The 115,343-nt window shown below is 55.9% G+C and carries 104 protein-coding genes, 2 tRNA genes, 2 other RNA genes and 1 riboswitch (2 of these 109 only partly in view); of the genes, 68 read left to right on the top strand and 40 right to left on the bottom strand.

All coding sequences use genetic code 11. The features are described 5' to 3' along the window. The 4 genes in view from AC127K_RS13250 to AC127K_RS13265 are tightly spaced (at most 32 nt apart) and all read right to left on the bottom strand, a layout consistent with a single transcriptional unit that may run on beyond the window. Window positions 1-1,018 carry the 5' portion of a glycosyltransferase family 4 protein gene (locus AC127K_RS13250; protein ID WP_483720934.1) on the bottom strand. 209 nt of this gene lie to the left of the window's left edge, so the window shows 1,018 of its 1,227 coding nt (coding positions 1-1,018); the start codon lies at window positions 1,016-1,018; its stop codon lies beyond the left edge, outside the window. Between the two features lie 22 nt (window positions 1,019-1,040). Then, complete coding sequence (wecB, locus tag AC127K_RS13255) at window positions 1,041-2,180, bottom strand: non-hydrolyzing UDP-N-acetylglucosamine 2-epimerase (RefSeq protein WP_294542642.1); 1,140 nt, start codon at window positions 2,178-2,180, stop codon at window positions 1,041-1,043. A gap of 32 nt (window positions 2,181-2,212) precedes the next feature. After that, on the bottom strand, window positions 2,213-3,397 hold the full coding sequence (locus AC127K_RS13260) for a polysaccharide biosynthesis C-terminal domain-containing protein (RefSeq protein ID WP_483720935.1): 1,185 nt from the start codon (window positions 3,395-3,397) through the stop codon (window positions 2,213-2,215). Then, window positions 3,384-4,436 (bottom strand): polysaccharide biosynthesis protein, encoded by a 1,053-nt coding sequence (locus AC127K_RS13265; protein WP_294542640.1) that lies wholly within the window; start codon window positions 4,434-4,436, stop codon window positions 3,384-3,386. Before AC127K_RS13265 ends, AC127K_RS13260 begins: the two co-directional genes overlap by 14 nt. A 180-nt stretch (window positions 4,437-4,616) precedes the next feature. Between AC127K_RS13265 and pepT the strand changes: the two genes are divergently transcribed. The 3 genes from pepT to AC127K_RS13280 all read left to right on the top strand — a co-directional run bounded on the left by pepT (window position 4,617) and on the right by AC127K_RS13280 (window position 6,512). Continuing rightward, window positions 4,617-5,840 carry a peptidase T gene (pepT, locus tag AC127K_RS13270; protein WP_483720936.1) on the top strand — a complete coding sequence of 408 codons (1,224 nt, stop codon included), beginning with the start codon at window positions 4,617-4,619 and terminating at the stop codon, window positions 5,838-5,840. 59 nt (window positions 5,841-5,899) lie between these two features. Beyond that, window positions 5,900-5,975 (top strand) — tRNA-Gly (locus AC127K_RS13275). Between the two features lie 204 nt (window positions 5,976-6,179). Further along, a complete protein-coding gene (locus AC127K_RS13280) occupies window positions 6,180-6,512 on the top strand; it encodes a hypothetical protein (RefSeq protein WP_483720937.1) in 333 nt (110 codons plus the stop codon). 116 nt (window positions 6,513-6,628) lie between these two features. Here AC127K_RS13280 and AC127K_RS13285 read toward each other — a convergent pair whose 3' ends face one another. From AC127K_RS13285 to AC127K_RS13300, 4 genes are read right to left on the bottom strand one after another with little or no spacing between them, the layout of a single operon-like run. Beyond that, complete coding sequence (locus AC127K_RS13285) at window positions 6,629-7,597, bottom strand: pectinesterase family protein (protein ID WP_483720938.1); 969 nt, start codon at window positions 7,595-7,597, stop codon at window positions 6,629-6,631. Between the two features lie 5 nt (window positions 7,598-7,602). Continuing rightward, a complete protein-coding gene (locus AC127K_RS13290; RefSeq protein WP_483720939.1) occupies window positions 7,603-8,436 on the bottom strand; it encodes a sugar phosphate isomerase/epimerase family protein in 834 nt (277 codons plus the stop codon). Between the two features lie 17 nt (window positions 8,437-8,453). Continuing rightward, on the bottom strand, window positions 8,454-9,629 hold the full coding sequence (locus AC127K_RS13295; protein WP_483720940.1) for a glycoside hydrolase family 88/105 protein: 1,176 nt from the start codon (window positions 9,627-9,629) through the stop codon (window positions 8,454-8,456). Window positions 9,630-9,648: 19 nt separating this feature from the next. Next, window positions 9,649-11,205 carry a glycoside hydrolase family 28 protein gene (locus tag AC127K_RS13300; RefSeq protein WP_483720941.1) on the bottom strand — a complete coding sequence of 519 codons (1,557 nt, stop codon included), beginning with the start codon at window positions 11,203-11,205 and terminating at the stop codon, window positions 9,649-9,651. Window positions 11,206-11,321: 116 nt separating this feature from the next. Here AC127K_RS13300 and AC127K_RS13305 point away from each other — a divergent pair, with 116 nt between their 5' ends. After that, the gene (locus tag AC127K_RS13305) at window positions 11,322-12,185 is read left to right on the top strand and encodes an AraC family transcriptional regulator (protein WP_294540852.1); all 864 of its coding nucleotides are present in this window, start codon (window positions 11,322-11,324) and stop codon (window positions 12,183-12,185) included. Between the two features lie 170 nt (window positions 12,186-12,355). On the opposite strand, the gene AC127K_RS13310 is transcribed toward AC127K_RS13305, so the two are convergent. The 5 genes from AC127K_RS13310 to AC127K_RS13330 all read right to left on the bottom strand — a co-directional run bounded on the left by AC127K_RS13310 (window position 12,356) and on the right by AC127K_RS13330 (window position 17,523). Further along, on the bottom strand, window positions 12,356-13,225 hold the full coding sequence (locus AC127K_RS13310; protein ID WP_483720942.1) for a carbohydrate ABC transporter permease: 870 nt from the start codon (window positions 13,223-13,225) through the stop codon (window positions 12,356-12,358). Between the two features lie 20 nt (window positions 13,226-13,245). After that, entirely contained in the window at window positions 13,246-14,154 is a 909-nt protein-coding gene (locus AC127K_RS13315) for a carbohydrate ABC transporter permease (protein ID WP_294540839.1), read from the bottom strand. Between the two features lie 180 nt (window positions 14,155-14,334). Continuing rightward, the gene (locus tag AC127K_RS13320; protein ID WP_483720943.1) at window positions 14,335-15,696 is read right to left on the bottom strand and encodes an ABC transporter substrate-binding protein; all 1,362 of its coding nucleotides are present in this window, start codon (window positions 15,694-15,696) and stop codon (window positions 14,335-14,337) included. 477 nt (window positions 15,697-16,173) lie between these two features. After that, window positions 16,174-16,779 carry a thymidine kinase gene (locus tag AC127K_RS13325; RefSeq protein WP_294540835.1) on the bottom strand — a complete coding sequence of 202 codons (606 nt, stop codon included), beginning with the start codon at window positions 16,777-16,779 and terminating at the stop codon, window positions 16,174-16,176. A 93-nt stretch (window positions 16,780-16,872) separates the two neighbouring features. Beyond that, on the bottom strand, window positions 16,873-17,523 hold the full coding sequence (locus tag AC127K_RS13330; protein WP_483720944.1) for a redox-sensing transcriptional repressor Rex: 651 nt from the start codon (window positions 17,521-17,523) through the stop codon (window positions 16,873-16,875). 196 nt (window positions 17,524-17,719) lie between these two features. On the opposite strand from AC127K_RS13330, the gene AC127K_RS13335 reads away from it, so the two are divergent. The 12 genes from AC127K_RS13335 (at window position 17,720) to ssrA (ending at window position 30,851) form a co-directional block, all read left to right on the top strand. Beyond that, a complete protein-coding gene (locus AC127K_RS13335; protein WP_294540831.1) occupies window positions 17,720-18,448 on the top strand; it encodes a ClpP family protease in 729 nt (242 codons plus the stop codon). A 170-nt stretch (window positions 18,449-18,618) separates the two neighbouring features. After that, window positions 18,619-21,759: a DNA translocase FtsK gene (locus AC127K_RS13340; protein WP_483720945.1), complete on the top strand. Its 3,141-nt coding sequence runs from the start codon at window positions 18,619-18,621 to the stop codon at window positions 21,757-21,759. Beyond that, entirely contained in the window at window positions 21,752-22,774 is a 1,023-nt protein-coding gene (locus tag AC127K_RS13345; protein ID WP_483720946.1) for a ComEC/Rec2 family competence protein, read from the top strand. Before AC127K_RS13340 ends, AC127K_RS13345 begins: the two co-directional genes overlap by 8 nt. Window positions 22,775-22,859: 85 nt before the next feature. Beyond that, window positions 22,860-23,723, top strand: a complete 864-nt coding sequence (locus AC127K_RS13350) for a methylenetetrahydrofolate reductase (RefSeq protein ID WP_294540825.1) — start codon at window positions 22,860-22,862, stop codon at window positions 23,721-23,723. Between the two features lie 21 nt (window positions 23,724-23,744). Next, entirely contained in the window at window positions 23,745-24,401 is a 657-nt protein-coding gene (locus tag AC127K_RS13355) for a methionine synthase (RefSeq protein WP_483720947.1), read from the top strand. Next, a complete protein-coding gene (locus AC127K_RS13360) occupies window positions 24,391-26,808 on the top strand; it encodes a homocysteine S-methyltransferase family protein (protein WP_483720948.1) in 2,418 nt (805 codons plus the stop codon). The genes AC127K_RS13355 and AC127K_RS13360 overlap by 11 nt, the downstream gene beginning before the upstream one ends. Before the next feature lie 109 nt (window positions 26,809-26,917). Beyond that, window positions 26,918-27,016, top strand: an RNA gene (gene ffs / locus AC127K_RS13365) — signal recognition particle sRNA small type. Between the two features lie 121 nt (window positions 27,017-27,137). Further along, complete coding sequence (dnaX, locus tag AC127K_RS13370) at window positions 27,138-28,871, top strand: DNA polymerase III subunit gamma/tau (RefSeq protein WP_483720949.1); 1,734 nt, start codon at window positions 27,138-27,140, stop codon at window positions 28,869-28,871. 61 nt (window positions 28,872-28,932) lie between these two features. After that, complete coding sequence (locus AC127K_RS13375) at window positions 28,933-29,274, top strand: YbaB/EbfC family nucleoid-associated protein (RefSeq protein ID WP_483720950.1); 342 nt, start codon at window positions 28,933-28,935, stop codon at window positions 29,272-29,274. A 10-nt stretch (window positions 29,275-29,284) separates the two neighbouring features. Then, complete coding sequence (gene recR / locus AC127K_RS13380; RefSeq protein WP_483720951.1) at window positions 29,285-29,881, top strand: recombination mediator RecR; 597 nt, start codon at window positions 29,285-29,287, stop codon at window positions 29,879-29,881. 73 nt (window positions 29,882-29,954) lie between these two features. Next, on the top strand, window positions 29,955-30,419 hold the full coding sequence (gene smpB, locus AC127K_RS13385) for an SsrA-binding protein SmpB (protein ID WP_294542877.1): 465 nt from the start codon (window positions 29,955-29,957) through the stop codon (window positions 30,417-30,419). A gap of 79 nt (window positions 30,420-30,498) precedes the next feature. Further along, window positions 30,499-30,851, top strand: a transfer-messenger RNA (tmRNA) gene (ssrA, locus tag AC127K_RS13390). 96 nt (window positions 30,852-30,947) lie between these two features. Here the strand turns inward: ssrA and AC127K_RS13395 are convergent. From AC127K_RS13395 to larA, 5 genes are all read right to left on the bottom strand, one after another. Then, window positions 30,948-31,514: a hypothetical protein gene (locus tag AC127K_RS13395; RefSeq protein ID WP_483720952.1), complete on the bottom strand. Its 567-nt coding sequence runs from the start codon at window positions 31,512-31,514 to the stop codon at window positions 30,948-30,950. A 5-nt stretch (window positions 31,515-31,519) separates the two neighbouring features. Beyond that, the gene (locus tag AC127K_RS13400; RefSeq protein WP_483720953.1) at window positions 31,520-33,211 is read right to left on the bottom strand and encodes an Hsp70 family protein; all 1,692 of its coding nucleotides are present in this window, start codon (window positions 33,209-33,211) and stop codon (window positions 31,520-31,522) included. After that, window positions 33,208-36,321, bottom strand: coding sequence for a tetratricopeptide repeat protein (locus AC127K_RS13405; RefSeq protein WP_483720954.1), 3,114 nt, complete (start codon window positions 36,319-36,321; stop codon window positions 33,208-33,210). The genes AC127K_RS13400 and AC127K_RS13405 overlap by 4 nt, the downstream gene beginning before the upstream one ends. Window positions 36,322-36,546: 225 nt before the next feature. After that, window positions 36,547-37,257, bottom strand: a complete 711-nt coding sequence (larD, locus tag AC127K_RS13410; protein ID WP_294540233.1) for a D/L-lactic acid transporter LarD — start codon at window positions 37,255-37,257, stop codon at window positions 36,547-36,549. Between the two features lie 18 nt (window positions 37,258-37,275). Further along, complete coding sequence (gene larA, locus AC127K_RS13415) at window positions 37,276-38,550, bottom strand: nickel-dependent lactate racemase (protein ID WP_483720955.1); 1,275 nt, start codon at window positions 38,548-38,550, stop codon at window positions 37,276-37,278. Window positions 38,551-38,683: 133 nt separating this feature from the next. Here larA and AC127K_RS13420 point away from each other — a divergent pair, with 133 nt between their 5' ends. From AC127K_RS13420 to AC127K_RS13435, 4 genes are all read left to right on the top strand, one after another. Beyond that, window positions 38,684-39,343, top strand: a complete 660-nt coding sequence (locus AC127K_RS13420) for a Crp/Fnr family transcriptional regulator (RefSeq protein ID WP_294540229.1) — start codon at window positions 38,684-38,686, stop codon at window positions 39,341-39,343. A 275-nt stretch (window positions 39,344-39,618) separates the two neighbouring features. Beyond that, on the top strand, window positions 39,619-40,485 hold the full coding sequence (gene licT, locus AC127K_RS13425) for a BglG family transcription antiterminator LicT (RefSeq protein WP_294540227.1): 867 nt from the start codon (window positions 39,619-39,621) through the stop codon (window positions 40,483-40,485). Between the two features lie 179 nt (window positions 40,486-40,664). Then, window positions 40,665-42,794, top strand: coding sequence for a PTS sugar transporter subunit IIABC (locus AC127K_RS13430; protein WP_483720956.1), 2,130 nt, complete (start codon window positions 40,665-40,667; stop codon window positions 42,792-42,794). A 173-nt stretch (window positions 42,795-42,967) separates the two neighbouring features. Next, window positions 42,968-43,906 carry an alpha/beta fold hydrolase gene (locus tag AC127K_RS13435; protein ID WP_483720957.1) on the top strand — a complete coding sequence of 313 codons (939 nt, stop codon included), beginning with the start codon at window positions 42,968-42,970 and terminating at the stop codon, window positions 43,904-43,906. A 79-nt stretch (window positions 43,907-43,985) separates the two neighbouring features. Here AC127K_RS13435 and AC127K_RS13440 read toward each other — a convergent pair whose 3' ends face one another. After that, complete coding sequence (locus AC127K_RS13440) at window positions 43,986-44,555, bottom strand: rhomboid family intramembrane serine protease (RefSeq protein ID WP_294540221.1); 570 nt, start codon at window positions 44,553-44,555, stop codon at window positions 43,986-43,988. 203 nt (window positions 44,556-44,758) lie between these two features. Here AC127K_RS13440 and AC127K_RS13445 point away from each other — a divergent pair, with 203 nt between their 5' ends. The 28 genes from AC127K_RS13445 (at window position 44,759) to AC127K_RS13580 (ending at window position 73,675) form a co-directional block, all read left to right on the top strand. Continuing rightward, the gene (locus AC127K_RS13445; protein WP_483720958.1) at window positions 44,759-45,115 is read left to right on the top strand and encodes a ComEA family DNA-binding protein; all 357 of its coding nucleotides are present in this window, start codon (window positions 44,759-44,761) and stop codon (window positions 45,113-45,115) included. A gap of 16 nt (window positions 45,116-45,131) precedes the next feature. Beyond that, entirely contained in the window at window positions 45,132-47,333 is a 2,202-nt protein-coding gene (gene ppk1, locus AC127K_RS13450) for a polyphosphate kinase 1 (protein ID WP_294540217.1), read from the top strand. A gap of 48 nt (window positions 47,334-47,381) precedes the next feature. Then, on the top strand, window positions 47,382-47,762 hold the full coding sequence (locus AC127K_RS13455; protein ID WP_294540215.1) for an SRPBCC family protein: 381 nt from the start codon (window positions 47,382-47,384) through the stop codon (window positions 47,760-47,762). A 148-nt stretch (window positions 47,763-47,910) separates the two neighbouring features. Continuing rightward, the gene (locus AC127K_RS13460; protein WP_483720959.1) at window positions 47,911-48,726 is read left to right on the top strand and encodes a M23 family metallopeptidase; all 816 of its coding nucleotides are present in this window, start codon (window positions 47,911-47,913) and stop codon (window positions 48,724-48,726) included. Then, window positions 48,716-49,141 carry a site-2 protease family protein gene (locus AC127K_RS13465; RefSeq protein WP_483720960.1) on the top strand — a complete coding sequence of 142 codons (426 nt, stop codon included), beginning with the start codon at window positions 48,716-48,718 and terminating at the stop codon, window positions 49,139-49,141. The genes AC127K_RS13460 and AC127K_RS13465 overlap by 11 nt, the downstream gene beginning before the upstream one ends. 70 nt (window positions 49,142-49,211) lie before the next feature. Continuing rightward, window positions 49,212-51,077 (top strand): TIGR03960 family B12-binding radical SAM protein, encoded by a 1,866-nt coding sequence (locus AC127K_RS13470; protein WP_483720961.1) that lies wholly within the window; start codon window positions 49,212-49,214, stop codon window positions 51,075-51,077. Further along, the gene (locus tag AC127K_RS13475; RefSeq protein ID WP_483720962.1) at window positions 51,052-51,702 is read left to right on the top strand and encodes a TIGR03936 family radical SAM-associated protein; all 651 of its coding nucleotides are present in this window, start codon (window positions 51,052-51,054) and stop codon (window positions 51,700-51,702) included. The genes AC127K_RS13470 and AC127K_RS13475 overlap by 26 nt, the downstream gene beginning before the upstream one ends. Window positions 51,703-51,860: 158 nt before the next feature. Then, complete coding sequence (gene rplS / locus AC127K_RS13480) at window positions 51,861-52,202, top strand: 50S ribosomal protein L19 (RefSeq protein WP_294540205.1); 342 nt, start codon at window positions 51,861-51,863, stop codon at window positions 52,200-52,202. A gap of 116 nt (window positions 52,203-52,318) precedes the next feature. Then, window positions 52,319-52,861 carry a signal peptidase I gene (gene lepB, locus AC127K_RS13485; protein WP_483720963.1) on the top strand — a complete coding sequence of 181 codons (543 nt, stop codon included), beginning with the start codon at window positions 52,319-52,321 and terminating at the stop codon, window positions 52,859-52,861. Then, window positions 52,858-53,781, top strand: a complete 924-nt coding sequence (gene ylqF, locus AC127K_RS13490) for a ribosome biogenesis GTPase YlqF (RefSeq protein ID WP_294540201.1) — start codon at window positions 52,858-52,860, stop codon at window positions 53,779-53,781. Before lepB ends, ylqF begins: the two co-directional genes overlap by 4 nt. Continuing rightward, window positions 53,762-54,385 (top strand): ribonuclease HII, encoded by a 624-nt coding sequence (gene rnhB / locus AC127K_RS13495; RefSeq protein ID WP_483720964.1) that lies wholly within the window; start codon window positions 53,762-53,764, stop codon window positions 54,383-54,385. Before ylqF ends, rnhB begins: the two co-directional genes overlap by 20 nt. A 2-nt stretch (window positions 54,386-54,387) precedes the next feature. Next, the gene (locus AC127K_RS13500; RefSeq protein ID WP_294540197.1) at window positions 54,388-54,750 is read left to right on the top strand and encodes a YraN family protein; all 363 of its coding nucleotides are present in this window, start codon (window positions 54,388-54,390) and stop codon (window positions 54,748-54,750) included. 17 nt (window positions 54,751-54,767) lie between these two features. Continuing rightward, on the top strand, window positions 54,768-56,216 hold the full coding sequence (gene thrC / locus AC127K_RS13505) for a threonine synthase (protein WP_483720965.1): 1,449 nt from the start codon (window positions 54,768-54,770) through the stop codon (window positions 56,214-56,216). A 16-nt stretch (window positions 56,217-56,232) separates the two neighbouring features. Continuing rightward, window positions 56,233-56,919, top strand: coding sequence for a metallophosphoesterase (locus tag AC127K_RS13510; RefSeq protein WP_294540193.1), 687 nt, complete (start codon window positions 56,233-56,235; stop codon window positions 56,917-56,919). A 101-nt stretch (window positions 56,920-57,020) separates the two neighbouring features. After that, complete coding sequence (gene tig / locus AC127K_RS13515) at window positions 57,021-58,331, top strand: trigger factor (protein WP_294540191.1); 1,311 nt, start codon at window positions 57,021-57,023, stop codon at window positions 58,329-58,331. Window positions 58,332-58,448: 117 nt separating this feature from the next. Beyond that, the gene (locus AC127K_RS13520; protein ID WP_294540189.1) at window positions 58,449-59,039 is read left to right on the top strand and encodes an ATP-dependent Clp protease proteolytic subunit; all 591 of its coding nucleotides are present in this window, start codon (window positions 58,449-58,451) and stop codon (window positions 59,037-59,039) included. A 15-nt stretch (window positions 59,040-59,054) separates the two neighbouring features. Continuing rightward, on the top strand, window positions 59,055-60,398 hold the full coding sequence (gene clpX / locus AC127K_RS13525; RefSeq protein ID WP_483720966.1) for an ATP-dependent Clp protease ATP-binding subunit ClpX: 1,344 nt from the start codon (window positions 59,055-59,057) through the stop codon (window positions 60,396-60,398). Window positions 60,399-60,464: 66 nt separating this feature from the next. Beyond that, window positions 60,465-61,343, top strand: coding sequence for a carbon-nitrogen hydrolase family protein (locus AC127K_RS13530; protein WP_294542905.1), 879 nt, complete (start codon window positions 60,465-60,467; stop codon window positions 61,341-61,343). Window positions 61,344-61,612: 269 nt separating this feature from the next. Further along, window positions 61,613-61,897 (top strand): co-chaperone GroES, encoded by a 285-nt coding sequence (locus AC127K_RS13535; protein ID WP_204647381.1) that lies wholly within the window; start codon window positions 61,613-61,615, stop codon window positions 61,895-61,897. 31 nt (window positions 61,898-61,928) lie between these two features. Next, window positions 61,929-63,563 carry a chaperonin GroEL gene (gene groL / locus AC127K_RS13540; protein WP_294542904.1) on the top strand — a complete coding sequence of 545 codons (1,635 nt, stop codon included), beginning with the start codon at window positions 61,929-61,931 and terminating at the stop codon, window positions 63,561-63,563. 142 nt (window positions 63,564-63,705) lie between these two features. Then, a complete protein-coding gene (locus AC127K_RS13545; RefSeq protein WP_483720967.1) occupies window positions 63,706-64,182 on the top strand; it encodes a VanZ family protein in 477 nt (158 codons plus the stop codon). A 115-nt stretch (window positions 64,183-64,297) separates the two neighbouring features. Beyond that, on the top strand, window positions 64,298-65,947 hold the full coding sequence (locus AC127K_RS13550) for a peptidoglycan D,D-transpeptidase FtsI family protein (RefSeq protein WP_483720968.1): 1,650 nt from the start codon (window positions 64,298-64,300) through the stop codon (window positions 65,945-65,947). 333 nt (window positions 65,948-66,280) lie between these two features. Next, a complete protein-coding gene (gene alaS, locus AC127K_RS13555; RefSeq protein WP_483720969.1) occupies window positions 66,281-68,944 on the top strand; it encodes an alanine--tRNA ligase in 2,664 nt (887 codons plus the stop codon). A 52-nt stretch (window positions 68,945-68,996) separates the two neighbouring features. Further along, window positions 68,997-69,341, top strand: coding sequence for a histidine triad nucleotide-binding protein (locus tag AC127K_RS13560; RefSeq protein WP_294541179.1), 345 nt, complete (start codon window positions 68,997-68,999; stop codon window positions 69,339-69,341). A gap of 53 nt (window positions 69,342-69,394) precedes the next feature. Then, the gene (locus tag AC127K_RS13565; protein WP_294541177.1) at window positions 69,395-69,934 is read left to right on the top strand and encodes a phosphoribosyltransferase family protein; all 540 of its coding nucleotides are present in this window, start codon (window positions 69,395-69,397) and stop codon (window positions 69,932-69,934) included. 6 nt (window positions 69,935-69,940) lie between these two features. Beyond that, a complete protein-coding gene (locus tag AC127K_RS13570) occupies window positions 69,941-72,055 on the top strand; it encodes a ComEC/Rec2 family competence protein (protein WP_483720970.1) in 2,115 nt (704 codons plus the stop codon). Beyond that, window positions 72,042-73,079 carry a DNA polymerase III subunit delta gene (holA, locus tag AC127K_RS13575; RefSeq protein ID WP_483720971.1) on the top strand — a complete coding sequence of 346 codons (1,038 nt, stop codon included), beginning with the start codon at window positions 72,042-72,044 and terminating at the stop codon, window positions 73,077-73,079. The genes AC127K_RS13570 and holA overlap by 14 nt, the downstream gene beginning before the upstream one ends. Next, window positions 73,076-73,675 (top strand): ribonuclease M5, encoded by a 600-nt coding sequence (locus AC127K_RS13580; RefSeq protein WP_483720972.1) that lies wholly within the window; start codon window positions 73,076-73,078, stop codon window positions 73,673-73,675. Before holA ends, AC127K_RS13580 begins: the two co-directional genes overlap by 4 nt. Window positions 73,676-73,746: 71 nt before the next feature. Here the strand turns inward: AC127K_RS13580 and AC127K_RS13585 are convergent, their stop codons facing one another. Continuing rightward, window positions 73,747-75,660, bottom strand: a complete 1,914-nt coding sequence (locus AC127K_RS13585; protein WP_483720973.1) for an NAD(+) synthase — start codon at window positions 75,658-75,660, stop codon at window positions 73,747-73,749. Window positions 75,661-75,843: 183 nt separating this feature from the next. Here AC127K_RS13585 and AC127K_RS13590 point away from each other — a divergent pair, with 183 nt between their 5' ends. The 3 genes from AC127K_RS13590 (at window position 75,844) to AC127K_RS13600 (ending at window position 77,605) form a co-directional block, all read left to right on the top strand. After that, entirely contained in the window at window positions 75,844-76,047 is a 204-nt protein-coding gene (locus AC127K_RS13590) for a helix-turn-helix transcriptional regulator (RefSeq protein WP_294541168.1), read from the top strand. Beyond that, window positions 76,044-76,517, top strand: coding sequence for a DUF6773 family protein (locus tag AC127K_RS13595; protein ID WP_483720974.1), 474 nt, complete (start codon window positions 76,044-76,046; stop codon window positions 76,515-76,517). The genes AC127K_RS13590 and AC127K_RS13595 overlap by 4 nt, the downstream gene beginning before the upstream one ends. Window positions 76,518-76,582: 65 nt before the next feature. Then, on the top strand, window positions 76,583-77,605 hold the full coding sequence (locus AC127K_RS13600; RefSeq protein ID WP_483720975.1) for a lysostaphin resistance A-like protein: 1,023 nt from the start codon (window positions 76,583-76,585) through the stop codon (window positions 77,603-77,605). 75 nt (window positions 77,606-77,680) lie between these two features. On the opposite strand, the gene AC127K_RS13605 is transcribed toward AC127K_RS13600, so the two are convergent. The 5 genes from AC127K_RS13605 to asd form a co-directional block, all read right to left on the bottom strand. Then, window positions 77,681-78,136 carry an ACT domain-containing protein gene (locus tag AC127K_RS13605; protein ID WP_204647367.1) on the bottom strand — a complete coding sequence of 152 codons (456 nt, stop codon included), beginning with the start codon at window positions 78,134-78,136 and terminating at the stop codon, window positions 77,681-77,683. A 39-nt stretch (window positions 78,137-78,175) separates the two neighbouring features. Then, window positions 78,176-79,405 carry a CapA family protein gene (locus tag AC127K_RS13610; protein ID WP_483720976.1) on the bottom strand — a complete coding sequence of 410 codons (1,230 nt, stop codon included), beginning with the start codon at window positions 79,403-79,405 and terminating at the stop codon, window positions 78,176-78,178. Next, the gene (gene dapB, locus AC127K_RS13615) at window positions 79,396-80,169 is read right to left on the bottom strand and encodes a 4-hydroxy-tetrahydrodipicolinate reductase (RefSeq protein WP_294541159.1); all 774 of its coding nucleotides are present in this window, start codon (window positions 80,167-80,169) and stop codon (window positions 79,396-79,398) included. Before dapB ends, AC127K_RS13610 begins: the two co-directional genes overlap by 10 nt. A gap of 99 nt (window positions 80,170-80,268) precedes the next feature. Then, the gene (dapA, locus tag AC127K_RS13620; protein WP_483720977.1) at window positions 80,269-81,162 is read right to left on the bottom strand and encodes a 4-hydroxy-tetrahydrodipicolinate synthase; all 894 of its coding nucleotides are present in this window, start codon (window positions 81,160-81,162) and stop codon (window positions 80,269-80,271) included. 42 nt (window positions 81,163-81,204) lie between these two features. Beyond that, a complete protein-coding gene (gene asd, locus AC127K_RS13625; protein WP_294541155.1) occupies window positions 81,205-82,281 on the bottom strand; it encodes an aspartate-semialdehyde dehydrogenase in 1,077 nt (358 codons plus the stop codon). A 168-nt stretch (window positions 82,282-82,449) separates the two neighbouring features. Further along, a riboswitch (Lysine riboswitch) is annotated at window positions 82,450-82,623 on the bottom strand. 80 nt (window positions 82,624-82,703) lie between these two features. Here asd and queA point away from each other — a divergent pair. The 11 genes from queA to AC127K_RS13680 all read left to right on the top strand — a co-directional run bounded on the left by queA (window position 82,704) and on the right by AC127K_RS13680 (window position 91,284). Beyond that, window positions 82,704-83,732, top strand: coding sequence for a tRNA preQ1(34) S-adenosylmethionine ribosyltransferase-isomerase QueA (gene queA, locus AC127K_RS13630; protein ID WP_483720978.1), 1,029 nt, complete (start codon window positions 82,704-82,706; stop codon window positions 83,730-83,732). Window positions 83,733-83,896: 164 nt separating this feature from the next. Further along, window positions 83,897-84,379: a GNAT family N-acetyltransferase gene (locus AC127K_RS13635; protein WP_483720979.1), complete on the top strand. Its 483-nt coding sequence runs from the start codon at window positions 83,897-83,899 to the stop codon at window positions 84,377-84,379. A gap of 14 nt (window positions 84,380-84,393) precedes the next feature. Next, window positions 84,394-84,939: a phosphodiesterase gene (gene yfcE, locus AC127K_RS13640; RefSeq protein WP_483720980.1), complete on the top strand. Its 546-nt coding sequence runs from the start codon at window positions 84,394-84,396 to the stop codon at window positions 84,937-84,939. Between the two features lie 247 nt (window positions 84,940-85,186). Beyond that, the gene (locus AC127K_RS13645) at window positions 85,187-86,098 is read left to right on the top strand and encodes a transglutaminase-like domain-containing protein (protein ID WP_483720981.1); all 912 of its coding nucleotides are present in this window, start codon (window positions 85,187-85,189) and stop codon (window positions 86,096-86,098) included. A gap of 15 nt (window positions 86,099-86,113) precedes the next feature. After that, window positions 86,114-87,163 carry a type II secretion system F family protein gene (locus AC127K_RS13650; RefSeq protein ID WP_483720982.1) on the top strand — a complete coding sequence of 350 codons (1,050 nt, stop codon included), beginning with the start codon at window positions 86,114-86,116 and terminating at the stop codon, window positions 87,161-87,163. 10 nt (window positions 87,164-87,173) lie between these two features. Then, window positions 87,174-87,503: a hypothetical protein gene (locus AC127K_RS13655; RefSeq protein ID WP_483720983.1), complete on the top strand. Its 330-nt coding sequence runs from the start codon at window positions 87,174-87,176 to the stop codon at window positions 87,501-87,503. A 41-nt stretch (window positions 87,504-87,544) separates the two neighbouring features. After that, window positions 87,545-88,018, top strand: a complete 474-nt coding sequence (locus tag AC127K_RS13660) for a DUF4860 domain-containing protein (protein WP_483720984.1) — start codon at window positions 87,545-87,547, stop codon at window positions 88,016-88,018. Then, complete coding sequence (locus AC127K_RS13665; protein WP_483720985.1) at window positions 88,015-88,470, top strand: hypothetical protein; 456 nt, start codon at window positions 88,015-88,017, stop codon at window positions 88,468-88,470. Before AC127K_RS13660 ends, AC127K_RS13665 begins: the two co-directional genes overlap by 4 nt. Continuing rightward, entirely contained in the window at window positions 88,467-88,901 is a 435-nt protein-coding gene (locus AC127K_RS13670) for a hypothetical protein (RefSeq protein ID WP_483720986.1), read from the top strand. Before AC127K_RS13665 ends, AC127K_RS13670 begins: the two co-directional genes overlap by 4 nt. Window positions 88,902-88,914: 13 nt before the next feature. Beyond that, window positions 88,915-89,988: a type IV pilus twitching motility protein PilT gene (locus tag AC127K_RS13675; protein WP_294542313.1), complete on the top strand. Its 1,074-nt coding sequence runs from the start codon at window positions 88,915-88,917 to the stop codon at window positions 89,986-89,988. Window positions 89,989-90,009: 21 nt separating this feature from the next. Beyond that, window positions 90,010-91,284 carry a chloride channel protein gene (locus tag AC127K_RS13680; protein ID WP_483720987.1) on the top strand — a complete coding sequence of 425 codons (1,275 nt, stop codon included), beginning with the start codon at window positions 90,010-90,012 and terminating at the stop codon, window positions 91,282-91,284. Here the strand turns inward: AC127K_RS13680 and yunB are convergent. Continuing rightward, entirely contained in the window at window positions 91,278-91,877 is a 600-nt protein-coding gene (gene yunB, locus AC127K_RS13685) for a sporulation protein YunB (protein WP_483720988.1), read from the bottom strand. The genes AC127K_RS13680 and yunB overlap by 7 nt on opposite strands. A gap of 191 nt (window positions 91,878-92,068) precedes the next feature. Between yunB and AC127K_RS13690 the strand changes: the two genes are divergently transcribed. Then, window positions 92,069-92,144 (top strand) — tRNA-Ala (locus tag AC127K_RS13690). Window positions 92,145-92,285: 141 nt separating this feature from the next. Here AC127K_RS13690 and AC127K_RS13695 read toward each other — a convergent pair. Then, window positions 92,286-92,663 (bottom strand): type II toxin-antitoxin system death-on-curing family toxin, encoded by a 378-nt coding sequence (locus AC127K_RS13695; RefSeq protein ID WP_483720989.1) that lies wholly within the window; start codon window positions 92,661-92,663, stop codon window positions 92,286-92,288. Next, window positions 92,660-92,902, bottom strand: a complete 243-nt coding sequence (locus tag AC127K_RS13700) for a type II toxin-antitoxin system Phd/YefM family antitoxin (protein WP_294542309.1) — start codon at window positions 92,900-92,902, stop codon at window positions 92,660-92,662. Before AC127K_RS13700 ends, AC127K_RS13695 begins: the two co-directional genes overlap by 4 nt. 284 nt (window positions 92,903-93,186) lie before the next feature. On the opposite strand from AC127K_RS13700, the gene AC127K_RS13705 reads away from it, so the two are divergent. Continuing rightward, window positions 93,187-94,410 carry an IS110 family RNA-guided transposase gene (locus AC127K_RS13705; protein ID WP_087185407.1) on the top strand — a complete coding sequence of 408 codons (1,224 nt, stop codon included), beginning with the start codon at window positions 93,187-93,189 and terminating at the stop codon, window positions 94,408-94,410. Window positions 94,411-94,651: 241 nt separating this feature from the next. Here the strand turns inward: AC127K_RS13705 and AC127K_RS13710 are convergent, their stop codons facing one another. Next, a complete protein-coding gene (locus AC127K_RS13710; RefSeq protein WP_483720990.1) occupies window positions 94,652-95,272 on the bottom strand; it encodes a sugar O-acetyltransferase in 621 nt (206 codons plus the stop codon). A gap of 1,045 nt (window positions 95,273-96,317) precedes the next feature. Between AC127K_RS13710 and AC127K_RS13715 the strand changes: the two genes are divergently transcribed. The 3 genes from AC127K_RS13715 to AC127K_RS13725 are packed head-to-tail and all read left to right on the top strand — an operon-like array spanning window position 96,318 to window position 99,324. Further along, a complete protein-coding gene (locus AC127K_RS13715; protein ID WP_483720991.1) occupies window positions 96,318-97,211 on the top strand; it encodes a carbohydrate ABC transporter permease in 894 nt (297 codons plus the stop codon). Between the two features lie 8 nt (window positions 97,212-97,219). Beyond that, the gene (locus tag AC127K_RS13720) at window positions 97,220-98,062 is read left to right on the top strand and encodes a carbohydrate ABC transporter permease (RefSeq protein WP_483720992.1); all 843 of its coding nucleotides are present in this window, start codon (window positions 97,220-97,222) and stop codon (window positions 98,060-98,062) included. Further along, window positions 98,059-99,324, top strand: coding sequence for an efflux RND transporter periplasmic adaptor subunit (locus AC127K_RS13725; protein ID WP_483720993.1), 1,266 nt, complete (start codon window positions 98,059-98,061; stop codon window positions 99,322-99,324). The genes AC127K_RS13720 and AC127K_RS13725 overlap by 4 nt, the downstream gene beginning before the upstream one ends. A gap of 1,331 nt (window positions 99,325-100,655) precedes the next feature. Here the strand turns inward: AC127K_RS13725 and AC127K_RS13730 are convergent. The 11 genes from AC127K_RS13730 to AC127K_RS13780 all read right to left on the bottom strand — a co-directional run bounded on the left by AC127K_RS13730 (window position 100,656) and on the right by AC127K_RS13780 (window position 114,585). Continuing rightward, window positions 100,656-102,878, bottom strand: a complete 2,223-nt coding sequence (locus AC127K_RS13730; RefSeq protein ID WP_483720994.1) for a hypothetical protein — start codon at window positions 102,876-102,878, stop codon at window positions 100,656-100,658. 87 nt (window positions 102,879-102,965) lie between these two features. Continuing rightward, window positions 102,966-104,195, bottom strand: a complete 1,230-nt coding sequence (locus AC127K_RS13735) for a sensor histidine kinase (protein ID WP_483720995.1) — start codon at window positions 104,193-104,195, stop codon at window positions 102,966-102,968. Between the two features lie 23 nt (window positions 104,196-104,218). Then, window positions 104,219-104,887, bottom strand: coding sequence for a response regulator transcription factor (locus tag AC127K_RS13740; RefSeq protein WP_483720996.1), 669 nt, complete (start codon window positions 104,885-104,887; stop codon window positions 104,219-104,221). A gap of 180 nt (window positions 104,888-105,067) precedes the next feature. Further along, window positions 105,068-106,882 carry a hypothetical protein gene (locus AC127K_RS13745; RefSeq protein WP_483720997.1) on the bottom strand — a complete coding sequence of 605 codons (1,815 nt, stop codon included), beginning with the start codon at window positions 106,880-106,882 and terminating at the stop codon, window positions 105,068-105,070. An 85-nt stretch (window positions 106,883-106,967) separates the two neighbouring features. Next, window positions 106,968-110,045, bottom strand: coding sequence for a type I restriction endonuclease subunit R (locus AC127K_RS13750; protein ID WP_483720998.1), 3,078 nt, complete (start codon window positions 110,043-110,045; stop codon window positions 106,968-106,970). Window positions 110,046-110,113: 68 nt separating this feature from the next. Next, complete coding sequence (locus AC127K_RS13755) at window positions 110,114-110,797, bottom strand: hypothetical protein (RefSeq protein WP_483720999.1); 684 nt, start codon at window positions 110,795-110,797, stop codon at window positions 110,114-110,116. Next, window positions 110,784-111,380, bottom strand: coding sequence for a hypothetical protein (locus AC127K_RS13760; protein WP_483721000.1), 597 nt, complete (start codon window positions 111,378-111,380; stop codon window positions 110,784-110,786). Before AC127K_RS13760 ends, AC127K_RS13755 begins: the two co-directional genes overlap by 14 nt. 19 nt (window positions 111,381-111,399) lie before the next feature. Beyond that, window positions 111,400-111,567, bottom strand: coding sequence for a hypothetical protein (locus AC127K_RS13765; protein WP_483721001.1), 168 nt, complete (start codon window positions 111,565-111,567; stop codon window positions 111,400-111,402). Between the two features lie 39 nt (window positions 111,568-111,606). Then, entirely contained in the window at window positions 111,607-112,839 is a 1,233-nt protein-coding gene (locus AC127K_RS13770; protein WP_483721002.1) for a restriction endonuclease subunit S, read from the bottom strand. Then, window positions 112,829-114,331 (bottom strand): class I SAM-dependent DNA methyltransferase, encoded by a 1,503-nt coding sequence (locus AC127K_RS13775; protein WP_483721003.1) that lies wholly within the window; start codon window positions 114,329-114,331, stop codon window positions 112,829-112,831. Before AC127K_RS13775 ends, AC127K_RS13770 begins: the two co-directional genes overlap by 11 nt. A 41-nt stretch (window positions 114,332-114,372) precedes the next feature. Next, on the bottom strand, window positions 114,373-114,585 hold the full coding sequence (locus tag AC127K_RS13780) for a helix-turn-helix domain-containing protein (protein ID WP_483721004.1): 213 nt from the start codon (window positions 114,583-114,585) through the stop codon (window positions 114,373-114,375). Between the two features lie 286 nt (window positions 114,586-114,871). On the opposite strand from AC127K_RS13780, the gene AC127K_RS13785 reads away from it, so the two are divergent. Then, a protein-coding gene (locus tag AC127K_RS13785; RefSeq protein WP_087185407.1) for an IS110 family RNA-guided transposase crosses the window boundary here: on the top strand, window positions 114,872-115,343 show its 5' portion. It continues 752 nt past the right edge of the window; only the first 472 of its 1,224 coding nucleotides appear in the window; it begins with the start codon at window positions 114,872-114,874; the stop codon falls past the right edge of the window.

The following is a 115,343-nucleotide window of genomic DNA, read 5'->3' on the forward strand; positions in this document are numbered from 1 at the left end:
CGGCCCCGTCCATGCTGGCCAGCACCGGCTTGCCCGCGGCCATGTAACTGGCCACCTTGGCGGGTACGGTCAGACCCAGGTCGGGTGAGTCGGACAAAGAAACAATCAGACCATCCGCCAGTTCGGTAAAGCGGGGAATATCTGCTGCCGGCACGCTGCCATAAAATGTAACGTAGTCCTGGGCATCATGGTCATGCACAAAGCGTTCCAGGGCCGTCCGGCTCATGCCGTCGCCCACCAGCAGCAGATGCAGTTTGTCCGCACCGTTTTGGCGGGCAAGTCCCACGGCTTCAATCACCGTTTCCAGGCTCTGGGCTGGGGTAAAGGTGCCGGTGAATACCAGATTGAACTGTCCGTCGAATTGTTCATGCAGGTCCTCGTCGTACAGAGGGTGCGCATAAAAATCTTCGCAGTACTGAGGGATCACCGCGACTTGTTCGGGACTTTTGCCGGTACGCTGAATCAGCCGCTGCTGCAAAAGATCGCTCATGGCAATCAGCCGGTCACAGCGCTTGTACAGCCAGTCGCTGACGCCTTGGGCAATGCCACGCAGCAATTTGTTCCGGACCGGAAGAACACTGTACAGGTTCTCCGGCCAGATGTCCAGCACATAGTTGGTCAGCGGAATATGATGGCGTTTAGCATACCGGATGGCCGGCCAGCACATGAGCACCGGGCTGGTGTTGAAGCAGAACACCGCATCATACCCGCCGGGCAGCCGGTGCAGGTTGCCCGCTGCATACAGCGGCCAGCTCACATAATTGAGGAAGATGTTTACACTGGTGTTGCCCCGGCGGGGAATCTCTCTGGCCCGGAAGACCTGGGCGGTGCGAAAATATTCCTCAAAAGGACCGTTGGGACCATAGCCGTCGAACCATTCCCCCTTGGGGTAGTTGGGCAGGCCACACAGCACATCCACCTCCAGCCCGTCATCCAGAAATCCTTCCACAATATCATTGATGCGGAAATTCTCCGGCCAGAAGTGCTGGGTCACAACCAGAATTCGCTTTTTCGGCATCGGGGGTGCCCACGCCCTTTCCTTACTGTTTGCGCCACACCATCTTGTTCACAACGCCGGTGTAGCTCTGAATGATCTTGACGACCTTGTTGGAGACGTCCTCGGTGTAATAGGGAACAGGGATGCCATTATCGCCGTTGGCATTCATGGCCACGGCGGTGGCAACCGCCTGTTCCACGCCGCCTTCCCGGATACCGGCCAGCACAAAGCATCCCTTGTCCAGAGCTTCGGGACGCTCGGTGGAGGTGCGGATGCAGACGGCAGGGAAGGGGTGCCCCACGCTCAGGAAGAAGCTGGATTCCTCCGGCAGAGTGCCGGAATCGCTCACCACGCAAAAAGCATTCATCTGCAGATGGTTGTAGTCGTGGAAGCCCAGGGGTTCATGCAGTTTGACCCGGGGATCCAGAGAAAATCCCATAGCATCCAGACGCTTGCGGCTGCGGGGATGGCAGGAATACAGGATGGGCATATCGTAGGTTTCGGCCAGATGGTTAATGGAGGTGAACAGGTCGATGAAGTTCTGATCGGTGTCGATGTTTTCCTCCCGGTGGGCCGAAAGCAGGATGTAATGCTGGGGTTCCAGGCCCAGGCGCTCCAGCACATCGGAAGCTTCAATGCGTTCCAGGTTGGCGTGCAGCACTTCGGCCATGGGGCTGCCGGTGACGAAGGTCCGTTCCTTGGCGGTGCCCTCGGCGTTCAGATACCGGCGGGCATGCTCGGAATAGCACATGTTCACATCCGCAATGTGGTCCACAATGCGGCGGTTGGTCTCCTCGGGCAGGCACTCGTCAAAGCAGCGGTTGCCGGCTTCCATGTGGAAGATGGGGATATGCAGCCGCTTGGCGCCGATGGCGGACAGACAGCTGTTGGTGTCGCCCAGAATCAGCAGGGCGTCCGGCTTTTGCTCCACCATCAGGGCGTAGCTCTTGGCAATGATGTTGCCGATGGTCTCGCCCAGGTCCTTGCCCACGGCGTCCAGATAGAAATCCGGCGCCCGGAGGCCCAGGTCCTCAAAGAAGATCTGGTTCAGGGTGTAGTCGTAGTTCTGCCCCGTGTGCACCAGGATCTGGTCAAAGTATTTATCGCACTTCTTGATGACGGCACTCAGCCGGATGATCTCCGGGCGGGTGCCGATGATGGTCATCAGCTTCAGCTTGTTCATATAAAACATCCTTCTATCGTAAAGTAAGACGCTCACACCTGCATGGCAAAGGTATCCGGATGTGCCGGATCGAAGGCTTCATTGGCCCACATCACGGTGACCATCTCGCCTTCGCCCACATTTTCAATGTTGTGGGTATAACCGCAGGGAATGTCCACCACCTGCAGTTTTTCGCCGCTGACATGGTACTCGATGACCTCGTCGGAGAAAATCTGCCGGAACCGGATCACGCCTTCGCCCTTTACCACCAGAAACTTTTCATTCTTGGTGTGATGCCAGTGGTTGCCCTTGACGATGCCGGGTTTGGAGATGTTTACGCTGACCTGACCGCGCTCCGGCGTGCGCAGAAACTCGGTAAAGCTGCCGCGGTTGTCGCAGTGCATGTTCAGATCGTAGGCAAAGTCGTCGGCAGGCAGATAGGACAGGTAGGTGGAGTACAGCTTTTTGGTAAAGCTGTCTGCGGTCAGGTCGGGAACTTCCAGGGTAGGCAGACCATCGGTCCCCAGAGCCAGGGCAGCCTTGCCGCCCCGGGCCTTGGCAAACCCCTGGATGGTCTCGGCCAGCTGGCCCAGGGTGACGGTATGCACCGGATGAATCCGGCAGATGCCCGTTTCATCCCGGACCGCTTCGCCCTTTTCCATGGCGTCCAGAATGCAGGCCACCACATCGTCAATGTAGACCAGCGGCAGGGAATAGGCCGGGTCCCGCACCTGGATAGGCAGGCCGTGGGCCACATTGTGGCAGAAGGTTGCCACCACGCTGTTGTAGTTGGGGCGGCACCACTTGCCGAACACCCCTTCCATCCGGAAGACAAACACCGGCGCACTGGTGCGCTGACCATGAGCAAAGATGGCCTGTTCAGCCTGCAGCTTGCTCTTGCCGTAGTCGTTGTCCAGGGAGGCCTGGATGCTGGAAGTCACCAGCACCGGGGCACGGCTGCCGGCTTCTTCCAGCAAAGACAGCATGGTGTCGGTGAGGCCTGCGTTGCCGGAATAAAACTCGCTGGGATCCTTGGGACGGTTGATGCCGGCCAGGTGCACCACAAAGGCGGCCCGACGGCAATAATCTGCCAGTGTCTCGGGGGTGTCGTCCTTCTCGAACAGCATCAGGTCGGTGTAGCCACGGGTCTGCAGGGTGGCCACCAGGTTGCGGCCCACAAAGCCGCCGGACCCGGTGATCAGAATGGGGGACTGCTTGTCGAACTCAGCACTTGCCATCTTTGGCCAGCTCCTCTTTGATATAATCGGTGGTCTTGATCTTGGCGATGGTCTCTTCCACGTTCAGGCGACGGGTGTTGTGGCTGGTGTAATCCTCATCCGCCTGGGTGTGCACTTCGCCCTTGATGAAATACTTGTCGTAGTTCAGGTCACGGTTGTCGGCCGAAACACGGAAGTAGCCGCCCATATCCTCGCTGCGGGTACGTTCCTCCTTGGTCATCAGGGTCTCGTACAGCTTTTCGCCGTGGCGGGTGCCGATGATGCGGGTGCCGGTATCGCCGAACAGGGTCTGAACTGCCTTGGCCAGGTCGCCGATGGTGGAGGCGTCGGACTTCTGGATGAACAGATCGCCGGGGCGGGCGTGCTCAAAGGCAAACATGACCAGGTCCACCGCCTCGTCCAGATTCATCAGGAAACGGGTCATGTTGGGGTCGGTGATGGTGATGGGATTGCCGGAACGGATCTGTTCCACAAAGAGGGGAATGACCGAACCGCGGCTGGCCATGACGTTGCCGTACCGGGTGCAGCAGATGACCGGGCCGCCCCGCTGGGCGGATACCCGGGCATTGGCGGTGATGACGTGTTCCATCATAGCCTTGGAGATGCCCATGGCGTTGATGGGATATGCGGCCTTATCGGTGGACAGACAGACGACCCGCTCCACGTTGGACTCAATGGCGGCATGCAGCATATTGTCGGTGCCTTCGATGTTGGTGCGCACCGCTTCCATGGGGAAGAACTCGCAGGAAGGCACCTGCTTGAGGGCGGCGGCGTGGAAGATATAGTTGACACCCGGCATCACGTCCCGCAGGCTCTGGATGTTGCGCACATCGCCGATATAGAACTTGACCTTTTCATAATGTTCGGGATAATGGGCCTGCAGTTCATGGCGCATGTCATCCTGCTTCTTCTCGTCACGGGAGAAGATGCGGATCTCACCGATGTCGGTGGTCAGAAAATGCTTGAGGACGGTGTGTCCGAAGCTGCCCGTACCACCGGTGATCAACAGAGTCTTGCCCTTAAAAATCGTGTCTGCCATGATAGGCCTCCTGTAATATTGTTGGATTTATCATTGCCATACGGCATAAATCGCCTTTATAATCTTCATAATTCTAACATAAAAGTATCAGCTTGAAAAGGCCCCCGTCTTGGAAAATGATTCTTTTTGTGCTACAATGGCAGCGGCTTAGAAAGTACAAGAATAAAGGAGATATCGTTTATGCGTGCTTATGAACGCTTCCTGCGCTATGCGCAGGTGTATACCACCTCCGATCCGGACAGCACCAGCCATCCCACCACTGCCCGTCAGCTGGACCTGGCCAACATTCTGAAGCAGGAACTGCTGGACCTGGGTCTTGCCGATGCCCGTGTGGATGAACATGGCTATGTGTATGCCACGCTGCCCGCCACGGCCGGCTATGAACAGGCGCCCGGGCTGGGCTTCATCGCTCATATGGATACTGCCCCGGACGCTTCCGGTGAGAACGTCCACCCCCAGCTGCATGAAAACTACGATGGGGGAGATGTGGTTCTGCCCGCCACCGGAGCCGTGATGCAGGTCAGCGAGTTCCCCTTCCTGGCTTCCATGAAGGGCCAGACCCTCATTACGGCCGACGGCACCACTCTGCTGGGCGCCGACGACAAGGCAGGCGTTGCCGAGATCATGACCATGGTGGAACGCCTGCAGATCGAAAACCGTCCCCACGGTAAGATCTGCATTGCCTTCACCCCCGATGAGGAGGTGGGCCAGGGCGCCGACCTGTTCGACGTGCAGGGCTTCGGTGCCGCCTGGGCATATACCGTGGACGGTGACGACGTGGGCGAGATCAACTACGAAAACTTCAACGCCGCCGGTGCGGTGGTGACGGTGCACGGCTTCTCGGTTCACCCCGGCAGTGCCAAGAACACCATGCGCAACGCCCAGAACATTGCGATTGAGTATCACAGCGCCCTGCCGGCCTTCTCCCGCCCGGAACATACCGAAGGGTATGAAGGCTTCTTCCACCTGTGCAGCATGGTGGGCGATGTGACCGAAGCCAAGCTGGGGTACATCGTGCGTGACCATGACGCCGCCCGCTTTGAAGCCCGCAAGTCCCAGATGCAGCATATCGCCGACTGCCTGAATGAAAAGTACGGTGCCGGCACGGTGGAACTGGACCTGAAGGACAGCTACCGCAATATGGTGGAGCAGATCAAGCCCCACTTCCACCTGATCGAAAATGCCCGCAAGGCCATCCGTGCCGCCGGTCTGGAACCGGTGGAGGCCCCGGTGCGCGGCGGCACAGACGGTGCGACCCTGTCCTACAAGGGCCTGCCCTGTCCGAACCTGGGCACCGGCGGGTTCAACTTCCATGGCCCCTTCGAGTGCATCACGGTGGAAAAGATGGACCAGGCCACCGAAGTGCTGGTCAACCTGGCCGAACTGTACAAGGACCGCACCTGATTCCTGCTGGGCATAGCTTGACAAAACCGCATCGGTTTGCTATAATCAGATTTACCGATGCGGGATTAGCTCATCCGGTAGAGTGACTGCTTCCCAAGCAGTAGGTGGCGAGTTCGAGACTCGTATCCCGCTCCAAATAAAGCCCCGAACCAGACGATGCAACGTCGGGTTCAGGGCTTTTCCTTTAGTATGACCACCAAAAACGACATACTGGCAGGAGCGGCCGGAAGCAACAGAGTATGAAGACTCCTGCTGAATTTTGTCCAGAAACCCCATGACTGATTCCGACTCTGGGACACTTTTCTCAGATAACCCCTCCAACAGAAAGGAAGCCTTTTCATGTCCTTTGCTCTGCCGATTTATCACTGGTTCCATAATGGCAATCCCTATTCCGGTGCCGAAGGCGGCATGCGCTTTCTGGTTGTGCCGGGTAAAAAGCCGGATCCGGCCGATGAGAGCGGAAAAAAGAAGGTGGAATATCTGACCGCCACTGTCTGGCCCGGTCCCTGGAGCCTGGAGCATACAGCGGAAGAAAAGCAGTCTCAGGCGGAATTTGAAGGAAATCAGGAGGGGCTGGATGCGGCCGTTGCCTGGTTAAAGGAGCGCTATGCTGCAGAACCGGAGCGCTGGGCCAATATCCCTTCCATCCTGGACTGTGAGCCTGACCGGTAATGAAAAACCAAGACCTCTACCTTAATATAAATAGAACAGGCGGCAAGTAATCACGAAAGACCGGACCTCCGTGGAGGCCCGGTCTTTTTTACAGGACTTTTATAGAAGTGAGGCAATCAAAAGCCGAAGTCGCGCCGGAAATCCTGCAGCATTTGTTGCATGTGTGCGGTCTCTGCCCGATCATCTACAGAACCAAAGGCCCGACTGCCTGACGATGCACCCGGCCCGGAGGAGCCGCTTTCACCAAATTGCGCAGTGGTCTCATTGGCGGGGTCATTCCAGTTGTCCCATCCAGCGGGATTGATTTCACTGCTCAACTGACAATCCAGCCAGAAGACCCGGGCGTAAGCGCGCCAGGGCCGCCCCAGATATACACTGCCTTTCGGACAGGTACCCTGCACGGTGCAGCCGGCAAAAAGATAGCCAGGGCTGCCTTTCGGTGTGCTGGCGGCGGTGATGTAGCTGATACCGCTCTTGTGTTTCAGCGGCAAGATGCGGCAGCCATCAAAAACAGCATTGGCCCCGCCGAAAATGAAATCGATATTGCCGCTGATCTCGCAGTTCCGATAATACTGTTTGGTGTCCAGACGGGGCGCGTGCTCCCTTGGTCCCCGAAAACCATTTCTTTCCCGCTCGGTCAGCGGAAGGGGTGCGGTGAACAGGGTATCCTGGTTCCCGTGCAATGCCACGTCCACCATGCAGACCCTGGCGGCATCGGCGTACACGGCCAGCGCCTGTCCGGCATATGCTCCATCTCCGGCGGTGTTCTCCACCGTCAGGTGTTCCATGCGCGCGCTTTGGCCTCCCAAAAAGAGAGTCCAGCTGCGGAAGGTTCCGGTCTTGGCTTCTCCGGGCCAGGGATCCCGACCGCCCACGCCGGCGGTGATCACGGTTTTATCCGTGCCGGCGCCGGTGATGATGTAGTCCGCCAGTTCAAGGAAGGGACGTTCATGATAAACACCCGGCTCCAGCACGAATTGTACCGGAATCGCCGGATCCTGCGCTGCAGCCGCTGCGGAAAGGGTGGTGTAATCGCCGCTGCCATTCTGCGCAACCGTTACGATTTTTCTTGTGGTACGTTCCATTTTCTTTACCCTTCAAAATACTGCCGCATGAAGGCAATATCACTGGCAGCGCGTGCCGGTACAGCTTCCTCCCGCAGGACAGGCAGCGTCTGAGGCAGAGTACGCAGCATACGAAAGGCACTGGCAAAATCAATGACGGAATCTTCCAGACTGGCGGATTGATGGGCCCCATCCGGACCAAAAACCTCTCCCTTGAAATGAACGGCTGCGATGCGGTCTCCCAGAAGCGAACCGACCCGGTCCCACAGCTGCGCCTGATTCTGTACGGCATCGGCGGTCAGCAGATTGCCGGCGTCAAAGATGACTTTCAGGGCGGGACTGGCCATGGTGTCCAGGATCCGCCGGGTGGCTTCAGGGGTGTTCATGCTGTGATAGCTGACAGGCTCAATTGCCACATTTACGCCCAACCGTTCCGCCTCCGGCAGGATCATTTCCAGACTCTTGCACAACAGGTACTGTGCCCGTTCCCGGGTCGTGCCGGCTGGCTGCAAAGCCATGTTGGTGGTCTCGGTGCCGATACAGCCTGCGCCGAGCATCTTGCACACGGCCAGCTGGCTTTTGAAGTCGGCTGCGTTGCTCAGACGGCGTTCCTCATCATCGATGGCCAGCTCCACATAAGTACCAAGTACGGCCACCCACACATTGTGCCTGCGTCCGGCAGCCACCGTATCGGCCACCAGCTGCGGTGTAATATCATCATAACTTTTTACGTCGGGAATGCATTTCTTATAGGCCAGCTGTACGGCGGCAAAACCGTCGGCAGACACACGGCCGAACAGTTCGTCCGGCGTTCCCCGACCGTAGTCGTGCAGGCGCGCGCCCAGAATAAAATCTGCCATGAATCAGGACCTCCCTATTATGGCTCGGATACCATTTTACCGGCCTCTTTTTTTGCTGCCAGCACTTCAGTGTAAGCCAGCAGCAGGGGACCGACGCCCTTGGCGTCATTTTCCACCACGGGTTCGCTGAAATAGTATTCCAGGCTCCCGTCCCGATGGGAGGCCCCGCCCAGACCGGCTACCAGACAGATGCCGGAAAGCTGCAGTTTGCCGTCGGCGCTTACCCCCAGATATTTGTCGCAGGTGCCATAGAAGGCTTTCTCTCCGTAAGCGGCAAACCGTTTGGGCAGATATCCCAGCCGGACGCCCTTGAGCATGGCGTAGGCAAACAGAGCCGTACCGGAAGTCTCCAGATAGTTGCCCGGAATACCGGGCTTGTCAATGACCTGCCAGAACATTCCGGTATCCGGATCCTGAAAGCAGACCATGGCTTCGGCGGCGTCTTTCAGCATGGCCATGATGCTGCGATATTCATAGTACAGCTGCTCGTCCATCCGTTCCAGAACATCCACCATGGCGACCAGGAACCAGCCCATGGCCCGCAGCCAGAAGTTGGGGCTGCATCCGGTTTCCGGGTTGGCCCAGTACATTTGACGGCTCTCATCGTACCCATGATAGTACAGACCAGTTTCCGGGTCCCGCATGAGCTTTTTTACATTCATGAACTGGCGATAACTGTCCAGACAGCCTTTCATACCGTTGAACCGGGTTTCGTATTCCATGTAAAACGGCTGAGCCATGTACAGACCGTCCAGCCACACCTGCCAGGGATAGATCTTTTTATGCCAGAAATTTCCCTCCCTGGTGCGGGGGTGGGTCTCCAGCTGGCTGCGGATGGTTTCGATGGCGTCCCGGTACCGCTGCTTGCCGGTCAGATCATACAGGGTGAACAGATTCTTGCCCTGGTTGATGTTGTCCAGATTGTATTCGTCTACACGATACGTCTCGATCACGCCGCCGCTCTTGACAAAGTAATCCAGAAAATGCCGGGAAAAGGTCAGGAATTTCTCATCCCCGGTGGTTTTGTACAGACTCAGGCAGGCGGTGATCATGCATCCATCAATGTAATTCCATTTGTTGGGCTTGCCGCTGCGCACCATCTCAATGTTCCACAGGGGAGCGGCTGCGGTGCTGCCCTCAATCAGGTAGTCAACATATTTTCCAAGGGTGTCCAGGATTTCCGCATGGGTCATGGTTGCTTCCTCCTTGTGTTCAGTCTTCGGTGAATTCTCCTACGTGCAGGAATTGCAGACGCTCTCCCTCATAGCCGGAGATCTGCACGTTATGCAGATGTATATGCCGTACATTTTCTGCCCAGATAGCCAGCTTGCTGCAAGGTTCCGCGTTGCACATCATGGCTGCCTGACCGCGGCCTGCATTGGGAGCAAAGCGGATGCTCACGTTGCGCATCTCCACGCTCTCAATGGGCTGTTCGGGCAGACCGCTGAACCAGCAGCCGGCGTATTCCGCATCGGTGGCCACCACGTTTTCCAGCAGAAAATGGCCCAGGCGTGGTGTCATATCATCCACAGGCAGGGGGTCATGACTCTGCACATAGTCGGTCTTGCCGTCGGGATCGCAGAAGTAGAACATGTTGATGACAAAGGGGGTCAGCACACCGCGCATCTCGATGTTTTTGAATACCAGCCCGTCGATGACGGCATTCTTGCCCCGGCCCCGGCGGGTCTTGAGACGGAACCCGCGGTCGGTGCGGTTCATCAGGCATTGTACGACATGGACGTTGCGAACACCGCCGCTCATCTCACTGCCGATAACCAGTCCGCCATGTCCGCGATCCAGCAGACAGTTGCGGATGACGATATTCTCGCAGGGGATGCCCAGCCGCATGCCCATAAAGACCTTTCCGCTTTTCAGGGCGATGCAGTCGTCTCCGACATGCACATTGTTGCCGATGATGTTGACGTTTTTGCAGGCTTCCGGATCGATGCCGTCGGTGTTGGGGCTGTCCGCCCGATTCAGAATGTCGATGTCCAGAATATCCAGGTCCTGGGAATAGGTGGGGTGAATGGTCCAGGAATAGCTGTTGCGTACCTTTACGCCATGCAGGACCACATTCTTTGCGTGGCTGGTGAAGAACAGCCGCGGCCGCCAGGCTCCCCGGCGGACGCGGACGTTTTTGTACCAGTCTCCGGACTGGGCGTTGGCATCAATGGTCCCCTCGCCGGTGATGACCACATCCTCCGCATGGATCACATTGATGAGTCCTGCAAAGCAATCCAGGGGATTGCCCTCCCAGGTGCCGAGATAGCACTCGCTCACCTCGTCACAGCAGGGAAGGACCCCCGGAAGGATCGGGTATTGGCTCCGGTCGGTGCCGCCCAGCAGGGTGCAGCCCTTTTCCAGGTACAGCGTGATCTGGCTGCGCAGGAACAGGCTTTGGGTGCGATAGGTGCCGGCCGGCACATAGACGGTGCCCCCCGGAGGGCAGGTGGCAATGGCTGCCTGCAATTTGGCGGTGTCGTCGGTCACGCCGTCTCCGGCCAGACCGTAGCGGGAAGCATCCACAAAGAAACTCTCCGCCTGGGTCTGAAAGGAGAGTTCTCCCTGCCCCGTGCCGTCCTGCACACAAACAGTGTAGTCGTGCCCGGGCTCCAGCCCATACACGGAAAAAACATTCGTTTTGCATTCCTGCAGAACGGACGAACCGTTCAAAAGGACGGTAAACGGCGTGGGGGAGTAGTAGCAACTTTCGTTGCACAGTTCAAACACGGCGCTGCGTGTCATGGCGCGAAGAAGCTTGATTTGCATGGGGGACCTCCCGATTGAAAAATGATTTGCAAATTAGCAAAATTTGTGCTATGGTTTAGAAAACGACAAAAAAGAACCGCAGTTCGTCAGCGGGCACAAGGAGAGAAGTGATTTTGGTGCGTGAATATACCTATTCTCCCCATGTGGACTTTTTCATTGAGTATGTGGGGTATGAGACCAACTATGAAATGTCCACTTTCCACACCCATCACAAGTATGAGATTTACTATGAAGTAGAGGGCACCCGCCGCTATTTCATCGAAGATGCTGCTTACATTGTGAACGCCGGCAGTGTGATCATGATCGGCGAAAATCAGATCCACAAAACCGGGTCGGTGGGGGATGGCCCTTCCAGCCGCATCGTCTGCAACTTCAGTGCGGAGTATCTGCAGGAAGTGGTGGATGCCTTTCCGGAACTGGACTTTTTCACCTTTCTGGGGCAGGAGGAAAACCACCTGCTCAGCAATATTACGGTGAAGCAGCAGAACTATGTGTACTCGGTCCTGCAGCAGCTTATCGCCATTCAGGGGGAAGAGCCGGAAAGCCATGCCGCACGGAAAATGCTCCTGGCCACCTTACTCCTCCAACTGCAAAAAATGTGCGAAACACAGAAAGAGCTGGGCGGGGACAATGGTCGTGTGACCAACCGTATCGTGGACCAGATCCAGAGCTACATTGCCGAACATTACGCCGAAAAGCTGACCCTGACCGGCATCGCCAGCCAGTTCTATATCAGCCCGTATTATCTCAGCCGCTTGTTCAAGAAGACCATCAACCTGAGTCTCATCGAATACATCAACGGTGTTCGCATCAAGGCAGCCCAGAGTCTGATTGAAAAGACCAATGACAGCATTTCCACTGTGGCGGAAAAGGCCGGATTCATGACCAGTGCCCATTTCCGTCGGGTGTTCAAGGATGCCACCGGACTTTCGCCCCAGCAGTACCGCCAATATTTCAAGCGGGTGAACAAGGGCAACTGAAAGAAGATAAGAACCCACAAACCGCCGCGCCATACAGCGCGGCGCTTTTTTATTGTAAGAGCCAATAAGGCGCGTTGTTTTCAAAATCAACTGCCCCGTACCCCTTTGTTTCAAGCGGTACGGGGCAGCTTGCATCCTGATCGGATAACTACCGGGTTTTCAAAAAGTGTTTAACCCTTGACGCTGCCGGCCGCGATGCCGTCAATGAAGGCATCCTGTGCGCAGAAGAAGACGACCAGCTGCGGGATGATGGAAATGAGGGACAAAGCCAGGATCCGGTTCCAGTTGAAACCGGCGTCGCCGTCCATGGACAGCTTGACGAAGATGGACATGGGATACTTGGTGGGGGTGGTTACATAAAGCAGAGGACCCATAAAGTCGTTGCAGCTCCACATGAACTGGAACAGGCCGCAGGCCACCAGGGAGGGGGAGAGCATGGGGCAGATAATTTTGTACAGGATCTTCACGGGACCGCAGCCGTCAATGGAAGCGGCTTCGTCCAGATCGTGAGGAATGCTGCGCATGAACTGCACCAGCTGATACACGAAGTAGGTCTCGGTGGCAAACAGAGTGGGAACCCACAGGGGCAGATACAGCGGGCTGTTGATCCATCCGAAGGTGTTGTACATCAGGTACTGCGGCACGTTCAGGACGACCTGAGGCAGGAACAGGGTGGAGATCATGATGCTGAACAGGATGTCCCGGCCCTTGAATTTGAAGCGGCTGAAACCGTAAGCGGCGATGACCGAAGAGATCACCGTAAAGATGACCTTGGGAATCACATAGCTGTAGGTGTTCAGGAAAGCACGCCAGATGTTGATGTCGCCGCCGTAGTTCTGGGTCACGGCAGCCACATAACCGTCCAGGGTGGGATTGGTGGGGATAAAGCCGATGCCGGTAAAAATCTCCGCATTGCTCTTGAAGGTGGCGCCGATCATCCACAGCAGGGGATAGATCATCACAAAGCCGACCACGATCAGGACAAAATACTGGAAGAATCTGGCAATCTTATGCCGGGTTTCAAGTTTCATGGGTGTCATTTTCGATTCCTCCTTCGTCCTTAGTCAGCGTAGTAGACCCAGTGCTTCTGGCTGCTGAAGGCGATGACGGTCAGCACCATAACGATCACGAACATGACCCAGGCCAGAGCACAGGCCATGCCCATCTCGTTCTCCTTGAAGGCGTAGTTGTACACCAGCAGGGCGACAAGGGTCGTGGAATTGCGGGGACCGCCGCCGGTGATGATGTACGGGCCGTTGAACTCCTGGAACGCCTGGGCAATCTGAGTGACCAGGTTATAGAAGATAACGGGGGTGATCATGGGGACGGTGATGGAGAAGAACTGGCGGGTCTTGGAGGCACCGTCGATGGTGGCAGCCTCATACAAATCCACCGAGACGCCCTTCAAGGCAGCCAGGAACAGCACCATGGCGGAACCGAACTGCCACACACGCAGCAGGCAGATGATGAACAGCGCCCAGGTACGGTCAGCCAGCCAGTCGGGACCCTGAATTCCAAAGAAGCCCAGCATGGTGTTGATGACGCCGGTGTCACGGAACAGGGCACGCCACAGCACAGCAATGGCCACGGAACCGCCCAGAATGGACGGAATGTAGTACACGGTGCGGAACAGGTTCACGAACTTGATCTTGAAGTTCAGGATGTATGCGATGAACAGCGCGAAAACCAGCTTCAGCGGCACGGTGATGAACGCGTACTTGAAGGTAATCAGCAGAGCGGTGCGGGTCTCCTTCTCGGTGAAAATATCGATGTAGTTCATGATTCCGTATTCACGGATGCCCTTGAAGAAGTTCATGTCCGTGAAGCTGTAATACAGGGAGCTGGCGAACGGATAGAACTTAAAAATAAGGAAACCCAGAATCCAGGGAATCAGGAAGAACAAGCCGGTGTTTTGGTCACACCATTTTTTGAACGGCGAACGTCTGACGGGTGCAGATGCGGTGCTCATTCAAGTGCCTCCTTTGCGAAAGATGTTTGCGGGGCGGGGCCCGATGTCCTTGGCGGCATGTAGGCCGCCGTGTTCATGATTTGTTCAGAAGTGAATATCAGTAAGAGCGCCGGCCCCCGTTCGGTTGGTATCAAATCGTGGGGGCCGGCGCAGGCTGGCTTACAGATTCAGAAAGGAAGATCAGCCCTTGGCGGCATCTTCCAGAGCTTCGGTCACGCCGTCATACAGATCGGTAGCAGCTTCGGTGGAGTCGGTGTACTCGCCGTAGCTGTAACCGCCGAACACGTCGGTGTAAACACCGCCGGGGTTGGCCTTCAGATCGTTGCTCTCATAGGTGGGGGCGAGCTGGAAGTCGACGAACTGCATGACCTTGGTGTTGGCTTCCAGAACCAGTTCATCCACCGCACCAGCGGCTTCCGCAGCGGCCAGACCGGAAGCGGAGTTGGGAATGCCGCACTCGGAGCCCATGATGCCGGCGCCGTCGCCGTTCAGCAGGAAGTTGATCAGCTGCGCGGCAGCTTCCTTATCCTGGCAGGTCTCGGTGATGGCCAGACCCATGGAAACCTTGGAGAAACCGCCGTTGGCCTTGTCGCCAAACTTGATCTCGTTGCCGACGGTGAAGCCGGAAGGATCGGCCAGGGAGCCCTTGTACTTGGTGGCGGAAGAATCCCATTCAAAGATGCCGGCGTACATGCCGTTGATCCACTGCTCGCTCTTGTCGATGGAGTTGTTGCCGTCGATGCCGGCCGCGTTCATGGTCTGCAGGCTGGGAATGACGTGGTTGTCTTCCAGGCTCTGGATGAAATCAATGCCGGTGGCAATCTCTTCCACGGTGTACTGCAGGGTGTTGTCTTCCACCCAGGGCTTGCCATAGGTGCTTTCCAGGTAGAAGGTCATCAGGAGCATGCGGTCGTATTCGCCCATGGCCAGGGGATAATAGTCGTCGCCCAGCTTGGTCTTGAAGGCTTCGCCTGCAGCGTACAGGTCATCCAGCGTAGAAGGAACTTCCTCAATGCCGGCTTCCTTGAAGGTGTTCATGTTCCAGTAGAAGATACGGCCGGTCATGGACACAGGCAGGGCCTGCAGCTTGCCGGCTACCGTGCAGGCATCCAGGGTGCTCTGCGGGAACTGGGACAGATCAATGATGTCGGAATACTCATTCAGGTCGACGAATTTGCTGCCATCGCCGCTGTACTGGCTCAGCCAGTTCCAGTTGACCTGCATGACATCTTCGGCGTTGCCGGAATACAGAGCGGCGGAAGTCTGATCTTCCCAGCCGGACCAGGCACCGTAGTGGGTGTCAACCTGGATGCCGGTTTCCTCGGTGAACGCAGCCAGAGCATTCTGATACGCAGTGTGACGGCTGTCGCCGCCCCACCAGCTGATCGACAGGCTGCCGTCGCCGGAAGAGGTGGTGGAAGTTTCGCCAGTGGCGGCGTCGGTGCCGGTGCTGGCCGACGAAGAGCTGCCGGTGCTGCCGCAGCCCGCAAGCAGACCAACGCTCATCACGCCGGCCAGTGCAAGTGCAATCGCCTTTTTCATTGTTTTTTCCTCCTATAGCTATAAATCACATAACAGGTGCGGGAACCCCGCGGCCTGCCCAACGTCATTATGATAGCAAAACTTTTACAACAAAAAAATATCGGATTGTGTTCGTCCTCATAAAAAGCGCGCATTATTTGCCCTAGTTTTCGGAGAGTAATTGGTGCATATGTCAAAATATACTATCTTTGTTACCGCTGATTATGCAAAATGGCAATTCACAAAAAGGAACAAAAATGAAGAACAAAGATGCAAAAAGATAAAATAAACAAAACAATTCAACAAAATGCATCTATCATCGACATAGTGCGAAAACAAAATGGAAAAAATAGAAACATATATCAAAGCGCAAAAATGATTCGTATGGGCAAAACGGCGTGCAAAAAATGCGCACAGAAACAAAGATGACCCCCGGCGCACATATTTTGCACGTCGGGGGCCAGAAAACGACTGTAATGCTCCGCAAAAATGCTCTTTTTATTTGTGGGTGCGCTTCAGAAAAGCACGGTACTCCCGGTACCAGCATTGGGGACAAAGGCTTTCATATTCCACGTTGTCTACGGTATCAATGGCCACCTGTGCCCCTTCAAACACGAACTGTCCGTTTACTTTGCGTCCGTTGCACATGGCTTTGCGGCCGCAGGCACAGATGGTTTTCATCTCTTCGATGGAGTGGGCCAGTTCCAGCAGGCGCGTGGAGCCGGGAAAACCACGCAGCATGAAATCAGCGCGCAGCCCGTAGCAGATGACCGGGATTCCCAGGTCCACTGTCACCAGGAACAACTGCTCCGCCTGCTCCGGCGTGAAAAATTGGCTCTCATCGCACAGTACACAGGCCGGTTTTCCGTGAGCTTCGGCATCCGCACGCACCTCATCCAGAATGTTCATTTCTGGGGTGACAAGCTTGTCCACTTTACAGCTGACACCCAGACGGGAAACAATGTGGTCGCCGCCCTTTGTGTCGATGCTGGCTTTCAGAATCAGAACCCGCATACCGCGCTCTTTGTAATTGAAAGCCACCTGCAGCAAGGCGGTGGTTTTGCCGCTGTTCATGGCGCCGTAACGAAAATACAATTTTGCCATCTTACATTTCTCCGTTGGCGGTGCAGTCCGATCCGGGGACCAAACAAGGGGCGCGGTCAATTGGCCGCGCCCGTTCTACCGCGTGATTATGATTCAAGATTCGTCCCGGTTGCGCAACCGGTAGCCCAGGCTCATCAGGCTGTCGCCCAGATGTACATTTTCCACTGTGACATCGGGATATTCCACCGACATGTCATAATGGCTGAAGTTCCAGAATCCCTGGATTCCCAAGCGGACCAGTTCTCCCGAAAGTTCGGTGGCACTCTGACGCGGCACACACAGGACCGCCACCACCGGCTTGTTCTTGGCACAGAAAGATTCCAGCTCATCCAGTGCGTGAATGGGAACGCCGGCCATCTCCTTGCCGATCAGATCGGGGTTGATGTCGAACACCGCCAGAAGGCGATACCCGTTGGTATCACGGGAAATAAAACTGGAAACCGCAGTGCCCAGACGACCGGCACCGATCAGAATGGTGGGCAGGAGTTCGCCGTCCCCAAACAACAGCTTGCTGATCTCTGCCAGAAGTACATCCACCTTATACCCGATGCCCTGCTGTCCGAACCCGCCGAAACAGTTGAAGTCCTGCCGTACCTGGCTGGCGGTCGTGCCCATCATGCGGGCCAGCTCACTGGAAGAGATCTTGTCCCGGCCCTCCGCTGCCAGATTGTTCAGATAACGGTAATATTTTGGCAACCGTTTGATCACCGGCAGGGAGGCTTTGTTTTGTGTGGCCAATGTCATACGCCCCCTCATTGTTGTGGCACCACACTGTGCCCTGTCTATTCTATGGAAAAAGTATAATGTGTTTCCCTAAGATTGTCAAATTTTTATCTAACACTTACAAAACAAACCGCTGTGTATCGCAATAAAAAATATTTGCCCTCCGGTCTGGCTATACTGAAAACAGGCATCTGACCAAAGAAAGGGGAACTGCTTCATGAAAAAACAATCTGCGCAGTCGTCGGAGCCGGCGGAGCAGGCACGGCTGAAAAATGATCTCATTGCTGAATCCGGCCTGATCGAAACCACCCGGGGCCGCCACGCCATCCATTGCCTGACGGTCATTGGTACCATTGAGGGCCACACACTGGCACCTGATAACCAGAAAACCACCAAGTACGAGCATGTGATCCCGCTGCTGGTGGATATTCAGGAAGACCCATCCATAGAGGGTCTTCTGGTCATCCTGAACACGGTGGGAGGGGACGTGGAGGCAGGGCTGGCGCTGGCGGAACTTATTGCCGGGGTCAGCAAACCCAGTGCCACGCTGGTTCTGGGAGGCGGCCATTCCATCGGGATTCCGCTGGCAGTGTCGGCGCGGCACAGCTTTATTGTGCCCACCGCCACCATGACGGTGCATCCGGTCCGGCATTCTGGCATGGTGCTGGGGGTCCCGCAGACCCTGCGCTACTTCGAACAGATGCAGGAACGTATTGTGGGATTTGTGGCGGGGCACTCGGCCATTTCGGCCAAACGCTTTACCCAGCTCATGCACAATACCGGAGAACTGGTTATGGATATGGGCACAGTGCTCAACGGACAGCAGGCGGTGGAGGAGGGGCTGATCGACTCTCTGGGCGGGCTGGATGATGCCCTGCGCTACCTCTATAAAGAGATCGAATCCGGCCGCACACCAAAAGGCAGATACAGAAATCCCGAAACGTAAAATCTCTTGCGGGGGTTTTACAACCGCCCTGTTTCGTGCTAGAATAACCTATATGCTATAAGGGGCAGTTTGCCCCATTACATAGTCAACGGCATTCCACGCTCCTGCGTGGTGCCGCCGGTCGGTTCCGGCCGGGTGAAGGCTGAAAATACATAGAGGAGTATGGTAAGATGGCAAGTTCAAGGTCAGGCAAATCGACCTATCGTTCGTCCTCGTCCTCGCGCTCGTCCGGCTCGTCCAAAAGCAAAAGCGGATCCCGCAGCAAAAGCAACAAGGGCCGCTCTTCCGCTGCGGCGCACAAGCAGCCGTCGCGTCGGGCCCAGCGTCGGGCCGAAACCCAGAACCTTGGCCGCAGCGTGCTGCTGGCGGGGCTGGGGCTGCTGGTTATCGCGCTGGTGCTGGTCCGCGGACAGGATTTCTGGCTTCTGATGCGCAATGCACTGTTCGGTGTGTTCGGCATCATGACCTATATTCTCGGTCCCTTCTTGCTGTATCTGGCATACCTGGTGGCATCCGGGTACCGTGTGGGCGTTTTTGTGGCCAAGATGGTCCTGATGGGCGTGGTCGGCGCCAGTGTTCCGGTGGTGTTTTCCAAGTTTGCAGTTCATGAATCCACAGCGTGGGATATTATCAAGATGCTGTATAACTGGGGATATACCCGGTTCTGGTCCGGCGGCGTACTGGGCAGTGCGGGCGCGCTGTTGCTTTCTCTGCTCGGCCGTCCGGGGGCCAACATCGTTATGCTGCTGCTTTTTGCCATGGGACTGATGGTCTTCTTTGCGCTGACCCCGGCGGATGTGGTGCGCTTCATCAACCAGACCATGCAGAAGTACGAAGACACCCAGGCCGCCCGCCGCGCCGAGGCAACAGCCTACGATACGCAGTTGTTCGGCCAAAGTCCGGAAGAAGAACCGCTGGAAAATCTGACCGGTACGCTGCCGCGGCAGCCGCAGCCGGCACAGCATCCGGCATTTGATGTGGAGCCTTACCTGGAACAGGAGGAAAAAGCCCGCCAGAATGCTTCCGCACCGCAGGCGGCGCAGCAGCCTGCGGCCAAGACTCGTCCCGCCGCACCGCCGGTCTACCGGCCGGATTTTGATGTGGATCTGGGACCGGATGCATCCACTCGCGCGCTGGAAAATGCGGTCAATCATGATCCGCTGGAGAAAGTGGTTATCGGACCTGGCGGAACCTTCGGACTGGACCCGTTGGAGCAGCTGGGACGCAAAAAAACGCCGGCTCCCGCCAAGGCACCGATGCCCGAGCCGGAGCCGGAAGAAGATTTTGAACTTCATCTGGATGCCCAGGAGGAAGAACCGGAGGTGGTGCAGGCCAGTGAGAGTGAGCTGGATGCCCTGATCAGTCGGGCTATGAGCAGTCCGGCACCCCGCACGGCGGTGCATCAGGATGTTTCTTCCGAAGTGCACCTGGATTTGCCGGAACCGGAAGAATCCTTTGCCACAACGCTGGATCTTTCTCAGCCGCCGGTCCAGGCGCAGCAGCCGGCAGTACCGCCGCAGCCCAAGACTGCGGTGATCCCCACTCTGGGCGGCAGTTTTGATGATGACAACGTGCTGGTTGATCCGGCTACGGCAGCATGGAATGCCGGCATTCCTGTGTCGGATTTGCTGACCCAGAAGCAGGAGCCCGTGCCCATGACTGCCCAGCAGGCAGCGGTGGCATCGGTGTCGCTGCCAGCCAACCAGCCTGCACCTGTCGGACGCCTGCGAGTCAGCACGGAGGTCGGCAATTCGGCTTCGGCTCCCATTTCCAGTCCGGTCCCCATTACACAGACCCCGGAAGCCAAAGCGCTGGATCTGCTGCAGAAGGAGCATCAGCCTTACTGCTATCCCTCCTTAAATCTTTTCAATGCCAACCGTCCGGAGGATGAGAGCGGTGCGGTGCGGGAAATGAAACGCAACGCCGATGTTCTGGTCAATACGCTGGACAGCTTTGGCGTCAAGACCAAGATCCTGGACATCTGCCGCGGACCTTCGGTTACCCGGTACGAACTGCAGCCCCAGGCCGGCATCAAGGTCAGCCGCATCACCAGTCTGGCCGACGATATTGCCCTGAACCTGGCTACCGCCGGAGTTCGTATCGAAGCTCCCATCCCCGGAAAACCGGCTGTGGGCATCGAGGTGCCCAACAAGATCCGCACCACCGTCAACATCCGCAGCGTCTTCGAGGCACAGAACTATATCAATATGCGCAGCCCCCTGACCATGGCTCTGGGCAAGGATATTGCCGGTCAGGCCCAGGTGGCGGACCTGTGCAAGATGCCCCATCTGCTTATCGCCGGTTCTACCGGCAGTGGTAAGTCGGTGTGTGTCAACTCCATCATCATCAGTTTTTTGTTCCGTTCCGGGCCGGAGGATGTCAAGTTGATCCTCATTGACCCCAAGGTGGTGGAACTGGCCGAGTACAACGGCATTCCCCATCTGCTCATGCCGGTTGTCACCGAACCCCGCAAGGCAGCGGGGGCACTGGGAGCCTCGGTGGCGGAGATGGAACGCCGCTACAAGCTCTTTGCTGAAAACAACGTCCGCGATATCAAGAGTTACAACAAGCTTGCCAAACAGCATCCCGATATGGAGCATCTGCCCTATATCGCCATCATCATTGACGAGCTGGCCGACCTGATGATGGTGGCGGGCAAGGAAGTGGAAGATTATATCTGCCGCATTGCCCAGAAAGCCCGTGCTGCCGGTATCCACCTGATCGTGGCCACCCAGCGTCCCAGTGTGGACGTCATCACCGGCCTGATCAAGGCCAACATTCCCAGCCGCATCGCCTTTGCGGTTTCCAGCCAGATCGACTCCCGAACCATCCTGGACTCTGGCGGTGCGGAAAAACTGCTGGGCAACGGCGATATGCTTTTCCTGCCGGTGGGCGCGGCCAAGCCTGTCCGCGTGCAGGGCACCTATGTCACCGATGAGGAAATCAGCGCCGTGCTGAACTTCATCAAGTCCACCAGCTCCGAACAGTATGATGAAGAGATGATTGCTGAAATGGAACGCCGTGCCGTGGCCGAAAAGGGCGGCAAGGGAGCGGACTCCGACGACGGGGACAATACCCGTGATCCCATGTTCGAGCAGGCAGTGGAGTGCGTGATCGAAGCCGGACAGGCCTCCACCAGTCTGCTGCAGCGCCGCTGCAAGCTGGGGTATGCCCGGGCGGCACGCATCATGGACCAGATGGAACAGGAGGGCGTCATCGGACCTTACGAGGGCGCCAAACCCCGTGCTGTCCTGGTGACCCAGGCCCAGTGGCAGGAACGCAAACTCTCTGCCGGGTACGACAATGGCTAAGCGGGGCGGCGATGGCCGCACCCCGGAACTCACCACCCGCGCCGTGATAATCGGCGTGCTTTGTGCCGTGGCACTGGCGGTGGGGTCCTGGGCCATTGATACATATGGCGGACAAGGCATTTTGCCGGCCTGGTCCGAGCTTTATGAATTCTTCGGGATTGGTTCCGATTCTTATGTTTCCCAAACTCCGCAGGAAGGGCAGGCCGTCGTGACCTTCTGGGATGTGGGGCAGGGGGATTCCGTGCTCATCGCCTCCGGCGGCAGTTACTGCCTCATTGATGCCGGCACCCAGCAAAGTGCAGATACCCTGGTGGACGATCTGTGGGCCACCGGCGTGCAGAAACTGGATCTGGTGGTCATGACCCATCCTCATGCGGATCATATCGGCGGCATGGAAGATGTGCTGGAAAACTTTGAGGTGGGGACGCTGCTTCTGCCAGATCTTTCGGTAGCAGATACCGAAAGCGGGCTTCTTGCCCGGGTGCTTCAGGCTGCCCAGGACACCGGCACTCCCTGCGTGCAGGCTGAACAGGGATGGCAGCAGACTATCGGGGAGGGAACTCTTACCGTACTGTATGCCGGACTCATCCCGGAAGACGGGGAAGATGTGAACCTTAACGACATCTCGCTGTGCGTGCGCTATGAACTGGGAAAGTTTTCTTTCCTGTGTACCGGCGATGCCGAGGCGGACGCAGAGGAGGAACTTGTCCTGACGGCAGCTTTTGACCTTCCCTCCACCGTGTTCAAAGCGGGCCATCACGGGTCCAATACCTCCAATACCCAGACGCTGCTGTCTGTTGTGAACCCGCAGCTGGCTGTGGTCAGTTGCGGATTGAACAATGATTACGGCCATCCCCATCAGGAAGTGCTGGACCGATTTGCCCAGAACGGCGTGGAGGTCTGGCGCACCGACGAGCAGGGGACCATTGCTGTGACCGGAAATGCCGATGGGAGCTGGCAGGTGACTGCCTCTTCCGGTGCGGAAACAGAAGAACCTCTGGCGCCCGCTGCATAAGTCCTTTCCCAATCATTCCGGCCCTGTCCGCACTGGTTTGCGGGCGGGCCGCATTTTCGCCATACAGGCAAAGGAGAAACAAACCATGCTCATTTCACAGATGTTCAAACGCAAACCCTGTGTTTTTTCCATTGAATGCTTTCCCCCGAAACAGAGTGTCCGTTTTGAAAGCATGAAGGACGCCCTGCGCACCATGGAGACCCTGCATCCCGATTTCATCAGTGTCACATATGGTGCGGGCGGGTCTACCGGCGGCGTCTCCACCGTGGAGGTGGCCCGCTTCCTGAAAAACGAACTGGGTGTGGAGCCTCTGGCCCATATTCTGTGCATGGGCAGTGACCGGGCCAAGGCCGCCGCTCTGTTGGAGGAACTGGACGAAGCCGGCGTGCGCAACGTGCTGACCCTGCGGGGCGATCGGACCCCCGCCCGCCCCGAAAGCCCGGACTTCCACCACGCCAGTGATCTGGCCGCCTTTGTGTGGCAGACCAAGCCGGAGTTTGACATCCATGCAGCCTGCTACCCGGAAGGACATCCAGAGGCGCCCAGTCTGGCCGCCGACGTGGAGAATCTGCGTTATAAGCAGGAGGCAGGCGCATCCCATCTGCTGACCCAGCTTTTCTTTGATAACGGAAAATTCTACCGCTTCCTCAATCTGGCCCGTCGTGCCGGTGTTACGCTGCCTGTGTCGGCAGGGGTCATGCCCATCGTGCGCCGTTCCCAGATCGAGCGCACCGTGGCTTTGTCCAGTGCCAGTCTGCCTTCCGCCTTCACCCGGATGATTTCCCGCTGGCAGGATGATCCCGAATCTCTGCGCAAGGCTGGCATTGAGTATGCCGTCAACCAGATGCGGGACCTGATCGAAGGCGGCGCCGACGGTGTGCATCTGTACGCTATGAATGATCCCGAAGTGGCGGTGGCCGTGTACGAGGGCATCCGCGATCTGCTGTAAGAGGGCAGCGTAAAACAAGCCATGGAACTTGCCTACCATGCGGCGGACCGCCGCACCGTGCTGCGCTATCTGGGCGCCGCCGGCTGGACTCCCGATGAAGCCACGACCGGCCTGCTGGATGAAGCTGAAACACTTCTGCGGCACGCTGCCACGCCCCGGGGCGTGTGGCGCACTCTGCCGCCCCGGGCCCTGGACCTGCGGGATGCAGGTACCGATCTGGCCCGACATCTGCAGGGCTGCAGCGGCCTGGTGCTCATGGCCGTGACCATGGGCAGCGGGGCGGACGCCCTTATCCGCCGCCTGGAACTTTCGGATATTGCTCTTGGAGCGGCGGTGGACGCCACCGCTTCCGCGGCTATGGATGGCCTGTGTGATGATGTGGAGGCAGAGGCCCGCCGCTGGGCCAGGAGCCAGGGCCTGTGGCTTACCGGGCGGTATTCGCCCGGGTACGGCGACTGCCCGCTGACCTTGCAGCATGATCTTTGTCTGGCACTGGACACGGTGCGGGGGCTGGGGCTGGCGGTCACGCCCCAGCATCTGCTGACTCCGCGCAAGAGCGTGACGGCCATTCTGGGGACCGCTGACCACCCGGTCACCGGTGCCCGGGCCGGATGCGGCCATTGTCTGCTGCGCGAAACCTGTGCTTATCGAAAGAGGGGAATGACCTGTGACGATTGAGGAAATTTTTGCCCGCCGCCGCTTTGTATTTCTGGATGGCGGTCTTGGCACCCAATTGCAGAAGCGGGGCCTGCAGCCCGGTCAGAAGCCGGAACTGGCGGCCTTTCTGATGCCCGATACCCTGGAGGAAATCCACCGGGAATACGCCGCCGCAGGGGCTGACATCCTGTATGCCAACACTTTCGGCGCCAATGAACAAAAGTTGGCAGGTACGGGCTATACCGCTGCCCAGACCATTGAAGCATCCATTGCCTGTGCCCGTCGGGCCGCCCAGCCTTACGGGGCTCTGGTGGCGTTGGACATCGGACCTTTGGGGGAACTTTTGGCCCCCACCGGCACCCTTTCTTTTCAGGATGCCTGCGCCCGATTTGCGCAGATTGTGCAGGCGGGGGTGCAGGCCGGAGCGGACCTCATCGTCATTGAGACCATGACCGATCTGTATGAGCTGAAAGCCGCCGTTCTGGCCGCCAAAGAAAACAGCACCCTGCCGGTGCTGGCCTCCATGAGCTTTGAAAGCCGGGGCCGTACCTTTACCGGCTGCACGGTGGAAAGCTTCGGCATTACGGCGGCGGGCCTGGGCGTGGATGCCGTGGGTATCAACTGCTCTCTCGGCCCGGACGAAATCCTGCCCTTCGCCAAACGGCTGTGCCGGGTGGTGCCTGCGGGTATGCCGGTATTCGTCAAGCCCAATGCAGGTCTGCCCAACCCGGATGGCAGCTATGATTTGACCGCCGACGGCTTTGTGGAGCAGATGCTGCCCTATGCGGCGTCGGGCATTTCCATGGTGGGCGGCTGCTGCGGTACCACCCCCGAATATATCCGGGAACTCCGCGCCGCCTTTGCGGAGCTGACCCTGGCTCAGAAGATCCCCGTGCGCCGCAGCCGTCTGTGCACCCCCGTGCGCTGCGTGGAGGTGGAAGGCATCACCGTGGTGGGCGAGCGCATCAACCCCACAGGCAAAAAGCGGCTGCAGCAGGCTTTGCGGGAAGGGGACAGCGGCTATGCCTGTGCCCAGGCTGTGGCCCAGGCGGAAGCCGGTGCCCAGGTGCTGGATGTGAATGCCGGCTTGCCCGGTATTGATGAGGCCGCCACCCTGGAAATGCTGGTGCGTGAGCTGCAGGCTGTCACCGACCTGCCTTTGCAGCTGGATTCCAACGACCCTTCCGCCCTGGAACGGGCCCTGCGCATCTACAACGGCAAACCCATCGTCAACTCGGTCAACGGGGAGGAAAAGTCCCTGAAAGCCATTTTGCCCCTGTGCAAAAAGTACGGTGCTGCTGTGGTAGGGCTGTGCCTGGATGAGAACGGCATCCCCAAGACGGCGGAAGGTCGGTTTGCAGTGGCCCAAAAGATCGTGGCGGCCACAGATGCCGTCGGGATCCCCCGGGAAGATGTATATATCGACTGCCTGACCCTCACCGTCTCCGCCGAGCAGGCCTCCGCTGCAGAGACCCTCAAGGCTATGGAACTGTGCAAGCGGGAACTGGGAGTGCGCACCGTACTGGGCGTGTCCAACATCAGTTTCGGTTTGCCCTGCCGTGGGTATATGAACACCACCTTCCTGACCCTGGCCATGCAGGCCGGACTGGATCTGGCCATCATGAACCCCAACACGCCGGAGATGATGGCTGCTGTGCGGGCCTTCCGGGTGCTCACCGTCCAGGATGCCCAGTGTGCCGATTATGTCCAGGCCTATGCCGGACAGCAGACCCAGACTGTACAGACCGTGAAGGCGACTCCCGCTGCCGCAACACCGGCGGCGTCTGAAACTTCCGGCAATGAGGACCCGCTGGCTGATGCCGTACGCCGCGGACTCAAGAAGGAAGCCCGGACGGCGGCCGAACAGGCCCTGCTGAGCCGGGAACCTCTGGACGTGGTAAATCTGTCCCTGATTCCGGCTTTGGACACGGTGGGGGACGGTTTTGAAAAAGGTACTTTGTTCCTGCCTCAGCTGCTGCAGGCAGCTACTGCCGCTCAGGCAGCCTTTGATGTCATCAAGACGGCCATTGCCAACAGCGGGCAGCAGAGCGTCAGCAAGGGCAAGATCGTGTTGGCTACCGTCAAGGGAGATATCCACGATATCGGTAAGAATATTGTGCGTGTGGTGCTGGAAAACTACGGTTACGAAGTCACCGACCTTGGCCGGGATGTGGACCCCATGCGGGTGGTCCAGGCCGTGCGGGAAACCGGTGCGCCGCTGGTGGGGCTTTCGGCTCTGATGACCACCACCGTGCCCAGCATGCAGGCCACCATTGAGGAGCTGCACAAGGCAAACCTGCCCTGCAAGGTCATGGTAGGCGGCGCGGTGCTCACACCCTCCTTTGCCGAGCAGATCGGGGCGGATTTCTACGCCAGGGACGCCAAGGCCAGCGCCGACTATGCCAAACAGCTGTTTGAGGCGCTGTGAACTTCTGCCGGTGAAATGGGGCAGGAGAGCGGGAACCTCTTGCATTCGACGCACAAATCATGTATAATAACAAAAGCGGACAGGGCACTTTGCGCTGTTTTGCATACGGATGTGGGCCCCGTGCGCGGGGACCGCGTGAACCATGTCAGGCGGGGAACCGAGCAGCATTAAGCGTTGGCGCCCCGGTGCTGCGGCAAGCCTGCATCCGTATGCAAAACAGCACAACCGCGGGGCACACCCGCGCGGCCCTGTCCGTTTTGTGTTATGGTCATGGCCGTGCATGGCGGTTGTGCCGTTCTTCTCTATTTTGACAAAGGCAGGTGTTTGGCATGTATCGCGCGTTGTACCGCAAGTGGCGTCCCCGCCGTTTTGCCGATGTGGTCGGCCAGCAGGCCATTGTGACTGCGCTGCAGAACCAGATCGCAGCCGGACGTATCGGCCATGCCTACCTGTTCACCGGCACCCGCGGCACCGGCAAGACCACCTGTGCCAAGATTTTTGCCAAGGCGGTCAACTGCCTGGATACCTCCAGCCCGGAGCCCTGCGGCGAATGCGCTGTATGCAAGGGTGTGGACGACGGCAGTGTGCTGGATATTTCGGAGATCGACGCGGCCTCCAACAACAGCGTGGATGATATCCGTGACCTGCGGGATGAGACCGCCTACCTGCCTGCCATGTGCAAGTACAAGGTCTATATCATCGACGAGGTGCACATGCTGTCTACCTCTGCCTTCAATGCGCTGCTCAAGACCATGGAGGAACCGCCGGAGCATGTGATCTTCATTCTGGCCACCACCGAGGTGCAGAAGGTTCCGGCCACCATCCTGTCCCGCTGCCAGCGGTACGACTTCCAGCGCATCACGGCCGCTGATATTGCGGGCCGCCTTTTGTATGTGGCCGGGGAGGAAAAGATCGAACTGGACCCCGGCGCCGCCGAACTCATCGGCCGTCTGGCGGACGGCGCCATGCGTGATGCGCTCTCCATTCTGGATACCTGCGCCGGCGTGTCCAACACGGTGGATGAGGCTCTTGTCCGCCGTATGGCCGGCGTTACCGACCGGCAATATCTGTTTGAAATCAGCGATGCCATCGCCAAAGGTGATTCAGTGACCGCTTTGCAGGAGATTGCCCAGCTGCGTCAGCAGTCGGTGGATATGCGCCGGCTGTGCATGGAACTGGCCGGACACTATCGTAACCTGATGCTGTGCGCTCTGCCCGGGGGTGAAAAGCTGCTTACCGGTACTTCCCCGGAAGAAGAAGCTGCCTACACAGCCCGCAAGGATTTTCCCCAGCGGGATGCGGTGCGGGCCATCAACGCTTTCGGCTCTGCACTGGAAAAAATGGCCCGGGGCACCGATCAGCGCATTGAACTGGAACTGGCGGTCTTTTCCCTGACCCAGCCGGACGCTGCGCCGGTACAGCCAACGGTTACTGCTGCTGTGGTGCCTGCTGCGCCCCAGCCCTTTGCGGCAGCCCAGCCGGCTCCGTCTTACGCGATGCCGCCGGTAGTCCAAAATACCCAACCCCAGCAAAGCCATCCGGTACCGCCGGTGGTGCAGCCAAGTGCTCCGCCGGTCCAAACCGAAGTTCCGCCGGTGGAGGAAGGTGAGCCTGCTTTTCTGCAGCCAGAACTGCCGCCGCTGGATCCCCAGCCTCAGCCGGTACCGGCCCAGACGGCAGTTTCGGCCCCCAAAAAGTCCCGGCCCAGGCCCTCTGTGCCCGCCGGCCCCATCCAGCCCTTTCCACAATGGTCGGCAGTGCTGGAACTCATGTCTGAAAATGATCCGCTGCTCAATTCTTTCCTGCAGGGGACCCGCGCTTACTGTGATGGACGGCGGGTGCTCTTTGAATGCAGTGATGCATTCCGGGATTATATCCGCAAAAACAAGGAAGCTTCCAAACAGATCAAAGAATTGATTTATCAGGTTACGCACCAGAGCTATTCCATCGGTCCTTATGAAAAACCACAGACAGAGGACGATGGACAGCCGAAGGTCTCTGTGGATGATACCATCCGTCAGATGCAGGCCCTGGGCGTGGATGTGCAGGTAGAAGAAAAGTGATCCCCGGCAGGAATGCCGTCAGCCCTAACCGGCAAAGATAAACAACAAAGGAGATATTTCCATGAAAGCAAGACTTCCCAAAGGCTACGGCCGTCCCGACCCCCAGGCCATGATGCGCCAGGTCCAGAAAATGCAGGATGACATCCGTGCCAAGCAGGCCGAACTCGAAGCCCGTGAGTATATCGGCAGCGCCAGCGGCGAAATGGTCACTGTGACCATGACCGGCAAACATGAGGTCACTGCCGTCAAGATCAAGCCGGAGGCCGTGGACCCGGATGATATCGAGATGCTGGAAGACCTGATCGCCGCGGCTGTCAACAGTGCAGTCGCTGCGGTGGATAAGGATTCGGAAGAAGAAATGTCCAAGATGACCGGTGGCATGAATATCCCCGGCCTGGGCTGAGAGGTACGCCATGCCGCAAAACGCTGAACCGCTGGAAAACCTGATCGATCAGTTTTCCCGCTTTCCCGGCGTAGGGCGCAAGGGTGCCACCCGCATGGCCTATGAGGTCATGGGGATGTCCAATGAGCAGGCCATGGAACTGGCCAAAGCCATCGAGGCTGCCAAGACCCGCCTGCATCGCTGCCGCCTTTGTCAGGACTATACCTCCGGCGAGGTCTGCCCCATCTGTGCATCGCCCAAGCGGGATCGTTCCATCATCTGTGTGGTGGAAGCGCCCCGGGATATCAAGGCCATTGAGCGTACCCACGAGTATAAGGGATTGTACCACGTCCTGCACGGTTTGATCTCGCCCATGGATGGCATCGGTGCGGACCAGCTGTGTGTCAAGGAACTGCTGGCCCGTCTGGATGACCAGGTCAAGGAAGTCATCATGGCCACCAGCCCCACAGTGGAAGGGGAAGCCACGGCCATGTATCTGGCAAAGCTCATCAAGCCATTGGGCATTAAAACGACCCGTCTGGCTTATGGCCTGCCGGTGGGGTCAAGCCTGGAATATGCGGACGAGACTACGCTGTATCGTGCCATGGAAGGCCGCGGCGAACTGTAATCCGCTTGACAAAGAGACTGGCCCGCAGTATAATTTTACAATCCGGCGTCCAAAAGCAAAGGAGGTGACGCGCTTGGCTAAGGATCAGACGTCCAAAAAAATCATTGCGCAGAACCGCGAAGCGCGCCATGAATACTTTGTGATGGAAGCCCTGGAAACCGGTATTGAACTGGTGGGCACCGAAGTGAAAAGCCTGCGTGCCGGCGGCGTCAACCTGAAAGATGCCTGGGCGGATATCGACAATGGGGAGATCATCCTAAAAGGAATGCATATCAGCCCTTATGAACAGGGGAGCATCTTCAACCGGGATCCGGTTCGTCCCCGGCGTCTGTTGGCTCATAAGACAGAGATTCGCCGTCTGGCCCAGCAGATCAAGCTGCAAGGATACACATTGGTTCCGCTTTCCCTTTACTTTAAGCATGGCCGTGTCAAGGTAGAGCTGGGACTCTGCAAGGGCAAAAAGCTGTACGATAAGCGTGCGTCGGCCGCCGCACGGGATGCCAAGCGCGATATTGACCGCGCGCTGAAGCAGCACTGACAAAAAGGTCAAAAAGGCTGAAACGCCTGTTCCTTTCGGCAACCAATCGCCAATTGCGGCGCCCTGCGCCGCTTGATAGGGGGATGCAATGGTTTCGACGGGGGGAGAGGGGCGTGAGCAGCGGGCCGTGGCGGTGCACCACGATAAAAGCGCCAAACTAAATTAACTGACAACAACAACACTGTTGCCGTCGCTGCCTAATTAGGCGCGACCGTCCCGCCCGTCTCAGCACCGAACGGGGCCGGGGCGTCGATTAGGTGCTGAACATGCACGGGCCTAAGCTTTGCAGCCCGTCAGGTATTCATGAAGCTACCAAGGTGTAAAGCGCGTGTGTTCGCTCGCACCGCGGGAATTTCAATAAGCACTCTGCGCCCGGAGATACTCTAACCGCTTTCTTTTCGGACAGGGGTTCGATTCCCCTCATCTCCACCATAAAAAGCGCCATAGAATCGCAAGATTCTATGGCGCTTTTTTGTCTGTGCGGTATTTAACACGGAAGGGGGAATGTTCGCGTTTTTGGCCCCGGACTTACGTCAGGGTTACCGAAAAATAGATGATAAGGGACGAACTCCAGAATCCGGCGACTGTCAGACATAACCCCGTCAAAGAACGGCGGCGGACGGAACAGGGGAGATCTTTCCATGAAGCCCCGCAGCGTCCGGAAAAAAGTGCCACTGCAGGCAGAATTGCCAGCGAACTGGCAAAGATGCAGAACGCGGGAATAAGGCACCCGATCCAAGCCAGAATCAATCCGACCCAGGAAAGCAGCTTCGCAGCGGGATAGACACGACGTTCCGGTGCCTTGGGAGAGGCTTCATTGTAATTGGTGTGGACAGGAAAAAATTGTATGCCGGACACAGCAAAGGCATCCCGCCTCAATGCAGGGTCCGGCACATGACCGGGCTCCGCTTTCGGAAGCATCCCGCGGCTGAACCATAATTTGCCCGTGAATACGCCAAGAATGGGCCCCAGAACCCAGGGCAGCAGAATGATCACCACATCCCTGGTCAGCACACCTACGGCCAGGATCATGGCTGTGGGAACGACAACCAGCAGGCAGGAATAGAGCGTCAGAAGAGAGCGTTTGATCTGCATGAATCTCACTCCATTTCTTCCAGACGGTCCAGGGCTTCGGATAGTTCCTTACGAGCCTTTTCAATGGCGCGGCGATCCTGGTGGGAAAGAACCTGCTCAAACCATGTCATCAGGCGGTCCACTTCCTGGCGGACAGCTCCATGGGTTTCCTGATACAGTTGTTCGCCGCGAAACAGCAGCAGGCGGTTGGGTTCCTCTTCCCGCGGCGGAATTTTCAGGTACTGCAGTTTTTTCAGGCGTTCCTGTGCTTCCTCGTCGGTCAGCACCCGACTGCCGTTCTGGATGATGCGGCGGTGCTTCTGGCCGGTGGAATTGACCAGGACCTCCACCTCCAGCAGAGAATTCACATCGTATGTGAAGGTGATATCCACAGATTCCGCTCCGGCTCTGTTGGGCGGTACGGGAATGCTCAGTTCACCAAGCTGCAGATTGTCCCGGGCCATGCGGCTCTCTCCCTGCAGCACCACAATGCGCACCTCGGTCTGCTGGTCGTGCACGGTGTAGAATCGTTCCGTGCGGCTGACCGGAATCACGGTATTCCGTTCGATGATCGGCGCAAAATGGCCGTCTTCCCGGAAAACACCGTTCGTGGCGGATACTTCCACACCCAGGCTGAAGGGGCAGACGTCTGTCAGGATGACCTCCCGCAGTTCTTCTTTGCGCTCCTTGATGCCGGCAGCCAAAGCAGCCCCCATGGCGATTGCCTGATCCGGGTCTACGCCTGCACGGGGATCGCGGCCGAAGAAATTTTTACAGAAACCACGGACAATCGGACTTTTGGAGGCGCCGCCCACCAGCAGAATATCATCAATCTCTGATACGGAAAGGCCGGCATCCCGCAGGCTGCGCTCCACCGGTTTGCGGATGCGTTCAAGCAGCGGACGACAGGTGGTTTCGTACTCGCCCCGGCTGATACCGGTTGAATAGGTCTTCCCGTTCACGTCACAGCTGACAACAGCCAACAACCCTTCCGAAAGAGCCAGTTTTCCCCATTCGGCCTGCCGCCGTACCCGAAAAGCATCGGCGGGGGAGAGGCTGGCAAGGTCCAGGTTGGTCTTTTGGGCGAACAGTTCCAGCATAGCCTGGGTAAAGTCTTCTCCGCCCAAAAAGTTATCCCCGGCTATGGCATGTACCTCGATGATGTTCTGGAACAGTTCCAGAATGGAAACGTCCAGGGTACCTCCGCCCAGATCAAAAACCAGATAACGGCCGTCTTTTCCCCGTTCGCAGATTCCATAAGCCATGGCGGCGGCGGTAGGCTCGTTGACGATACGTTCCACCCGAAGCCCTGCCAATTGTCCGGCCTGCCGGGTTGCGCGGCGCTGCTGCTCATTGAAGTAGGCGGGAACACTGATGACAGCCTCTTCCACAGGCTGGCCCAGATATGTTTCGGCATCTTCTTTCAGGCTTCGCAGAATCAGACTGGAAAGTTCTTCCGGCCGGAAAGTCCGACCACCCAGTTTGTATTCCTTGGCAGTACCCATGCTGCGCTTGAATACCGAGGCGGTGTCAAAAGGATACAAGCCTTCTCTGGCCAGAGCGGTACGGCCAACGTATACGGTCCCATCCTGTGCATCCACACTGACCACAGAGGGGGTCAGAAATTCGCCCAGACGGTTGGGGATCAGACGGGCCTTTTGGCCGTCCACCCAGGCAACCAGACTGTTGGTGGTACCCAAATCAATTCCAACGATCATGTTTTACGTCCAATCTTCTTTCTGATGCGTTTATAGAAAACAGTGAAGTCCAGCTCGTCCGGGAAACGCTGCATGGAGTCCTGGCAAAGCTGGGCAGCCTGTTCAAATTTGCCGTCCAATTCCAGCAGAATGACCCGCAGCCCGATGGCGTCCTTGCAGACTGGGCAGGAACACTGGCTGCAAAGCGGCGAGCGTTCCGCTTCCTCCAGGGCAGCCGCAGCCTGTTTGTACTCACCGCGGCAAATCAGGAAAGCCGCCTGACGGGTGTAGTACATGGCCTTGTTATACAGGCTTCGATTCTTTTCCAGACAGACAAGACCGCGGGTTGCTGCTTCGGCAGCGCCTTTCCGGTCTCCGGAAAAGAAGAGACAGCGCGCAAGACGATCCCACAGATGGTCCTTTTCCGGGGACTCGGCACACAACACTGCGAAGATTTCAGCACCCTGCCGGTAGCGTTCCAGGGAAAGGTAAAGGTTTCCCAGATTTGCTTTACATTCCCGGTTGGTATCGGCGCCGCGGCGCAGATCGTGCAGGGCGCTTCCCATGCGGCCCATTTGCTGAAGCACGGCGGCCTCTTCCTGCCAATAGGACTCTTCTGCGGGGGCGGCCAGTGTCTGCCAAAGATGGAGCACCTGCAGGGCCCGCTGCGGGTCACCGGCCTGGGCCCAGGTCTGTGCCTGCAGGCACAGGTCATTATAGATGTATTCCTGCTTGATATTGGGTTCCAGGGCCTCCACCGCTTCCGGATAGCGACCGGCGCGGCGCAGGGTGATGGCCAGCCGCCGGCGCAGCCAGATGCGATCCTCCTGCCTTGGGATGGACAGTGTCAAAGCCTGCCGAAATCGCTTTTCCGCTTCGTCCAGACGATTCTGCACCAGGTACAACTCAGCCAGATTTCCCAGGTAGGCGGCACACTGCGGAGAGGCCCGTACAGCATGCTGCAGCTGCTCTTCGGCTTCCGCGTACTGTTCCAGTTCCTGCAGACAAATTCCCAGCAGGTTATGCAGGATGGCGCCTTCTCGGATGCTCAACTGTGTTTTATAGGCTTGCGCAGCCCCGGCAAAATCACGAAGGCGGAATTGCAGCAGCCGACCCAATGTTTCAAATGCGGTGGGATGGGTGGGGTACAGCTGGCACAGTTCCCGGCAGGTATCCACGGCGGCCGGAATGTTGTTGCTTTCCCGGAGGATATCCACCTTCATATCCAGCAGGCTGACACTTCCCGGGTCGTGGCGCAGGCCTTCGTCCACAAGACGGAGCTTTTCCTGGGCATCCAGCGCTTTGTATTGCAAGGCGACCAGGCGGAAAAAGACCTCCCCGGCAAAGTCCGGCGGATTTTCCCCGCGGCAGGCAGGCAGAAGCGCCTTGTAGTGTTCCAGCGCTTCCTCGTTTCGGCGCTCGTGTCCGGCCCACTGTGCCAGACAGTACTCCAGCATGGGATCTTTGATATCGGCGGCCGCCAGCTGATCCAGCAGTTCCTTGGCTTCTTTCCATTGTCCGGCCATCATCAGGATACGGCATTGATAGAGCAGACAGGCCGCATCCCGACCGCCGATTCGGGCCATGGCATCATTGAAGGCATTGAAGGATGCCTGCAGTTGGTGCATCTGGAACAGGATTTCGCCGCACAGATAAGAGGCGGCGGGGTCGGAAGGCGCTTCTTTCTGATATTGCTGTATGGACTGCAATGCCTCCTGCAGCCGGGAATCCTGCAGCAAAAACTGGGCCCGAATCCTGCGGCTTTCTGTGATACCGGGCCATTGATCGGCAATCTGTTCGAGCATGGCCAGGGATTTTTCCTTGTCGCCAAGAGAGTGATAGACGCATGCCTGCAGGTGGAGTGCTTCCGGAAGTCTCGGCCGTTCAGGGGAGTCGTGTTCCCGAAGTGCACTTTCCCAGGCGCGCAGATGCACCAGGGCGGCGTCCCATTCCCGGCGGTTTAGTTTGATTTTTGCAGAAAGATTCTCATAATCTGCAGTTCCGGCCATTTCTGCCGGCAGGCTGGACAAGATGGCATCAGCCTTGTCTTCCTGCCCCATCTGATGGCAGGTCCAGGCCAGTTCCATGCTGTTTTCCGTGTCTTCGGGGCAGGCCTGATACCGTGCATCCAGCTGGGGCAGTAACTTCGTATTGAGTTGTATCAGGGCCTGATACACCAGGCGATTATAGGGCAGATCCCGCAGCAGGTCCAGGCAAGCGGTTTTGGCTTCCCGTAAGCGTCCGGCTTGTTCCAGACAGCCGATGAGATCATACCGTGCCTGGGCCAGATCGGGGGCAATTTCCAAGATCTGACCCAAATCCTGTTCTGCCCGGGTGTAATCCTGACGGCGGATGGATAGCTGGGCGTGCAGCAGAAGGGCCTGGGGATCCCGGGGCGTCTGTTCCAGAACTTCCTTCAGCTGCTGTTCCGCATCCTCGAATTTTTCAAAAAAGTAGGAGATCCGGGCGCGGCACAAACCGGTACAAGGGTGCCGGACACCGGTGGCTTCCATTCGCGACAAAAATGTTTTGGCCTGCTCCATGTCGAGGGAGCTGGTGGCACGCAGACACTGGGAACAGGCGCGCAGATATTCATCGCAGGCTGTTCCGTCGCCGCCATCCAGCAAGGAAAAATCAATCTGATCCCCATGCTTTATACCGGGCAGGATAATGTTATCGACAAATGCCGGCGGAAACAGGCCGCGCAATTCTTCCGCGCTCTGCTGCAGGCCGAAATGTTCATCCAGCAGGACCCATACCGGATGAGGAAGCAGATAGTGATTTGCCAGATACCCCAACAGGCGGTCGCGGGCCTGAATGCGGTTGGCGGGGCGGGCACAAAAGTCCTCTTCCAGCAGGCGGGTCCATTCGGCCGGACTGCAGCGGCGATGAATATCCTGGTAAATCTCATTTGCATCGGCAATCCAGCGGTCGGCCTCGCTGCCGCCGGATGCATCCGCTGCGGCGGCCTGTTTGGCCAGGGACAGGGCCTGCTCATAGGCGGCACGCAGCTGTTTGAACTCTTCGGGATGATCTTCCGGGTTGGCGCCGGAAAGTTTGGCGTGGTAGGCGGCCGTAATGGCGGTGCGATCAGCCGTGGCATCGATTCCAAGAATGTTCCAGATATTCATACAATCACCTCTCATTGCCGGAAAGCGAAACAGGCGAAAATACGATGATGTGCGGACAGGTGTGGTTAATTCTTATTATAACATAGAAAAGCCGCTGCCAAAAGAGGGCAGCGGTTCTTCTGCGTATGTTTTACAATCCATATGGCGACAGACCGGCCCAAATAACAAAAGCTGCTGCCGCAGGAGGAACTCTGCACGGCAGCAGCTTTTGGTTGGAGGCATCTGTTACATGCCAAGGAAATATCTGCAGAACAAGGCGGCAACGACGGCGCCGACAAAAGGAGCCGTGCCGGGAACCAGCAGGCCATACTGCCAGTCATTGTCGGTCTTGTTGCGGATGGGGAGAAGCTGATAGGCAAGGCGGGGACCCAGGTCGCGCGCCTGATTCATGGCGAATCCGGTGGTGCCGCCGAAGCCCATGCCGACGGCCCAGACCAGCAGACCCACACCGATGGGAAGCCAGCTCTCATAGTTTTTGGCAATGCAGAGAATGGCGGTCAGGAACACTGAGGTAGCAAAGGCTTCCACAAAATAGTTGCGCGGCAGGTCTCGCATGGGCGGGTTGGTGGAAAAGATATTGCGCACGGCGATGGGGTCCACCTCATCTGCGCTGGCCCGGAACTGATCGGCATACATCACATAGCAGATCAGAGCCCCCACAAAAGCGCCGGCCATCTCCGCAATGGCGTAGGGAACAAAGGCGGACCAGGGGATCATACCCAGGATGGACTGTGCCAGAGCCATGGCGGGATTGAGGCACACACCGCCGAAGATCATCAGCACCACCGAGATGCCGAAGCCCCAGGTCGTGATGGCAAACAGATGGCCGGACCCGCGGTATTTGCTGTTTTTCAGCACTTCGTCACAATGGACGCCGACACCGAAAACGATCATCAGACCGGTGCCGAGAAATTCTGCCAGAAGATTGTGAATCATGATTTCCTCCTGCTGCTTTTACTGAACGACTACCGACAGACCATCGGGGATAACCGCAACTTTGGCACTGCTGCCCATACGCAGCAGCGCGCGGGCCAGGGCATCATCCGCGGTGGGAGCCAGTTCCAGATGCAGGTTGGCGGCAATCTTCGGATCCAGAAGATCCGAGACCAGGATCACATGGTACTTGGTCAGGATGCGGGCCAGAATCTGGCTGGTCCACTGTTCGGGAACCGTTTCCAGACGGGGCGTGGCAATGGCTTGCGCCAGGAAGGCCTCAGGAGACTCGGCATTTGCAATGTTGTCATAAAAAGCCTGTCCGCCGTGTCCGTCGCGGCAGCCGGCTACCATGATGATGATACCGCCTTCACGGATGGTGGCTTCGGCGGCGGTCATACCCTTCACTGCCTGGTACACGTTCTGATCCAGCGGATAGCCGCCGTTGGTGGTAACGGCAATGTCGCAGGGCACCTTGTCCACATGAGCCAGATCCTTGACGAAGTTGCAGCCGGCCAGATGTGCCTGCTCCACATCGCCCGCAAAGGAACCGATAATCTGCTTCTCTTCGTTGAGCACCACATTCAGGATGAATGCCAGCTTGGCGGCATGGGCGGCAAACACCATGTCGGCATGGATACGGTTATGGTTCAGGTTCCCGGTGCGGCATTCGGGAGACGCGATAAATTCACCGCAGTGGTTGGCCTGGATGGTCTTATAGCTAGAAATACCGGGCAGAACGGCCTTGCGTCCGCCGGAGAATCCTGCAAAGAAGTGGGCTTCAATGAAGCCTTCCGCCAGCAGCAGATCTGCCTCGGCGGCGACGCGGTTGATCAGGCAGTGTCCGCCGCTGGGAAGAACGCCGATGTCCACCATGGCCGCGTCGTCCCGGGCGTCATGCATGACGATCTCCTCGTGATCCACGATCTCCTGGCCGTACTTGGCAATCAGTTCTTCCCGGGTGGAAGCACGGTGAAAGCCGGTTGCCACCAGGATCCGGATACGGGCATCCGGGGCGACACTGCGGATCCGGCGCAGCAGGATGGGGGTGATGATGGCCGAAGGCACCGGACGGGTGTGGTCAGAGCTGATGATGACAATGTTCTTTTTGCCCTTGGCCAGTTCTTCCAGGCTGGGAGAACCAATGGGATGGTTCAGAGACTCTTCCACCAGTTCGGCACCGGACTTGGTCGGGCGATATTCCGCCTGACGGGAAACAAGCACGCCGGCCAGATTGCCTTCCGGCACATGCAGCGTTTGGGTCCCTGTATCATAAGGCAGGCTGATCTCTTTCATGTGAGCACACTTCCTTTTGAAATTGAGGTTGATTTCGGAAAACTCACCAAGTTTAGCATGTTGGGTATGGACAAACCACCCCAAAAGATGGTATCATTTGTTACACAGAATCAGATAAAGGAGCCGTTTCCGGATGGACAGCAATGCATATCTGTTGCAGCAGCTTGCGCGCTGGGGGTACACCCTGGAAGAACGCCCGCGGCACGCCTATCTGGCATACTGCGGGCTGGATCAGCCGTTTACTTATGTGCTGGCCCACGGGGTGGTCAAGACAAGCATCATCCTCAAAAACGGCAGGGAGTTTAATATTGCCTATCTCAAAGGGCCTTCGGTTATTTCTCTGCTGCGGGACGAAGTCTCTGCCTTTACCAGTGCACCGTTCAATATCCGGGTAGAGAGCGACAAGGCGTCTTTTTACAAAGTTCCCCGGGTGGAGCTTTGGAACAATCTGAACCACGATACCGGATTGCAGCAGTATGTAAAGGAATACTATCGGCAGCGCTGGAGCGAAAGTATCCGCAGCCAGCAGCTGCTTGCCATGAACAGCAAGCGCGGGGTCATCTGCGGTTTTCTGCTCAACCTGGCCCAGCAGTTCGGGCGTCCGGTGGACGGGGGCATCCTGATCGATTTTATCGTTCCGTATGAAGATATTGCCGGGTTCTGCGGGATCTCCACCCGCAACAGCGTCAACCGCATCATCAGCGAATTGCGGCATGACGGCTTGCTGGATCTGCGGGAACGGCATATTCTGATACCCTCACTGGAAAGCCTGCGGGAACAAATTGCGGAGTGATGGAACAGGCCCTGCAAGAGGGTATTTGCAATCTGCCAAAAAAGCCATGAGGAAAATTGGGCAGGACACCGAAAAGTGCGTTCCTCTGCCCAAAGCTGTTGACTTTTTGTCAAAGCCGTGGTATTTTGAACTTGTGAAATTGATCGCCTCGCCTTTGCGGCTTGGCTTGGTTGGATTGTTACCGGTCATGCGGGCTAGACCAACTCTATCTTCAAAACTCAGCGGTGGGCTTTGTGCGATAGGGCTGGTATTTTTTTTGCAAAGGAGGCGCAGGGTTGCGCATCAAAAAGGTCATCAATAACAATATCCTGTGTGTCATTGATGAAAAAGGCAGTGAGATGATCGTGACCGGTCGGGGCATCGGCTTCGGGCGCAAAGTGGGGCAGTTTGTGGACCCCGGTCAGGTGGAAAAGACCTACCGCATGGAAGATCAGAAAGAGCAGCGCCGTCTGCGGGAACTGGTGGAACAGATTCCGCTGGAACATCTGCGCCTGACGGAAGAAATGCTTTGCGAAATCAAAACCGCAATCCCTCAACCCCTGAACGAATCTCTGCTTATCACGCTGGCAGACCATATCAGCTTTGCCATTCAGCGCAAGGAGCAGGGCATAGAATTCAAGAATCCGTTGACGGGCAGCATTCTGTGCTACTATCCCACCGAGTACCAGCTGGGCAAGCGGTGTCTGGCCCTGGTTCAGGAGCGCTGTGGTGTGGAGCTCAATCCGGATGAAGCTGCATTCATTGCGCTGCACATCGTCAATGCCGAGCTGAACACCGACATGAGCGAGATGTACGACATCACCCGCTTCATTGACGGTGCGGTGGAGGTTGTGGAGTACTTTTATTCCGACAGGCCGCCTTTCGACCGTGACTCTCTGGAATTCAGCCGGTTTGTGGTTCATCTGCGTTATTTTGCCCAGCGACTGTTTCAGGACAAGCTCATGCCGGACAGCGATGACGAAAGTGACCGCATGTTCCGTGCCCTGATTGCCCGCAACTGCAAGCAGCATTATAAATGTGCCCGCTGTGTGGGAGAATATGTGGAGAAGACCTGGCACAAAAAGCTTTCCGAAGAAGAATTGATCTATCTGACCATTCACCTCAAGCGCATTGCGGGGGATACCCGCGAACCGGTGCGCTGAACACAATCGTATAACGGGCCGTCCGGACATCCGGCGGCGCGGGGTAGTTACCGCTTCTCTGTATCAGGCGGGCTAGACCTGTATAAACTGGACAGGGAATTTTCTGTGCGGTTTGTATAGGTCTTTTTTTATACAGTGTCCGTAATTCAACCCTGTCTTTATGGTAAGGAGGAAACCTGATGAAAGACAAAATCTTTGGCGTTCTGCAGCGTGTAGGCCGTTCGTTCATGCTGCCCATCGCCCTGCTGCCGGTGGCTGGTCTGCTGCTGGGCATCGGCAGTTCGTTCACCAACGAGACCATGCTGGCGGCTTACGGCCTGTCCGGCGTGATCCATCCCGGCACCGTGATCTACACCATCCTGGACATCATGAACCAGTGCGGCAGTGCGGTGTTCAACAACCTGGCCCTGCTGTTTGCCATGGGTGTTGCCATCGGCATGGCCAAAAAGGAAAAGGAAGTGGCCGCGCTGTCCGGCGCCATCGCTTACCTGGTCATGAATACGGCCATCAGCGCCATGATCAACGCCAACGGCGGCGTAGAGGCGATGGAAGCCAACTCCACTGCTTCTGTGCTGGGCATCACCACCCTGCAGATGGGTGTGTTCGGCGGCATCATCGTCGGCCTGGGCGTGGCGGCGCTGCACAACCGCTTCTATCGCATCCAGCTTCCCCAGGTATTGTCCTTCTTCGGCGGCACCCGCTTTGTGCCTATCGTCTGTACGGCCGTGTACCTGGTAGTGGGCATCGTTATGTTCTATGTCTGGCCAGTGGTGCAGCATGGTATCACCCTCTTGGGCAACCTGGTCATCAGTTCCGGCTATGTGGGCACCTGGATTTATGGCCTCATTGAGCGCGCACTGATTCCCTTCGGTCTGCATCATGTGTTCTATATGCCCTTCTGGCAGACGGCCGTGGGCGGCACCGCGGTGATCGACGGTGTGACCGTGCAGGGCGCTCAGAACATCTTCTTTGCCGAACTGGCCTCCAAGTCCACCACCGTCTTCTCGGTGGAAGCTACCCGCTTTATGGCCGGCAAGTTCCCGCTCATGATCTTTGGCCTGCCTGGTGCGGCTCTGGCCATGTACCGCACGGCCCGTCCGGAAAAGCGGAAGGTGGTAGCGGGCCTGCTGCTGTCTGCGGCCCTGACCTCCATGCTTACCGGTATTACGGAACCCCTTGAATTCACCTTCCTCTTTGTGGCACCTGCCATGTACGCTGTTCACTGTGTCTATGCCGGCCTGTCTTATATGCTCATGCACATTCTGAATGTGGGCGTTGGCATGACCTTCTCCGGCGGCCTGATCGACCTGACTCTGTTCGGCATCCTTCAGGGCAATGACAAGACCCACTGGATCTGGATCCCCATTGTCGGTGTATTCTACTTTGTGCTGTATTACTTTACCTTCACCTTCATGATCCGCAAGATGGACCTCAAGACTCCGGGCCGTGAAGACGACAACGAAGAGCCCAAGCTGTACACCCGCAGCGACTTCAAGGAAAAGACCGGCATTGGCCCCGACGGTGCGCCCCGCAAGGGCGGTGATACCGTTTCCGCTTTGATTCTCAGCGGCCTGGGCGGCAAAGCCAACGTTTCCGATGTGGATTGCTGCGCCACCCGTCTGCGCGTTACCGTGGTGGATGCTGCCAAGGTGCAGGATCCTCTGCTGCGTCAGAGCGGCGCATCCGGCATCATTCACAAGGGCAACGGCATTCAGGTGATCTACGGACCGCAGGTGTCGGTCATCAAATCCAACCTGGTGGAATATATGGAAAGCCCTGCAGCGGACCAGCCCCTGACGGTGGAAGCACCTGCAGCCGCGCCGCAGCCGGCTCCCAAAGCAGCCGAGACTTCCGGCAAGGCTGAAACGCTGGGAGCGCATATGAATGGCGAGGTACTGCCCATGGAAGAGGTAAAGGATGAGGCCTTTGCTTCCTGTGCTCTGGGTGAGGGAATTGCCATAGAGCCTTCCGAAGGCAAACTCTATGCCCCGGCGGATGCTACTGTGGACAATCTCTTTGATACCCACCATGCTATTGGTCTGGTGACCGAGACCGGCGCCGAACTGCTGCTGCATATCGGGATTGACACCGTCAAACTGGGCGGTGAGCACTTTACCGCCCATGTGAAGGTGGGGCAGAAGGTCAAGAAGGGTGATCTGCTCATCAGTTTTGATATGGATGCCATCAAGGCCAAGGGCTATCTGTGCACCACCCCCATGATCGTCTGCAACACCGATGACTACAAGGCGGTCAAGCCTCTGGTAACCGGTACTGTCAAGGCGGGTCAGGATATTCTGCACGTGGAATGATCTTCGTCTCTCACGCCTGAACAAAACAGCGGGAACATCGGACCAACGGCGCCGGGGTTCCCGCTGTTTTTATACCTTGCCTGTGCAGAAATCCGCAGGCGGTAGTTGACGTTTCAGCCGAAGCAGGGTATGCTTACAGTAAATCGAACACTGTGTCAAACAAGGAGGCGACCATGGCAGACAAGACCGAACGAACCTACCGATCCGCGGATGGAGTGACGGATATCCACGCATGTTGCTGGATGCCGGATGACCATAATCCCAGAGCTATCCTGCAGATTTCCCACGGTATGCTGGAGTTTGTTGACCGTTACGATTCTTTTGCCGGATATATGGCAAAGCAAGGATTTCTGGTGGTCGGCCATGACCACCTTGGACATGGGCTGTCGGTGCGTTCTGAACAGGACTGGGGGTATTTCACCGCAGGGGATGGTTCCGAAATCCTTTTGCAGGACCTGCACACCCTGCGCACACTTACCCGGCAGGAATATCCGGGCATTCCGTATTTCATGCTGGGGCACAGTATGGGCTCTTTCATTCTGCGCCGTTATCTGATGGAGTATGGAGAGGGTCTAACGGGGGCCATCATCTCGGGAACCGGCTACAAGGCAGAAGCGCTGGCGGATGTCTTTTTGGCCGTCTGCCGTGTGCTGGCAGCACTGCACGGTTGGAATTGCCGCAGCCGGTTGGCAAAAGAGCTTTTCTTTTCCGGCTCCTTCCATAAATTTGATATGGACGGCACCCATCCGGAAAACAGTTGGCTGACTTCTGATTCCGATATCGTTCGCTGTTATTATGCAGACCCGCGCTGTACCTTTCCTTTTACGGTCAGCGGTTACTACACCATTACCCGACTGCTGAAGAATATCCAGCGGCCGGAAAACATTGCAAAAACACCGCAGGCGCTGCCCCTTTTGTTCGTCTCCGGTGCGGATGACCCGGTAGGGGAGTTTGGTGCCGGTGTGCGCAAGGTCTGCGAACTGTACCGGGGCGCCGGTCACGACAAGCTGGAACTCAAGCTGTATCCCCAGGCACGGCATGAGGTACTGAATGAGAAAAAACGACTGGAATACTGGCAGGAGATCCTGAACTGGTGCTGCGATCTTATCTGAAGTCAGGACCATATATAAAATAAAAGGGCGGTGCGCAACCGGAAAGCTGCGTGCCGCCCTTTGTTTATTGCCAAACCAGTCAGCGTCTGCGTACACTGAACCCAAAGATGGTTCCGCATACACCGCCCACGATATGCATGAAATTGGCTACATTATCCTGTACGAACAGAATGTCGTATACCTGCTGTCCCAGGTATAAACCGGCCACCAGCAGCAGAGTCAGCGGGATGGAACCGCCTCGGGTACCTGCCAGACTGGAAAGCATGATCAGCATGAATACCACACCGGAAGCACCCAGCAATGCCGTACCGGGAAACAATACACACTGCAGGATGCCGGAGACCAGGGCTGTGAAAGCTACCCCCAAAAGCAGGGTACGGCTGCCGTATTTTTCCTCCAGCGGCGGCCCTACCACCAGAAGAAGCAGCATATTGTTGATGAAGTGGGACCAGTTGGCATGGCCCAGAACATGCAGGAAAAGCCGCGCGTAAAACAGGGGATCGGTGATGGAAGAGCGATACACGCTGAACAGATGTGTGGTCGTCCAGCCGTCGGTCACGCGGCCCAGAATCAGTGCCAGCAGAGAAAGAAAAAAGATGGAAAGGGTGACAGGGGCATTATACTGAAAACTGATGGTGCGTCTTTTCACGAGCACGCCTCCCTTGCGGTTGTCCGGTGATACAGATAAATTTTATTATACTGCAGGGAAGCCCAAAAATCAAAGGTCTCGTTTGGACAAATCACGATTGTAAAATCCCGGAAAAATCTTTCGCTTTGGGGTGAAAACGCTGCTAAACCATGCTATAATGACAACATAGTGGCAGTCTGCCGCTTCCAAGTGAGGTGTTGGCGTTGAAACAGGCAAACCGCCGGGATGCGGCCTTTCTTGCCGGCGTTACCGTTGCCGGCATGCTGGCTGTGCTGTGGGGATCCTGCTTCCTGATCGCACCGGTCTGGCAGGCGGGGAACACGGCTGGATTCCAAGTGCCCCTTCCCACGCCGCAGCCCTGTGTGGACCCGAACACAGCCGACCTTGAAACGCTGATGACCTTGCCGGATATCGGACGGCAGAAAGCCGAAGCGATTCTGGCATACCGCACCGAAAACGGGCCGTTCCTGTGTGTGGAGGACCTGGATAATGTGCCGGGAATTTCAGCGCAGATGGTGCAAACCTGGGCAGACTGCCTGACTCTGGACCCCGAATTTTAAGAAGGAGGGCGTTGTTTTGGACACGACCGAAAGTATTTTTATCAATCGTGAATTGAGCTGGCTGGATTTTGACAGCCGCGTACTGGCGCTGGCCAAGGAAAAAAGCGTGCCCTTGGGGGAGCGTATCAAGTTTGCGGCCATCTTCGGCAGCAATATGGATGAGTTCTTCATGGTACGTGTGGGGTCGCTGTACGACCAGACCCTGCTCAAAAACAACAAGCTGGATATTGTCACGCACATGACCGCTTCGGAGCAGATTGCTGCCATTACCCCCCGCGTGGCGGAGCTGCAGGCCAAATGTGATAAATACTGGCAGCACCTGATTGGTGCACTGGCCGAAAACGGCTATAAGAAACTGGACTTCAACAAACTGGACAAACAGCAGGAGCACTTCTGGAAAGCCTATTTTCAGCGGGAGATTTTCCCCATTCTCAGCCCGCAGATCGTGGACCAGCGCCATCCGTTCCCCTTCCTGCGCAACAAGGAAATTTACTTCATTGTGCAACTGTATACCAAGGCGGACGGCGTGCACTACGGCATCATTCCCATCAGCAATCAGTTTGAGCGTGTGCTGTACATGAAGGATGGCAATACCACTTACTTCGCCTTCGTGGAAGAACTCATTGCCCATTACGCCTCCGCCATTTTCCGAAAGAATGCGGTACAGAAATCCTGTCTGTTCCGGGTCACCCGCAACGCCGATATCACGGTGGACGAGGGCATGATGGACCATGATATCGACTTCCGCGATGTCATGAGCGAACTGCTGAAGAAGCGCCGTAAGCTGGCGGCCGTCCGGCTGCAGTTCTGGCCGGAAGGTCCCCAGGATATTGTCAAGTTCCTGCGGGATAAGCTGGTGGTCCCGGCGGACCGCTGCTATGTGCAGACTTCGCCTCTCGATTCCGGCTGCCTGTTCCGTCTGGCCAGCCGCATTTCTGCGGACGGCAACGCATCTTTGTTCTATCCGGTGGCCCGTCCCATCCAGGCGCCCGCCGGCTATGATCTTTATAAGGAAGCGCATGAACATGACGTGCTCATTGCGTATCCGTATCAGAGCATTCGTCCTTTTATCCGCATGCTGCTGAAAGCCGGTGCGGACCCCAATGTTGTTTCCATCAAGATGACCCTGTACCGTATGGCCAGTGACTCCCAGATCGTGCAGGCCCTGATTGCCGCCGCCGAGAACGGCAAAGAAGTAGTGGCCATGGTGGAGCTGCGCGCCCGTTTTGACGAGCAGAACAACATCGACTGGTCCAAACAGCTGGAAGAGGCCGGCTGCACCGTTTTCTACGGCTTTGACGATTACAAGGTACACTCCAAACTGACCCTGATCACCAGTAAGGTGGATGGCAAGTACCATTATCTGACCCAGATCGGTACCGGCAACTACAACGAAAAGACCAGTGAGCAGTATACGGACCTGTCTTTCATCACTTCGCGCCAGGAAATCGGAGAAGAAGCCAGCGCCGTGTTCAACAACATGGCCCTGCAGCGCCTGACCAGTGAAGCCGATACCATGTTGGTGGCCCCGCTGCGTTTCAAGACGGTCCTGCTGGCCGAGATGGATAAGCAGATTGCCCGCGCCCGCCGGGGTGAGCGCGCCTCCATGATCCTGAAAAACAACTCCATCAATGACCCCCAGATCATTGAAAAAATCAGTGAAGCCAGCTGTGCAGGTGTCCGTGTGGACATGATCGTCCGCGGCATCTGCTGTGTGCGCGCCGGTGTGCCGGGTAAGACCGAAAACGTGCACATCCGCAGCATTGTCGGCCGGTATCTGGAACATTCCCGCATTTACTGCTTCGGAGACGGGGAGGATATGCACATCTACATTGCGTCCGGTGACTTCCTGACCCGCAATACCGAACGCCGGGTGGAAGTGGGCGTCCGTGTGGACGACAAGCGCATTGCCCGTCAGCTGCGCGGCATTCTGGACCTGCAGCTGCGGGACACCGTCAACGCCCGGGTCATGCAGCCGGACGGCAGCTACACCAAGGTGAAACCCGCCGAAGGGGAACCGCCGGTGGACAGCCAGATGGCTATGTATGGATACTTCCAGCATGCTTTTGAGCGGCTGGATCCGCCTGAACAGACACCTGCACGCAAACCGGTCTCTGCGGTCACCGCGCCGCGCCCGCATCCGCAGGTGCGGCGGGACAGCGCCCGGTTCCGCGGTCTGTTTGAAAGTCTGCGCGGCATCGGAAACAACAAAAAGTAAAACGGTTCCGATGATTGGTATCAGGAAAAATAAAGGGGAGAAAATACCATGAAAACCTGTGTTGTCACTGCCAGTTACAGCTGCCCGCCCAGTAAGGTGTGGCTGTATCTGACCAACCCGAACCTCAATCACTGGCGCACCGATCTGAGTGAGGCTGTTGTCGATACTGACGGCCTGCGCATTCAGGAAAAAAATAAAGACGGCAGTGTGACCGAAGTGCAGATCGTGGAAGCGGAAAAGCCTCGCCGTCTGCGCTGCACCTTTACCCGCGGCAAGATCAGCGGCTCCTTCACGGCAATCCTGCTGGGCGGCGGTGACGCCACCAGCCTGGAGTGCACCATGGAAGTGGCAGGCATGGGCCTGTTCGCCAAGCCGCGCAAGGGCTTGGAAGAGCGGCTGGAAATGCTGCGCAAGGCTCTGGGAGACTGAGCCTTCAATTTTATAAAAAGTGGCCCGGTGCCGGATTTCCTGCGGGAGTCCGGCACCGCTTTTTGCATTGTTTGTACATACCTGCAGCAGCCGGCGCATACTTTGTCTCATGGGTCACGATGAAAACAAAAGGCAGGAGGCGAGGCAGATGTGGGAGGACGCTACCCCCAAAGCGCCGCAGCGGGAGGAAGAAATGCCAAGGCCGCATCTCCGGCAGCAGGAACGGCAGGGGGAGTATGTACTGCTTGCTCAGATTGTGCTGAGCCTGCTCTTGTTTGGATTCTTGTACACAGCCAAATTCATGGACTGGCCGATATACCGGCAGTTTCGCACCGAGTTCAGCACCGCCATGCAGGCGCCCGGGCCGGCGGTGTTTGCGGAGGATAGGGGCTTTCTGAAGTTTACCCAGCAGGCCTGCGCGGAACTCTGGCAGTCTGTACGGCAGGTAATGGGCGAACTGCGCGTGGAGGAACCGGCTACGGCGGAAACGGCACGTCCGGTACATGCTGCCAATCGAGCGGCTCCCGCGGGCAGCAGCAACGAAAGTTACCTGCCGCCTTTTTCTATGGTGTTTCCGCTGCCGGAAGGGATCGGCGCCGGTACGTCCGGATACGGCTGGCGCATCAATCCGGTCACAGGGGAAGGGGAGGAATTCCATACCGGTGCGGATCTTTCCGCCGCCGAAGGCACGCCGGTGCTGGCTGCGGCGGACGGTGTGGTACGGATGGCCGGCACACATAAAAGCTATGGAAATTACATTCGCATCCTTCACAAAAACGGGGATGAAACGCTGTATGCCCATATGCAGTATCTGTATGTCCACGCAGGGCAGAGCGTCCGGCAGGGGCAAGTGATTGGTGCATCCGGTCAGACCGGCAATGTCACCGGTCCTCATCTTCATTTTGAACTGTTCCATGAGGGAATCCGCTATGACCCCTCCCAAGCCTTGGAGAATGCAGTCTGAACCTCCGGTGCGCCTGCGTGCGCCCTTGGTTACTCTCTTTCTGTTGGCACTTTCCCTGCTGTATGACCATACCGGCGTACTGCGGTGGGGGCTTCTGTGCGCTGCTCTGCATGAAGGCGGGCACCTGTTGGCCTGGGCGATTCTGGTACGCAGAATGCCGCGGCTGGAAGTATCGGCCCTGGGAATTTGCCTGCGCATGCGTGGCGTGGTCCTGTCCACGGTGCAGGAAAAAGTCCTGGCAGCCGCCGGACCGCTGACAAATCTGCTGCTGTGCACGGCAACGGTTTGGGTCATGGACCGGTGGGGGTATACCTATGCCGGCTACTGGTTTGCTTCGGCCAATCTTTTGCTGGGCGTGTTCAATCTGTTGCCTCTGCCCGGACTGGATGGCGCAAGGCTGCTCCGGAATTTTTGAATCCATTTGCATTTGTCAGGGGAATCGGGTACAATAGCAGATATAAAAAATCATGGAAGGATGGGACACTATGACAGAGTTCTCCCACCAGCTGAAAGAGGCACTCAGCCTGGTCCAGAAGCCGGGGCGCTACACCGGCGGTGAACCGGGCTGCACTTATAAGGATAAAAGCAAGGTTGACGTGCGCATGGCCTTCTGCTTCCCGGACACCTACGAGGTAGGCATGTCCTTCCTGGGGGAAAAGATCCTGTATGAACTGCTCAACCGCCACGAAAACTGGTGGTGTGAGCGGGCCTTCATGCCCTGGGTGGATATGAAGGAACAGATGGAGCGGCTGAACATTCCCTTGTATTGTCTGGAAAGCAAGGACCCGCTCTCTGACTTTGACATTGTCGGTTTTACCCTGGAATATGAGCTTTGCTACACCAACATTCTGGCCATGCTGCGCATGTCCGGCATCCCCCTGCGTGCCGCCGACCGGGACGAGCGGTGGCCGCTGGTCATTGCGGGCGGTCCCTGCGTGTGCAACGCCGAACCCATGGCGGATTTCTTCGATATCATGCAGCTGGGTGAAGGCGAACAGATGCTGCAGGATGTGTGCGCCGCTGTAGAGTATGCCAAAAAGAACGGCCTGAGCAAGGAACAGCTGCTGCTGAACCTGGCTAAAATTCCCGGCGTGTATGTGCCGTCCTTTTATGATGTGACCTATGAAGAGGATGGCCGCGTCCGCTCCATCAAACCCAACCGCCCCGGTGTGCCGGAGAAGGTGACCAAGGCCATCGTCAAGGATATGGATTCCTTCCCGCCGCCGGAAAACTTTGTGGTACCTATCGTGGGTGCCATCCAGGACCGGGCCAGTGTGGAAGTGCTGCGGGGCTGCGTGCGCGGCTGCCGCTTCTGTCAGGCGGGGCAGATCTACCGTCCTTTCCGGGAGCGCTCTCCCAAACTGATCAGTGACTGCGCCCGCGTTCTCTGCCGCAACACCGGTTACGACGAACTGAGCCTGACCAGCCTTTCCACTTCGGATCATTCCCGGCTGGAGGAGATCCTGGACAACCTGAATTCCTGGGCCGAGTCGGACCACGTCAGCCTGTCCCTGCCTTCTCTGCGGGTGGACAACTTCTCCGAGTCCTTGGTGGAAAAGACCACCCGGGTACGCAAGAGCGGCCTGACCTTTGCGGCGGAAGCCGGGACCCAGCGTCTTCGGGATGTCATCAACAAGAATGTGACCTGGGACCAGATCGAGCGCGGCTGCCGGATCGCTTTCAGCGAAGGCTACACTTCGGTAAAACTGTATTTCATGATGGGCTTGCCTACCGAGACCATGGAGGATATCAAGGGAATTGCGGACACCGCCCAGCAGGTGGTGGACCTGTTCTACAAGATCCCTGACCGGCCGAAAGGCAAGGGGGTGCAGGTGACCATCAGTGTGGCTTGCTTCGTGCCCAAACCGGACACGCCCTTCCAGTTCTGCGCCCAGGACACCCGGGAACAGATGCGGGAAAAACAGAAGTACCTGCTCAGCTGTGTGCACTCCCGCAAGATCAAAGTGAACTACCACGACAGTGCCACCAGCGTGCTGGAAGGTATCTTCGCCAAGGGAGACCGGCGCTTGGGCCGGGTCATCGAGACCGCCTTCAATCATGGCGCTTTCTTTGATACCTGGGAGGAATACTTCGATTATGACCGCTGGCTGCAGGCCTTTGCCGAATGCGGGATCGACCCGAATTTTTACAACTACCGTACCCTGGCCCTGGACGAGGTGACGCCCTGGTCCCATCTGGATGTGGGTGTCAGTCAGGCGTTCCTGGCCCGGGAATACCAGAAGGCGCTGCGCGCCGAGACCACGCAGCCCTGCAACCGCCAGTGCAGCGGATGCGGAGCCAACAAATTGCTGGGAGGGCCGTGCTTTGCTTACGATCAGAATCAGCTTTGAAAAACGGGCCGAAGCGGCCTACATCTCGCTGCTGGATTTGCAGCGGGTATTCCAGCGCATCCTCAAGCGCAGCGGTCTGCCGGTGTATTACACCCAGGGGTTCAACCCGCACATTTATCTTTCCTTCGCCAGTCCGCTCTCTCTGGGGCAGGAAAGTCTGTGCGAGAGCTGCGAGGTCAAGACCGCCGAGGAAAACCCCGACCTCTCTGCCTGGAAAGAAACCCTGCAGCCCTTCATGCCCCGGGGCATTCTCATCCGTTCGGTGGCACCGGCCCAGGAGAAGAGCAGCGAGATCGGCTTTGCGGATTATACCATCACCCTGCCGCTCTCGGCGGAGGATGCTCTCCTCGCTTACAATGAAAGCAAAACGGCGATGGTGAGCAAAAAGACCAAGCGCGGCACCCATGAAGTGGACCTGAAAACCTATATCCCTCGTCTGGACTATGAGAAAAAGGGGGACAGCCTTTCCTTCTCGGTTCGCATGCCCTGCGCCTCCGGCGAAGGAGTCAACCTGAACCCGTCGCTGCTGTTGGCGCATTTGCAGCAGACCCATGCCATTCCGCCCTGGCAGTGTGAGGTGCTCCGCACGCAGCTTTATACAAAAAATGGCGCAGTTTTTTGTTGATTTTCCAAAATAAGGCTTGCAAAAACGGCGTTGGTATGGTATGATATTCGAGCGTTAGTACGCCGGGCCACCGGCGGGGTAATGACAATCATTATACAGGCGGTCCTCTGCCCGATTTTTTGAGGCATGAACGTCGGAAAACATGGAGGAATTGATCAATGGACGCAATGAAGAAACTGACCGAGGGCATGATCAAAGAGAACCGCCCGCAGTTCGAAGTCGGCGACACCGTCCGCGTGTCTGTCCGTATCAAGGAAGGCGACAAGGAGCGTATCCAGGCCTTTGAAGGCACTGTCATCGCGAAGAAGCACGGCGGCATCGCCGAGACCTTCACCGTTCGTCGTACCTCTTACGGCGTCGGCGTCGAGCGCGTGTTCCCGATGAACAGCCCCTTTGTTGAAAAGGTGGAAGTTGTCCGCCGCGGCAAGGTCCGTCGTGCCAAGCTGTTCTATCTGCGCAGCCGCACCGGCAAGGCCGCCAAGGTCAAGGCGCGTATCTGAGAAATTCACAATCCGGCCGTGGTACAGCGGCCGCGAAGGGGGAGGACGGTTGGCGTTCTCCCTTTTTGCGTTTCTTATGGAAAAAATCAAAGTTTCTGGAATCTGGGGGTGATGGTATGGCACAGGAGTTGTCCATGCGGGAGTGTTTCAATCGCCAGTTCAGGCGTAACCGGGACCTGCTGGAATGGTTTGAAGCCATTGTGCTGGCTGTTGTGGCAGTAGCGCTCGTCTTTACCTTTGGCGTGCGCATGATCCGGGTGGATGGCCATTCCATGCAGCCCACCCTGCAGGACGGGGAGCGGCTTCTGATCTCCAGCCTGCCGTATACACCCCAGTACGGGGATATTGTCATCATCGACCAGTATACGTCTTACGGCCAGCCGCTGGTGAAACGGGTGATCGGCATGGCCAGTGACACCATCGATATTGATTTTGAAAAGGGCGTTGTCTATCGAAACGGCAATGCGCTGGATGAGCCGTATACCGCCGAGCCCACCTATCTGCAGGAGTCTGTTACCTTTCCGGTCACGGTGCCGGAAGGCTGCATTTTTGTGATGGGCGATAACCGAAACAATTCCACCGACAGCCGCTCTGCCAATGTTGGGTTTATTGATACCCGCGATGTGCTGGGCCGCGTCCTGATGCAGGTGCCGCTATGAGTGAAGATATCATCAACCGCCGTCAGATCCACTGGTTTCCGGGGCATATGGCCAAGACCCTGCGTCTGATGGAAACCGAGATCCGCAACGTGGACTGCGTTTTGCAGGTGCTGGACGCCCGCATCCCGCTGTCCAGCCTGAACCCGGAAATTGAGCGCATAACCAGGGACAAGCCCCATCTGTATGTGCTGAACAAGTCGGACCTGGCCGACCCGGAGATCACCAAGCAATGGCTGACCTATTTCCGTGAAGCGGGAGCAGGCTGCCTGCCCATGGACTCCAAGCAGAAGGGCAAGGCCGGAGCTGCCAAGGATCTGATCGAAAAGGAATTGGCAGCGCTGATGGAGCGGCGCAAGGCCCGCGGCATGGTGGGCGCCCGCATCCGTGTGATGATCGTGGGCATTCCCAACGTGGGCAAGTCAACCTTCATCAACTCCTTTGCCGGAACCACCCGGGCCAAGGCGGCCAACAAGCCGGGTGTGACCCGGGGCAAGCAGTGGATCACGGTGGGCAATTATGACCTGATGGACATGCCCGGTGTGCTCTGGAAGAAGTTCGATTCTTTACAGACAGCGGCCAATCTGGCCTTTATCGGTTCTATCCGGGACGATATCCTGGACATTGAGGAACTGGCCTGCGGTCTTTTGGAGAGCGTGCGCCAGATCTATCCCCAGCGTCTTCTGGAACGTTACAAGCTGGAGGAAGCTGCCTTGGAGCTGCCGCCGTATGACCTGCTGCTGGCCATCGGAGCCAAGCGTGGGATGCTGATATCCGGCGGCGAGGTGGATGCCGAGCGTGCTGCCCGCATGCTGGTGGGAGAGTTCCGCGCCAGCAAGTGGGGACGCATCTCGCTGGAACGCCCGCCGCAGCGGCAGCAGAACATTGACTGGGAGGACGACGATGCCCCGCAAGACGATTGATTCTACTCCGCTGTACGACTACGATGAAGCCCTGCGTACCGAGTGCGGGGCGCTTTGCGGCGTGGATGAAGCCGGACGCGGCCCTTTGTGCGGGCCGGTGTGCTGTGCGGCGGTCATCCTGAACCCGGAAGATCCCATCCAGGGTGTGACCGACTCCAAAAAGCTCAGCGAGAAGCGGCGGGAGGAACTGTATGACCAGATCATCCAGCGGGCTCTTGCTTGGCATGTGGAGTTTGTCTCCCCGCAGGAAATTGATGAGAAGAATATCTTGTGGGCAACTATGGCCGGCATGGCCCGGGCGGTGAGCGCCCTGGAAACAAGGCCTGCGCTGGTCCTCATCGATGGCAACCGCTGCCCGCCCGGTCTGGAAATGCCTTCCCGGGCGGTGGTCAAGGGGGACGCCACCAGCGCCTCCATTGCGGCGGCCTCCATCCTGGCCAAGGTCAGCCGGGACCGGTACATGTGTGAGCTGGACGCTCGATATCCCCAGTATCAGCTGGCCAAACACAAGGGCTACCCCACAGCACTGCATTACCAGCTGATTCAACAGTACGGGATTCAGCCCTTCTACCGCCGCAGCTTCCTCAAAAAGCTGGGGTATTGAGCATGCCGGCGGACAAAGCCCTGGGGGCAAGGGGCGAAGCCATTGCCGCCAAGTACTACCAACAAAAAGGGTACCTGCTCCTCAACCACAACTACCGTACCCGGATGGGGGAGCTGGATCTGATCCTGTACAAGGACGGCGGGATTGTTTTCGCCGAAGTCAAAACACGGACAAACACCCGCAAAGCCGCTCCGGCGGAAGCGGTGGATGCCCGTAAACAGCACAGGCTGATTGCGGCCGCGCAGCTGTATCTGCAGCGCAGCCCCTATGCGGATGCCCCTGCCCGGTTCGATGTGGTCGAAGTGATTCCTTCGGAACGTGGCTGGCAGGTGCACTGTATCCGGGACGCGTTTCAACTACCATAGAGAAAAGGGGAAAGGACATGCAGTATCAAAGCACACGAAACCACCAAACCGTGGTAAGCTCCTCCGAAGCCATCGTGCGCGGGCTGACGCCGGACGGCGGGCTGTTCGTGCCGCAGGCTTTTCCTGCTGCCGATCTGGAAGGCTGGAAGGCTCTCAGCTATCCGGAACTGGCTGCCCGTATCCTGGCGCTGTATCTGACCGACTACGACCCCGAATTCCTGCGCCGTGCTGCTCATGAGGCGTACGGAGAAGCCTTCGGCGGCAAGGCCGGCTGCGTGCAGAAGGTGGCGGACGGCTTGTTCTCGCTGGAACTGTGGCACGGCCCTACCAGCGCGTTCAAGGATTACGCCCTGCAGCTCATGCCCAAACTGCTGGTGCAGGCCAAGAAGAATCTGGGCCGCACCGAGCACACCCGGATCCTGGTGGCCACTTCCGGCGATACCGGCAAGGCGGCCCTGGCCGGATATGCGGGACTGGACGGCATTGACATTGCGGTGTTCTACCCCAATGACGGCACCAGCGAGATCCAGCGTCTGCAGATGGCCACCCAGACCGGCGATAATGTGGCAGTGTATGCGGTACAGGGCAACTTTGATGACGCCCAGACCGGGGTGAAGAAAGTCTTCGGCGATGCCGCCGTGGCCGAGGAACTGGCCGCCCGGGATATCCGGCTGTCCAGCGCCAACTCCATCAACTGGGGCCGTCTGGCACCGCAGATCGTTTACTACTTCTACGCCTATTTCCGTCTGGCGGAGCAGGGGGCCGTGGAGTGGGGCAAACCGGTGGACTTCTGTGTGCCCACCGGCAACTTCGGCGATATCCTGGCCGGATACTATGCCAAGCGTATGGGCCTGCCGGTAGGCCGTCTGGTCTGTGCCTCCAACCGCAACAACGTTCTTACCGACTTCATCAGTACCGGTGTGTACGACAAGCGCCGGGAATTCTACAAGACCACCTCGCCCTCCATGGACATTCTGATCTCCAGCAATCTGGAACGTCTTTTGTACCATGTGACCGAGGACGACGCCAAGGTGGCCGGGTGGATGCAGGAGCTGGCAGCCACCGGTATGTACAAGGTGGACGATGCCGCTCTGGCTGCTATCCGGGAAAGCTTTGACTGCGGCTGTGCCGATGACGGGGAAGCCGCCGAACAGATTCATACTTGCTTTACCAAGGAGCATTACCTGTGCGACCCGCACACGGCGGTGGCCTTCCGGGTGGCGGGGCGGAACCGGACGGAAGCACCCATGGTGGTGCTTTCCACGGCCAGCCCCTTCAAGTTCCCCCGGGACGTGCTGGCAGCGCTGGGGGAAGCGGTGCCCGAAAGCGATTTTGCCGCCATGAAGCAGCTCACGGCTTACACCGGCTGCCAAGCTCCCGCCGCGCTGGCGGCGCTGGAATCCCTGCCGGTCCGCTTTACTGCGGTCATTCCGCCGGAAGGCATCCGCACAGCCGCACTGAAATAATAACAAAGGAAACACTATGGCGATTTTTGCAATCGGGGACCTGCACCTTTCTTTGGGCGGGGACAAGCCCATGGACGTTTTCCCCGGCTGGGAAGGCTATCTGCCCAAGCTGGAAGCCAAGTGGCGCACCCTGATTCAGGACACCGACACGGTGATATTGGCAGGGGATACCTCCTGGGCCATGCGGCTGCAGGACACAAAAGCGGACTTTGACTTTCTGCAGAGCCTGCCGGGGCAGAAATGGATGCTCAAGGGCAACCATGATTACTGGTGGACTACCGCCCGCAAGATGGAAAGTTATCTGGCAGCAAACGGGTGGGATACCCTGCACATCCTGCACAACAACTGCTGTATGGTTGGCAATCTGGCTTTGTGTGGTTCCCGGGGATGGCCTTTTGACGACGCTGCTGCCCAGAGCGCCAAGATCATGGCCCGGGAAGCTGGTCGTCTGCAGTTGTCCCTGGCTGCCGGACAGGAAGCGGAGGAACGGATTGCGTTCCTCCATTACCCGCCGGTTTTCGGTACCGCCTGTGCCCAGGACCTGGTGGATGTGCTCCGCGCCCACGGCGTACAGCGCTGCTATTATGGTCACCTGCATGGAAAAGCGATCCGCTATGCTGTGCAGGGGGAGCGGGAAGGCATTCGGTACAAGCTGATTTCTGCCGATGGACTGGCCTTTTGCCCGTATAAAGTCTGCGATTGAGAATTTTTTTGCCTGCACAGGCAAAAAAATTCAAAAGATACTGGTATTCTGCGCCGCAGCATGCTATAATTACTTGTATTTCTATGTTTGGAGGACTACAAATGAACCTGATTTCTTGTGAAAAACTGGAAAAGAGCATGGTTGAGCTTCAGTTCTCGATCGATGCCGATACCTTCAAAAATGCCGTTGCCGCCGCGTTCAAGCGCGAAGGCAAGAAGTACAACGTTCCCGGCTTCCGCAAGGGCAAGGCCCCTCGCGCGATGATCGAGAAGATGTACGGCGCTGACATCTTCCATTATGATGCCATCAACGACCTGTTCCCCGAGGCTTACGAGGCCGCCGTCAAGGAAGCCAACATTGAAGTTGTGGGCCGTCCTGATCCCGAAGTGGTCTCCATGTCCGAGGCCGAGGGCGCTACCCTGAAGGTCAAGGTCGCTGTCAAGCCGGAAGTCACCCTGGGTGATTACGCCGGTTTAAACGTCACCAAGAAGGTCAAGACTGTGGATGAGTCCCTGGTGGACGCCGAACTCAAGCGTATGCAGGACCGTAACGGCCGTCTGCTGACCCGTGAGGGCGCTGCCGAGAACGGTGACACCGTGGACATCGACTTCGAGGGCTTCGTGGGCGATGTGGCTTTCGAGGGCGGCAAGGCTGAGCACTATTCTCTGGTGCTGGGCAGCGGCTCCTTCATCCCCGGCTTTGAGGACCAGGTTGTTGGCCATTCTGCCGGTGAAGAGTTCGACGTCAATGTCAAGTTCCCCGAGCAGTATCAGGCCGAGGAGCTGGCCGGCAAGGACGCCACCTTCAAGATCAAGCTGCATGAGGTCAAGTACAAGGAGCTGCCCGAACTGGACGACGATTTTGCCAAGGACGTCAGCGAGTACGACACTCTGGACGAGCTGAAGGCTTCCATCCGCAAGAACATTGAGGAGAACAACCAGAAGCAGGCCGACCAGCAGGTGGAAAATGACCTGATCGAGCAGGTTGTCAACAACATGACCGCTGAGATTCCTCAGGCCATGTACGATGCCCGTGTGGACGAACTGGTTCAGGACTTCCAGTACCGCATTGCTCAGCAGGGCCTGAAGCTGGAGCAGTACCTGCAGTACATGGGCATGGATATGGACACCTTCAAGGGCCAGTTCCAGGAGCAGGCTGAAAAGCAGGTCAAGATGCGTCTGGCCATGGAAGCCATCGTTGCCAAGGAAGGCATCGAGGCTACCGACGATGAGTTCAATGCCGAGGTCAAGCGCATTGCCGATGCCTACAAGATGGAAGAGGACAAGGTCCGCTCCATTGTGGATGAGGCTGCCGTCAAAGCCGATCTGGCTGTGAACAAGGCCATTGACCTGGTCAAGGAAAAGGCCAACGTCACCACCGAGACCGTGGACCCCGCTGCGGACAAGGAATAAAAGAAAACATTGCGACCGATACGGTGCCGCTGCCGCCGTATCGGTCGGTTTATCAAGGGGAGAAATTGCCCTCAGGCAGCCATCTGACACCAATCTGATTTTCGGGAGGGAACTTGCATGAGTTTGGTACCTTACGTCGTCGAACAGACCGCGCGCGGAGAGCGCAGCTACGACATCTTTTCCCGCTTGCTCAATGACCGCATCATTGTGCTGAGCGAGGATGTGAACCCCACTTCGGCCAGCGTGGTCATCGCCCAGCTGCTGTATCTGGAAGGGCAGGACCCCGAAAAAGATATCAGCTTCTACATCAACAGCCCTGGCGGTTCCATCTCGGACGGCATGGCCATTCACGACACCATGAAGTATATCAAGTGTGACGTGTCCACCATCTGTGTGGGTATGGCGGCTTCTATGGGTGCTTTTCTGCTGTCCAGCGGCACCAAGGGCAAGCGTTTTGCGCTGCCCAACTCGGAGATCCTGATCCACCAGCCGCTCATCGGCGGCAACGGACTGTCCGGTCAGGCCACTGATATCAAGATTCATGCCGACCACATTGTCCGGCTGAAATCCAAGCTCAACGGCCTGATCAGCGAATACACCGGTCAGCCGCTGGAGGTTGTGGAGCGCGATACCGAGCGCGACAACTATATGACCGCACAGCAGGCCAAGGAATACGGCCTGATTGATGAAATCATCTCCAAACATTAACCACGGGGGAAGGAAATGGCAAATTCGATTTCCGGAAAAGACGGAAAGGAACGCGAACTGATCTGCAGCTTCTGCGGCCGTTCGCAAAAGCAGGTGGAACAGCTGATTATTGGCCCCGGCGTCAATATCTGCAAAGACTGCATTGATATGTGCTACAACGCCCTGTATAAGGACGAAGAGACTCCGCCGCCGCCCCGTGCTACGGCCCAGCGCCGCGCAGCCACCGCTCGGCCGCGCCATGCCATCGACCCGCTGCAGGATATCAATATCCTGACGCCGGCCGAGATCAAGGCCGGACTGGACCAGTATGTCATCGGGCAGGATGAGACCAAGAAGGTTCTGGCTGTCTCGGTGTACAACCACTATAAGCGGATTCTGTCCGGACAGGAAAGCGACGTGGAACTGCAGAAGTCCAACGTCCTGATGCTGGGCCCCTCCGGTACCGGCAAGACGCTGCTGGCGCAGACCCTGGCCAAGATGCTGGGTGTGCCTTTTGCCATCGCCGATGCCACCACCCTGACTGAGGCCGGCTATGTGGGTGAGGACGTGGAAAACATCCTGCTCAAGCTGATCCAGGCAGCGGATTTTGACATCCCTAAGGCTGAGGTAGGCATCATCTATGTGGATGAGATCGACAAGATCACCCGCAAGAGCGAAAACCCCTCCATCACCCGCGATGTGGGCGGTGAAGGCGTACAGCAGGCACTGCTGAAGATCCTGGAAGGCACCGTCAGCAATGTGCCGCCCCAGGGCGGCCGCAAGCACCCGCAGCAGGAGTTCATCCAGATCAACACCAAAAACATCCTGTTTATCTGCGGTGGCGCTTTCGACGGGCTGGAAAAGCTTATCCAGAAGCGTACCGATACTTCTTCCCTGGGTTTTGGCAGCCAGCTGCGCACCAATCTGGATCAGGATGAGACCCGCCAGAAACTGCTGCGCAAGGTGGAACCGGACGATCTGGTCAAGTTCGGTCTGATCCCCGAACTCATCGGCCGTCTGCCGGTGGTCACTGTGCTGGATCCCCTGGACGAGGAATCCCTGGTCCGGGTGCTCACCGAGCCCAAGAACAGCATCGTCCGCCAGTATAAGGAACTGCTGGGCCTGGACAACGCCGAACTGGTCTTTACCGACGCGGCACTGCACGCCATCGCCAAAAAGACCATCGAGCGCAAGAGCGGTGCCCGCGGCCTTCGCAGCGTGGTGGAGGAACTGCTGATTCCCATCATGTACGATATCCCCTCCGACCCCACCATCATCCGGGTCACCATCGACGAGGATACCGTCAACGGCGGCAAACCGCATCTGGATTACGGTGCGGTGCGCAAGCGCTACAAGAACCAGAATCTTTCGCTGACCTGATTTCCGGCGGCGGTCTGCCCTTGTTGCGGACCGCCGCTTTTGTATTCCGGCAAAGGAGGAAGAATCATGTCCCATTTTCGCGTGGCTCTGCTGCAGCTTCACCCCGGAAACACACGGGAGGAAACGCAGAAAATTGGTCTGGATGCCTGCCATCGTGCCAAATCCCTGGGGGCGGACCTGGCTTTGTTTCCGGAAATGTGGAGCACAGGATATACGATTCCGCAGGAGGAAGCATTGCTCCGGGCAAGCGCTCTGCCGGTCGGGCATCCCTTTCTGGGGGCTTTTGCCGCCTGCGCCCGGGAGCTGGAGATGGCCATAGGGGTCACCTGTCTGGAACAGGCCGACCCACGGCCGAAAAATTCCCTGTTTGTGTATGACCGGCACGGCGACCTTGTCTTGCAATATGCCAAGGTGCATACCTGCGATTTTGGGGAGGAGGCATGCCTGGGCCGGGGAGAGGAATTCCGTGCGGCGGACCTGGATACGGCAGCCGGAACCGTGCGGATTGGGGCCATGATCTGCTACGACCGTGAATTCCCCGAAAGCGCCCGCGTTCTGATGCTGCAAGGGGCGGAGATCGTTCTGGTGCCCAACGCCTGCCCCATGGAACTCAACCGTCTGGCGCAGCTGCGCGCCCGCGCCTATGAAAATATGATGGGCCTTGCCACCTGCAACTATCCCGCCGGACATCCCGACTGCAACGGTCATTCTTCGGCTTTTGACGGTGTGGCGTATCTGCCGGGACTTTCCGGGTCACGGGATACCTGTATTTTGGAAGCGGAGGAAAAACCGGGAATCTTTGTGGCGGATTTTGATATGGAAATGCTGCGTGACTATCGGCGGCGGGAGGTACACGGCAACGCCTACCGGCGCCCGGAATGTTATCACCTGCTGCTGGAAGAAAAGATCGAACCGCCTTTTGTACGGCCGGACCGGCGGCCCTGAACGGCTCTTGATTTGCCTGCCGTCGGACTGCTAAAACAGGGGATGACGGCCCGTTTCCTTTTCAAAAAGGAAACGAAAGAAAAAAGAACAGAAGTTCTCAAAAATAATACAACGATGTTCCGATAAAAATATCTGTTCACAAAAATTTTATACTTCGGACACTTGATTTTTGACGGGCAAGTGACTACAATGTATTTAGCACTCAAGATAAATGAGTGCTAAAACAAAACCTGAACTAAGACAGTTAATTATAAGGAGGATATTTCACCATGAAAATCAAACCTCTGGCAGACCGGGTTGTCATCAAGCTGGTCGAAGAAGAAGAAACCACCAAGGGCGGCCTGATCCTGACCGGTTCCGCCAAGGAAAAGCCCCAGGTTGCTGAAGTCCTGGCTGTTGGCCCGGGCGGCAATGTGGACGGCAAGGAAGTGGAAATGATCGTCAAGGTTGGCGACAAGGTTCTGACCAGCAAGTACTCCGGCACTGAGGTCAAGGTCGATGGTGAAGAGTGCACCATCGTCCGCCAGAGCGACATTCTGGCCATTGTGGAATAATCACGCTGCATAAGGTAAGGAGAGATATACTATGGCTAAACAGATTAAACAGGGCGAAGAAGCCCGTAAAGCTCTTTGCGCCGGCATCGACCAGCTGGCCGATACCGTCAAGATCACCCTGGGCCCCAAGGGCCGCAATGTGGTGCTGGGCAAGAAGTTCGGCAGCCCGCTGATCACCAACGACGGTGTCACCATCGCCAAGGAAATTGAGCTGAAGGACCCGTTTGAGAACATGGGCGCCCAGCTGGTCCGCGAAGTTGCCACCAAGACCAACGATGCTGCCGGCGACGGCACCACCACCGCCACTGTCCTGGCACAGGCTCTGGTCACCGAAGGCATGAAGAACGTTACCGCCGGTGCCAACCCCATGGATATCAAGCGCGGTATGCAGAAGGCCATCGGCGCCGCTGTGGAAGCCGTCAAGGCTCACAGCCAGAAGGTCAACGGCACCAAGGATATCGCCCGTGTCGGCACCGTTTCTGCCGGTGACGCCGAGATCGGCCAGCTGATTGCCGATGCCATGGAGAAGGTCACCGCCGACGGCGTCATCACCATTGAGGAGAACAAGACCACTGCCGAGACCTACACCGAGGTTGTGGAAGGCATGCAGTTCGACCGCGGCTACATCACTCCGTATATGGTCACCGATACCGAGAAGATGGAAGCCGTCTTTGACGACGCCAGCGTCCTGATCACCGATAAGAAGATCAGCGTCTTCCAGGATATCGTTCCGCTGCTGGAACAGGTCATCCAGTCCGGCCGCAAGCTGCTGATCATCGCTGAGGATGTGGAAGGCGACGCTCTGTCCAACCTGATCATCAACCGTCTGCGCGGCGGCCTGAACGTGGTTGCCGTCAAGGCTCCCGGCTTCGGCGATCGCCGCAAGGAGATGCTGCAGGATATCGCTATCCTGACCGGCGGTACCGTTATCAGCAGCGACCTGGGCTATGAGCTGAAGGACGCCACTCTGGCCATGCTGGGCTCTGCCCGCCAGGTCAAGGTGACCAAGGAAGTCACCACCATCGTCGGCGGCAACGGCGACAAGCAGCAGATCGCGGACCGCGTGGCCCAGATCCGCAGCCAGATCACCACGGCTACCTCCGACTTCGACCGCGAGAAGCTGCAGGAACGTCTGGCCAAGCTGGCCGGCGGTGTGGCCGTCATCAAGGTCGGCGCTTCCACTGAAGTGGAAATGAAGGATAAGAAGCTGCGCATCGAGGATGCCCTGAACGCCACCAAGGCGGCTGTGGAGGAAGGCATTGTTGCCGGCGGCGGCACTGCCACCCTGAACGCCATCCCCGCTGTTGACAAGCTGATCACCGAGCTGGAAGGCGACGAGCGCACCGGCGCCAAGATCGTCCGTAAGGCTCTGGAAGCTCCTGTCCGTCAGATCGCGGCCAACGCTGGTCTGGAAGGCAGCGTCATCATCAACAACATCCTGCAGGCTGGTAAGCCCAACTACGGCTACGATGCCCAGAAGGAAGAGTATGTGGAAGACATGATCGAGGCCGGCATCGTTGACCCGACCAAGGTCACCCGTTCCGCTCTGGAGAACGCTTCCAGCGTTGCTTCCATGGTCCTGACCACCGAGAGCCTGGTTGCCGATCTGCCGGAACCGCCGGCTCCGGCTGCTCCTGCCGGCGGCGACATGGGCGGCATGTACTAATGCCGGCCTGATGCTCTTTCGTAACTGAATAATGCAAAGCCCTGCCGGGTCCCCGCAAGCCCCCGGCAGGGCTTTTGTTTGCGCTTGCACAGAGCGGGCAAACCTGATATGCTGGAAGGCGAAAGAATAAAGGAGCATCACGATGAAAAAATGGATTTCACTGGCCGCCACGCTAGCTATCATGGCGCTGATTTTTCTGCTGTCTTCCCAGCCGGGGGAACAGTCCGGCGCCCTGAGTGAGCAGGTTCTGGACCGGGTACAGCAGAGCGGTACGGCGGATGTGTTTATCCCTGAATGGTTCAGCGGCAATGTGCAGGCCAACGTGCGCAAGTGGGCCCATGTGTATATCTACGCCATGCTGGGGGCCGGTATGATGGCCACGGCCGTGACCTGGCGGTGGAGCAGAACATTGCCCTGGTGCGGCTTTCTGGCGGCGCTGGCCTGCACGGCCTTTTCTGTTTCCGATGAGGTACACCAGTTCTTTGTGCCCGGTCGGGCCATGCTGGCCACCGATGTGGGGGTGGACGCCCTGGGCTTTGTGCCGGGGATCCTGCTGGCGGGGGCTGTTGTGTGGTGGGTAAACCGCTGCAGACGGCAGCGCACCCAAAAAACCGAATAAGTCCTGTCGGTCTGCCGAAAAGTACATCGGCAGACCTTTCTTTTTGCCTTTGTATAAGCGGGGGCGGTTTCCGGGCATACTCCTTTCGATACAGAATCTGAAAGGAGGGAGAGAAATGAGCCTTCGCCGCCTGTACTCTCTGTGCACCGCGCTGATGGTGCTCTGTGCCGCCATGTTGTGCCGGGTATACTGGGTCTGCACCGATACTGTCTATGCAGCCAGTGCGGGCGGACAGAGCCTTTCGGAGACTGACTTGCCCCGCAGCCGGGGCAACTTTTATGACCGGGATGGCCGCCAGCTGACCGGAACAGAACCCCGCTGGTACGCGCTGTGTATTCCCGGAGATTCCAGCTATGCCACCCTCTTTCCCTATGTGAGCTTTGAGGAACAGTCGCAGCTGTATGAAAAGCGCAACAGTATGACTCCCTTTCTGGTAGAAGTCAACACCGACCTCAGTGCCAACGGGGTGTATACCTACACCGGTGCCCGACGATACCTGCCCAACCCCATAGCCCGCCATCTCATCGGGTATCTGAACGGGGAGGGCGTGGGGGTGTCCGGGCTGGAACTGGCCTATGAGGATGTGCTGGCTCAGGCCGGGGAGGAGCGCACCGTCTGCTGTGCCACCACCGCCCAGGGCTCCCTGATGACCGGTACCCAGCCGGAGGTACAGGCTGCAGCGGGAACCAACCAGGGAGTGCAGCTTACGCTGGATGCCAACCTTCAGCGCGCCTGCGAAGGGATTGCTGCCCAGACGATGGGACGGGGCTGCATACTTGTTATGGATACGGAAACAGGGGAGATTCTGGCCAGTGTGAGTATGCCGGAATTTGACCCAGACGACCTGGTCAAAAGCATTGAGGCGGACGATACTTCCCTCATCAACCGTCCGCTTTCGGCCTTCAGTGCCGGTTCGGTGTTCAAGGTGGTACTGGCAGTCGCAGCCTACCAGGCAGGATACAGCTGGTTCACCCATGACTGTACCGGCAGCGTGGAGGTGGGTGACCAGGTGTTTCGCTGCGCCGAAGGCAGGGCCCACGGCCAGGTGAACCTGCGGGGAGCTCTGGAACAGAGCTGCAACTGCTACTTCATCAAACTGGGACAGCTGCTGGGCGGGGAACGCATCCTGGAGACCGCCCAAACGTTCGGGTTCGGACAGGCTTCGGCGGTAGCACCAGGACTCAAGAGCGCCGAAGGCAATCTGCCCCAGGCTGCCGCAGTGGCAGATACCGACGGCGGTCAGCTGGCCATGCTTTCCTTCGGTCAGGGCGCACTGACCGTCACCCCGCTGCAAATCACCGCTATGATGAATGCGGTGGCCGACGGCGGCATCTGGAAGGCGCCCCGTTTTGTGCAGGGAGTGGTGGACGCCGATACCATGCAGCTGCTTCAGCCGGTGGAGACGGCAGAGAACGTGCAGGTCTGTGACGGCGATACGGCGGACATTCTGCGCAGCATGCTCACCAGCGTGGTGGAGGAAGGCATCGGCCGTCAGGCGGCACCGTCTGTGGGACAGGCCGGCGGCAAGACCGGCACAGCGCAGACCGGGCAGTTCAATGAGGCAGGGGAGGAGTTGCTCAACTATTGGTTTTCCGGCTTCTGGCCGGTGGAAGAGCCCCGATACACGGTGACCGTTTTGCAGGACACCACCCTGGAGCCCGAAACCTCCAGCGCAGCCATCTTTGCCCGGGTCGTGGATGCCATCAGCGTGGAACAGGGCCAAAATACCGCAGAAACGGCCGAAAATCTGTCTTTGGAAGGTTGACAACCGGGCAAGAGCGTCGTATACTATCAAAGGATATGACAACGGCTGAGAAAGGGCCAATGTCACAGGAGCCGGCTACAAGAGAGGAAACCGACAGCTGAAAGGTTTCCGCCGTATCTGTGACAAAGCCACCCCGGAGCCCCCGGCAGAACCGGGCGCAATTGCGGCGTTAACGCAAGAAAAAGCGGCAGGGACGTGTTCCCTGCAACTTGGGTGGTACCACGGAAGCTATGGCAGCCTTCGTCCCTTGGTGGGACGGAGGCTGTTTTTGTTTTTCCGGGGCAACCCCTCACAGCCGTACCACATCAATAGCAAAATGGGAGATTGAGAGCAATGCAATGGACCGGATTGAATGAACTGCGTGAAAAGTACCTGCATTATTTTGAGACCAAAGGCCACCTGCGCCTGGGCAGCTTCCCGCTGGTTCCCAAAGATGACCCCAGCCTGCTGCTGATCAACAGCGGCATGGCCCCCATGAAAAAGTGGTTCCTGGGTCAGGAAGAACCCCCGCGTCATCGGGTGACCACCTGCCAGAAGTGCATCCGTACCCCCGACATCGAGCGCGTGGGCATTACCGCCCGCCACGGCACCTTCTTTGAGATGCTGGGCAACTTCAGCTTCCAGGACTACTTCAAGGAAGAGGTCATTCCCTGGGCCTGGGAGTTCCTGACCGGTGAGCTGGAGATCCCCGCCGAAAAGCTGTATGTCTCCGTCTACCTGGATGATGATGAGGCTTACGATATCTGGACCAAGAAGGTGGGCGTGCCCGAAGACCACATGGTCCGTTTCGGCAAGGAAGACAACTTCTGGGAGCATGGCTCCGGTCCCTGCGGCCCCTGCTCCGAGATTTATTATGACCGCGGCCCCGAGCACGGCTGCGGCAAGCCCACCTGCAAAGTCGGCTGCGACTGCGACCGCTACATGGAGATCTGGAACCTGGTGTTCAGCCAGTTCGACTCCGACGGCAAGGGCCATTATGAGCGCCTGCCCAAGCCCAACATTGATACCGGCATGGGCCTGGAGCGTCTGGCCTGCGTAATGCAGGATGTGGGCAACCTGTTCGAGGTGGACACCGTCGCTTCTGTGCTGCACCATGTGGAGCGCCTGTCCGGCAAGAAATACGGCGAGAACGAGAAGGATGATATCTCCATCCGCGTCATCACCGACCATATCCGTTCCACCACCTTCATGGCTTCCGACGGCATCCTGCCTTCCAACGAAGGCCGCGGCTACGTCTTCCGCCGCCTGCTGCGCCGCGCGGCCCGTCATGGCCGTATGCTGGGCATCCAGGGCCCCTTCCTGACCGATCTGGTGGAGACGGTCATCGTCTCCAGCGAAGCCGGTTACCCCGAACTGCGTGAGCATGAGGAGTATATCAAGAAGGTCATCGGCACCGAGGAAGAACGCTTCTCCCGCACCATCGACGCCGGCCTGAACATCCTCAACGGCATGCTGGACGACCTGAAGAGCAAGAATGAAACCGTGCTCTCCGGCGCGGACGCCTTCAAGCTCAATGATACCTTCGGCTTCCCCCTGGACCTGACCAAGGAGATTGCCGCCGAAGCGGGCATCCAGGTGGATGAGGATGCCTTCCATGTGGAGATGACCAAGCAGCGGGAACGCGCCCGCGCCGAGCGTCTGTCCAAGGATATCTCCGGCTGGGCCGCCGACCTGTTCGGTGAGCTGAGTGCCGAGGCCACCGTCTTTGACGGCTACGATACCCTGAATGAATCCGCCACCGTGGTGGCTCTGTCTGACGGCGAAGAGATCTGCGATGCCGTGGCTTCCGATGATTCTGATCCCCGCGAGGGCGTTCTGGTCGTACTGGACCACACTCCCTTCTACGCCGAGATGGGCGGCCAGGTGGCCGATACCGGTTATCTGTCCTGCAAGGATGCCAACCTGAAGGTGGTGGGCGTGAAGAAAACTCCGAAGGGCTACTTCGTGCACACCTGCACCCTGCTGGACGGCACCATCCATGTGGGCGATGAGATGAACGCCAGCGTGGATACCGGCCGCCGCGCCGCCATCTGCCGCAACCACACCGCCACCCACCTGATGCAGAAAGCCCTGCGGGAAGTGCTGGGCGACCATGTGCACCAGGCCGGCAGCTACCAGGACGACCACATCACCCGCTTCGACTTCACCCATTTCAGCGCGGTCACCCCGGAAGAACTGGCCGAAGTGGAGCGCCGTGTCAATGAAAAGATCTACGCCGCCATCCCCGTCAACATCAATAACCTGCCCATTGAGGAAGCCAAGAAGATGGGCGCCATGGCCCTGTTCGGCGAAAAGTACGGCGACATCGTCCGCGTGGTGGACGCCGGCAACTGGAGCGTGGAGTTCTGCGGCGGCACCCATGTGCACAACACCGCCGAGATTGGCTGCTTCAAGATCCTGTCCGAGAGCAGCGTGGCTGCCGGCATCCGCCGTATCGAAGCCACCACCGCTTACGGCGTGCTGGCTCTGCTGGACGAGCGCACCGAGGAGCTGACCCGCACTGCCGTTGCGCTGAAGGCCAACAACATCAAGGACGTACCCGCCCGTGCCGAGGCCATGAGCGCCGAGCTCAAGGAAACCGGCAAGCAGCTGGATATTGCCAAGGCGCAGCTGGCTTCCAGCCAGATCGAAGGCATGTTCGAGTCCGCTGCTATTGTGGAGGGCGTGCGCATCGTCACCATGTTCCTCAACGGCACCAGCCCGGACACCCTGCGCAACATGATGGACAAGCTGCGCGACAAGGCTCCCGACGCTGTGGGCGCCCTCATCGGCACCCAGGGCGAAAAGACCACCCTGGCGGTGGGCGTGGGCAAGCAGGCCCAGGCCAAGGGCCTGAAGGCCGGTGTGCTGGTCAAGCAGATCGCGGCCATCGCCGGCGGCAACGGCGGCGGCAAGCCCGACTTTGCCATGGCCGGTATCCGCGATACTTCCAAGATCGACGATGCCCTGAACGCTGTACAGGACATTGTGAAAAAGGAACTGGAAAAGAACGCGTAAATATGCTATACTGACAGCGTACCTTTGATTTTTGCGAAAAGGAGGAGATACCATGGCCGATTGCCTGTTCTGCAAGATCGCAGCGGGGGAGATTCCGTCCAACAAGCTGTATGAGGATGATACTCTGCTGGCTTTCTACGACATCGACCCCCAGGCGCCGGTGCATTTCCTCATCATCCCCAAACAGCATATCGCGTCCGCCGCGGCTCTGACCGAGGCCGACGCCGCGCTGCTGGGGCATGTGTTCGCGGTGGCGGCCAAGCTGTGCCGTGACCTCGGCGTGGAGGAAAAGGGCTACCGCATCGTGTCCAACGTGGGCGAAGACGGCGGTCAGAGCGTCAAGCACCTGCACTTCCATGTGCTGGCGGGCCGCAGCCTTGCCTGGCCTCCGGGCTGATCGTGGAAATCCTACGGATGTTTGTTTGATTCACTGGAAACGAGGAAGAAAAAATGGCTGAAACCTATACGCTGCATGTGGCGGGCCTGACCCGTGAGCTGCCCATCTGCAAGGTCAATGATCACATGGACATTGCTGCCTTCATCATGTTCAGCGATGTGGAGCTGACCGTGGCCTGCGCTGCCGAACTGCTGAAAAAGTGCCCCGAATTTGATGTGATCCTCACTGCGGAGGCCAAGGGCATTCCCCTGGCTTACGAGATGGCCCGTCAGAGCGGCAAGCAGTGGATTCCTGCGCGCAAGGGTCCCAAACTGTATATGCAGGACCCTGTGGTGATCGAGGATGAATCCATCACCACCGCCGGCAAGCAGGTGCTGGTCATTGACCGCAAGGACATTGACTATATGAACGGCAAGCGCATCCTGATTGTGGATGACGTGATCTCCACCGGCGGCAGCCTGCATGCGCTGGAAACCCTGGCTGCCAAGAGCACCGGTACCATTGTGGGATGCTGTGCAGCTCTGGCGGAAGGCGATGCCGCCAAGCGGACTGATATCACCTTCCTGGCGCCGCTGCCGCTGTTCTTTCACTGATCCATCATGACACGCACGCTGGCTGGCTTTGGTTTTGCCTTTGCACTGGCAGAGCTGGCCGCAGTGTGTCTGCCGCCGTTGGCTGTGCTGCTGACGGCGGCTTTTGTGGTTCTTGCGTGGGTTTTACTCCGCCTGCGTAAGGGGGCTCCAATTATCGCGACGCCCATTTTTCTGGGGGTGTTGGCAGGAAGTGGATGGGCACTGCTGTTCCAACTTTTGATTGTTGCTCCTCAGATAAACCTGGCCGGACAGACTGTCAGGGCCCAGGTGGTGGTGCAGACGGATGCCGAAGCTTCTTATCAGGACGGCAGCCTGCGAGGAACGCTTCGACTGACGGAACTGGACGGAACGCCCTGCAACATCAAGGTCAGCTGCAGCGCCTTCCCGGCGTCCGAACCGGGAGACCGATTTGAGGCAACCTTCACACTGCAGGAGATCCTGTCCGACAAGTACCGGCAAAGCTGGTATGCGGACGGGGTGTATCTGGAAGCGGAATATGCGGGAGAATATGTATCCCTGGAATCCTCCGGCGCCTGGATTTTCCGGCTGTATCGGCTGCGGCAGGCGTTGTCCCACAAGTTGTGTATTTGGCTCCCCAATGAGTTGGGCGGCATGGAAGCCGCTATGCTTCTGGGGGACAAAAGCCGCCTTTCCCAGACGGTGGAGGAAGATTTCCGCACCGCCGGGGTCTCCCATTTGCTGGCAATTTCCGGCTTGCATCTTGCCTTGCTGTGTGGGCTCTTTTCGGTCGGTGGTACCCGCTGGCGTTTCTTCCGGCCCTATCTCATGGTCCAGGGGACCCTGACCATCTTCTATATTGCATTGACAGGCCTTCCGGTTTCTGTACTGCGGGCGGGCATCATTTATCTGATTACCCTGCTGGGATATGCGCTGCTGCAGCCGCCCGATCTGCTCACCTCTCTGGGACTGGCGGCGGTGCTCATCGGTCTGCCCAATGCCTACGCCCCCTGCGATATGGGATTTCAGCTGTCCTTCTGCGGTGTGCTGGGAGTACAGCTTGGTGCTGTGCTGGCCCGTTGGCAGCGGCAGAAATTCCTGCCAAAACAGGAAAAGAAGGCGGCGGCGTGGCGCCAACGCAGTATCGAAAGTCTGTTTCGCGTTGTGGAAACGGTGGAGACGGCAGCGCTGGCCTCTCTGGCTACTTTGCCTGTGTTGTTGGCACATGGCCTTTCGGCAGGTGGGGCGGCGATCCCCGCCAATCTGCTTACCGTCTGGATGCTGCGCCCTGCCTTGACGCTGGGCCTTTTGGTTTTGCTGGCGGCAGTACTGCCCGGGCTGGGACCGCTGCATCATCTGCTCAGTCTGGCCCTTTCGGTCTGGCTGTCCTGGATGTATGGCCTCGTGCACTGGTGCGCACAGCTGCCTTTGGCAAAGCTGTATCTGCCCCGCCGGTATACCCTGTTTGTCTGGTGCGTGCTGGCTGTGATGGGGGTGGTGTTCTGGGCAAAGCGGAAGTTTGTCTGGTATCTGCCGTCAGCCGCAGCCTGCCTGGTTCTGGCGGTTGTTATGGGGACGGTGATGCAGGCGGGGGTGCTCCGCGTTCTGATGGTGGGAACTGCCGGTAATGCCTGCACGGTGCTGATCCGGGATGGACAGGCGGTGGTTCTGTTTCGCGGTGGGGCAGCCAATCTCAACGCCGTACGGGACTGTCTGGCAGAAAATGGTGACCCGGAATGGTGTGCGGTGTTCGACCTGCGTCAGGAGCCTCAGCCGCTGGACTTTTCCGATGCCGGCCAGGTGGTGGAACTGTCCCGGCTGAAAAGCCCGTCGGTATCAATAGCCTTTTCCGATGAGGTACATGTGGACTGCTTCTGCTCCTACGCCGGAACACTGTGTATCGTGCAGGTCGGAAACTACCGGGTGGCGGCCGCCTCCGGACAGCCGGATCCCGGCACTCAGATCCGGGTGGATCTGTTTTGTGCAGCAGGCAGTCTGCCTGATTGCATTTCGGCGGATATGATCATGACCAATACAATTTCGCCGCGATGGTTGGCGGAATGGACCGGCCCGCGCGTGTATGCGGGTGAAGAACCCACGGCGGCAATCCGCCCTGGAAAGAGTATTCTGTTTGAGGAGGGCAAGGCAATTGCTGTACAGTGAAAACGAACTCAAAAAACAGCTGAAAGCCGGATGCTCGGTCTTTTATTTCTATGCCGGGGATGAGGCACTGGTCCGCAGCGCTGCTGCCAAGGTGGAAAAGGCCTTGGCGGAAGACGACCCCGAAACCACCGTGCTGGACGGTCCTACCCCCAGTGTGGAGGAAATCGTGCTGGCTGCCGGGACCATCTCCTTCTTCGGCGGCAAGCGTCTGGTGCTGATGCCGTTGGTACGGCCTTCGGCCTATTCGGACAAAGACCTGCAGGAATTCTGCGATACCCTGGCGGATACGGAGAACGCCGTCTTTATCCTGACCAGCGTGATGGAGGAAAAGTACGGTAAGCTGCGCCCGGGTAAGCGGGAACAGAAGCTGATCTCCGCCTGTGAGAAGATCGGATACTGCGTGCAGATTGCCAAGCCCAACCGTGCGGCGCTGCAGGAGATGGCCCGTGCCTGGGCCAAGGAACTGGGGGCACAGTTCGCTCCTGGCGCCGAAAGCATGTTGTTGGATCGCTGCGGGGAAGATCAGTTCCTTTTACACAGCGAGATCAACAAATTGGCGGCTCTGGCTAACTACGGCACCATCACCACCGAGATGATCCAGCGGCTGGGCACCGTTACCCTGGACGCCGATACCTTTGATATGGTCAAACTGGTATCCGCTGGGCGCACCCGTCAGGCACTGGAAAAGCTGCAAACCCTGTTGGAACTGCAGAACGACCCGGTGCTGATCACCGGTGCCCTTATCGGCAACTATCTGGATGTGTACCGGGCGTTTCTGACCAAAAAGAGCCGCCGCCAGCTGGGGAACATGGCCAAGGATTTCGGCTACACCGGCAAATGGAATTATCGTCTGGGCAACGCCGAGCAGGCAGCCATGCGGTATGACCGCACCCGGCTGGAGCAGAGCCTGCGGGTGCTGCAAAAGTTGGACACCGATCTGAAGGGCAGCCGCTTGCCGCTGGATCTCCTTTTGCAGAAGGCCTTGTGTGAATTGGGCCTGTACGGTTCCGGGAGGCGCGCATGAAGCAGACCATCCGACCCGCTGTGATTGTGGAGGGACGCTACGATGCCGCCCGCCTGACCAATCTGGTGGACACCTTGATTCTGACCACTGACGGCTTTGCCATCTTCAAGGACAAGGCCCGACAGAAGCTCTTCAAGCAGACCGCCCGGGCCCGCGGCCTGATCGTGCTCACCGATTCCGATGCGGCCGGTTTCAAGATCCGCCATTTTGTCACCAACCTGGCCGGGGCTGCCTATGTGCGGCAGGCCTATGTGCCGGCCATCCCCGGTAAGGAGAGCCGCAAAGCTGAGTCCGGCAAGGAAGGACTTTTGGGGGTGGAAGGCATCCAGGATGAACTGATTCTGCAGGCGCTGCAGACCGCCCTGGCCTCGGCGCCCGATACTCAGGATGCGATGCCGGAAAATTCCCGACCCATCACCTACACGGACCTGTATGAGTGGGGAATCTCCGGCACTGCCAACAGTGCCGAACGCCGCCGGACCTTGCTCTCCCGCCTGGGGCTGCCGCCTCGCCTGAGCAAGAAGGAATTGCTTTCGGTGCTCAATACACTGTATACCTATGAAAGTCTCGACACAGAACTGCGCCGCATGCCTTAAATAAACGCACCCCCGGATGGTCCGGTCCAGAACGGACCACATCCGGGGGTGCGTTGTTTGTACAGAAAAAATTATTGCAGTGTTTCCAGTTCCCGCATCCATAAGGTGTTGCAGGCATCGCTGGGCATACGCCAGTCACCACGGGGAGACAGGGTGACCGAGCCTACCTTCGGCCCGTCGGGCAGACAACTGCGCTTGAACTGTTGGGCAAAGAACCGGCGATAGAAGTTGCGCAGCCAGTACAGCAGTACGTCGGAAGTGTATTTACCCGCAAAGGCGGCCTGGGCGATATGATAGATCTTGGCCGGACCGAAGCCGCAGCGCAGCACATAGTAAAGGTAGAAATCGTGCAGCTCATAAGGGCCCACCAGCTTTTCTGTCTGCTGGGCGATGGTTCCGTCCTCGGCGGCAGGCAGCAATTCCGGGCTCACCGGGGTATCCAGAATATCCAGCAGCACATCCCGCAGTTCCTCGCTGGTGCAGGAATCCGCCACATATCGCACGATATGCCGGACCAGCGTCTTGGGAATTCCGGCATTCACACCGTACATGCTCATGTGGTCGCCGTTGTAGGTGGCCCAGCCCAGGGCCAGCTCGCTCAGATCGCCGGTGCCGATGACGAAGCCGCCGTTTTTGTTGGCGTAATCCATCAGTTCCAGTGTACGCACCCGGGCCTGACAGTTCTCAAAGGTGACATCGTAGGTCTTGTCGTCCTGGCCTATGTCCGCAAAATGACTTTGTACCGTGTTGGTGATGTTGATCTCCCGGAACTGCACTCCCAGGGCATCACACAGGATTTCTGCATTGGAACGGGTGCGCTGGGTGGTGCCAAAGCAGGGCATGGTAATGGCCACGATGTCCTTGGGGCTGCGGCCCAGCACCTTGCAGGCCCGGACGGCGGCCAGCAGTGCCAGACAGGAATCCAGCCCGCCGGAAATGCCGATGACACCGCAGGCGGCATGGGTGTGCTCCATGCGTTTGGCCAGCCCTTCTGCCTGGATGCGCAGGATCAGCTCACACCGTTCGCTGCGGGCATCGGTGCTGTCCGGCACAAAGGGGGTGGGGGAGAAGGCGCGGCTCAGCGGCGTATCTGTCAAGGTCAGATCAAAGCAGACGGTGGTGTAACTGGTGTCTTCGGGCTCAAAGGTGGTGTTGCGAAGCCTCTCTTGACGCATACGGCCCACGTCAATCTCAGACATGGCTTTGCCCTCGCCGAACGGCTCGGCCTGGGCCAGCAAAGCCCCGTTCTCCGCGATCAGGTTGTGGGCGGCAAAGGTCATGTCGGTGGTACTTTCCCCGTGTCCGGCATCAGCATACAAATAACCGCAAAGCAGGCGGGCACTTTGGCCGCAGACCAAATCCCGGCGGTAAGCGGCCTTGCCCACTGTCTCATCGCTGGCCGAAAGGTTGGCAATCACTGTGGCGCCCGCCAGTGCATGGCGGCAGCTGGGGGGCACAGGCGCCCACAGGTCCTCGCACACCTCCACACCCAGCACAAAGTCCGGCATCTGACGGCAGGCAAACAGCAGGTCAGTACCAAAAGGTACTTCCTGTCCGGCCAGTACAATGGTGCGCGCAGTGCGGGGACCGGGTACAAAGTGGCGCTTTTCGTAGAATTCCGCGTAATTGGGCAGGTGTGTCTTGGGCACCAATCCCAGCAGGCGGCCACGGCAGAGAACCGCTGCACAATTGTACAGTTTGCCGCCCACCTGGACCGGCAGCCCCACCAGAACCACCATGTTCAGGCCGCGGCTGGCTTCCAGAATCTGCACCAGGGCCTTTTCCGCCCCTTCATACAAAGTCTGCTGCAAGAACAGGTCGCTGCAGGTGTAGCCGGTGAGGCACAGCTCCGGCAGACAAAGAAGCCGGACACCGTCGCCTTCGGCCTGCTGCATAGCCTTGATGACAGCCTGGGCATTATATGCACAGTCGGCCACCCGCAAAGTCGGGCTGACCGCCGCACAGCGGAGAAATCCATATTGCATGCGTATTCTCATCCCTTTGAACAGTCTTTGTCTGTATGATACCACAAGGGCACTTCTCACGCAATGCAAAACTAAAATACACCCGACAAAAAGTAAAATATAGTTGACAAAATGACAAGTGAATGCTATACTGCCTTTGTAAGAAAGCAAGAACGGCCAAGGACGGGAAGGAGGCGGGCGCCTATGGCCAAAAACCTGAAACTGAAAGCCGCCCGGGCACAAAAAGACATGACCCAGGCACAGCTGGCCCAGGCGGTGGGAGCCACCCGCCAGACCATCAACGCCATTGAAAAAGGGGAGTATAACCCTACCATCCGGCTGTGTCGGGCCATCTGCCGGGTACTGGACAAAACACTGGACGAATTGTTCTGGGAGGAAGAAGAATGAAGAATCCGTTTCATATGCAGAACAAACTGGATGAAATGCAGACCCAGAAATTGCTGGCCATCAACAGCCGGGGATTCTGGGGAGCCTGGGCGGCCCTGCTCATTGCCATCATCGTGCAGGCGGTGGCGGATGTGCCGCCGGAACAGTACATGGCCGAGTGGGGCATCTTTATGCTCATGTGCGTCTATGGTCTGGAGGAATACCTGCGCAACGGCATCTGGACTTCCTTTGATGTCAAACCCAACGCCAAGACCAATGCCCTGTGGTCGGTGCTGGCCGGGGCCGCTGTCATTGCGTTTACTTTGGCGCGCAACAGCCGCCAGGATTGGTGGCAGTGGCGCTACTGGCCGGGAGCGGCTATCGGTGGTGTGTTTACATTCGTCCTGACCTTTGTCGTCCTGCAGGTGGGGGCCTGGTTGTATTACAGGCGCCGGGACACCCTGGACCAAGAAAAGGAAGATCCCGAATAAGACTGTACCACTGCCCACAAAGGCTGAACCCCTATCCCTGAAAAACGAGAAAAGGAGTGCTTTACATGCAGCAAACAACCAAAGAGTATACCCGCAAGGAAATGCTGATCTTTTTCCTGATTGCTTTTGGAATGCCCTATCTGATGGGGATTCCCCTGGGAATCTGCCAGCGAAACGGCTGGGGTACGGATGCCTTCCCCAATGCCCAGATGTTTTATCCGGCGGCGGGCGCCATGGTGGCTCTGCTGTGGACCCGGCGGGGCAAGTGGGGGCTGACCCGTCGTTTTTATGGGATGTTTCTGGCATTGACCCTGGTTATGGTAGGATGTTGTATCGGTGCCATAGCGGCACCTGCCATGAACTGGTCCGTTATCTGCAATTATATCATTGTCATCGGCTGTATCCCGGCCTGGATCTTTCTGCTCACCGAGAAAAAGTCGGTCCGTCAAGCCAGCGGCTTGTGCTGGCACGGCGGGGCAAAAGCCCTTTTGTATGTATTGCTTTTTATCCTGCTGCGTACGGCCTCTGTGTTTCTGTCGGTAATTCCTTCCGGACAGCTGGGAGAGTATCTGGTGTACTGGGCCACGCCCGCACCATGGGTGCTGCTGGTGATCCTGATTCCCAACTTCTTCTTCAGCTTTACGGCCTTTTTCGGGGAGGAATACGGCTGGCGGTACTACCTGCAGCCCCGTCTGCAGCAGAAATTCGGTCCCCGGTTGGGGGTACTGGTACTGGGCGTTATGTGGGGGCTGTGGCATCTGCCGCTGAACCTGTTCTATTACAGTCCCGAAACCTCCCTGCAAAGCCTGACCAGCCAGATCATCGGTTGTGTGGCACTGGGGGTCTTCTTCGCCTGGGCGTACCTCAAGACCAACAACATCTGGGTGCCGGTTTTGCTGCACTACTTCAACAACAACCTGATCGTGGTGTATACCAACTCTACCGAGATCAGCAACCAGGTGATCCCCTGGTCGGATGTGCTCATCATGCTGGTGGTGTACGCAGTTCTGTACATGCCGGTGTTTGCCTCCAAGGCATTTACTCGCTTCCCCAAAATCCGGGAAGAGGAGGTCCAACCGAAATCCTGATTCCTACCCATAGAAAATAGAAAAGCCCCGCCGGGGAGTCTGTGCATCCAGCACAGCTCCGGCGGGGTTTTGATATTACAGGGCAAAGGCTTTGCGCAGGGCGTCCAGGGCTACGTCCTCATCCTGCTGGCGGACCAGCAGCGAGATGTCCAGGTCACTGGTGGTGATGAGCACCACTTCCACGCTGACCTGGGCCAGAGCCTGCAATGCCCGGGCAGCCACGCCGCAGCTGGTGACCATCTCTTCGCCAAAAAGATTGATCTTGCTGTATCCGCCGGAAATCAGGGGCGGCTTGCTCTTGACGGCGTCGGGCAGGGCCACCATCACAGCGGTGAAGTTGTCATAGCTGGTGGTAAAACTGAAATCCACCTCGCTGCCCCGGGGAGCGCTCTGGCAGATCATATCCACCACGATGCCCGCTTTGGCGAAAACATCCAGGTGTTCTGCCAGACTTTGGGCGCTGTACTGTGCTCCGGGAAAGGTGGTGAGCATGATGTTTTGCTCACTGCTGATTTTGCTTACGCCATACATGATTCCTCAGATCCTTTCTGCGATCCGGGCCAAGCCCGTTTACTCCAATACCAAAAATGTGGGGTCAATACTGGTTTCCAGTACCTGTTGTATGTAGTCCCGGCTCAGGGCAAAGTTGCCGTGGGCTGCTCCCAGTTCATCGGTGTAATCCCGGAAAAGATACACCCGGATGTCCGCATATCCGTTTTCATACTGGGTCACGGTGGGAATCAGCTGCGGTTCCTTTACCACCGTGGTACTGCTGCCGTCGGGCTGGATGGTCTTTTCAAAGCTGACACTCAGGATGGCACCAATCATGTTGTCGGGGGAGGATTGGGCACTGATGAAATTTCCCAAAGAAAAGGCCACGAACACCGGGCGGCCATCTGCGGCAGTCAGCCATTCAGCGGTCTGGGTGACATGGGGGTGTGTGCCGATAATCAGGTCCGCTCCCTGGTCGGCCAGCCATTGGGCTTTCTGGCGCTGAGCTTCGGTAACATCGTGACTTCCCTCCACACCCCAGTGACAGCTGACTACCAGTACATCGCAGTTGGGGCGCATTTCAGCCATCTGGGCGGAGATGGTGTCGGTATCATCCAGGTATACAACCCCGTGTTCGGCATCCGAAGGGGTAGGAATGCCGTTGGTGTACTCAGTGTAGGAAAGATACCCTATGGTGATCCCGTTGACCGTCTGGTAGCTGAGCCCATCCGATTGGGCTTCAGCTTCTTCGGTCAGAGGATAGACCCCGGCGGTCACCACATCGTCGGGCATGGAAGCCCAGTGCGCCATGGAGGATTCGATCCCCTGGGCCCCCTTGTCATAACTGTGGTTGTTGGAGGTGCTGAACACCCGGAACCCGATGTCATACAAAGCATCCGTGATGCCGATGGGGGTGGAGAACAGGGGATAGCCGGAAGGATCAAAGGCATCGTTAACCAAGGTCTCCTGGTTGAGCCAGTTTACATCGTATCCGGCATAAAAGTCCCGCAGATTCTCATAGGCAAAGGTGAAATCATACCCGTCCCTGCCTTGCTCCTGGGCACGGCGTCGGGCCTGATTGTACAGTCCCTCGTGGATCAGGTTGTCGCCGCTGGCGGAAAAGCGCACTGTGTTCACTGTAGGGGTGGGTTCCGGTGTGGGCTCCGGCGTAGGAGAGGGCGTGCTCTGCGCGGCAGCCGCCAGGGAAGCAGAGGCTTCCTCGGTCTTGTCTGCTCCGCAGCCTGTCAGAGATACAATCATCACCGCTGCCAGCAGTCCGGCAGCCAGAGACGTTTTCTTTATACGCATGACAGTTTTCCTTGCAGCATGTCGCTCATGGTGTAGTATCCGGGGGCCCGATCGTTCAGGAACAAAGCAGCCTGGATGGCGCCGTCCGCAAACACACCGCGGCTCTGGGCTACGTGACTCAGGGTCACCACTTCCTCGGCACCGCAGAACAGCACGTCGTGGTCGCCTACGATACCGCCGCCGCGTACCGAGCTGATGCCCAGTTCCTGAACACCGCGCTTCTGGCGCACCTGGTGGCGGTCATACACATATTCGTACTTACCGCCGGCCTGGGCGTTGATGGCGTCCGCAATCATCAGGGCAGTGCCGCTGGGAGCATCCAGTTTGTTGTGGTGATGCTTTTCCACAATCTCAATGTCAAATTCGCCATCAAACAGGGTGACCGCCCGCTTGCACAGTTCAATGAGCACATTGATGCCCACCGACATGTTGGCACTGCGGAAGACCGCCACCTTTTCGCTGGCTGCTTCCAGTCGGGCCTCCTGCTCCTTGCTCAAACCGGTGGAGCAGATGACGCAGGGAATCCCATGCTCGGCACCGTACTCGGCGGCGGACACCGCTCCAGCGGGGGAGGTAAAGTCGATGAGAACGCCCTTGACGTCGGCGGGCAGATCGTTCACCGAAGCGTATACGGGAATCCCGTTCACATCTCCGGCCTTCTGGTCCACACCGGCCACCACGCGGCAGTCGTCACGGGCGGCAATTTTTTCCAGCAGGGCGTGGCCCATGCGGCCGCCGATGCCCTGAATGATCAGATCAGTCATTGTACAATCCACTTCCTTTATTAAATTGCAGAAAAAGACACACAGGGCCCGCGGCGGCCCGCCTGCACGGCGGAACACAGCGGGCCCTGTGGCTCAGATTCAGTCTTTCAGAAGACCATATTGTTTCATGGCAACTTCCAGGCGCTGCTGCACGGCCTCATCGGGCTGGCACAAAGGCAGGCGCAGAGGACCGGCGGCCCATCCCAGACGGTTCATAGCCCACTTGACCGGGATAGGGTTCACATCGGCAAACAGGGCATGGCACAGGTCCAGAGCCTCCAGCTGCAGGCGAAGGCTTTCGGCGGGCTTGCCGTCAAACCAGGCCTGACAGATGTCGTGTGCCTGACGAGGCGCCACGTTGGACAGCACGCTGATCACGCCCTTGCCGCCCAAAGAAAGAATGGGCACAATCTGGTCATCGTTGCCGGAATAGATGTTCAGCTCATCCCCGCACAAAGCGGCCACTTCCGCCACTTGGGAGATGTTGCCGCTGGCTTCCTTCACGGCATTGATGTTGGGTACCTTGGCCAGCTTAGCCAGGGTAGCAGGCTGGATGTTGCACCCGGTACGGGAAGGCACATTGTACAGGATGCAGGGCAGGGAGACCGAGTTGGCGATGGCGGTGAAATGCGCCACCAGACCGGCCTGACTGGCCTTGTTGTAGTAGGGGGTGACCAGCAGCAGGGCATCCACACCGGCCTTTTCCGCCTCGTGGGACAGGTTGATGGCGTAATCAGTGTGGTTGGAGCCGGTGCCTGCCACCACCGGAACACGGTGGGCGGTACGCTCCACCGCATAGCGGATGCAGGCCACGTGTTCCTCGTGGGTCAGGGTGGCGGATTCACCGGTGGTACCGCAGATGATAATAGCGTCGGTACCGTTCTCAATCTGGTTATCGATGATGCGGCCCAGCTCTTCAAAGTTGACTGTGCCGTCCTGGTTCATGGGGGTGATGATAGCCACACCGGCACCGGTAAAGACAGGCTTCTTCATAGGGGGTTCTCCTTCTTGATCACAAAAGGCAAGGGCAGGGCATCAGTCCAGGTAGCCCTTGGCGGCCAGCAGTTCGGCCAGCAGCACAGCGCCGCCCGCCGCACCGCGCAGGGTGTTGTGGGAAAGGCAGACAAACTTGTAGTCGTACTGGGTGTCCTCCCGCAGGCGGCCGATGCTCACAGCCATGCCGTTTTCCAGCATACGGTCCAGCTTGGGCTGGGGGCGGTCGTTCTGTTCGAAGTAATGCAGGAACTGTTTGGGGGCACTGGGCAGGTTCAGGTCCTGCGCAGCACCGTGGAACCCGGCCCAGGCGGACAGGATCTCCTCCTTGGAGGGCTTGTGCTCGAAGCTCACGAAAACTGCACCCACATGGCCGTCGGAAACCGGCACCCGCAGGCACTGGGCGGTAAAGGAGGGACCATCGGCGGACACGATGCGGTCGCCTTCAATGTGGCCCCACAGCTTCAGGGGTTCCTGCTCGCTCTTTTCTTCCTCGCCGCCGATGTAGGGGATGACGTTATCCAGAATATCCGGGAAGGTCTCAAACGTCTTGCCAGCACCGGAAATGGCCTGATAAGTGCAGACCAGGCACTTGGTGATGCCGTACCCGCGCAGAGGATGCAGAGCGGGCACATAGCTCTGCAGGCTGCAGTTGGACTTTACCGCGATGAAGCCGCGCTTGGTGCCCAGGCGCTTGCGCTGGGCGGGGATGATCTCGATATGCTCGGCGTTGATCTCGGGCACTACCATGGGCACGTCGGGGGTGAAGCGGTGGGCGCTGTTGTTGGAGACCACCGGGCACTCGGCCTTGGCGTAGGCTTCTTCCAGCGCTTTGATCTCATCCTTCTTCATGTTCACGGCGCAGAAGACGAAGTCTACCTTGGCCGCCACAGCCTGCACATCGGAAGCATCCATCACGACCATATCCTTGACGCTGTCCGGCATGGGAGTCTGCATGGCCCAGCGGCTGCCCACTGCCTGCTCATAGGTCTTTCCGGCCGAACGGGCGGAAGCCGCCAGCGCGGTGATGTGGAACCAGGGGTGTTGTGCCAGCAGGGTCACGAACCGCTGGCCCACCATGCCGGTGGCACCTACAACGCCAACTTTGTACTGTTTCATCTTGAAAAACCTTCCTTTCGTGCTGTGCCCCGCATACAGTCCATTGTATGCGGTACATCCGGCAGAGGTTCTCTCCGCCTTGGTTTGTCTGCGGCTTCCCGATTACCCGTGGGCAATAAAAAAACCGGCTTGAAAACCGGCACAAAATGCAATATAATGTTACATTGCATACAACACAGCGCAACATACCTTTCGGCATGACAGTTCCGTCCCTGTTCGGCGGCGGACCCAGGCCGATGCGTGCCGTGCATCGCCTTCGGCGGGAAACCCTTTCTCCGCGGCCGCTGCCTGGCTGGCCGAAAACCTGCGGATACTGATGTTGCCCGCGCCTCTGTGTTTCCGGCGGTGGATGTATGCCCGCCGCCATGTGTTCATAATAGCATTGCCGCCCCTGATTGTCAACGTAAAAAGGATGCAAAACTATGCTGAAAAAAGACTTTTGGTATGATCTTCCCAAAGAGCTGATTGCCCAGGAACCCGCCGACCCGCGGGACAGTGCCCGCCTGATGGTTTTGAACCGTGCAGACGATTCCATCAAGCATGAGATCTTTCATGACCTGCCTGCTCACCTGAACGCAGGGGATGTGCTGGTCATCAACAATTCCAAGGTGCTGCCCGCCCGCCTCATCGGCGATAAGGTGCCCACTGGTGCCGTGTGCGAAGTGCTGCTGCTGCGTCAGGCCAAAGGGGACACCTGGGAATGTCTGGCCCGACCGGGCCGCCGGATGCAGGCCGGAACGAAACTGAAATTCGGTGATGGAAGCCTGACCGCTGTGGTGGACGAGACCCTGCCCGACGGCAACAAGCTGGTCACCTTCACTTATGATACCCAGACCTTGTACGAAAAACTGGACGAGTTCGGCAAAATGCCCCTGCCGCCTTATATTACCAAACAGCTGGAGGACCAGAGCCAGTATCAGACCGTGTATGCCAAGGAACTGGGCAGCGCCGCCGCCCCCACCGCCGGACTGCATTTCACCCCGGAACTGCTCAAGACCATCGAAAACAAGGGCGTCAAGATCGTGGAAGTGACCCTGCATGTGGGTCTGGGGACTTTCCGCCCGGTGAACGAGGAATCCATCGAGGACCACCATATGCACACCGAATGGTACTGCGTGGATGAGGCTGCTGCGGCTGCCATCAATGAGGCCCGGGCCAACGGCCATCGGGTGGTGGCGGTGGGCACCACCAGCTGCCGTACCCTGGAAGCAGTCTGGGCCCGGTACGGCAAGATCGTGCCCTGCAGCGGCAGCACTGATATCTTCCTGTATCCCGGGGTGGAGCTGCACGCCATCGACGCCCTGGTGACCAACTTCCATCTGCCGGAAAGCACCCTGATCATGCTCATTGCCGCCTTCTACGGCTATGACAAGACCATGGCTGCCTACAAGGTCGCTGTGCAGGAAAAGTACCGCTTCTTCTCTTTCGGCGATGCCATGCTGATTGAGTGATACAAAAAAATATTGTATGTCCGGCCTTTTCTGCGGATTCCTTCGCCAGAAAGGGCCGGATCTTTCGTCTTGCAGCCGCACGCTTGACAGAAGGACCGGAATCGCGCATTATATACCAAAAGAAAGCCGCGGCCGCTTGCTGCGGCAGAATTGAGGCGTAACAGATGGAAATACGTACAGCCACTATACAGGACCTGGATGCAATCTCTGCGCTGGAAGCCGCTTGTTTTCCCCCGGCTGAAGCCGCCACAAGGCAATCGCTGGAAGCGCGCCTGCGTGTTTTTGCATCCCATTTTCTGCTTCTGACCGATGGCGAGTCGCTGGTCGGGTTTATCAACGGTATGGTCACTGACCTGCCGGATCTGGAGGACCGGATGTACGAGCAGGCGGACCTGCATAATGAGCAGGGAGCGTGGCAGATGATTTTCGGACTGGATGTGCGCGAGCAGGACCGCTGCCGCGGGTATGGGGCACAATTGGTGAAAGCCATGACTGAGCATGCACGCAGCCAGGGCCGGCGAGGCCTGGTGCTGACCTGTAAGGAACATCGCCTGCATTATTACGGAAACCTGGGATTCGCCGATGAAGGATTCTGCGGTTCGCTACATGGTGGAGTCCGTTGGCATCAGATGCGCCTTACTTTCTGAGAGGAGATACCGAGATGAAACTGATGATTGCGTCCGACATCCATGGCTCCGCGCTGTACTGCCGTCAGCTCCTGGAGGCAATGGACCGGGAACAACCGGATCGTCTGCTGCTGTTGGGGGATATCCTCTATCATGGACCGCGCAACGATCTGCCACAAGGCTATGATCCCAAAGCTGTGGCAGCGATGCTCAATGCCCGTAAACAGGACCTGGTCTGTGTCCGGGGAAACTGCGATACCGAAGTGGACCAGATGGTGCTGGAATTTCCTGTTATGGCGGATTATTGTCTGCTGATGACAGAAGAACGGATGATCTTTGCCACGCACGGCCACCACTACCATCTGGGACAGCTGCCTGCCCTGCATCCGGGTGACATTCTGCTGCACGGGCATACCCATGTCCCGGCTTGGCATGTTTTCGGACAGGACAACCGGTACTTCAATCCGGGGTCCGTCTCTATTCCCAAGGAAAACTCCGCCCGGAGCTATATGGTGTTGGAAGGAAACTGTGCTGTCTGGAAAGATCTGGCAGGCAATCTTTTTCACTCCGAAAACCTGTAAAATTGCATTTTGGAAACAGAGATGCCGATCAGCCTTTTTTGACCGCGATGGTGTGTCTCCACCGCAGCTGAACGTTTTCGCAGCTGATAAAAATAGTAAATTGCCAGCCGGCACAAGTTCTCCGTAAGAGGAACCTGGCCGGCTTTGTTTTTTGCGGAATGTTCTTGCAAATGCTTGAACGAAGGGACGGTTTGGTCGTATAATAAATTGATTATCAACGTGGGTTTCCGGGCAGGGAGGTGGCCGCTTGGCAAAAAAGATATGGCAGGGGTTGCTTTGCCTGTGCATGGTGTTTTTGCTGGCGGCCTGCGCCGGACAGGACAATCAACAGCAGGTGCCGGACACTACCGGCGGCGGATACATGGCCCCACCCATGCAGACCAGCGTTTTTGATGCCCAGGCAGCCGGAGGGGAAAACGGGGTGCAGATAGACACTTCCCATGTGAGCCAAGGATATGTGGCTGCCCGCGGTACCGGTGACAAGCGCCTGAAATTTCAGGTTCTGTTCGGTGAAGTAAAATACAACTACGATCTTCCCAACGACGGTACGCCGCAGTGTTACGTCCTGCAAAGCGGCAGCGGGGAATACACCTTCCGGGTGATGCAGAACACCACAGAAGACAAGTATGCAGAAATCTATTCCGCTACTGTTTCTGTACAGCTGGAAAATGAACTTGTTCCGTTTCTGCGGCCCAATCAGATGGTAAACTATACAGCGGATTCCGATTGTGTGGCGAAAGCTGCGGAACTGGCGGCCCAGGCCGGTACAGAAGCCGGTGTTGTGGCCAATATCTATTCGTATATTCAAAACAACATTGATTACGATACCCAAAAGGCGGAGACGGTGCAGGCCGGCTATCTGCCGGATCCGGACGAAACGCTCCATTCCGGCAAAGGCATTTGCTATGATTACGCCAGTCTGGCGGCGGCCATGCTGCGCAGCCAGGGAATTCCCACAAAATTGATAACCGGTTATGTGCAGCCGGGAGAACTCTACCATGCGTGGAACATGATCTGGCTGGAGGAGACCGGTTGGATCACCGTCAAGATCGAAGCACCGGCTCACAGCTGGGAGCGCATCGACTTGACCTTTGCGGCGGGCGCGTCGGCGGCATATACCGGCGATGGCACCGGCTATACCGATCGTTTGACCTACTGATGAGGGGGTACAAGGATGGCAAACAAACAACTGGAGAGTCTGGCTGTCAGCGTTTTCTGCGAAAATATGGCCATGATGCTGGGTGCCGGTATCGGAGCAGAAGAGGCGGCCGGCCTTTTGAGCGAGGACAGCACACAGGGCGGATTTCATGATGCAGCTAAATCTATTCAGAGATTCCTGCTGCTTCAGGGGGGCACGTTGTCCGAGGCAATCCAACAGAGCGGCTTTTTCCCTGGGCATGTATCGGACATGGTCCGGGTGGGGGAAAGTACCGGCCGGATTGAGCAGACACTGCGCAGTTTGTCAGCTTATTATGGCAGCCGCAGCCGGCTGGAGACAAAACTGAAAAGTGCAGTGCTGTACCCACTGGTTCTGCTGGTACTGATGTCCGCTATCCTGGGAGTGCTGCTGGCCAAAGTGCTGCCGGTATTTTCAGGCGTGTACATAAGTCTGGCAGGAGATCTGACCACCTCCTCCTATGCGTATATCCGTGTGGCGTATATCATTGGTACGCTGGCGCTTGTTGTCACGGCATTGGCGGCGATCCTGCTTATTGCCGCAGTGGCGGCTTCACGGTCTCCTCGGGGTCTGGCCGTACTCAAGAGACTGGCGGAACATCTGCCGGTGCTGTCTGGTATTGCACAACAACTTTCCCTGGCCAATTTTACCGAGGTCCTTTTGCTTTATGTGGCCAGTGGTGTGGATGTGGATGCTGCCATGGAGTCGGCCGGTAAAATGGTGGAAAATGAAGAGGTGGCCCGAAGGGTGGAAGCCTGCCGTACGCAGATGAAGGAAAAAGGCGTGGGGCTTGCCACAGCAGCGTATGAGCAGAAACTCTTTGAACCTCTTTATGGTCGTATGCTGATTTCCGGAGCACGAAGCGGCTCCATGGAACCGGTCCTGCAGCGTTTGGCGGAACTGTTTTCACAGGATGCACAGTCCCGCATCGACAGCGCCGTGGACAGAGTGGAACCGATGCTGTCGGCTTTTCTTACGGTCGCAGTTGGGGTCGCCCTCATTTCCACCATGCTGCCGCTGATCGGGATCCTGGGATCTATCGGATAAGGAGGCAGCTATGTTTCATGATCGTCCGGAAAGAAGTTTTGGTCGCCGTATTCTCAACGTATTCGTGTCGGTGGCACTTCTCATTCTTGCCCTGTGCGGGACTGTCTGGTTGTACGATCTGATCGATAAAGATATGGAAGAGCAGGCTGCCGCAGCTCTGCGACAGACGGTACTGGATGCCGCGGTACAATGCTATGCGGTGGAAGGCAAATATCCGGAAAGTCTGGATGTTCTGGAACAGGAGTACGGGGTACAGATCAACCACGCCCGCTTTATTGTAGCGTACGATGTGTTTGCATCCAACCAGCTGCCGGATATCACGGTTCTGGAAAAGGAATGACCCTGCTGTACAGGGATGTTTGAAGAAAGGGGCACAGCAGCATGCACGATCAGAAAAAACGGCGTCCAAATTCGGCGCCATTCTCTCTGGCTCTGTTTGTTCTGATACTGGGCTGTGTGTTGGTGCTGGCCGTATTTGGCGCCCGGGTCTATAGGGCTCTTACGGAAAGCCAGACTCGAAATCAAGCGGTTCGCGCCAGTCTGAGTTATGTGGCTGCACGGCTGCGGGCTGCCGATGAGTTTCAGGCTGTTTCTGTGGCGGAGGGACCTCAAGGGGATGCCCTGATCCTGTCGGATACGGGAGCAGATACCGGATATGAGACCCGCATTTATCTTTACGAGGGGCAGCTGGTGGAGGAATACGCCGCAGAGGGGACGCCCTATTCCCCCGAAAATGCGCAGGCAGTGGCAAAAACACAGACGTTTGCGGCGAGACGGAGAGGCCAACAGATTGAAGTTACAACCGATCAGGGGACCATTCGGGTGTTTCTGCACACGGAGGAGAGCAATTCATGAACCGGCATAGAAATCTTTCCTTTTATATCGAAAGCCTGCTCCTGTTGCTTTTCCTGCTGGCAGCGCTGGTCGTGCTTATCCGGGTATTTGGAGCAGCCCAGTATCTTGGAGAGCGCGCCCGGGGAAAAACCGATGCAGCTTTGATCCTTCAGACAGTGTCTGCTGACTTTTCGGCACAGGCAGAACCTTATCGGACGGCAACGGAACAGGCAAAAACAGAGGGACAGGCACAACTGGAATTTTGCTGTGATGACCAGGGAAATGAGCAGCCGGATGGCAGGTACTGTGTGGCAATGGAACTGCGTTCAGAAAGCCGGCCGACGGGAAGGATGATCCTTGCGGATATTTGTGTCAAATCGGCATCGGAGCCGGATGAACAGCCGCTGGGCGAGGTGACAACTTCGTTGTATTGCCCGGAACTGACATCCGATAAGGAGGCGGGGCAGTCATGAATGAGAAAGGCACGGAGTTTACCCATCGCCCTGTGCGGACCGGGACGCTGACCTTGCTGATAACGGCGGTTCTCATCTGTCTGGCGGTTCTGGCAGTTTTGGCACTGGCAACAGCACAGGCGGACCTTGCCATGGCCGATAGAGCACTGTCCGGCCTGCAGAGTCAGGCACAGATGGAAAGCGCAGGGCAGGAGGCCCTGGCTGCGATGGATGCGTACCTGAAAGGAAAGCAGGAAGCCCCGGCGGAAACGGTCTTTCAGGAAGATGGTACCCTGGAAACGGTGGTGACGTTGGAGGACAGCACTCTGCAGATTGTTGCAGAGCCGAAAGTTCCCCAGCCGGATTCCCCGGCAGCCTATCGGATTTTGGCTTGGCGTCTGTCTGCCGACTGGGAGCCGGATCAGACGTTGGATCTCTGGAAGGGTATGTGAAAGGAACGATACCATGAATCAGATTCTGGATGTTTTGAAGCAGGCGTTGGATGTAGGCGCTTCGGATATTTTTGTGATTGCCGGCCTTCCGCTGACATACAAGGTCAACGGAAGACAACAGCGTGTGGGTGAACGTTTGATGCCCGAGGGAACCCGTGAATTCGTGGAAGGAATTTATTCCCTCTGCGGTCGCAATCCTGCCCGGATGGAAATTCCGGATGCAGATGATGACTTTTCCTTTGCTATCCCGCATATGGGGCGTTTTCGCGCTAATGTGCTCCACCAGCGCGGTACGCTGGCCATGGTCCTGCGTGTGATTCAGTTTGGCCTGCCGGATCCGAACGCTCTGGGCATTCCGTCTCAGGTCATGCAGGCGGCGGCAAAACTCAAGGGGATGGTACTGGTCACCGGACCGGCGGGCAGCGGAAAATCCACAACGCTTGCCTGTCTGATTGATTCCATCAATCATCATCGGGAATCTCACATTATCACTATGGAAGATCCGATCGAATATATCCATCGTCATGACCGCAGCATTGTTACCCAGCGCGAAATCGGGAGCGATGCCCCCAGTTATGTCAGTGCCCTGCGCAGCGCGCTGCGGGAAAGCCCGGATGTGATTTTGCTGGGGGAAATGCGCGACCTGGAAACCATCGAAGTGGCCATGACCGCCGCCGAAACCGGCCAGCTCCTTTTCTCCACGCTGCACACTACCGGGGCCGCTAATACCATCGACCGAATTATCGATGTGTTCCCGGCCAGCCAGCAGGCCCAGGTGCGAATTCAGCTTTCCATGGTGCTGCAGACGGTCATCAGCCAGCAGCTGATCCCTACCACTGACGGAGGTCAGACAGCGGTATTTGAAGTGATGAACAACAATGCTGCAATCAAGAACCTGATCCGGGAGGCAAAAACCCATCAGATCGACGCTGCCATTCAGGCAGGGGCATCGGAAGGCATGTGTACGATGGATGACAGCCTGTGCCGGCTCTATGCGCAAAAACGCATTACCCGCGATACGGCACTGACCTATTGCCTGCGGTATGAGACAATGGTGCGCAAGCTGAATGCTATCGAAAGTTTGTGAACGGAATTGAGCGGAGTGTGGATGAAAAAAGAATATATGCAGCGTGTCCGTGAGAGCTGGCTGCGCGTGCGGACCAGTACGCTGCTGCTGGCCAAATGGTTGGTGCTGGCGGCGGTGGTCGGGGTCTTGTGCGGGGGAATCGGCGCCGCATTTTACCATGCCATTGTTACGGTTACATCTCTGCGTGCCCGATACCCCTGGCTTTTGTTTACCCTGCCTGTGGTGGGGCTCATGATCGTAGCCATTTATAAGGTTACCGGTACGGAAGGGCAGGGGACCGATGCTGTTATTGATGCAGTGCAGGACGGAAAACCGTTGCAGGTACTTTTGCTGCCGGCTATTTTTGTGGCAACTGTGTTGACCCATATGGCGGGCGGCAGTGCGGGACGTGAGGGGGCTGCCCTTCAGATGGGGGGAGATATCGGCTGGCATGCCGGCAAGCTTCTGCATCTGTCGGATCACGATTGCCGTGTGGCGACCATATGCGGTATGGCGGCCTTTTTTACCGCACTGTTTGGCACGCCGCTGGCGGCTACCATGTTTGCCATGATGGTCATCAATGTAGGACTGGTGTTCTACGCGGCTTTTATCCCGGCCTATGCTGCTTCTCTTGTGGCGTATGGGCTCTGCACGGTGCTGCAGGTTACGCCGGTTCGGTTTACAATCACAGCACCGGACACTGCGCCTTTGCCTCTTGTACAAACTGCCGGATTTGGTTTGGCCTGTGCCGCTGTTACGATGTTCTTCTGTGCTTTTCTGCGCTTTATGGGGCGTCGCATGCAGCGTTGGTTTCCAAGCCCTTGGAGGCGGATTCTGGTGGGAGGCGTGATTGTGGTAGCGGCTACATTGCTGTGCGGTTCTATGAGGTATAACGGGGCTGGTACAGAGGTGATTCAGCAGGCTATCGAACAAGGACAAGCTCTGCCGCAGGATTTCCTGCTGAAGATTCTTTTTACGGCTGTAACGCTGGCGGCCGGATATAAGGGCGGGGAAGTGGTTCCCAGCTTTTTTATCGGTGCAACTTTCGGATGTGTGGCGGCCCCGCTGTTTGGGCTGCCTGCCGGGTTTGGCGCAGCGTTGGGAATGGTGGCGGTGTTCTGCGGTGCAACCAATTGTCTGTTCTCTTCTTTGGCTTTGGCTGTCGAGGTGTTTGATGCCCAGGGGCTGCTGTTCTTTGGTGTTGTATGCGGCATTTGTCATGCGCTTACCGGTTACACCGGATTGTATAGCCATCAAGGATTTGTGACAGCAAAAATGGAATCCGAATACCACACCGAACAGAAAGGGCATTATTGAGTTCCGGCGTAATATGCGGGAATGTCTCCGTTGAGCAGCATGCTGACAATGGGAATCTGATCGCTTACCTGTGCAGTGGCGGTGTTGCCGTCCAGCACCATGCTGATGGTTACCTGCAAGTCAAGAGTGATGGAGTATTGTGTTCGGTTGATCGAAAGGGAGTGCAGCTCTTCCCGCAAAGTGCCTTCCACATAGGCGTCTGGCAGCAATGTGAGCTTCCAGGAGGGACCAAGTCCTCCGAATGCGGTAATGCCGGTGAGGCTTCCGTAAGGAATCTCCAGATCGGTTTCCTGCAGAACAGACAATGCAGTTTCAACCGCCTGGATCAGGGCGGAACGGGCCTGATTCAATGAAGCGGTATTGGCGTGAACCGCGATCAGTTCTCCCTCGGCTGTATAATCCATGTTGTACAGCGTTTCGTATCGTTCGGGGTGCGTTTCCATTTCTTCGTTGACAGCGCGGTTCATGGCCTGCACCACGATGGCTCGACATTCGTATTCTGCCAATTCTTCCAGAGTGGGCTTAAAAGATGTTTGCACGATATAGAGATAAGTACCCACACATAGTGCGGCAGTTAAAAAGCCTGAGATCATGCATCTCCGAAGGGGACGCGGTTTCCTTTGGCATCTGCGGCGCAAAAGGCATACCTCCTTTGCTGAAGCGGTGATTCCCGCCATTTTATGCCGCATACGAAAAAAATGCTATTTTTTTGCTGCAAGGTGTTGACAAACAGAGCTTCCCCTGCTATAATTACTTTCGTTGCCTGACGGCAACAAAAAAGCTTGGGGGTATAGCTCAGCTGGGAGAGCGCTTGAATGGCATTCAAGAGGTCAGCGGTTCGATCCCGCTTATCTCCACCAAAAGCACCAACCGAAAGGTTGGTGCTTTTTTCTGTGTTATTATGTAAATTCTAGGGCGGCTCTGTACATTGGAGCCGCCCTAGAATCTTATTCGCAGATTCTTCTTTCTGGTTCGATGCAACGGATATCCTTAAAGCCTTGTTATGCTCTATGCTCCTGAACCCATGCAAGAATCTCTTCATAATCCATAGAACCATCTGCGATGCCAAAGCCCAAAGAGATCAGATCATCATCAGAATACTCCATCGTTACGCCATTTACGTCCAAAAAAATCAGCATCGAGTAAGTACCGATTCGTTTGTTTCCATCCAGGAAGGCGTGATTCTTGGCAAGTGTATATCCCAGTTTAGCGGCTTTCTGTTCCAAATGAGGGTAGAGTTCCTGTCCATCAAAAGTAGCAAATGGGCCTTGAACAGCAGAGTCAAGCAAGCCCTCGTCGCGTAAGCCGTCCAGACCTCCGGTTTCCTGTATGAGAAAGCGATGGAGCTGAAGTATTTTTTGTGTAGACAATCTAATCATTTTGCCAACTCCTCAAAAGCAGCGCGATGCTTTTTGAAAATACGGGTTGCAGAAATGCCAATTAGTTCATCCTCGGACAACAGAAGCCTGGGATCAGTCTCAATATCCAGTAACAGATATTGAGGACGGTTTCCTTTCAAAATTACTGCTTTTCCGCACTGGTCGGCTATTCGCGTCACCCGTGAGAAATTCTGATTGGCTTCGGTCACGGAAATCATCTCTCGGGTGTCAAGAGTCATAGAAATCACCTCCTACAATAAAGTTACGGTTCAAGGCGCGGCAGCCAGCCGCGTCTTTTTCCATCTCAAAGCCGAAGCTGTTAGAATGGGAGAGCAAATTGCCTGACATAGCTCACCTTGGGCCGACACGCCCGTAAATGAGTCCGTCAGCCGCCTCTCTCATTCGCAGCATTCGATTTGCGCAGGTTGTACCACCGATTTGCGGTGCGTTCGCGTCACCCAGGAGATTGAACAGGCGATGAGTAAACGGCGGAAAGCCATATCCAATCAGAAGGAGGAGCAAAATGAACGCAGTAGGGATCGACATTTCCAAAGGGAAAAGCACGGTGGCTGCCCTGCGGCCAATGGGTGAAGTGGCATTTCTGCCACAGGAATTTCTCCATACCGAAGTTGGTTTGGAGCAGATGGCTGGCGCCATCGTCGCATTGGGCGAAGATACCCGCGTCATCATGGAATCCACAGGCCGTTACCACGAACCGGTAGCGGCAGCACTACATGAGTACGGGATCTACGTCTGCGTCCTGAATCCGCTGCTCATCAAGCAGAGCGGCGGCGGCTCCATCCGCAAGGTCAAGACCGACAAGGCTGACGCTCTGAAGATTGCAAAGTATGGCCTTGACAACTGGGTGGATCTGCGGGAATATACTCCCATGGATACGATTAGACAACAACTGAAGCTGTGCAGCCGCCAATACAATCTCTACATGAAAACAGTGGTGTCGCTGCAAAACAATCTCATTTCGCTGACCGACAAGACCTTTCCCGGTGTAAACGAGCTTTTCTCCAGCCCAGAGCGTGCTGACGGCCACCAGAAATGGGTGGATTTTGTCATGACCTTCTGGCATTGCGATTGCATCTGCCGTGCCAGCGAAAAGGCGTTTACAGAACGTTACCAGAAGTGGTGCAAACGCAAGGGATACCATTTCAGTGCAGAGAAGGCGCTGGACATTTACGCCGGAAGCTGTGGCCATTTTACGACACTGCCGAAAAACGAGAACACAAAGCTGCTCATTGTCACGGCTGCTCAACAACTTCTGGCGGGAAAGACCACGCTGGCCACTCTGCGGGCGGAAATGACGCGGCTTGCATCCCAACTTCCAGAATACGAAACCGTGTGCGCCATGTACGGCGTTGGGAAAATAACTGCCGCGCAGCTTATGGCCGAAATTGGAGATGTGCGCCGTTTCCCGCGCCGCAGCTCCATCGTGGGCTTTGCAGGTGTTGATCCCGGCGTGGATGAATCCGGCAAGCACAGCGCAAAGAGCGTTCCCACCACAAAGCGAGGCTCACCACATTTGCGTAAAACACTCTACCAAATCATCTGCACATACCTGAAAAAGTCTCCAGCGGATGAGCCGGTGTACCAGTTCCTTGATAAGAAACGCGCAGAGGGCAAGCCCTACTTTGTCTACATGACTGCCGCTCAGAACAAGTTCCTGCGCATCTACTACGCCCGCGTGAAAGAATGCCTGGAGGCTTTTGATACAGAACCTGCTAAGCAATCGTAATCTTTAACAACCGAATTTCTTTCCGGCTGGCGAGATGCTTTCTCTCCGGTCTGGTTTGTTGTACCTTTTTTAGCCTCGCAAAATTTGCGGGACTTTTTTTATTTCATCTATTGACTTTTGTTTGCAGGACTCATTTACAGGATACCTCAAAATAGGTAAAATTCAACCTACTATATGGAGATTTAATCAGAATTCTAGCGCTATTTATCCTTCCGTGTGTCTGGCTTCACGCAGCAGTGAATCACAAAAGTTCGTTGGGAATCTCACGATCTTTAAAATAGTATTTCTTGTCATGTTCATTCACAGCACGCAGGACCCTGCACGGATTTCCAACGGCCACCACATTATCCGGCAGATCCTTTGTCACAACACTGCCCGCGCCAATCACCACATTGTTGCCAACTGTAACCCCCAGGACCAAAACCGCCCCTGCTCCGATCCAACAGTTTTTGCCGATGTGTACCGGCATATTGTACTGCAGCCCCCGTTGACGGAGCTCCGGCAAAATTGGATGTCCGGCTGTAGCCACTGTAACATTTGGCCCGAACATTGTATAATCTCCCACAAAAATGTGGGCATCATCTACCAAAGTCAAGTTGAAATTGGCATAGACATTTTTGCCGAAGTGGACATGCCGTCCGCCCCAGTTGGCGTAAAAAGGCGGTTCGATGTAGCAGTTCTCGCCTATTTCTGCAAACATCTTTTGCAGAAGGTTCTGGCGCCTTTCTTGCTCGTGCGGGTGGGTTGAATTATATTCGTACAGTAATTCCAGGCAATTCAGCTGTTCTTGAACAATGCCTTCATCGCCAGGATCGTAAATTTCTCCATTATGCATTTTTTCCAGAACGTGTGGGTCGCCCATGAGAATCGGCCTCCTTTTGCATATCAATATAAAAGGAGTGTAGCACATGATTTTTGTAAAATCCAGTCATACTCAATATAAATTCCTTCAGCCGAGAAATTCTAAAAAGAGCTTGGCGATTGCTATACCTCTTTATTTCTTTCCAAGCCCAAGCCAGACATAAAAACAGAGTTCTACCACGAAAGATATCTGCCTGGAATAAAAAAAGACCTGAAACTAAAGTTTCAGGTCTTTTTGGTGGAGATAAGCGGGATCGAACCGCTGACCTCTTGAATGCCATTTTAGCATATGTTTTAGTACGTTCGAATATTTCAAAAAAACAGACAGAATATAGCTATTTTTTGAGTGGATTGTTTCCGTGCTTTCGGCACAAAACAGGCCATTTCATTATGAATTCATTATGCACTTCAGATGGACATATATCTCTCATTTTGGTACCACGCACAGATATGAAATAAGTACAGGAGCCGTCCCAATAAAGCCGATACAATAAGGTTTTCAAGGGATAACTGGCAGAAAACAGGTAGGTGTTTGTGATGTTAGCGATCACCCAAACCGGTAGGTATTTATGAGGGAGCTGGTGAAATTCGGCAAGCTCAAAATGATAGAGAACTTGTAAAAACGGATGGTATAGGATGAGGCACTTGATGGTGCTTTCATTGTACCAGAATAATAACAAGAAATGAAGTGTTTGTCACCAAAAAAGGCAGGTATTTGTGATGGTTTTCTACCTACCATTTTGTACCTGTTTTTCGTGCTTTGTACTAAATTTACCTACCGATTTTGTTTTCCGTAAAAACGAGTGGACAAGCGACACCTCAAGAATCTCCACAAAATTATTTGAATGAAATATCGAGCTGCCATATATCTTAGAAAAACTGCTTAAACTTAAAGAAGAGCCGCGAATCATAAACTTCACGGCTCTATTTTTTTGTTGGGCTCGCTACATTTTTAAGTCTGAAAAAGAGTTCGCCTTTTATCAAGTATTTACAGGATTTTTCCAGCTTTCGTGCGGTAAACTCTCCTGCATAAGGAGGACCTGCTTATGAAACCCAGAGTTACCCATCAATTTTGCAACCACCGTTTCCTTCCCTGGGTTTTTCTGTTGCCCAGTCTGGTCGGAACTTGCCTGTTTTATTTGGTGCCTTTTCTGGAAATCGCAGCTTGGAGTTTTTCCGATACAAGGCGCAGTCGTTTTGTCATGCTGGACAATTACAAAAGCGTTTTCCAAAATTCTGCCTTTCGCTTGGCCGTCAAAAACACCTTGTGCTTTCTGGGGGTTTGTCTGCCTTTGCTGCTGGGAGTAGGTTTGTTGTTAGCCTGGCTTCTTTGGCTTTTGCTGCCGCATAGCCGATATGTGCAGCCACTGCTCCTTCTTCCGCCCGCTTTGCCCGTGGCTGGAATCGCTCTGACCTGGAAAATCTTGTTCGAGGATGGAGGGTTACTGAACAGCTGTCTTGAACAATTCGGGCTGCCGTCCGTTTCCTTTCTAAAAAGCAATGCCGTGTTCGGGGTGTTGGTTGCTACCTTTATCTGGAAGAATCTCGGCTACACGCTGCTCATCTGGATGGCCGGTTTGTGCAGCATCCCCAGGGTTCTGTATGAAGCTGCCGCCATAGACGGAGCCGGGCCGTGGCGGTCCTTTTTGTACATTACATTGCCGGCCCTGCCGTCTTCCTTTGGTTTGGCCTCACTGTTTGGAATCATCGGGTGCTTCCGGGTCTTTCGGGAAGCCTGGCTTCTGGCAGGCAACTATCCGCCAGACAGTATCTACCTGCTCCCGCATCTTTTGAACAACTGGTTTCTGGCCCTGGATATGCAGCGGCTGAGTGCGGCCGTCATGCTGGTGCTTTCTGTTTTTGGCGGCATGATGGTTGCTGTGCGTTCGCTTATGGCTCTGTATCGGCGCCAAGCAGGTTCTGGCGCCTGTAAACCATGAGGCCCCGCATGAATCGGCTGTTATGGTTGTTTCTGTTGGCGGCTCTTTTTTGCGTACTTTGGCCGGCCTGGTTTACGCTGACAGCAGCCTTCCGTTCCTCCGATGAATTGGTATTCCTGTTCGGACCGGCTCTTGGCTTAGGGGGGGAGGGTACCCAAACTTCCACCTGGACTTTGTTGCCCTGTTGGCCCACCTTACAGCCGATTCTTCAGTTGCTGCTGGATAGTCCGGAGTTTTTTGTGATGTTTGGCAACAGCCTGATTCAAACCATTCCCCAGGTCATAGGTTCCTTACTGGTTGCTGCCCCCGCCGCATGGGCTTTGGCCCGGTATTCGTTTCCCGGACGCAGTTTGGTGTGGGGGCTTTATTTCCTTTTAATGGTTCTGCCATTTCAGGTTTCCATGGTCCCCACGTTCCTTGTATTGCGGCGCTTTGGATTGTTGGATACTCATTGGGCCATCATCCTGCCGGGAATGTTTGCAGCCTTCCCGGTATTTTTCTTGTGCAGGGGCTTCCATCGTATCCCCACCGCCTGCCTGGAAGCGGCTCATCTGGATGGTTCCAACGAATGGACCTGTTTTTCACGGATTGGTCTGCCTCTGACTTCACGAACCCTCTTTGCTGTCATGACGTTACAGTTCTGGGAATGCTGGAACAGTATGGAACAGCCGTTGGCTTTTCTACGCAAGGAATCTTTGTGGCCGTTGAGCCTTTACCTTCCCCAGGTCACCACCGAAAACTTCGCCCTTTGCTGCTCTGCCAGCCTGGTGATTCTGCTCCCACCGTTGCTTGTGTTTTGGCTGGGGAGCGGCGCATTGCTCTCCGATATGGAACGAGGTACTTTGAAATGAAACTACGGAAATTGCCAAGGGTGCATCTGCCAGTGCTCAGTCGAGAGACTTCCGCACCACTGCTAGTCACGGCCCGTTTTGCTGCTTTGCTGCTGCTGTTCGCCTTGCTAAGCCGGACTGCCCGCAGCGCCGCCATGCCTACGGTGACCATCGGTATGCCGGGAGGCGGCGAGATTGAACAGACGGCAACCTGCTCCGGCACTATCATGCCGCAAAAGGAAACCCGGATTTTACTGCCGGAAGATGTAACCGTGACCGAAGTGCTGGTGCAAGCCGGACAAGCGGTACAGGCGGGAGATGTGCTGCTTTGCCTTTCCGGGGAGGAACTGCAAAACAAGCTGGATACTTTGGATGCACAGATTGCTCAGCTGCGTGCCCAAAAAAAGCAGCTGACCGTACAGCCGGACTATGCTCCCACCGATCCCATCACTGATGCCCAACTGGCTTTGCAGCGCGCCAAGGAGGACCAGCAGCGTTGTCTGGAGAATCCGGACACTTCCGAAGATGCTCAACTGGCAGCAGACCGTGCGGTACAGGATGCCGAGATGGCCTTACAGCGCGCCCTGGATACATACGCGGAGCAGCAGCGTCAAGCCGATGCATCCAATGCCGTATCATCTGCGGATGCCGCCGTATTACAGCAGCAGATAGAGGCCCTTTTAGAGGAGCAAGAAGAATACGAAGCGTTGCTGGAGACGGACGGCAAGGTGCTTGCCGATACCGCAGGTATCATCACTGCCGTATACGCTGTTGTTGGAAGCAGCTGCGACGGCATTGCCGTCACCCTGGGAGAGACAGGAAGCGGATGGCTGCTGAACCTGGAAATGGAAACGGATGCTTTCCAAGATTTTCCCGGGCAGCCTTCGGAAATCGAGGTTGCCCAGGGGAGCATAAGCGGCAACGGCAGTTTGCAGCATTCCTGGGAATCCGACGGTAAGACAACCCTGTCGATTCTTCTGGATGACAGCAACTGGACTTCCGGCAGTGCCGAAGCGGTGCTGCGTTTTCCATCCCGGCACTACAAAACCTGCTTGCCGGTTTCTGCCCTTCATCAGGACAGCAGCGGTTGGTATGTGTATCTGGTAGAGAGTACTTCCAGCATTTTGGGCGTCGAAAATAAGCTGACCGCCTTACCTGTTACGTTGCTGGAGAGAAACGACACCACCGCTGCCGTGGAAGGAATTTCCCTGCAAGCAAAGGTGGCTATCCGTGGAGACAAGCCGCTGTATGCCGGGGATACGGTAAAGGTGGCGGCATCATGAGTGGGCACAAAGGATTTCGGAGATATGCTGCCTTCCTGGCAGGTTTGGTGGGGCTGTTTTTCTGGTGGCAGAGCCTGATGGCTTTGTCTGCGCTGCAAGGCGCCACCAGGCGGAATGAATTGTATTATACAGAGTCCATACCCAATACCCAGGCAGAGCGTGCCCGGGATTACGCCGGGTCCGAGCAGAACGTTTCCGGCCTGTGGCCGACTTTCTGGTGCCAGAACCTTATCACCTGTGACGGCGCGTTTCATACAGACGATGTGATTTGTATCCAGTACCTGGGAGAAGCCACTGCTCTATGGCCATTTTCTCTGTGCAGCGGAACGTATCCCGCCGGGCCTCGGCAGGCCCTTATCAGCACCGGGCTAGCCCAGAATCTCTGGGGAAGTGATGATGTTATCGGATGTACGCTGCGTTCCGGGCAATCGGATGACGTCGCCAAAGTTTGCGGGGTATTTCAAAGTACGATTCCCATGCTGTGCATCTGGGCAGAGTCCGGCACTGCCTTTGACCATGTCATGGTGTGCGCGTCCGACCGAACCACAGCTCCCGATGATTTTTATACCGCTGCCCGGGAATTTGCTGTACAAAGCGGTCTTGGAGTGCCGCAGGCCATCGGCTGGCACAGTGCGTTGGCTCTGCCCATCCAGTTATTCTGTTGGCTTCCGGTTTTTGCGACGGGACTCTGCCTGTTGCTTATTTTCGGCAAGCGGTTTTCTTTTGCCAGGCACAAAGGCTGCCGCGAAATAGTGGGATGGCTCCTTGCTCTTGTGGCGGCCTTTCTGCTTCCCGCCTTTTTGGAGGCTCTGCCTTCGTGGTTGATACCCGGACAGTGGAGTAACTTTTCATTCTGGCAATCCCTTCTGGAAACGCTGCAATCGCGGTGGCAAGAACAGCTTGCATTTCCCGGCTCGGTGTTTCTGGGATGGCAGAAAGAACTGCTTTGGAAAGGCGTTTCCTGTTCCATCACCGCCAGTGTCTGCCTGTCAATTGGCCTGTGCCTACTTCCAATGGAAGGTCACCAGGAGTCAAGACCCCCGGCTAAGCCGGGGGCTTGTGTAAGCCCTAGAAGGGCATCGTACCGGCAAGCCTCTCAAGAGGCACTGAAAAATCCGCCACTTGCATCACTTGCCCTACAGCCCGTAAACGGGCGCTGTCTATCCAAGATCAGCTTTCTTGACAATGGTAAAGTTGCTGCTCCCTTCTCGCTTCGCTCGATGCTTGAAGCTAAAGCTTTTTTACTCTCCCCAGCAGAGCTGGGGGTTCTCATTTCGCTAAAGCATACAATAGAAAAAAGTTCCGCCGGGGAGATCCCCCGGCGGAACTTTTTATGCCTGTTCTTGCAGATAGAGTTTCACTTGTGCCTTTACTTCTTCCACAGCCTGTTCGGGAGTGATTTGCCCGCCATAGACCTGTACAGCCTGCTCATAAACGATGGTCTGCAGGGTCCCGGCTGCGGCGGGATTTACCAATCCTGTATATTTTTCTGCCAGTTCATCCCAAGGGTATTCCAGCGGGTTCATAGCAAAGGTATCCCGTTCTTCCTGGGTATAACCATCTTGTATCGTCTGCTGCAATGCCTGTAACTCCATGTCGCGATGCACTGCCATACCGCCGTACACATTGCTTTGCTGGATTTGCTCGTCTTCCAGCATCATACGGACAAAATCCTGGGCCTGGGGAAGATTTTTGGTTCCGGCACGGATACCCAGCAAAAATTGTCCTTCTGCCGTCCCGTCGAGAAGCGGTGAAAGCGTCACGACTTCGCACTGGGTCAGCAAAGAGACCGCCTGGCTGATACCCGTCATGCGGAATATAGCCGAGGTGGCATTTCCTTCTTGGAGGGCAAACCGGCTTGTGGGGAGCTCACTGGTGACCATAAGATTGCCGTTTCCGCTTCCCATGGGCATGCTTTCCTGTGTGATTTCTGCACTTTGTACCATGCGGTTTGTCTGCTCCAAGAAGTCAGAGAGCGCGGCCTCATCCAGACTTTCTCCATCCGGGAAGATTCGGTTCGCCACCGCCGGATAAACCGCCTCAAAAATTTCTTTCCAGGAACCGGCCGTACAGGCGCCGCTTTCAAACAACTGAGCCAGTTCTTCCAGGCTGGCGGGCGTTTTCTCTGTTTGTACAGTGGCAAAGACAGGAGTCGCAAAGAAAGCTGGCACCGTATATAAACCATCTTCCTCCGCATAGCCGTTCAAAATATTGGAATAGAATTCACTTTCCGTTACCAGGCCATCCAAGTTCTGCAGCATGCCTTGTTGGATATAGGACTGAATGGGCAAACCGTCCAGAATCAGACAGTCCGGCCCTTCACCACTGAGAAGTTCGGTATTCAGCTGCCGCAGGATATCCTGCTCCGAAACAGAATCTTCCGCTGTGTCATGGCCGGTGACAATGTTCAGTTCTACATCCGGGTGCAGGGATTGGTACCGCTGTGCCGCAATCTGCAGCATGGGTGTACTCTCCATAGCCCATACCGTGAGGGTGGTTTCTGCCGCCGGGGCTTCGCCCTCCTGTATGGAAAGGCTGTACAGTTTCATTTTTCCGTCTTCGTTGCCGGCAATCAGATAAGCGCCGTCCGCTTCTACATACAATCCCATAGCCTCGAAGTTGGATGACATGCAGTTCAGTAAAATATCGTCTGTGACTGTCTGTGTAAAGTCACCATTCAGCGGGCGGCGATACAAACCGGTACTGCCCACAAAATAGTGGTATATCCCATCTTCGGTCATGGCGGCAGCAGCAGGCAGGGTGTCCGGCCGTTCGATGGGAACTTCCTGCACAAGCTGGCCTGTTTCGGAATCATATTCTTTCAAAGTTGTGGCCACATAGTCATAAATAATCAGGTCCCCTTGATAAAAGACCGGGCGATAATCCGTTCCGTAGTCCACCGAGAAGGTCTGGGTCACCTGACCGGTCTCACCATCCACCAAGAGCCATACGCCTCCGGGGTCTGGACCCTCCTTCTCCTCTGTCTGATTGGCTGCAAAACAGACCAGGCCGTCTCCTCTGTCTGCAAATCCGTAAATGGCCACATACTTGCCCGGTGCCACATCTTCGGGAAGCACTACTTCTCTTGTCTGGCCGTCGGGAAGGACCTGTACAATGGAATTTCCGTTTTGGATGACAGCCCACCAGCTGCCCGTGGTATCGTAATAGTACCTTCGATTATAGACCTGGTTCTCCTGAATCCAGGAAACGATAGCCGCATTATCCTGCTCCTGCCATTCTCCGTTTTCCCTCTGGTATGCATGGGGCATTGCCTGAGCATCGGTGGTAACCAGAAGTGGTTCTCCATCTGCACCGGCGGTCAGCTTCCGTACGGTGTGGTCCTCCAACCCGGCAGGTGTGGCGTCGGTTTCCTGTACCTGCGCAATTTCCATCATTGCGCTGCCGGACGCTGCCTCCTCTCCTTCGGTTTGGTAAAACCCTGTCCCGCAGCCGCTCAGCAGCAAAACCGCGCAAAGCCCGGCTACCTGGCGGCGTATTCCGCGTCTTGTCATGAAAAAGACCTCCTTTTCTATATTGGGGAACAAGGTCAGCATACCGAATCCTATCTCAAAAAATCCTGTAAGCCTGCTCAAAAAAATGCCCGGAACCGAAATTGCCCCATCCCGGTTCCGGGCAGTGTTTTATTGTGAATCCTGCATCAGTGGAAAGCGAAAAGCCAGACGGGCGCCATGCGGGCTTATGTTTTGCTGCAATAGAATACCGCCTTGCATTTTTGCCAGTTCCCGGGCGATGGGAAGCCCCACCCCCAGGTGTGTGCCCTGGACCGTCCCAGGCTGTTTGCTGTCCGGAGGCAAGCCTGGGCCGTCGTCCTGTACATACAGTTTCACCCAGCCGTCTTTTTGCTCCAGCCCCAGCGTCACTGTCGTTCCCGCAGGTGTATGGGCGTTGGCGTTGGACACAAGGATTCCCAGCATCTGGCCCAGACGCATGGGGTCAGCCTTCAAGGATACATCCTCTTCCGGTGGGGGCTGCAAAATCAGATGGCGTCCTTCTGCGTTCAGCAACGGGTAAAACCGTGTGTAGCAATCCAGCAGAAGTTCGCAGGCATCCACCCGCTGAAGATTCAACCGCAGATTTTTGGTCTGCACCCGAGAAAAAAGAATCAAGTCTTCAATCAAAACATCCATCCGTAGGGTTTCGGTCTGAATGTTGTGCAGCATATCAGAAGAACTGTCTTTTCCCTGTGCCAACAGTTCTGTGTTGGAGCGAATCACCGTAACCGGCGTCCGCAATTCATGACCAGCCAAAGACAGAAAATCCAACTGTGCCTTTTGCGCCGCATAGGCAGGTGCAAAGGCGCGGGTCAGCCAAAGCCGGTAGAAAGCAAGCAGGAACAGGCACGCCAGAAGCAAAGCTGCCGTCGGTCCCAGGCAAGCCCGCAGGATTGCGTTATTCATGGCTTCGTCGGGTTGCAGAATCAAAAGTTCTGCCGTTTGCCCGGATTCCAGCCGCTGCATGGTGTAAGATGCCCGTACTCCCGCAAGAGAAGACTCTTTCTGAAGCTGGTCTTCTTCCGGCAACAATGTCCCGCGGCAGCTTTGTATCAGGGCCGCTGCCTGGGTCCGCCATGCTTCTTTTTGCTCGCTGATAGAATACGGCAACTCGATCTCTTCACCACGGTTATACAGATAGAGAAAAACGCCATACTGCTGTTCCAGCAAAGACAGCTGCTCCAGGTCCACCCGTGTACTTTCCAGAACAGCTTTTTCCATCAACTCCCGGGCGTCAGTAAAACGGTCATCATAGTTTTGCTGCATTACCTGGGTGATTTGCCGACAGATAATCACCCCTAACACACAGAATACCCCCAGCAACAGCCACGTGCCGCTGCGCCGGAGCTTGTCCTGCAACTGCTTGAGCGTGCTTTGTCCTGTCATGGCGTAGTCAGGCGGTAACCGGTGCCGTGAATGGTGAGGACCTGCACGTCAGCCCCCACGCGGCGCAGAGCCCGCCGTAAGAAGTAAATGTAATTGTCAATGACCGCTTCTTCCGCCTCGGACCCCAGTCCCCATACAGTAGAAAATATTTCCCGCCGAGTCACCACCTGGTTTGCTTTTTGAAACATCAGTTCGGCCAGAGCACAAAGCTTTCCGGTCACGGGCATACTGCCGGACGGGCCGTTCAACTGCATACTCGCCTCATCAAAAGTAACGTTGCCAACGGTGTATGTTGGGGAAGTATGTTCAGACCTTCGAATCAGCGCCCGAACCCGTGCCAGCAACTCTCCGTTATGAAAAGGCTTGGTCAGATAGTCATCACCGCCGGCGTCCAGCCCCGCAATGCGCTGTTCCACCTCTCCCAGGGCCGTCAAAAATAGAATGGGCGTACGCACACCCTGATTGCGCAGCAGCTTGGCCAAAGAAACGCCATCCATAGCAGGCAACATCCGATCCAAAAGAATCAAATCTACCTTTTGTTCCTGCAAAGTATCGTAGGCCTGTTCTGCATCCGGGCACACACAGGTGTCATAGCCGCCGCCTTGCAGCACGGTCTGTATAGTCCGGGCTAGTGGTGCCTCGTCTTCTACAATCAGAATCTTCATGGGTGGACTCTCCTCGATAAATCGTCAAGACAAAAAGGCGAAATACACGGTCAACTCGTTTCCAATCTCCATGGGCCTTCCACGAACTTGCCCGTGTACGACATATATTTTTAGTGATGCTATCGTTTTAAAGAACAAGGCGACCATGAAAGAGGTTCGACAGTATCGATCTTTCTCATTTTAGAGGTTCGCCGTATCTTTCGATAATGTAGGTTTGCCAAAGTGGCAAATTGGATATGTGAGGAAAGATTTTTGGGTATCCTTATCCAGTTGGTCAAAGCATTTCTGTGCAGAGTCCATATCTTCTAATAATAAATACGCACCACATCTAATATTAGGCGGGCAAGTTGGTGAAGTGAGCTTTGCTAACTCAACAATTTCGGATGGCTTCAAATGGCGTTGCCGTTTTATAATTTGCATCTTGTTGAGTAGGAGAATTCCCATATCAGACAAGTCTTTGGATTGAAGCCAATCGCATATTTTCTTTGCAAAATTAAGAAGCAACGGGTCTTTCTGTTCTTGTTCATCATACGCTCTTAAAATTTCCAAAAGCCATAGGATATAACGCTCCACTGCTACTGGTTTTAATTCTTTTTGGATTACATCTTCGTACATCACCTCATAATTCAGGTTCGACGTATGAATAAAATCACTTTTTTCAAATAGCAGAAACTGTGAGGCCGGAATCGGATGTTTCTTAGCTTTATCATCTGATGCAAACATTGCAATCTCGTGCGGCAAAAAGAAATTCTCAACTGTATATAATCCTTCTCCACTTTGCTTTGCCCATATCCAAATCACGAGATTTGCGATTTTCATTGGTCCATAAATGTTATTCTCATTTATGTTTTGAAAGCCGATTTTCCGATTATATAATACAGCTGATACAAGGATTTTTATATTTGCACTATCTTTTGGAGTAATTGCATCAACTTGCAATTCTTCTATCACGCCTAGCAATCCCAGCATCTTTTTTACGTCTTTGTAGTAGGTCAACTTTTTTCTCCAAGACGCACCATCTATCGTCATAGACTCTTCGAATGATATAGTTGCACCATTTATGTTAACCTCTCGATTCTCCAACATATCCAAAAAGAAAGATGTATCCTTTATACACTCGGTAAGTGTTCCGCTTGGATGAACACTAACCGAGAAAGTTTTTTCGCCTTGAGTTAGTACAACACTAATACTTTTACCAATTTTTATTGTAGGTTTCCCTTGACAATATTGGACTGAATAGGAATCGAAATACGTTTGCTCTTTGATTTTTATCTTTCCATGAACAGTCTTTGTAATTATTGCATTTGATACTCTATCAACAGGGATCTCTATATCAAGCCCTTGTGGTTTGGCATATAAATAGAAATCATGTGTCGAGATAAAACTTGGTAAATCTTCTGCGTTTAAACCGATTCCAACTGTATTGAAAGTAAATCCTTCAATCTTTGTTCCCCTTTTTTCGAGTTCTTCGATAGAAAGCAGTTCCTTTCCAATAAAACCTGCTTGTTTATGGGCATTACTAACAAAAGACAAAAAAATGTGTGCCATTTCTTTTGAATCATTTTCTGGAAACAGCTTTAAGTGTATAGAGTAAGTCTTCTTTCCCTTTGCGTTTTTCAAAATATTATTGAGATCTACAACAAGTAAGCTTGCATAAAAAATTTTGTGTTTTCCGGTAGAAGGCTCTACACTCACCAAGAAAAAAACACATCCACCATCTTGATAATAGTTTTTCAAGTCCACCGTACTGCATGAAAAAGTGGCAATGTCAGAAACAAATTCGTTTTCTGTTCCTTTCACCTGAATAGGCACACGCCCTCTAAGGTTTTCCTTTTTTTGGTTATCTGATTTATAAACAAATACTGTACCATCCCAAGAAGGGGTTTTATCATTTGAATCTATGTAGGTCTCCAATATAGGACATTTTAGTAGCGCTAACTTTAAAGCAGTTGTTGCAGATTCTTCTATGCGCTTTGTGCTCTTTCTTTTTTTCATCAATTTCACCTCCTCAAAAGCCTTACGTCCTTGCATTTTCCTTCACAAAATTTGGACGGCATTTTCGTACACCAAGCCGTTCTTCCTAAACATTATCCGTCCACATCTCACACTGGCTCATGACCGTCTGCACGGCATCTTCCATGCCTTCCGGCGGATACTTGTGCTTTTTCAGCAGGCGCTTCACCAGTCTGCGCATACCGGCGCGGGCGCTTTCTTTTTTCTGCCAGTCAATGGTGCGGTTCTTGCGGAGAGCATCTGTCAGCTCTTTTGTGATGGCAATCAGCTCGTCGTGCTCATAGAAGTCTTTGATGGCCTGGGGTTTGGTTAAGGCATCATAGAAGGCCAGCTCTTCCGAAGTAAGTCCCAGCTTTTCGCCTTCCGCATTGGCCGCGGCAATCTCCTTGGCCAGCTTCAGCAGCTCCTCAATGACCTGTTCATTGGTCAGCATGCCGTTGAGATACCGGTTCATGGAACTCTGGATGATTTCAGAGAACTTCTCCGACTTCACCACATTGGTACGCCGATAGACGGAAACTTGCTCCGCAATCAACTTTTTCAGCAACTCCACAGCCAGGTTCTTCTCCTTCATACGGGAGATTTCCTCCAAGAACTTGGGGTCAAACAAGGAAAATTCGGTCCCCACATCGGAGAACAAATTGATAACCCCTTCGCTCTTGATGCTGTGCTTCAGCAGCTCATTGATGCGCTGATTAACTTCCGGCAGGGTGAACTTCTTGCCGGTTCCGCCGCTCATTGTAAGACGAACAAGCATGGTCCGCACTGCTTCAAAGTAGGCCGCTTCAAAGCGCGTTTTATCATCTACCATACTGCTGCAGAGGGAAAGCGCCTGTTTGAGCAGCAGAGCCTCTTTGATGTAGACGTTCTGTGTTTTTTCCTTATCCGGCAGGTCATGCTCTGCTACCGATTTGCCCAGCAGAAAGTTAACGCCGCCGCTAATCACCCGTGCTTTTTCCAGGTCATTGCCGGTCATGAAGGTATTGTAGCCAAAGCCATGGAACAGGTCGCGGCACACTTCCAGCTTTTCCAGAAACTTAGGATAAGCAGCCTTGCTCACGTCCGGATCGCCATAGTTCTTTTTATCCCGCACGGTGTAGTCGTTCATGGCCTGCTTGAGGGCTGCGGCAATACCCACATAGTCCACTACCAGACCGCCTTCCTTATCGCGGAAAACGCGGTTTACTCTGGCAATAGCCTGCATCAGGTTATGTCCAGCCATGGGCTTATACACATACATGGTAGCTAGGGAGGGCACATCAAATCCCGTCAGCCACATATCCACCACGATGGCAATCTTCATGGGAGAACTATTATCCTTGAACTTGCGGGCAAGCGCCTCTTTGTGGGACTTGTTGCCGATAATTTCCCGCCACTCTTCCGGGTCGTTGTTGCCCTGAGTCATCACAACACCCACTTTCTCGGTCCAATCCGGCCGCAGCTGGAGAATGCGCTTATAGATTTTCATGGCAATGGGGCGCGAGTAAGCCACAATCATAGCCTTGCCGGTGAGCAGGTTGGCCCGGTAATTCTCGTAGTGGTCGAGGATATCATCCACCAGGGACGCAATGGTCTGGTCGGCCCCCAGAATGGCCTCCATCTGTCCCAGCTCTTTCTTGCTTTTTTCGATAACATAGGGGTCCGCGTTCTGTGCCATCAAGTCATATTCAGAATCGATGAGGCGCAGGGTCTTTTCGTCCAGCTTCAAATGGATAACGCGGCTCTCGTAGTAAACCGGGCGGGTGGCACCGTCCTCCACTGCCTGAGTCATATCGTAGATGTCGATGTAATCGCCGAACACTTCCCGGGTGCTGCGGTCTTTGGAGGAAATGGGAGTGCCAGTAAAGCCAATGTATGTAGCGTTGGGAAGACTATCTCGGATGATGCGGGCCGTGCCGATGGAGGTCCTGACCTCCAGTTCACCTTTTTCGTTCCGTTTGGTGATAACCTTTTCGGTAAGGCCGTACTGGCCGCGATGGGCCTCATCCGCCATGACCACGATGTTCCGACGGTCCGACAACGGCTCGCCGGTTTCCTCGAATTTTTGCATGGTGGTGAAGATGATGCCGTTTGCCTGACGGCCCGCCAGCAGCTCCTGCAAATTCTGGCGGCTTTCTGCCTGCTGGGGAGTCTGGCGCAGGAAATCCTTGCAACGGGAGAACTGACCGTACAGCTGGTTGTCCAGGTCGTTGCGGTCAGTGATTACAACGATAGTGGGGCTTTCCAACGCTTTTTGCAGATAGTGGGCATAGAACACCATGGACAGGGATTTGCCGCTGCCCTGAGTATGCCAGAACACGCCGCCCTTGCCGTCGGTGACGGTGGCGTGTTTGGTGGATTCGATGGCCTTTTTCACTGCGAAATACTGGTGATAGGCTGCCAAAACCTTAAAAGTATTGGCACCGTCCACGTTGAAGCAGATGAAGTTCTGGAGAATATCCAAGAAACGCTGCTTCTCAAAGATGCCTTCAAAGAAGGTATCAAACTGGGCGGCCTGAGTGTTCTCATAGCTGCCGTCCTTGGTTTTCCAGGCCATGAAGCGGTCCTCGCCAGAGGTGATAGTCCCCGCCTTGGAGGTAGTCATGTCGCTCATGACACAGACCTGGTTGTAGATGAACAGGGACGGGATCTCATGCATGTAGTTACGCAACTGGCGGTAAGCGGCGGAAGCATCGGTTTCCTCGCGGGAGGGAGATTTTAGCTCCACAACCACCAGCGGCAGGCCGTTGACAAACAGAACAATGTCGGCCCGCTTTTCGCTGTTTTCAATGACCGTCCATTGGTTGATGGCGGTAAAGCAGTTGTTTTCCGGATGCTGGTAGTCCACCAGATACACCAGGCCGGAGCGTTCCTCGCCCTTCACCAGATACTTCACCGGCACGCCGTTTTGCAGATAGTCGGTAAAGACCATGTTTTTCTGCAGCAGAGATCCAGACTCGAAGTTTTTGAGCCTGTACACTGCGTCATCCAAAGCTTCCCGGGGCATAGTGGGATTGACCGCCTGGAGAGCAGGCAGCAGTTCATCCTCATACAGCGGCGAGTGGTAGTCCCGCTCAACATCCGGGCCATAAGCATAGGAATAGCCGAGGCTCTGGGTAAAGAGTTGCAATACGGCGTTTTCGTAGTTGGATTCGGTGAAGGGCATGTTAAGTCACCTCTTGCTAGCTGATTATAGCAGCTACCATATATTGGGTTTATCACAATTTAGCTCGTTTACATATCCAAAGAAACAATCATATCGTGCGCGTACTTATCAATAAATTTCTCCATAGTAGCAGTATATTTTTTTGCATTATCTTCTACATCGTTGTCTTCATAAATAGAAATCAGCAAATCTTTAAAACTAATATAAAGTTGTTTTCCATCTACTTGGCTAATACCAGGAAATAAAAACTGCATTTGGTGAATCATATATTCATACTGTAGAATTGTCTCTAAAAGAACTTCTTCGGTTACATCGCACCAATTGTGCTTTGCAAGTATAAAACCACTTAGCTTTCTTAAATGTTCGATCGTATAATCACTATCCTTGATAGCCTGATAGGCTATATGGCATTTTTCAAAGGTTTGGAAACATTCATAGCGTTTTTCAAATAAGGCTATCTTATCTTGTCTGTCTGCAATTTTCTTGGGGACCTGAATTGCATACCAGATAGCTACAAAGGATGCTATCACTCCAATTGCGGAAACTAATATACTAGCCCACGCTGCAATAGCAGAAATTGCATCCCAACTATTTTCCAGTTCAGGGGCATAAGTAATGCGAAAACCAAATGCGGCCATCACAAAGACCGCAAGCGCAAGACAGATAATTCCAACAAACAACGGAAACCATCGGCCTTTAATAAAATTCTTTATAGATTCTTTCAAGGATTCCCATTCCTTACTGTTGCTCATTTGTCCCACCACATTGCCAATTAAAAGTTATATTTGATTTTTCCATTTCTTTATCCCAATCAATAATGTCATACTGGAAGAAATTGAACTTTTCTTTGTTTTCTTCATAGTAGCCTCTAGCAGCACTCCCCAGGATAAAGCACAGCCGCCGTACATTTACACGATAAGATTTGGTTCTTTCTCCTGTGTTGCTTGACTGTATAGACGCAGCATCAGAATATAGCCCAAACTCGTTTTTGGATTGGATAACAAGGGAAAACCTATCGATCTTATTATTTTCTTGCTTGATTCTTTTTTTATCGATATTGGGATTTCCCTGATGCAAAAATGAATTGCGCAAATTATAAACGACTTCGCCGCTTAGATAAGGAATATCATCTGACTTTGCCCCTTCTGGAAGAGGCGGGCACTCATACTGACCAATATTTTCATTGTACCAATCAATGTATCGCTTGGTATTGCCAGCAGAGGGATATTCGGCCTTACCACAAATATCCGGAAGGGTCAACGCAATGGCCAGTGCAGCCAAATAACAGTTTGCATCAAGCGCGCAATTCATATCGTTTATCAATTTCAACAGCATTATAGTGTCCCTACAAAGATTATATTTCCATCAAAACATCAGATTCTGAAAAGCGTACTTCATTCTGCGTGTCATCTGCAGTTTCAACCAGAAAACCTTTATATTGTTTGTTTTCTTTATCATAGCCGGTGATATAAACAGTTTCGCCTGAGATTAAGGTAACGGTATTTCCAATGGCGTATTTCATATCTACTTTCCTTTCTTTCTTGTCATACGCTTTTAAGGCTTATATTTGTATATTTGAGACATCAACCTTACCAGACATTAACTTCGGTAGAAAAATATCTCTCAGTTCCGCAAGACGTTCACTCTCTAAACCATTGGCATACACCTTTGAAAAGATCGATTGGCAAAGATTATCAAACTTCTCGACCAAATCCTTAGGAGCAATATGAATCGGTTCTGTTTTAATAAAGCCGTTAATATCGAGGTTCTTTATTCCTGTTGTACCGTTTTCATAAGAGAAAAATACGCCCATATCATATAAATACTGCCAATAGTAATATACATACATGCTATAACCCGGTTTGGGTTTTATTGCCTTGCAGAAATTTGTGCAAACCATTCCTTTATCATAGCGATTGAGTAAAGCCGAGGAAATAGCAGCAACTCGTCCTGTCGATTGTGTAGGGCTGCCACCAGAAAATTCAACTACTATATCACCATCCACAAGATGTTTGGTTTCATAGTTTTTCGGTAGAATAAAACGAGTTGGCATTTTTCCCTTATTTCCTACTCGAACCTCAGGAATATCAGTTCCGCGGATACAGTAAACCATTTCTGTATTTTTACCGGCAGGTCTTTCTTTTCCCCAATCGCCACTAATTGTTTTTTCGATAAGATCTGAAAAAGTGCCAAGGTGCCAAGTGCTCACATCCAAATTTTCGATAAACCATGATTTGAAGATGGTTTGCGCTTGTTTTTGCAAATTCTCGTTTATCTTGTTGTTCAGCTCGATTTTGTCGTCCAGTGCGCCCAACAAAACCACAATTTTCTTTTGTTCACTTAAAGAAGGTAAATCAATTTCTAATTGCTCAATCATCCCTTTTGTCAAAGCGTTTCGTGTGGCGCCAGCAGATGCAAGTTGTAATAAGTGCCCTTTTCTCCATTGCAAATAGTAGAGCAAATAACGATTCAAAACACAATCTTTTTTCCCACGAACAAGCGCAACATGCTGATTGACTCTGGCAGGCAAAAAAGCGGAATCCATTATACAAGCTCTTGCCACGGAATCCCCAGTGATATTTAAAAGCACATCGCCATCAAAAACTTCTACATTATTAAGTTTTGCGGCTTGTTCATTGTTAATAAATGCAAGGCCCTCATGCGAAAATTTAAAATCAAGGACATTTTGACTTCTAATCAAGGAAATTCCTTTATCACAATATGCTTCTTTGCCGCCGCGAGGCGTTGCTCCGCTGCCAATCTTTGTGCATATGTCAGCCAGTTTACATATCATACCCAATTGCCCCCAGTCGCTCCTTGATTTGCGCCTCCAGCTCATGGGATTTCCGGAACAGCTCGGACAGCTCCTTGGTCAGACGGTCCATCTTTTCCTCGAAGGGTTCGCCGTCATCCTCCTGTTCCTCAATGCCCACATACCGGCCAGGGGTAAGGATATAGTCCTGCTTGGCAATCTCTTCGGTGGTAGCCACAGCACAGAAGCCTTTGACATCTTCCAGCGTGCCGTCCACGAAGGCATTATAGGTACCAGCCAGCTTTTGGATGTCCTCATCGGTCAGTTCCCGCAGTTTGCGGGTGACCATGGTGCCCAGCTTCCGGGCATCAATGAACAACGTCTTGCCTTTCTGCTTTTTGTTCCTGGCCAGGAACCACAGTGAAACGGGAATCTGAGTGGTGTAGAACAGCTGGGACGGCATGGCCACAATGCAGTCTACCAAATCCGCATTGATGATATTCTTGCGGATTTCGCCCTCGCCGCCGCTCTGGGAGGACAGGGAGCCGTTGGCCAGCACCATACCAATGCGGCCATTTGGGGCCAGGTGCCAAATCATGTGCTGCAGCCAGGCAAAGTTGGCGTTGCCTGCGGGCGGCGTACCGTACTGCCAGCGCACATCATCCAGCAGCTTTTCCTGCCCCCAGCCGGACAGGTTGAAGGGCGGATTGGCCATGATGAAGTCCGCTTTCAGCTGGGGGTGGCAATCGTTAAAGAAGGTATCGGCGTTGAACTTGCCCAGGTCGGCCTCGATGCCACGGATGGCCAGATTCATCTGGGCCATCTTCCAGGTGGTGGGGTTGGAGTCCTGGCCGAATACCGAAATCTTATTGATGTTTCCGCCGTGGTTCTCGATGAACTTGGCCGACTGCACAAACATACCACCGCTGCCGCAGCAGGGGTCGTATACGCGGCCGTTGTAGGGCTGCAAAATCTCCACCAGCGTGCGCACCACGCAGGACGGCGTATAGAATTCACCGGCCAGTTTGCCTTCCTGCTCGGCGAACTTGGACAGGCAGTATTCATATGTACGGCCCAGGATATCCTTGCTATCGCCATGCTCCACCATCTGGATATTGGTGAACAGGTCCACCACCTCCCCCAGGCGGCGCTTGTCCAGCTCCGGGCGAGCAAAGTTCTTAGGCAGAATGTCTTTCAGCCGTTTGTTTTCATTTTCAATGCTGCGCATGGCCTCGTCAATGACCGTTCCGATCTCCGGCGTATGGGCCGCAGCGGCAATGACACTCCAGCGGGCGTTCTCCGGCACAAAGAAGATGTTCTCGGCGGTGTATTCGTCTTTATCCTCTTCAAAGCCGTCGCCCTCGGCCACCAGTTCTTTATACTTGGCCTCGAAGCGGTCAGAAATGTATTTCAAGAAAATCAGGCCCAGTACAACGGATTTATACTCCGAAGCGTCGATGTTGCCGCGCAGCACGCAGGCGGCGTCCCAAATCTGCTTTTCAAAGCCAATGTTGCTGGTGTTTTTGTCTGCCATGTGTTCCTCCTGCAAGATAGATAGCAACCATAGAAACGGTATTACTCAATTCTTTTTCCGTCCGGGAACTCAATCACGATTTTAACGGAAGCTCCCAGAGCATTTCCGATTTTTTCCCAGTCTTCCATACTGAATTTTCCGGTATTGATTCGGTTGGAAAGCGTCTGAGGCGACCAACCGGCATTGCGTGCCAAATCCGCTTTGGACATGCCAGAATAGGCACAAGCCATATCAATCAGTTGTTTCACGGTCATAATCACATCACCTCCTACAATAAAGTTACGGTTCAAGGCGCGGCAGCCAGCCGCGTCTTTTTCCATCTCAAAGCCGAAGCTGTTAGAATGGGAGAGCAAATTGCCTGACATAGCTCACCTTGGGCCGACACGCCCGTAAATGAGTCCGTCAGCCGCCTCTCTCATTCGCAGCATTCGATTTGCGCAGGTTGTACCACCGATTTGCGGTGCGTTCGCGTCACCCAGGAGATTGAACAGGCGATGAGTAAACGGCGGAAAGCCATATCCAATCAGAAGGAGGAGCAAAATGAACGCAGTAGGGATCGACATTTCCAAAGGGAAAAGCACGGTGGCTGCCCTGCGGCCAATGGGTGAAGTGGCATTTCTGCCACAGGAATTTCTCCATACCGAAGTTGGTTTGGAGCAGATGGCTGGCGCCATCGTCGCATTGGGCGAAGATACCCGCGTCATCATGGAATCCACAGGCCGTTACCACGAACCGGTAGCGGCAGCACTACATGAGTACGGGATCTACGTCTGCGTCCTGAATCCGCTGCTCATCAAGCAGAGCGGCGGCGGCTCCATCCGCAAGGTCAAGACCGACAAGGCTGACGCTCTGAAGATTGCAAAGTATGGCCTTGACAACTGGGTGGATCTGCGGGAATATACTCCCATGGATACGATTAGACAACAACTGAAGCTGTGCAGCCGCCAATACAATCTCTACATGAAAACAGTGGTGTCGCTGCAAAACAATCTCATTTCGCTGACCGACAAGA

The sequence above is a fragment of the Subdoligranulum sp. DSM 23681 genome (genome assembly GCF_057005535.1).

What these genes read in the sequence shown, in the direction of transcription:
- wecB (WP_294542642.1), bottom strand. Translation starts at nt 2,180, where the DNA reads ATGAACAAGCTGAAGCTGATGACCATCATCGGCACCCGCCCGGAGATC.
- AC127K_RS13260 (WP_483720935.1), bottom strand. Translation starts at nt 3,397, where the DNA reads ATGGCAAGTGCTGAGTTCGACAAGCAGTCCCCCATTCTGATCACCGGG.
- AC127K_RS13265 (WP_294542640.1), bottom strand. Translation starts at nt 4,436, where the DNA reads ATGGCAGACACGATTTTTAAGGGCAAGACTCTGTTGATCACCGGTGGT.
- pepT (WP_483720936.1), top strand. Translation starts at nt 4,617, where the DNA reads ATGCGTGCTTATGAACGCTTCCTGCGCTATGCGCAGGTGTATACCACC.
- AC127K_RS13280 (WP_483720937.1), top strand. Translation starts at nt 6,180, where the DNA reads ATGTCCTTTGCTCTGCCGATTTATCACTGGTTCCATAATGGCAATCCC.
- AC127K_RS13285 (WP_483720938.1), bottom strand. Translation starts at nt 7,597, where the DNA reads ATGGAACGTACCACAAGAAAAATCGTAACGGTTGCGCAGAATGGCAGC.
- AC127K_RS13290 (WP_483720939.1), bottom strand. Translation starts at nt 8,436, where the DNA reads ATGGCAGATTTTATTCTGGGCGCGCGCCTGCACGACTACGGTCGGGGA.
- AC127K_RS13295 (WP_483720940.1), bottom strand. Translation starts at nt 9,629, where the DNA reads ATGACCCATGCGGAAATCCTGGACACCCTTGGAAAATATGTTGACTAC.
- AC127K_RS13300 (WP_483720941.1), bottom strand. Translation starts at nt 11,205, where the DNA reads ATGCAAATCAAGCTTCTTCGCGCCATGACACGCAGCGCCGTGTTTGAA.
- AC127K_RS13310 (WP_483720942.1), bottom strand. Translation starts at nt 13,225, where the DNA reads ATGACACCCATGAAACTTGAAACCCGGCATAAGATTGCCAGATTCTTC.
- AC127K_RS13315 (WP_294540839.1), bottom strand. Translation starts at nt 14,154, where the DNA reads ATGAGCACCGCATCTGCACCCGTCAGACGTTCGCCGTTCAAAAAATGG.
- AC127K_RS13320 (WP_483720943.1), bottom strand. Translation starts at nt 15,696, where the DNA reads ATGAAAAAGGCGATTGCACTTGCACTGGCCGGCGTGATGAGCGTTGGT.
- AC127K_RS13325 (WP_294540835.1), bottom strand. Translation starts at nt 16,779, where the DNA reads ATGGCAAAATTGTATTTTCGTTACGGCGCCATGAACAGCGGCAAAACC.
- AC127K_RS13330 (WP_483720944.1), bottom strand. Translation starts at nt 17,523, where the DNA reads ATGACATTGGCCACACAAAACAAAGCCTCCCTGCCGGTGATCAAACGG.
- AC127K_RS13335 (WP_294540831.1), top strand. Translation starts at nt 17,720, where the DNA reads ATGAAAAAACAATCTGCGCAGTCGTCGGAGCCGGCGGAGCAGGCACGG.
- AC127K_RS13340 (WP_483720945.1), top strand. Translation starts at nt 18,619, where the DNA reads ATGGCAAGTTCAAGGTCAGGCAAATCGACCTATCGTTCGTCCTCGTCC.
- AC127K_RS13345 (WP_483720946.1), top strand. Translation starts at nt 21,752, where the DNA reads ATGGCTAAGCGGGGCGGCGATGGCCGCACCCCGGAACTCACCACCCGC.
- AC127K_RS13350 (WP_294540825.1), top strand. Translation starts at nt 22,860, where the DNA reads ATGCTCATTTCACAGATGTTCAAACGCAAACCCTGTGTTTTTTCCATT.
- AC127K_RS13355 (WP_483720947.1), top strand. Translation starts at nt 23,745, where the DNA reads ATGGAACTTGCCTACCATGCGGCGGACCGCCGCACCGTGCTGCGCTAT.
- dnaX (WP_483720949.1), top strand. Translation starts at nt 27,138, where the DNA reads ATGTATCGCGCGTTGTACCGCAAGTGGCGTCCCCGCCGTTTTGCCGAT.
- AC127K_RS13375 (WP_483720950.1), top strand. Translation starts at nt 28,933, where the DNA reads ATGAAAGCAAGACTTCCCAAAGGCTACGGCCGTCCCGACCCCCAGGCC.
- recR (WP_483720951.1), top strand. Translation starts at nt 29,285, where the DNA reads ATGCCGCAAAACGCTGAACCGCTGGAAAACCTGATCGATCAGTTTTCC.
- AC127K_RS13395 (WP_483720952.1), bottom strand. Translation starts at nt 31,514, where the DNA reads ATGCAGATCAAACGCTCTCTTCTGACGCTCTATTCCTGCCTGCTGGTT.
- AC127K_RS13400 (WP_483720953.1), bottom strand. Translation starts at nt 33,211, where the DNA reads ATGATCGTTGGAATTGATTTGGGTACCACCAACAGTCTGGTTGCCTGG.
- AC127K_RS13405 (WP_483720954.1), bottom strand. Translation starts at nt 36,321, where the DNA reads ATGAATATCTGGAACATTCTTGGAATCGATGCCACGGCTGATCGCACC.
- larD (WP_294540233.1), bottom strand. Translation starts at nt 37,257, where the DNA reads ATGATTCACAATCTTCTGGCAGAATTTCTCGGCACCGGTCTGATGATC.
- larA (WP_483720955.1), bottom strand. Translation starts at nt 38,550, where the DNA reads ATGAAAGAGATCAGCCTGCCTTATGATACAGGGACCCAAACGCTGCAT.
- AC127K_RS13420 (WP_294540229.1), top strand. Translation starts at nt 38,684, where the DNA reads ATGGACAGCAATGCATATCTGTTGCAGCAGCTTGCGCGCTGGGGGTAC.
- AC127K_RS13430 (WP_483720956.1), top strand. Translation starts at nt 40,665, where the DNA reads ATGAAAGACAAAATCTTTGGCGTTCTGCAGCGTGTAGGCCGTTCGTTC.
- AC127K_RS13435 (WP_483720957.1), top strand. Translation starts at nt 42,968, where the DNA reads ATGGCAGACAAGACCGAACGAACCTACCGATCCGCGGATGGAGTGACG.
- AC127K_RS13455 (WP_294540215.1), top strand. Translation starts at nt 47,382, where the DNA reads ATGAAAACCTGTGTTGTCACTGCCAGTTACAGCTGCCCGCCCAGTAAG.
- AC127K_RS13460 (WP_483720959.1), top strand. Translation starts at nt 47,911, where the DNA reads ATGTGGGAGGACGCTACCCCCAAAGCGCCGCAGCGGGAGGAAGAAATG.
- AC127K_RS13465 (WP_483720960.1), top strand. Translation starts at nt 48,716, where the DNA reads ATGCAGTCTGAACCTCCGGTGCGCCTGCGTGCGCCCTTGGTTACTCTC.
- AC127K_RS13470 (WP_483720961.1), top strand. Translation starts at nt 49,212, where the DNA reads ATGACAGAGTTCTCCCACCAGCTGAAAGAGGCACTCAGCCTGGTCCAG.
- rplS (WP_294540205.1), top strand. Translation starts at nt 51,861, where the DNA reads ATGGACGCAATGAAGAAACTGACCGAGGGCATGATCAAAGAGAACCGC.
- lepB (WP_483720963.1), top strand. Translation starts at nt 52,319, where the DNA reads ATGGCACAGGAGTTGTCCATGCGGGAGTGTTTCAATCGCCAGTTCAGG.
- ylqF (WP_294540201.1), top strand. Translation starts at nt 52,858, where the DNA reads ATGAGTGAAGATATCATCAACCGCCGTCAGATCCACTGGTTTCCGGGG.
- rnhB (WP_483720964.1), top strand. Translation starts at nt 53,762, where the DNA reads ATGCCCCGCAAGACGATTGATTCTACTCCGCTGTACGACTACGATGAA.
- AC127K_RS13500 (WP_294540197.1), top strand. Translation starts at nt 54,388, where the DNA reads ATGCCGGCGGACAAAGCCCTGGGGGCAAGGGGCGAAGCCATTGCCGCC.
- thrC (WP_483720965.1), top strand. Translation starts at nt 54,768, where the DNA reads ATGCAGTATCAAAGCACACGAAACCACCAAACCGTGGTAAGCTCCTCC.
- AC127K_RS13510 (WP_294540193.1), top strand. Translation starts at nt 56,233, where the DNA reads ATGGCGATTTTTGCAATCGGGGACCTGCACCTTTCTTTGGGCGGGGAC.
- tig (WP_294540191.1), top strand. Translation starts at nt 57,021, where the DNA reads ATGAACCTGATTTCTTGTGAAAAACTGGAAAAGAGCATGGTTGAGCTT.
- AC127K_RS13520 (WP_294540189.1), top strand. Translation starts at nt 58,449, where the DNA reads ATGAGTTTGGTACCTTACGTCGTCGAACAGACCGCGCGCGGAGAGCGC.
- clpX (WP_483720966.1), top strand. Translation starts at nt 59,055, where the DNA reads ATGGCAAATTCGATTTCCGGAAAAGACGGAAAGGAACGCGAACTGATC.
- AC127K_RS13530 (WP_294542905.1), top strand. Translation starts at nt 60,465, where the DNA reads ATGTCCCATTTTCGCGTGGCTCTGCTGCAGCTTCACCCCGGAAACACA.
- AC127K_RS13535 (WP_204647381.1), top strand. Translation starts at nt 61,613, where the DNA reads ATGAAAATCAAACCTCTGGCAGACCGGGTTGTCATCAAGCTGGTCGAA.
- groL (WP_294542904.1), top strand. Translation starts at nt 61,929, where the DNA reads ATGGCTAAACAGATTAAACAGGGCGAAGAAGCCCGTAAAGCTCTTTGC.
- AC127K_RS13545 (WP_483720967.1), top strand. Translation starts at nt 63,706, where the DNA reads ATGAAAAAATGGATTTCACTGGCCGCCACGCTAGCTATCATGGCGCTG.
- AC127K_RS13550 (WP_483720968.1), top strand. Translation starts at nt 64,298, where the DNA reads ATGAGCCTTCGCCGCCTGTACTCTCTGTGCACCGCGCTGATGGTGCTC.
- alaS (WP_483720969.1), top strand. Translation starts at nt 66,281, where the DNA reads ATGCAATGGACCGGATTGAATGAACTGCGTGAAAAGTACCTGCATTAT.
- AC127K_RS13560 (WP_294541179.1), top strand. Translation starts at nt 68,997, where the DNA reads ATGGCCGATTGCCTGTTCTGCAAGATCGCAGCGGGGGAGATTCCGTCC.
- AC127K_RS13565 (WP_294541177.1), top strand. Translation starts at nt 69,395, where the DNA reads ATGGCTGAAACCTATACGCTGCATGTGGCGGGCCTGACCCGTGAGCTG.
- AC127K_RS13570 (WP_483720970.1), top strand. Translation starts at nt 69,941, where the DNA reads ATGACACGCACGCTGGCTGGCTTTGGTTTTGCCTTTGCACTGGCAGAG.
- AC127K_RS13580 (WP_483720972.1), top strand. Translation starts at nt 73,076, where the DNA reads ATGAAGCAGACCATCCGACCCGCTGTGATTGTGGAGGGACGCTACGAT.
- AC127K_RS13585 (WP_483720973.1), bottom strand. Translation starts at nt 75,660, where the DNA reads ATGCAATATGGATTTCTCCGCTGTGCGGCGGTCAGCCCGACTTTGCGG.
- AC127K_RS13590 (WP_294541168.1), top strand. Translation starts at nt 75,844, where the DNA reads ATGGCCAAAAACCTGAAACTGAAAGCCGCCCGGGCACAAAAAGACATG.
- AC127K_RS13595 (WP_483720974.1), top strand. Translation starts at nt 76,044, where the DNA reads ATGAAGAATCCGTTTCATATGCAGAACAAACTGGATGAAATGCAGACC.
- AC127K_RS13600 (WP_483720975.1), top strand. Translation starts at nt 76,583, where the DNA reads ATGCAGCAAACAACCAAAGAGTATACCCGCAAGGAAATGCTGATCTTT.
- AC127K_RS13605 (WP_204647367.1), bottom strand. Translation starts at nt 78,136, where the DNA reads ATGTATGGCGTAAGCAAAATCAGCAGTGAGCAAAACATCATGCTCACC.
- AC127K_RS13610 (WP_483720976.1), bottom strand. Translation starts at nt 79,405, where the DNA reads ATGCGTATAAAGAAAACGTCTCTGGCTGCCGGACTGCTGGCAGCGGTG.
- dapB (WP_294541159.1), bottom strand. Translation starts at nt 80,169, where the DNA reads ATGACTGATCTGATCATTCAGGGCATCGGCGGCCGCATGGGCCACGCC.
- dapA (WP_483720977.1), bottom strand. Translation starts at nt 81,162, where the DNA reads ATGAAGAAGCCTGTCTTTACCGGTGCCGGTGTGGCTATCATCACCCCC.
- asd (WP_294541155.1), bottom strand. Translation starts at nt 82,281, where the DNA reads ATGAAACAGTACAAAGTTGGCGTTGTAGGTGCCACCGGCATGGTGGGC.
- queA (WP_483720978.1), top strand. Translation starts at nt 82,704, where the DNA reads ATGCTGAAAAAAGACTTTTGGTATGATCTTCCCAAAGAGCTGATTGCC.
- AC127K_RS13635 (WP_483720979.1), top strand. Translation starts at nt 83,897, where the DNA reads ATGGAAATACGTACAGCCACTATACAGGACCTGGATGCAATCTCTGCG.
- yfcE (WP_483720980.1), top strand. Translation starts at nt 84,394, where the DNA reads ATGAAACTGATGATTGCGTCCGACATCCATGGCTCCGCGCTGTACTGC.
- AC127K_RS13650 (WP_483720982.1), top strand. Translation starts at nt 86,114, where the DNA reads ATGGCAAACAAACAACTGGAGAGTCTGGCTGTCAGCGTTTTCTGCGAA.
- AC127K_RS13655 (WP_483720983.1), top strand. Translation starts at nt 87,174, where the DNA reads ATGTTTCATGATCGTCCGGAAAGAAGTTTTGGTCGCCGTATTCTCAAC.
- AC127K_RS13660 (WP_483720984.1), top strand. Translation starts at nt 87,545, where the DNA reads ATGCACGATCAGAAAAAACGGCGTCCAAATTCGGCGCCATTCTCTCTG.
- AC127K_RS13665 (WP_483720985.1), top strand. Translation starts at nt 88,015, where the DNA reads ATGAACCGGCATAGAAATCTTTCCTTTTATATCGAAAGCCTGCTCCTG.
- AC127K_RS13670 (WP_483720986.1), top strand. Translation starts at nt 88,467, where the DNA reads ATGAATGAGAAAGGCACGGAGTTTACCCATCGCCCTGTGCGGACCGGG.
- AC127K_RS13675 (WP_294542313.1), top strand. Translation starts at nt 88,915, where the DNA reads ATGAATCAGATTCTGGATGTTTTGAAGCAGGCGTTGGATGTAGGCGCT.
- AC127K_RS13680 (WP_483720987.1), top strand. Translation starts at nt 90,010, where the DNA reads ATGAAAAAAGAATATATGCAGCGTGTCCGTGAGAGCTGGCTGCGCGTG.
- yunB (WP_483720988.1), bottom strand. Translation starts at nt 91,877, where the DNA reads ATGATCTCAGGCTTTTTAACTGCCGCACTATGTGTGGGTACTTATCTC.
- AC127K_RS13695 (WP_483720989.1), bottom strand. Translation starts at nt 92,663, where the DNA reads ATGATTAGATTGTCTACACAAAAAATACTTCAGCTCCATCGCTTTCTC.
- AC127K_RS13700 (WP_294542309.1), bottom strand. Translation starts at nt 92,902, where the DNA reads ATGACTCTTGACACCCGAGAGATGATTTCCGTGACCGAAGCCAATCAG.
- AC127K_RS13705 (WP_087185407.1), top strand. Translation starts at nt 93,187, where the DNA reads ATGAACGCAGTAGGGATCGACATTTCCAAAGGGAAAAGCACGGTGGCT.
- AC127K_RS13710 (WP_483720990.1), bottom strand. Translation starts at nt 95,272, where the DNA reads ATGGGCGACCCACACGTTCTGGAAAAAATGCATAATGGAGAAATTTAC.
- AC127K_RS13715 (WP_483720991.1), top strand. Translation starts at nt 96,318, where the DNA reads ATGAAACCCAGAGTTACCCATCAATTTTGCAACCACCGTTTCCTTCCC.
- AC127K_RS13720 (WP_483720992.1), top strand. Translation starts at nt 97,220, where the DNA reads ATGAATCGGCTGTTATGGTTGTTTCTGTTGGCGGCTCTTTTTTGCGTA.
- AC127K_RS13725 (WP_483720993.1), top strand. Translation starts at nt 98,059, where the DNA reads ATGAAACTACGGAAATTGCCAAGGGTGCATCTGCCAGTGCTCAGTCGA.
- AC127K_RS13730 (WP_483720994.1), bottom strand. Translation starts at nt 102,878, where the DNA reads ATGCTGACCTTGTTCCCCAATATAGAAAAGGAGGTCTTTTTCATGACA.
- AC127K_RS13740 (WP_483720996.1), bottom strand. Translation starts at nt 104,887, where the DNA reads ATGAAGATTCTGATTGTAGAAGACGAGGCACCACTAGCCCGGACTATA.
- AC127K_RS13745 (WP_483720997.1), bottom strand. Translation starts at nt 106,882, where the DNA reads ATGAAAAAAAGAAAGAGCACAAAGCGCATAGAAGAATCTGCAACAACT.
- AC127K_RS13750 (WP_483720998.1), bottom strand. Translation starts at nt 110,045, where the DNA reads ATGCCCTTCACCGAATCCAACTACGAAAACGCCGTATTGCAACTCTTT.
- AC127K_RS13755 (WP_483720999.1), bottom strand. Translation starts at nt 110,797, where the DNA reads ATGAGCAACAGTAAGGAATGGGAATCCTTGAAAGAATCTATAAAGAAT.
- AC127K_RS13760 (WP_483721000.1), bottom strand. Translation starts at nt 111,380, where the DNA reads ATGCTGTTGAAATTGATAAACGATATGAATTGCGCGCTTGATGCAAAC.
- AC127K_RS13765 (WP_483721001.1), bottom strand. Translation starts at nt 111,567, where the DNA reads ATGAAATACGCCATTGGAAATACCGTTACCTTAATCTCAGGCGAAACT.
- AC127K_RS13770 (WP_483721002.1), bottom strand. Translation starts at nt 112,839, where the DNA reads ATGATATGTAAACTGGCTGACATATGCACAAAGATTGGCAGCGGAGCA.
- AC127K_RS13775 (WP_483721003.1), bottom strand. Translation starts at nt 114,331, where the DNA reads ATGGCAGACAAAAACACCAGCAACATTGGCTTTGAAAAGCAGATTTGG.
- AC127K_RS13780 (WP_483721004.1), bottom strand. Translation starts at nt 114,585, where the DNA reads ATGACCGTGAAACAACTGATTGATATGGCTTGTGCCTATTCTGGCATG.